Annotated in this window: 78 protein-coding genes and 1 pseudogene (1 of these 79 cut by a window edge); 29 read left to right on the forward strand and 50 right to left on the reverse strand. The window is 64.4% G+C overall.

The window, feature by feature from the left end; genetic code table 11:
- The 4 genes and pseudogenes from ABFA30_RS16295 to ABFA30_RS16310 form a co-directional block, all read left to right on the forward strand.
- Positions 1-353: pseudogene (locus ABFA30_RS16295) on the forward strand (hypothetical protein); the annotation flags it as partial.
- A gap of 2 nt (positions 354-355) precedes the next feature.
- Entirely contained in the window at positions 356-1,285 is a 930-nt protein-coding gene (locus ABFA30_RS16300; protein ID WP_410045675.1) for a hypothetical protein, read from the forward strand.
- A 24-nt stretch (positions 1,286-1,309) separates the two neighbouring features.
- On the forward strand, positions 1,310-1,435 hold the full coding sequence (locus ABFA30_RS16305) for a hypothetical protein (protein ID WP_410045676.1): 126 nt from the start codon (positions 1,310-1,312) through the stop codon (positions 1,433-1,435).
- 232 nt (positions 1,436-1,667) lie between these two features.
- Positions 1,668-2,597, forward strand: coding sequence for a hypothetical protein (locus tag ABFA30_RS16310; RefSeq protein WP_410045677.1), 930 nt, complete (start codon positions 1,668-1,670; stop codon positions 2,595-2,597).
- Positions 2,598-2,782: 185 nt separating this feature from the next.
- Here the strand turns inward: ABFA30_RS16310 and ABFA30_RS16315 are convergent, their stop codons facing one another.
- The 13 genes from ABFA30_RS16315 to ABFA30_RS16375 all read right to left on the reverse strand — a co-directional run bounded on the left by ABFA30_RS16315 (position 2,783) and on the right by ABFA30_RS16375 (position 16,479).
- On the reverse strand, positions 2,783-3,481 hold the full coding sequence (locus tag ABFA30_RS16315) for a response regulator (RefSeq protein ID WP_410045678.1): 699 nt from the start codon (positions 3,479-3,481) through the stop codon (positions 2,783-2,785).
- Positions 3,478-6,132, reverse strand: a complete 2,655-nt coding sequence (locus tag ABFA30_RS16320; RefSeq protein WP_410045679.1) for an ATP-binding protein — start codon at positions 6,130-6,132, stop codon at positions 3,478-3,480. Before ABFA30_RS16320 ends, ABFA30_RS16315 begins: the two co-directional genes overlap by 4 nt.
- 59 nt (positions 6,133-6,191) lie before the next feature.
- Positions 6,192-6,764 (reverse strand): potassium-transporting ATPase subunit KdpC, encoded by a 573-nt coding sequence (gene kdpC, locus ABFA30_RS16325; RefSeq protein WP_410045680.1) that lies wholly within the window; start codon positions 6,762-6,764, stop codon positions 6,192-6,194.
- Between the two features lie 11 nt (positions 6,765-6,775).
- A complete protein-coding gene (gene kdpB, locus ABFA30_RS16330; RefSeq protein WP_410045681.1) occupies positions 6,776-8,833 on the reverse strand; it encodes a potassium-transporting ATPase subunit KdpB in 2,058 nt (685 codons plus the stop codon).
- A 10-nt stretch (positions 8,834-8,843) separates the two neighbouring features.
- Entirely contained in the window at positions 8,844-10,538 is a 1,695-nt protein-coding gene (kdpA, locus tag ABFA30_RS16335; RefSeq protein ID WP_410045682.1) for a potassium-transporting ATPase subunit KdpA, read from the reverse strand.
- Between the two features lie 9 nt (positions 10,539-10,547).
- Positions 10,548-10,637 (reverse strand): K(+)-transporting ATPase subunit F, encoded by a 90-nt coding sequence (gene kdpF, locus ABFA30_RS16340; RefSeq protein WP_225790407.1) that lies wholly within the window; start codon positions 10,635-10,637, stop codon positions 10,548-10,550.
- A gap of 208 nt (positions 10,638-10,845) precedes the next feature.
- Positions 10,846-11,898, reverse strand: a complete 1,053-nt coding sequence (locus tag ABFA30_RS16345) for an AI-2E family transporter (RefSeq protein WP_225790406.1) — start codon at positions 11,896-11,898, stop codon at positions 10,846-10,848.
- Positions 11,899-11,910: 12 nt separating this feature from the next.
- Positions 11,911-12,705 (reverse strand): DUF4892 domain-containing protein, encoded by a 795-nt coding sequence (locus ABFA30_RS16350; protein WP_225790405.1) that lies wholly within the window; start codon positions 12,703-12,705, stop codon positions 11,911-11,913.
- A 107-nt stretch (positions 12,706-12,812) separates the two neighbouring features.
- Complete coding sequence (locus ABFA30_RS16355; protein ID WP_253081568.1) at positions 12,813-13,667, reverse strand: alpha/beta hydrolase; 855 nt, start codon at positions 13,665-13,667, stop codon at positions 12,813-12,815.
- Entirely contained in the window at positions 13,664-14,452 is a 789-nt protein-coding gene (locus ABFA30_RS16360) for an alpha/beta fold hydrolase (protein ID WP_253091024.1), read from the reverse strand. Before ABFA30_RS16360 ends, ABFA30_RS16355 begins: the two co-directional genes overlap by 4 nt.
- Before the next feature lie 185 nt (positions 14,453-14,637).
- Positions 14,638-15,096 carry a phosphohistidine phosphatase SixA gene (gene sixA / locus ABFA30_RS16365; RefSeq protein ID WP_253081567.1) on the reverse strand — a complete coding sequence of 153 codons (459 nt, stop codon included), beginning with the start codon at positions 15,094-15,096 and terminating at the stop codon, positions 14,638-14,640.
- Positions 15,093-15,440 (reverse strand): DUF4389 domain-containing protein, encoded by a 348-nt coding sequence (locus tag ABFA30_RS16370; RefSeq protein WP_225790402.1) that lies wholly within the window; start codon positions 15,438-15,440, stop codon positions 15,093-15,095. Before ABFA30_RS16370 ends, sixA begins: the two co-directional genes overlap by 4 nt.
- 13 nt (positions 15,441-15,453) lie before the next feature.
- Positions 15,454-16,479 carry an NAD(P)H-dependent glycerol-3-phosphate dehydrogenase gene (locus ABFA30_RS16375; RefSeq protein ID WP_410045683.1) on the reverse strand — a complete coding sequence of 342 codons (1,026 nt, stop codon included), beginning with the start codon at positions 16,477-16,479 and terminating at the stop codon, positions 15,454-15,456.
- A 180-nt stretch (positions 16,480-16,659) separates the two neighbouring features.
- Here ABFA30_RS16375 and ABFA30_RS16380 point away from each other — a divergent pair, with 180 nt between their 5' ends.
- From ABFA30_RS16380 to fabB, 5 genes are all read left to right on the forward strand, one after another.
- Positions 16,660-18,807, forward strand: coding sequence for a TonB-dependent receptor plug domain-containing protein (locus tag ABFA30_RS16380; protein WP_225790400.1), 2,148 nt, complete (start codon positions 16,660-16,662; stop codon positions 18,805-18,807).
- The gene (locus ABFA30_RS16385) at positions 18,807-19,697 is read left to right on the forward strand and encodes an ABC transporter substrate-binding protein (protein ID WP_225790399.1); all 891 of its coding nucleotides are present in this window, start codon (positions 18,807-18,809) and stop codon (positions 19,695-19,697) included. Before ABFA30_RS16380 ends, ABFA30_RS16385 begins: the two co-directional genes overlap by 1 nt.
- Entirely contained in the window at positions 19,694-21,625 is a 1,932-nt protein-coding gene (locus ABFA30_RS16390) for a response regulator (protein ID WP_410045684.1), read from the forward strand. The genes ABFA30_RS16385 and ABFA30_RS16390 overlap by 4 nt, the downstream gene beginning before the upstream one ends.
- A 207-nt stretch (positions 21,626-21,832) precedes the next feature.
- Positions 21,833-22,348, forward strand: a complete 516-nt coding sequence (gene fabA, locus ABFA30_RS16395) for a 3-hydroxyacyl-[acyl-carrier-protein] dehydratase FabA (protein ID WP_028690473.1) — start codon at positions 21,833-21,835, stop codon at positions 22,346-22,348.
- Between the two features lie 11 nt (positions 22,349-22,359).
- Positions 22,360-23,580 (forward strand): beta-ketoacyl-ACP synthase I, encoded by a 1,221-nt coding sequence (fabB, locus tag ABFA30_RS16400; RefSeq protein ID WP_225790397.1) that lies wholly within the window; start codon positions 22,360-22,362, stop codon positions 23,578-23,580.
- Positions 23,581-23,701: 121 nt separating this feature from the next.
- On the opposite strand, the gene ABFA30_RS16405 is transcribed toward fabB, so the two are convergent.
- Positions 23,702-24,706, reverse strand: a complete 1,005-nt coding sequence (locus ABFA30_RS16405; protein WP_410045685.1) for an amidohydrolase family protein — start codon at positions 24,704-24,706, stop codon at positions 23,702-23,704.
- A 117-nt stretch (positions 24,707-24,823) separates the two neighbouring features.
- Between ABFA30_RS16405 and ABFA30_RS16410 the strand changes: the two genes are divergently transcribed.
- Positions 24,824-25,687 carry a pirin family protein gene (locus tag ABFA30_RS16410; RefSeq protein WP_410045686.1) on the forward strand — a complete coding sequence of 288 codons (864 nt, stop codon included), beginning with the start codon at positions 24,824-24,826 and terminating at the stop codon, positions 25,685-25,687.
- A 33-nt stretch (positions 25,688-25,720) separates the two neighbouring features.
- Here the strand turns inward: ABFA30_RS16410 and ABFA30_RS16415 are convergent, their stop codons facing one another.
- The 4 genes from ABFA30_RS16415 to ABFA30_RS16430 form a co-directional block, all read right to left on the reverse strand.
- The gene (locus tag ABFA30_RS16415; protein WP_253081563.1) at positions 25,721-26,446 is read right to left on the reverse strand and encodes a dienelactone hydrolase family protein; all 726 of its coding nucleotides are present in this window, start codon (positions 26,444-26,446) and stop codon (positions 25,721-25,723) included.
- A 57-nt stretch (positions 26,447-26,503) separates the two neighbouring features.
- Positions 26,504-28,411, reverse strand: coding sequence for a molecular chaperone HtpG (htpG, locus tag ABFA30_RS16420; protein ID WP_225790393.1), 1,908 nt, complete (start codon positions 28,409-28,411; stop codon positions 26,504-26,506).
- 95 nt (positions 28,412-28,506) lie between these two features.
- Complete coding sequence (locus ABFA30_RS16425; protein WP_225790392.1) at positions 28,507-28,965, reverse strand: PaaI family thioesterase; 459 nt, start codon at positions 28,963-28,965, stop codon at positions 28,507-28,509.
- A complete protein-coding gene (locus tag ABFA30_RS16430) occupies positions 28,962-29,438 on the reverse strand; it encodes a PaaI family thioesterase (protein ID WP_225790391.1) in 477 nt (158 codons plus the stop codon). The genes ABFA30_RS16425 and ABFA30_RS16430 overlap by 4 nt, the downstream gene beginning before the upstream one ends.
- Positions 29,439-29,595: 157 nt before the next feature.
- Between ABFA30_RS16430 and ABFA30_RS16435 the strand changes: the two genes are divergently transcribed.
- Complete coding sequence (locus tag ABFA30_RS16435; protein WP_225790390.1) at positions 29,596-29,898, forward strand: hypothetical protein; 303 nt, start codon at positions 29,596-29,598, stop codon at positions 29,896-29,898.
- Positions 29,899-29,964: 66 nt separating this feature from the next.
- On the opposite strand, the gene ABFA30_RS16440 is transcribed toward ABFA30_RS16435, so the two are convergent.
- The 11 genes from ABFA30_RS16440 to sdhC all read right to left on the reverse strand — a co-directional run bounded on the left by ABFA30_RS16440 (position 29,965) and on the right by sdhC (position 44,036).
- The gene (locus ABFA30_RS16440) at positions 29,965-30,714 is read right to left on the reverse strand and encodes a DUF599 domain-containing protein (protein WP_253091003.1); all 750 of its coding nucleotides are present in this window, start codon (positions 30,712-30,714) and stop codon (positions 29,965-29,967) included.
- A gap of 282 nt (positions 30,715-30,996) precedes the next feature.
- Positions 30,997-32,310 (reverse strand): branched-chain amino acid transport system II carrier protein, encoded by a 1,314-nt coding sequence (gene brnQ / locus ABFA30_RS16445; RefSeq protein WP_225790388.1) that lies wholly within the window; start codon positions 32,308-32,310, stop codon positions 30,997-30,999.
- Between the two features lie 389 nt (positions 32,311-32,699).
- A complete protein-coding gene (gene sucD / locus ABFA30_RS16450; RefSeq protein WP_225790387.1) occupies positions 32,700-33,584 on the reverse strand; it encodes a succinate--CoA ligase subunit alpha in 885 nt (294 codons plus the stop codon).
- Positions 33,584-34,750 (reverse strand): ADP-forming succinate--CoA ligase subunit beta, encoded by a 1,167-nt coding sequence (gene sucC / locus ABFA30_RS16455; protein ID WP_225790386.1) that lies wholly within the window; start codon positions 34,748-34,750, stop codon positions 33,584-33,586. The genes sucD and sucC overlap by 1 nt, the downstream gene beginning before the upstream one ends.
- Before the next feature lie 172 nt (positions 34,751-34,922).
- A complete protein-coding gene (gene lpdA / locus ABFA30_RS16460) occupies positions 34,923-36,359 on the reverse strand; it encodes a dihydrolipoyl dehydrogenase (RefSeq protein WP_225790385.1) in 1,437 nt (478 codons plus the stop codon).
- 94 nt (positions 36,360-36,453) lie between these two features.
- A complete protein-coding gene (odhB, locus tag ABFA30_RS16465; protein ID WP_253167903.1) occupies positions 36,454-37,674 on the reverse strand; it encodes a 2-oxoglutarate dehydrogenase complex dihydrolipoyllysine-residue succinyltransferase in 1,221 nt (406 codons plus the stop codon).
- A gap of 42 nt (positions 37,675-37,716) precedes the next feature.
- A complete protein-coding gene (locus ABFA30_RS16470) occupies positions 37,717-40,548 on the reverse strand; it encodes a 2-oxoglutarate dehydrogenase E1 component (protein WP_253080416.1) in 2,832 nt (943 codons plus the stop codon).
- A 247-nt stretch (positions 40,549-40,795) separates the two neighbouring features.
- On the reverse strand, positions 40,796-41,500 hold the full coding sequence (locus ABFA30_RS16475) for a succinate dehydrogenase iron-sulfur subunit (protein ID WP_225790382.1): 705 nt from the start codon (positions 41,498-41,500) through the stop codon (positions 40,796-40,798).
- Between the two features lie 11 nt (positions 41,501-41,511).
- The gene (sdhA, locus tag ABFA30_RS16480; protein ID WP_225790381.1) at positions 41,512-43,284 is read right to left on the reverse strand and encodes a succinate dehydrogenase flavoprotein subunit; all 1,773 of its coding nucleotides are present in this window, start codon (positions 43,282-43,284) and stop codon (positions 41,512-41,514) included.
- A 3-nt stretch (positions 43,285-43,287) separates the two neighbouring features.
- Positions 43,288-43,656: a succinate dehydrogenase, hydrophobic membrane anchor protein gene (gene sdhD, locus ABFA30_RS16485; protein WP_225790380.1), complete on the reverse strand. Its 369-nt coding sequence runs from the start codon at positions 43,654-43,656 to the stop codon at positions 43,288-43,290.
- Entirely contained in the window at positions 43,650-44,036 is a 387-nt protein-coding gene (sdhC, locus tag ABFA30_RS16490) for a succinate dehydrogenase, cytochrome b556 subunit (RefSeq protein WP_225790379.1), read from the reverse strand. Before sdhC ends, sdhD begins: the two co-directional genes overlap by 7 nt.
- A gap of 351 nt (positions 44,037-44,387) precedes the next feature.
- Between sdhC and gltA the strand changes: the two genes are divergently transcribed.
- Complete coding sequence (gene gltA / locus ABFA30_RS16495) at positions 44,388-45,674, forward strand: citrate synthase (protein WP_225790378.1); 1,287 nt, start codon at positions 44,388-44,390, stop codon at positions 45,672-45,674.
- Between the two features lie 368 nt (positions 45,675-46,042).
- Here the strand turns inward: gltA and ABFA30_RS16500 are convergent, their stop codons facing one another.
- The 9 genes from ABFA30_RS16500 to ABFA30_RS16540 all read right to left on the reverse strand — a co-directional run bounded on the left by ABFA30_RS16500 (position 46,043) and on the right by ABFA30_RS16540 (position 53,091).
- Positions 46,043-46,648 carry an START domain-containing protein gene (locus tag ABFA30_RS16500; RefSeq protein WP_225790419.1) on the reverse strand — a complete coding sequence of 202 codons (606 nt, stop codon included), beginning with the start codon at positions 46,646-46,648 and terminating at the stop codon, positions 46,043-46,045.
- Between the two features lie 33 nt (positions 46,649-46,681).
- On the reverse strand, positions 46,682-46,936 hold the full coding sequence (locus tag ABFA30_RS16505) for a YkgJ family cysteine cluster protein (protein WP_225790377.1): 255 nt from the start codon (positions 46,934-46,936) through the stop codon (positions 46,682-46,684).
- 120 nt (positions 46,937-47,056) lie between these two features.
- Positions 47,057-47,479 (reverse strand): hypothetical protein, encoded by a 423-nt coding sequence (locus ABFA30_RS16510; RefSeq protein WP_253091005.1) that lies wholly within the window; start codon positions 47,477-47,479, stop codon positions 47,057-47,059.
- A gap of 61 nt (positions 47,480-47,540) precedes the next feature.
- Positions 47,541-48,983: a PLP-dependent aminotransferase family protein gene (locus ABFA30_RS16515; RefSeq protein ID WP_225790375.1), complete on the reverse strand. Its 1,443-nt coding sequence runs from the start codon at positions 48,981-48,983 to the stop codon at positions 47,541-47,543.
- A gap of 333 nt (positions 48,984-49,316) precedes the next feature.
- The gene (locus tag ABFA30_RS16520) at positions 49,317-50,126 is read right to left on the reverse strand and encodes an OmpA family protein (protein WP_410045687.1); all 810 of its coding nucleotides are present in this window, start codon (positions 50,124-50,126) and stop codon (positions 49,317-49,319) included.
- Positions 50,123-50,476, reverse strand: coding sequence for a DUF4398 domain-containing protein (locus tag ABFA30_RS16525; protein WP_225790373.1), 354 nt, complete (start codon positions 50,474-50,476; stop codon positions 50,123-50,125). Before ABFA30_RS16525 ends, ABFA30_RS16520 begins: the two co-directional genes overlap by 4 nt.
- Positions 50,477-50,485: 9 nt before the next feature.
- Positions 50,486-51,307 (reverse strand): substrate-binding periplasmic protein, encoded by an 822-nt coding sequence (locus ABFA30_RS16530; protein WP_225790372.1) that lies wholly within the window; start codon positions 51,305-51,307, stop codon positions 50,486-50,488.
- A 104-nt stretch (positions 51,308-51,411) separates the two neighbouring features.
- Positions 51,412-52,341, reverse strand: a complete 930-nt coding sequence (locus tag ABFA30_RS16535) for an electron transfer flavoprotein subunit alpha/FixB family protein (protein WP_225790371.1) — start codon at positions 52,339-52,341, stop codon at positions 51,412-51,414.
- Complete coding sequence (locus ABFA30_RS16540; protein ID WP_225790370.1) at positions 52,342-53,091, reverse strand: electron transfer flavoprotein subunit beta/FixA family protein; 750 nt, start codon at positions 53,089-53,091, stop codon at positions 52,342-52,344.
- 590 nt (positions 53,092-53,681) lie between these two features.
- Between ABFA30_RS16540 and ABFA30_RS16545 the strand changes: the two genes are divergently transcribed.
- On the forward strand, positions 53,682-55,346 hold the full coding sequence (locus ABFA30_RS16545) for an electron transfer flavoprotein-ubiquinone oxidoreductase (protein ID WP_410045688.1): 1,665 nt from the start codon (positions 53,682-53,684) through the stop codon (positions 55,344-55,346).
- Positions 55,347-55,513: 167 nt separating this feature from the next.
- Here the strand turns inward: ABFA30_RS16545 and ABFA30_RS16550 are convergent, their stop codons facing one another.
- From ABFA30_RS16550 to ABFA30_RS16560, 3 genes are all read right to left on the reverse strand, one after another.
- Positions 55,514-56,839, reverse strand: coding sequence for an MFS transporter (locus ABFA30_RS16550; RefSeq protein WP_253091007.1), 1,326 nt, complete (start codon positions 56,837-56,839; stop codon positions 55,514-55,516).
- A gap of 70 nt (positions 56,840-56,909) precedes the next feature.
- On the reverse strand, positions 56,910-57,395 hold the full coding sequence (locus ABFA30_RS16555; RefSeq protein WP_225790367.1) for a histidine kinase: 486 nt from the start codon (positions 57,393-57,395) through the stop codon (positions 56,910-56,912).
- A gap of 212 nt (positions 57,396-57,607) precedes the next feature.
- Positions 57,608-58,084, reverse strand: coding sequence for a sigma-70 family RNA polymerase sigma factor (locus ABFA30_RS16560; RefSeq protein ID WP_225790366.1), 477 nt, complete (start codon positions 58,082-58,084; stop codon positions 57,608-57,610).
- 216 nt (positions 58,085-58,300) lie between these two features.
- On the opposite strand from ABFA30_RS16560, the gene ABFA30_RS16565 reads away from it, so the two are divergent.
- Genes ABFA30_RS16565 through ABFA30_RS16575 form a run of 3 tightly spaced genes read left to right on the forward strand, consistent with a single transcriptional unit; the run spans position 58,301 to position 62,857 of the window.
- Positions 58,301-59,479, forward strand: coding sequence for an efflux RND transporter periplasmic adaptor subunit (locus ABFA30_RS16565; RefSeq protein ID WP_410045689.1), 1,179 nt, complete (start codon positions 58,301-58,303; stop codon positions 59,477-59,479).
- Positions 59,480-61,444 carry a MacB family efflux pump subunit gene (locus ABFA30_RS16570; RefSeq protein ID WP_253080420.1) on the forward strand — a complete coding sequence of 655 codons (1,965 nt, stop codon included), beginning with the start codon at positions 59,480-59,482 and terminating at the stop codon, positions 61,442-61,444.
- A gap of 3 nt (positions 61,445-61,447) precedes the next feature.
- Positions 61,448-62,857: an efflux transporter outer membrane subunit gene (locus tag ABFA30_RS16575; protein WP_253091008.1), complete on the forward strand. Its 1,410-nt coding sequence runs from the start codon at positions 61,448-61,450 to the stop codon at positions 62,855-62,857.
- Between the two features lie 120 nt (positions 62,858-62,977).
- Here the strand turns inward: ABFA30_RS16575 and ABFA30_RS16580 are convergent, their stop codons facing one another.
- Positions 62,978-64,600, reverse strand: coding sequence for a twin-arginine translocation signal domain-containing protein (locus ABFA30_RS16580; protein WP_225789855.1), 1,623 nt, complete (start codon positions 64,598-64,600; stop codon positions 62,978-62,980).
- A gap of 179 nt (positions 64,601-64,779) precedes the next feature.
- Between ABFA30_RS16580 and pvdM the strand changes: the two genes are divergently transcribed.
- The 5 genes from pvdM (at position 64,780) to ABFA30_RS16605 (ending at position 72,678) form a co-directional block, all read left to right on the forward strand.
- A complete protein-coding gene (pvdM, locus tag ABFA30_RS16585; protein ID WP_225789856.1) occupies positions 64,780-66,132 on the forward strand; it encodes a pyoverdine-tailoring dipeptidase-like protein PvdM in 1,353 nt (450 codons plus the stop codon).
- Positions 66,133-66,140: 8 nt separating this feature from the next.
- Complete coding sequence (locus ABFA30_RS16590) at positions 66,141-67,421, forward strand: aminotransferase class V-fold PLP-dependent enzyme (protein WP_253080422.1); 1,281 nt, start codon at positions 66,141-66,143, stop codon at positions 67,419-67,421.
- Positions 67,422-67,449: 28 nt separating this feature from the next.
- Positions 67,450-68,370: a formylglycine-generating enzyme family protein gene (locus ABFA30_RS16595; RefSeq protein ID WP_410045690.1), complete on the forward strand. Its 921-nt coding sequence runs from the start codon at positions 67,450-67,452 to the stop codon at positions 68,368-68,370.
- A gap of 114 nt (positions 68,371-68,484) precedes the next feature.
- Entirely contained in the window at positions 68,485-70,134 is a 1,650-nt protein-coding gene (locus ABFA30_RS16600) for a cyclic peptide export ABC transporter (protein WP_225789858.1), read from the forward strand.
- Between the two features lie 102 nt (positions 70,135-70,236).
- Positions 70,237-72,678, forward strand: a complete 2,442-nt coding sequence (locus ABFA30_RS16605; protein WP_225789859.1) for a TonB-dependent siderophore receptor — start codon at positions 70,237-70,239, stop codon at positions 72,676-72,678.
- A 110-nt stretch (positions 72,679-72,788) separates the two neighbouring features.
- Here ABFA30_RS16605 and ABFA30_RS16610 read toward each other — a convergent pair whose 3' ends face one another.
- The 5 genes from ABFA30_RS16610 to ABFA30_RS16630 form a co-directional block, all read right to left on the reverse strand.
- Positions 72,789-73,727 carry an alpha/beta hydrolase gene (locus ABFA30_RS16610; protein ID WP_225789860.1) on the reverse strand — a complete coding sequence of 313 codons (939 nt, stop codon included), beginning with the start codon at positions 73,725-73,727 and terminating at the stop codon, positions 72,789-72,791.
- 63 nt (positions 73,728-73,790) lie between these two features.
- A complete protein-coding gene (locus ABFA30_RS16615; RefSeq protein ID WP_225789920.1) occupies positions 73,791-85,628 on the reverse strand; it encodes a non-ribosomal peptide synthetase in 11,838 nt (3,945 codons plus the stop codon).
- Positions 85,628-92,095, reverse strand: coding sequence for an amino acid adenylation domain-containing protein (locus tag ABFA30_RS16620; protein ID WP_410045691.1), 6,468 nt, complete (start codon positions 92,093-92,095; stop codon positions 85,628-85,630). Before ABFA30_RS16620 ends, ABFA30_RS16615 begins: the two co-directional genes overlap by 1 nt.
- Before the next feature lie 14 nt (positions 92,096-92,109).
- Positions 92,110-95,436, reverse strand: coding sequence for an amino acid adenylation domain-containing protein (locus ABFA30_RS16625; protein ID WP_410046049.1), 3,327 nt, complete (start codon positions 95,434-95,436; stop codon positions 92,110-92,112).
- 25 nt (positions 95,437-95,461) lie between these two features.
- Positions 95,462-103,366, reverse strand: coding sequence for an amino acid adenylation domain-containing protein (locus ABFA30_RS16630; protein WP_410045692.1), 7,905 nt, complete (start codon positions 103,364-103,366; stop codon positions 95,462-95,464).
- Between the two features lie 178 nt (positions 103,367-103,544).
- Here ABFA30_RS16630 and ABFA30_RS16635 point away from each other — a divergent pair, with 178 nt between their 5' ends.
- Positions 103,545-104,516: a siderophore-interacting protein gene (locus ABFA30_RS16635; protein WP_225789864.1), complete on the forward strand. Its 972-nt coding sequence runs from the start codon at positions 103,545-103,547 to the stop codon at positions 104,514-104,516.
- Between the two features lie 37 nt (positions 104,517-104,553).
- Here the strand turns inward: ABFA30_RS16635 and ABFA30_RS16640 are convergent, their stop codons facing one another.
- The 3 genes from ABFA30_RS16640 to ABFA30_RS16650 form a co-directional block, all read right to left on the reverse strand.
- Positions 104,554-105,945 (reverse strand): aspartate aminotransferase family protein, encoded by a 1,392-nt coding sequence (locus tag ABFA30_RS16640; RefSeq protein WP_225789865.1) that lies wholly within the window; start codon positions 105,943-105,945, stop codon positions 104,554-104,556.
- 167 nt (positions 105,946-106,112) lie between these two features.
- Complete coding sequence (locus tag ABFA30_RS16645; RefSeq protein WP_225789866.1) at positions 106,113-107,429, reverse strand: ATP-binding protein; 1,317 nt, start codon at positions 107,427-107,429, stop codon at positions 106,113-106,115.
- On the reverse strand, positions 107,426-108,109 hold the full coding sequence (locus ABFA30_RS16650) for a response regulator transcription factor (protein WP_225789867.1): 684 nt from the start codon (positions 108,107-108,109) through the stop codon (positions 107,426-107,428). The genes ABFA30_RS16645 and ABFA30_RS16650 overlap by 4 nt, the downstream gene beginning before the upstream one ends.
- 256 nt (positions 108,110-108,365) lie before the next feature.
- Here ABFA30_RS16650 and dsbD point away from each other — a divergent pair, with 256 nt between their 5' ends.
- From dsbD to ABFA30_RS16685, 7 genes are all read left to right on the forward strand, one after another.
- Positions 108,366-110,078, forward strand: a complete 1,713-nt coding sequence (gene dsbD / locus ABFA30_RS16655) for a protein-disulfide reductase DsbD (RefSeq protein WP_253167906.1) — start codon at positions 108,366-108,368, stop codon at positions 110,076-110,078.
- Positions 110,078-110,914 (forward strand): TlpA family protein disulfide reductase, encoded by an 837-nt coding sequence (locus ABFA30_RS16660; RefSeq protein WP_253101211.1) that lies wholly within the window; start codon positions 110,078-110,080, stop codon positions 110,912-110,914. The genes dsbD and ABFA30_RS16660 overlap by 1 nt, the downstream gene beginning before the upstream one ends.
- A gap of 1 nt (position 110,915) precedes the next feature.
- Complete coding sequence (gene dsbG, locus ABFA30_RS16665; protein WP_253080427.1) at positions 110,916-111,674, forward strand: thiol:disulfide interchange protein DsbG; 759 nt, start codon at positions 110,916-110,918, stop codon at positions 111,672-111,674.
- 1,053 nt (positions 111,675-112,727) lie between these two features.
- Entirely contained in the window at positions 112,728-112,937 is a 210-nt protein-coding gene (locus ABFA30_RS16670) for a hypothetical protein (RefSeq protein WP_253081352.1), read from the forward strand.
- 60 nt (positions 112,938-112,997) lie between these two features.
- A complete protein-coding gene (locus ABFA30_RS16675; protein WP_253091014.1) occupies positions 112,998-113,864 on the forward strand; it encodes an McbB family protein in 867 nt (288 codons plus the stop codon).
- Complete coding sequence (locus ABFA30_RS16680) at positions 113,861-114,652, forward strand: nitroreductase family protein (protein ID WP_253081350.1); 792 nt, start codon at positions 113,861-113,863, stop codon at positions 114,650-114,652. The genes ABFA30_RS16675 and ABFA30_RS16680 overlap by 4 nt, the downstream gene beginning before the upstream one ends.
- A 4-nt stretch (positions 114,653-114,656) precedes the next feature.
- On the forward strand, positions 114,657-115,343 hold the 5' portion of the coding sequence (locus ABFA30_RS16685; protein WP_410045693.1) for a YcaO-like family protein. The gene runs 519 nt beyond the window's last position; 687 of the gene's 1,206 nt are visible here — the first part of the coding sequence; it begins with the start codon at positions 114,657-114,659; its stop codon lies off the right edge, out of view.

Genomic DNA, 115,343 nt, shown 5'->3' on the forward strand with positions numbered 1-115,343 from the left:
GAACGGCGCCGGTGGAAGAGATGCGGTTTGAAGAAGGAACGTTGTTGGTGATCGAGGTGAAGACGACGCTGGGGAAAAGCAAGACGCCTGGGTTTCTGAAGACCCAAGCGGTCGGAGGTGCTGAAAATTTGCAACGAATTCAGGAGCTGATCAAAAAAGATAAAGGCGCATGGCAGTTAGACAAACTGCAAGACTACGACCCCGATTTTTTGGAAAAAGTACAGGCTATTGCAGCGTCCACAAGATCGGGAAAATCCCAATACGTCCACGCACAGGTTTTTTTCGACACAAAGGGGAACCCCAGCAGGCTAACCACCCCACCCAACGGCATACAGATAAATCTCTGGAACTAACCATGATGAGAAACCGCTTGCAACGCAGTCTACGATCTTTAGATGACTGGGCTACTGACAAACACCTTTACCAGCCTATTAGACTTGACAACTATATTGCAGACACCTCCGACTTGGGATTGGCTTGCGATGACTTATTCAGACTGGGACTTATTGAAATTAAGAAAGGTCTTTTACAGGCTCCTAAAGGCATGACATCACTGGCCCAGAAAAACATAACAACCGGAACAATCCGAATGGTTGTTAGCGATGCCACTCTAATTGAGCTACTTAAAAACACCAAGCAACCAGACACTGACTCCCTTGATGGTATAACCCATCTCATGCTATGTGCCGTTGCAACCGGACAGCATCAATTTATAGAGCCTTTTCATAGCACTGTTTTCAAAGGGCTGAATAACGGCTACGGGGTTCGCGACGGTCACAACTTACCCCTCGGCACCACCCTGCGCTACGCCGCCTTCGGCCTGGCCATCATCGGCGACTGGCTCGGCAAACCGCTCGACCTCGACAAACATGCCCTACCCCGCGACCCCGCCTGGGGCCAACTGGTCGCCCACTGGCGCGAGCCCGATCCCGAGAAACTGCTTCCCGTTCTACTCGCCGCCTGCGATACCCATGTCGAGCGCATCGCCCTGACCTCCCGTGAACTCGACTCCGGCAACTTCGAATTCGGCTCCCCCTTCGAAGCGGTCTACCCCGCCGAAATCCTGGCCATCCTCAACCTGCGCCGCTCTTTGGGTCTGGCCAACCCTTTCATCGATCACCCGTTGATGAAAACGCCCTACGCCGCACTGACCTGCCCGCCAGGAACGCGCTTCGAAAAAGATGAGCTGCTCGAACGTTTCCTGTTGGCCGCTCGAAAATACGATCCCGAGGCTGTTCCGGAGGGTCTCTATGAAGCCGTGCTGCAAACGAACACGGCAAGCTGAGTGAGGAATCCGACGACCAATGAAATGCGCCATCACATCGATGGATTGAAGGGGGTGGCGCCGGTGGAAGAGATGCGGTTTGAAGAAGGGACGTTATTGGTAATCGAGGCGAAGACGACGCTGGATAAGAGCAAGACACCTGGTTTCTGAAAAGCCAGGCGGTCGGAGGCGCTGAGAGGTTGCAACGTATCAAAGACTTAATAAGTAAGCAGCACCAAGGATGGAAAGCAGAGACATTAATGCAAGCCGACCTCGCCTTTGCTTCCAAGTTAAAAACAACACATGAAAATTAACCGACAACAGAACCTCATAAATAACACACGCCAATAGACACCCCTGACAGGAAATGTAACCGAAATACAACTCAACAAATGGACTTCACATGATTAAAAAACCACAAGCACGCCTTATAAAAAGCCTGAACACAATCCACTCCTGGGCACTTAGCGAGCTTCCCCAAGACATCAACAACATCACAAACTACGTAGAGCGCGGCGGTTCCGTCGGAATTGCGGCCGACGAATTTTTCATGCTTGGCATGAACCAGATCGGAAAAGCTTTTCAAACACTTTCCAACTCATCCACAACATCAAAAAAGCAGATAGCCGCGGGCACCAGAATATTAGTAGTAGCCAACTCGATACTAATCAAGAGACTCCAAGGCACTCGAAATATAAGCTTTGACGATTTAGATGGCATTACTCACATAATGCTGTGTGCATTAGCCACAGGCCAATTCAGTCTGATCGAGCCCTTCCACCGGGCTGTTTTCGCTGGCCTTGAGAACGGCTACGGCGTTCGTGACGGTCACAACTTACCCCTCGGCACCACCCTACGCTACGCCGCCTTCGGCCTGACCATCATCGGCGACTGGCTCGGCAAACCGCTCGACCTCGACAAACATGCCCTGCCCCGCGACCCCGCCTGGGGCCAACTGGTCGCCCACTGGCGCGAGCCCGATCCCGAGAAGCTGCTTCCCGTTCTACTCGCCGCCTGCGATACCCATGTCGAACGCATCGCCCTGACCTCCCGCGAACTCGACTCCGGCAACTTCGAATTCGGCTCCCCCTTCGAAGCGGTCTACCCCGCCGAAATCCTGGCCATCCTCAACCTGCGTCGCTCTTTGGGGCTAGCCAACCCGTTCATCGATCACCCCTTGATGAAAACGCCCTACGCCGCACTGACCTGCCCGCCAGGAACGCGCTTCGAAAAAGATGAGCTGCTCGAACGTTTCCTGTTGGCCGCTCGAAGGTTCGACCCCAAGGCTGTTCCGCAAGGCCTGCTCGAAGTCATCCTGCAAACAGAACCCTGAGCCATGTCTAGGCCAAAAATCACTTCGGCACCGTGCGGGCTCCACGAAATAAGCATCGGGGTGTATGGCACCGACTTTGTCGGTGATCGCGGGCAAGCCCGCTCCCACAGGGCCCTTCGTCAGCCGTATGTTCTCTGCGCGGCAGTACATCGCATCGATGAAGCCAGGCGACTTCAGCCTGGACCTCACGGCTGCCCAGGCGCCACCAACCGATAGCCCACCCCTGCCTCGGTGACGATGAAGCGGGGCGCGGTCGGGTCATCGCCGAGCTTCTGCCGCACATGCGCCACGACGATCCGCAGGTAGTGGGTATCGTCCACATGAGTCGGCCCCCAGATGTCCTTGAGCAGTTGCTGCTGGGTGATCACCCGCCCGGGATGCGCCGCCAGTTGTGCCAGCAAGGCGTACTCCTTGCGGGTCAGGGGCACCTCGACGCCGTCGAGCATCACTTTGCGGTAGGCGAAATCCACGGTCAGCGGGCCGAAGCTCGCTACCGACTCCACGGCACCGGTTTGCGGGGCGTGACGAAGCAAGGCGCGGATGCGCGCAAGGAACTCCTGGATGCCAAACGGCTTGGTCACATAGTCATTGGCCCCACCGTCCAGGGCATCGACCTTCTGCACCTCGCTGGCCCGCACCGACAGCACCATCACCGGCACCGCACTCCACTCGCGTAGCTCGCGCAAGACCTGCTGGCCGTCCATGTCCGGCAACCCCAGGTCCAGCACCACCAGGTCGGGCCGCGCGAGGGCGGCCTGGGCCAAACCCTCGCCACCGGTGGCGGCTTCGATCACCTTGTAGCCCTGGGACACCAGGCTGATACGCAGGAACTTGCGGATCTGCGGCTCGTCGTCGATGACCAGGAGGGTGGCGGGCTGGCTCATGGGGTTTCGCGTTCAGGCTCAGGTTGAGTGGGCAACGGCAAGCATAGAGTGATGCAGGTGCCCTGGCCATCGATGCCTTCGCCGACCAGGATCCGCCCGCCATGGGCACCGATCATGCCTTGGCAGATGGCCAAGCCCAAGCCGGTGCCTTGCCCTCCCCGGTCACCACGCGCCGCGGTGTAGAACATGTCGAAGATCTTTTCCCGCTCGGCCACCGGAATGCCCGGCCCCTGGTCGCTGACAGCGAAACACAACTGCTCGTCCTGCGTCGTGACCCGCAGCTCCAGGCGCCCCTTGGCCGGCGAGAAGCGCGCGGCATTCTCCAGCACGTTGACCAGCGCCTGCTCGATCAACGCCGCGTGCACGAACAGTAACGGCAGCTCGGCGGGCACCTCGGTGTGCACGCGCAACGGCGCCAGCACCACACGCAGGCGATTCAGTGCGCTGCCGACGATGTCCGCCGGTGCGACCCAGTCACGGGCGAGCTTCAGGCCGCCATGGCCCAGGCGGGTCATGTCCAGCAGGTTCTGGATGTAGCGGTCCAGGCGCTCGGCCTCGTTGCGAGTGCCTTCCAGCAAGTCCCGGCGGTCATCGGGGGAGATCGCGTCACCCAGGGCGAGCAGGCTGTCGATACTGCCGCGCATGGCCGTCAGGGGCGTGCGCAGGTCGTGGGAGACGGAGGCCAGCAAGGCGCTGCGCAGTTGCTCGGTTTCGCCCTGCAGCCGCGCCGCCTCCAGCTGCTCGGCCAGCCTGGCCCGCGCCAGCGCCTGGGCCAGCGGCTCGCCAAGGGCCATGAGCAGTCGCCGGCGCTGGGCGCTCAACGGTTCGCCGGAACGCGGCAGCACGCCGAGCAGGGCCAACGGCTGCGCCTCCACCGACAACGGCCACCACCACCAGCGGCCATGGGGCAAGGTGTCGCTGCCATGGCCGGCGGCCTGGCCATGCTGCCAGGCCCACTCGGCAGCGGCGCGTTCGTTGTCGGTGAATGACGACGCCTGGCCGCCGGCTACCCGCAGCAATCCTTCGCCGTCGCGCTCCAACAGGCACACCTGCACGTCCTGCCAGCCGCCCAAGTGCTGGCCGGCGGCGTTGAAGACCGCCTGGCGGTCGGTGGCCACGGTCAATCGCCGCGACAGCTCGAGCAATTGGCTGGTTTCGGCCTGGGTTTCGCGCAGGGCCTGCAACTGGCGGCGCTGGCGCGTGGCCAGGTTGCCGGTCAGCGCGGCCATGAACAGGAAGAACATCAAGGTCAGCACGTCCTCTTCGCGCTGGATGCTCAAGGAGAAGTTCGGTGGAATGAACAAGAAGGCGTAGGCCAGGAACGACAGCGCCGCGCACACCAGGGCCGGGCCCAGGCTGCTGCGCACCGCCACCATCAGCACCGCGGCGAGGAACACCAGGGAAATGTTGGGCAAGGCCAGCACGCTCGACACCGCCCACGCCAGGCCAGAGGCCAGCGCGGTGGCCAGTAGCGCCAGCACGTAGTGACGCCAGGCCCAGACCCGTTTGACCGCCAACCGCACCGGCTGCGGTTGTTCATCGCGGTCGAGCACGTTGATCTCCAGGCCATGGCTTTCGCGCAGCAAGCGCGCTGCCACACCGGCCCCGAAGAAGCGTCGTCGCAGGCGATTGCGGGATTGCCCCACCAACACCAGGCTGGCCCGACGCTCGGTGGCATGCTGGATGAGGGTTCGCGCCACTTCGCCCCCACGCAGCACCACCACCTCGCCCCCCAGGCGTTCGGCCAGTTGCTGGGCCGCCTGCAAGCACTGGCGCGCGGTTTCGTCGCGCAGGCGGCCGCTGTCCACATGGACCATGCTCCAGGGCAGGTGGCGGCGTTGCGCCACCCGGCTGGCATGACGCACCAGGCGCTCGGCCTGGTCGTCGCTGTCGACACCGACCAGCAGACGCCCGCGCAGGGCCGGTGCCTCCTGGCCACGCTGGCGATAGCCGTGGGCCAGGTCGGCATCGACCTGGGCCGCGGCGGTTTGCATGGCCAGTTCGCGCAGGGCGGTGAGGTTGGTCTGGGAGAAGAAGGCATCGATCGCCGCCCGCGCCTGCTCCGGCACATAGACCTTGCCCTCGCGCAAGCGCTCGAGCAGCTCGCGCGGCGGCAGGTCGATCAGTACCAGCTCGAAGGCCTCCTGCAGGACCCAGTCCGGTACGGTCTCGCGCACCTGCACGCCAGTGATGTCGCGCACCTTGTCGTTGAGGCTCTCCAGGTGCTGGACGTTGACCGTGGTGTACACGTCGATGCCGCTGCCCAGCAACTCCTGGACATCCTGCCAGCGCTTGGCATGACGGCTGCCCGGGGCATTGGTGTGCGCCAGTTCATCGACCAACACGAGGGAGGGAGCGACCTCGAGCAAGCCGTCCAGGTCCATTTCCTCGAGGATCACCCCACGGTATTCGCTGCGTAGCAAGGGTTGCTGCGCCAGGCCGCCGAGCAGCGCCTCGGTCTCGGCGCGGCCGTGGGTCTCGACGACCCCGGCCAGCACCCGTACCCCCTGGCGCTGCTGGGCATGTGCAGCCTGCAGCATGGCGTAGGTCTTGCCCACACCGGGCGCGGCCCCGAGAAACACCTTGAGCTTGCCGCGCCCCTCGCGCGGCAGGCTCGCCAGCAGCGCATCGGCGCGGGCGGAATCACTCATGTTGCATCCTTTACGTGTACGGCGATCAGGAGTCCTGGGCCTGCTTCGCGGCCCCAACATCAACGTACGGCATTGTCGCCAACTGGCGCCAGGCGTTCCAAGGCCCGGTTCAGAGCCAGCACGTTGACCACCGGCGGGCCGACCAATGGCTGCAGGGTGGCCTCATCCACCAGCACTTGCAAGCGCTCCACCGCAACCTGGCGCGCCGCCGCCACACGAGGGAGTTGGTAGGCGATCGCCTCGGGCGGCAGGTGCGGGTCCAGGCCGCTGCCGGAGGTGGTCAGCAGCGCCAGGGGCACCGGCCCCTGCTGCGCCTGGTACAGCGCACCGGCATCGGCCCGGACCCGCTCGGCCAGTGCTGGGTTGCTGGGCGACAGGTTGCTGGCACCGCTGGGGAGCGTGGCATAGCCGGCCGCCGAAGGGCGTGCCTGGAACCAGGCATCCCCCGTGAAACCCTGGGCGATCAGCAGCGAACCGCGCACCCGGCCCTGCTCGTCGCGGACCAGGCTGCCGTTGGCTTGCCCGGGGAAGGCGGCCTGGGCGATGCCGGTCACCAGCAAGGGGTAGAGCACGCCGGTGACCAGGCTCATCAGCAGGATCAGGCTCACGGCTGGGCGTACACAAGGGTTCATGTTCATCTCCTTCAAACCAGGTGCAAGGCATTGAGCAAGAGGTCGATCAGCTTGATGCCGGCGAACGGCACGATGATCCCACCCATGCCGTAGATCAGCAGGTTGCGCCGCAACAGGTGCGCCGCGCTCGCCGCCTGTACCCGCACACCGCGCAGGGCCAGCGGGATCAGCACGATGATGATCAGCGCGTTGAACACGATCGCCGAGAGGATCGCGCTCCGTGGGCTGGCCAGGTGCATCAGGTTGAGCACGCCCAGTTGTGGGTGGATCGAGGCGAACAGCGCCGGCAGGATGGCGAAGTACTTGGCCACGTCGTTGGCGATGGAGAAGGTGGTCAGTGCGCCGCGGGTAACCAGCAGCTCCTTGCCCACCTGGACCACATCCAGCAGCTTGGTCGGGTCGCTGTCCAGGTCGACCATGTTGGCCGCCTCGCGGGCTGCCTGGGTGCCATCGTTCATGGCCATGCCGACATCGGCCTGGGCCAGTGCCGGGGCGTCGTTGGCGCCGTCGCCGCACATGGCTACCAGACGGCCTTCGTTCTGCTCCTGGCGGATGCGCGCCAGCTTCTTCTCCGGCGTGGCCTCGGCCAGCACATCGTCCACGCCCGCCTCGGCTGCGATGGCGGCGGCAGTCAGCGGGTTGTCGCCCGTCACCATCACGGTACGGATGCCAAGTTTGCGCAACTCGGCGAAGCGCTCGCGGATACCGGGCTTGACCACATCCTTGAGGTGGATCACCCCCAACAGGCGCGTGTCGAGGCAGACCAGCAACGGCGTACCGCCACCCTGGGCGATGCGCTCGATTTCACGGGCCAGGGGCACCGGCATTTCCTCGCGTGGCAAACCCACGAAGGCCAGTACCGCGTCGACGGCGCCCTTGCGATAGCGGCGCTGCTGGAAATCGACGCCCGACAGGCGGGTTTCGGCGCTGAAGGCGATCGGTTCGAACGGCTGCTCGCCAGGCGGCTCGATCACGTCCTGCCGCTGGCGCAGGTACTCGACGATCGACTTGCCCTCGGCGGTGTCGTCGGCCAGCGAGGCGAGCAAGGCACCCTCCCCCAGCTCGCGGGCGCTGACGCCCGGCGCGGGGTGCACGGCACTGCAACGGCGGTTGCCGAAGGTGATGGTGCCAGTCTTGTCGAGCATCAGCGTGTGCACGTCGCCGGCGGCCTCCACGGCGCGGCCGGAACGGGCGATGACGTTCAACCGGACCAGGCGGTCCATGCCGGCGATGCCGATGGCCGAGAGCAGGCCGCCGATCGTGGTCGGTATCAAAGTCACCAACAAGGCGGCGAGGAAGATCAGCGGCAGGCTGCCGCCGGCGAAATGCGCGAATGGCTGCAGGGTCACCACCACGATCAGAAAGATCAGGGTGAGGCCGATCAGCAGAATGTCCAGGGCGATCTCGTTGGGCGTCTTCTGCCGCTTGGCACCTTCGACCAGGGCGATCATGCGGTCCAGGGTCGACTCGCCGGGGTTGCTGGTGATGCGCACCAGCAGCCAGTCGGAAACCAGGCGGGTGTTGCCGGTCACCGCCGAGCGGTCGCCCCCGGACTCGCGGATCACCGGGGCGGACTCGCCGGTGATGGCGGCCTCGTTGACCGCGGCGATGCCCCCGAGCACTTCGCCATCGCCGGGGATCAGCTCACCGGCCAGCACCTTGACCACATCGTCCTTGCGCAATTCGCTGGCCGATACCTGTTCGAAATCGCCGCTGGCGGTGCGGCGCCGGGCACTCATGCCCTGGCTGCCCGCCTTGAGGCTGTCGGCGCGGGCCCTGCCACGGCCTTCGGCCAGCGCCTCGGCGAAGTTGGCGAACAATACCGTGAACCACAGCCACAGGGTGATCTGCAGCGCCACGCCAGTACCGACACCGCTGCCAGGCACGGCGCACAGTACGCTGGTGAGGGTGGCCGTCAGGGCCACCACCAACATCACCGGCGAGCGCTTGAGCTGGCGGGGGTCGAGTTTGAGAAACGCCTGCACCAGGGCCGGGCGCCAGAGCGCGGAAAAACGGGTGTGATCCGCCCCGCCACGCTGCGCTTTCACTTCAGAAATGGGCATGTTCATGGTGCGTTCCTCAGAAACCAAGGCTCAGGTGTTCGGCGATCGGCCCAAGGGCCAGGGTTGGCAGGAAGGTCAGGCCGCCCACCAGTAGGATGGTCAGCAACAGCAGGGTGGCGAACAGCGGGCCATGGGTGGGGAAGCTGTTCAGCCCCTGGGGCGCGCTCGTCTTCGCCGCCAGGCTACCGGCCAGGGCCAGTACCGGCAGGATGTAGCCGAAGCGGCCGATGAGCATGGCCAGGCCGATCATCAGGTTGTGGAAGACCGTGTTGGCGCCGAAGCCAACGAAGGCCGAGCCGTTGTTGGCGGTGCCGGAGGTGTAGGCATACAGCAGTTGGCTGAAGCCATGGGCGCCCGGGTTGCTGACCGCACCGGCAGCGCTCGGCAGGCTCGCCGCGATCGCCCCCAGCACCAGCACGCCGACCGGCATCACCAGCAGGCTCGCCACCAGCAACTGCACCTCGCGGGCCTGCAGCTTCTTGCCCAGGTACTCCGGCGTGCGGCCGATCATCAGCCCGGCCAGGAACACCGTGATCAACACGAACAGCAACATGCCGTACAGCCCTGCGCCGACACCGCCGAAGATCACCTCGCCGACCATCATGTCGAGCATGGCCACCAGGCCGGTGAGCGGGTTGAGGCTGTCGTGCATGGCGTTGACCGAGCCGTTGGAAGCCGCGGTGGTGGTCACTGTCCAGAGTACCGAGCCGGTGATGCCGACGCGGCTTTCCTTGCCTTCCAGCGGTGCCTCCTGCTGCACCTGGACGCTGTCCAGGGCCGGGTTGGGCTGGTGCTCGGACCACAGCGCGACGCTGCTGCCCATCAGGAACAGAGCGAGCATGCAGGCGAGGATCGCCCGGCTTTGGCGCAGGTCCTTGACGTAGTGGCCGAACATGAAGACCAGGGCCACAGGGATGAGGATGATCGAGGCCACCTCGAACAGGTTGCTCCAGGCCGTGGGGTTCTCGAAGGGATGTGCCGAATTGCTGCCGAAGAAGCCACCACCGTTGGTACCCAACTGCTTGATGGCGATCTGGCTGGCGGCTGGCCCCAGGGGGATGGTCTGCTCATGACCTTGCAAGGTCATGGCCTGAACAGCGTCGGCGAAGGTCTGCGGTACGCCCTGCCAGACCAGCGCCAGTGCCAGCAGCAGGCACAACGGCAGCAGGCCATAGAGGGTGGCGCGGGTCATGTCGACCCAGAAGTTGCCCAGGGTCGAAGCCGAACGCCGGGTGATCCCCCGGCACAAGGCGACCAGCACGGCAAGGCCGGTAGCCGCGCTGACGAAGTTCTGCACGGTCAGGCCGAGCATCTGGCTCAGGTAGCTGAGCGACGCCTCGCCACTGTAGGCCTGCCAGTTGGTGTTGGTGACGAAGCTCACCGCGGTGTTGAACGCCAGCGACCACTCCTGGCCGGGCAGGTGCTGCGGGTTGAGCGGCAGGTGGCCCTGCAGCGACAACAAGGCGAACAACAGCACGAAGCCGACCAGGTTGAAGGTCAGCAGGGCCAGGGCGTACTGCTTCCAGTTCTGCTCCTGGTCGGCGCGCACCCCGGCCAAGCGGTAACAGGCCCGCTCCAACGGGCCGAGGATCGGCGACAGCCAGGTGCGCTGGCCTTCCATCACCTTGTAGTAGAAACGCCCAAGCCAGGGCGCTGGCAGCAGCACGATGGCGAAGAAGGCCAGCAGCAATGCGAAGTCATGACCGTGCATGGCCGCCCCCTAGCCGCGATCGGCGCGCAGCAGCGCCACCAGCAGGTACACCGCCAACGCCACTGCCAGGAGCAGCGACACCTCATCGAGCCTGTTCATGCGAATCTCCCCTTCTTGCGGCGTCGGCCGCTTCAGGGAAATTGTCGAAGAACGGGGCGTAAAGGAACGAGGCCGGAGCGGGTCTCAGGGCATAAAGAATGCGTAAAGGTTTCGGCGCAGTTCAGAGCCGCAAGCTGCAAGCAAAAGCGGATCGTGTTGCTCACTCGGTCTCGCTTTTTCTTGCAGCTTGCAGCTTGCAGCTTGCAGCTTACCGTTGCGGTGTTTGCTGCCCAACGTTGCGACTCCAGTCGAGCAGCAGGCTGTAGCCCACCGCCAACAGGGTCGGGCCGATGAACAGGCCGATGAAACCGAAGGCGATCAAGCCGCCGAAGACGCCGAGCAGGACGATCACCAGCGGCAGGTTGCCGCCACGGCTGATCAGGTACGGCTTGAGTACGTTGTCCACGCCGCTGATGATGAAGGTGCCCCAGATCCCGAGGAACACCGCCATGCCGTACTCGCCCTTCCACGCCAGCCAGGCGGTGGCGGGGATCCAGGCCAGCGGCGGGCCCATGGGGATCAGGCTGAGCATGAAGGTGACCAGGCCAAGGACGATGGCCCCCGGCACGCCGGCGATCAGGAAACCGATCATCGCCAGCAGGCCCTGGGCCGCGGCGGTGCCGATCACGCCGTTGACCACCCGTTGCACCGTGGCGGCCACCAGGTCGAGGTAGTACTCGGCGCGCTCGCCCATCAGCCGCTGCAGCAGGCGCAGGACGAAGGCCGCCAGGCGCGGGCCGTCACGGTAGAAGAAGAACACGAAGACCAGGCTCAAGGTCAGCTCGAGGACACCGCTGCCGATCTGCGCACTGCGCGCCAGCAACCAGTTACCCACCTGGCCCAGGTAGGGCTTGGCCGAGGCCAGCAGGGCCGCGCCTTGCTGGTCGAGGGACTCCCACCAACCGACCAGGCGCTCGCCGACGAAGGGGATACTGCCCAGCCAGGCCGGTGCATCAGGCAGGCCGTCGACCTGCACGTCCCGCACGAAGGCGGTGGCATCGCGGATATGGTCGGCCAGGTTGAAACCCAGCCACACCAGGGGCAAGGCCACCACGAGAATCCACGCCGCCGTCAACAGGCTGGCGGCAAGGGTTTCGCGCCCACCCAGCGCCCGGGTGAGCAGACGCATCAGCGGCCAGCTGGCGAACGCCAGGATGGCGCCCCAGAGCAGCGCCGAGATGAACGGTGCCATCACCCACAGGCCGGCGCCCAGCAAGGCCAGCAGGAGGATCTGGATCAACAGGCGGTCATTGTTGGCCATGCCGGCGCTCACTCAACGGATCAGTTCCAGGTGCAGCCCGGTCGTCGTCGCCTCCCCCACCTCCAGGCGGGCGCTGCGCACGCCGGCCTTGACCAGCTCCTCGCGCCAGGCCTCGGCCTCGCTGCCGCTGAGGCTGGCGCGCAGGGTGCTGTCCAGGTTCAGGCTGCGCCCGAGCAAGGCCACCCAGGCCGGTTGCGGGGAGGCAAGATCAGGGTAGTCCAGCTTGCCGGTGTCGCGCAGTTCGCGCAGCACCGTGGCCGGGGTCGGCAGCAGTTCGCCCAGCGGGCTGCTGGCGACGAACTCCTCGACATGCAGGTAGGCCCGGCGGTTGCCACGGGTCACGCTGTAGAGCGCGACCAGGGTATCGGCCTCTTCGGCGGAGCGACGCAGGAGGATGAACGCCTGCTGCTCGTCGCCGCCGTTGAGGCGAGCATTGCCGAACACCTGGTTGGCCCACAGGCTGGCCTCGCCGCAGTCACGCCCCTGGCACCAGAACAGCGGATAGCCGCCCTCGCGCTGCAGGGCTTCGCGGGCACTGGTGAACGCCTCGCGGGCGGTGCGCTCGACAGGCAACTCGTAGGTGACGGAACTGACCAGGCCACGGCTCTCGACCTTCTCCTCGACCCGCAGCCGCCCACTGATCCTGCGCAGTCCTCCCATGGGGTAGACCCGCTCCTGCTCCACCGCCGGGCGCTGGTCGACCACCTTGGCATCCACCGGTACCGGCAGGCTAGCGGCCCACAGCAGTGGGCTGGCGAAGCCCAGGCAGCCGACGATGAAGGTACGAATGGGGGCACGCGCGCTCATCGGCCACCCTTGCCGCAGGCGGCGCCGGTGAAAAGCTCATGGATGTCTGGCATGTGTGGTTGTCTCCCTGTTCAACCCGCCAAGCCTCGACACTTGTCCGGTGCAAGTCAAGAAAAGCCGAAGAAGCGATTGAAACAGTCTGCAACAAGGGCTGCCCCCTGTTCGTCGTTCAGGTGCAGGTGATGGCCCCCGGGTAGCATGGCCTGCTCAAAGGGTAGCTGCTCCAACAACGCCGTGTGGCGAGCGAGCATGCCGTCAGCGGCCACCACCAGGCAGGCCGGGCAACTGACCCGCTGCACGAAGGCCATGGCCTGGGCGTGGTTCAAACGCACCGCCGACGGCAAGGTCAAGCGGCTGTCGCTGCGCCAGCTGTAGCCGCCCGGCACCGGCATCAGGCCGCGCTGGGCGAGCAGTTCGGCGGCTTCACGGCTGACCGCGACCATGCCCTTCATCCGCGCCTGCACACCTTCTTCCAGGGTCGCGTAGACCGACTTGCGCTTGCCCTCCAGGCGCAGTTGCGCCTGCAGCGCCATCCCCAGGCGTTCGGCGGCGCCCTGCTCGTCCGCCGTGGGCGGGAGGACGCCATCGATCAACGCCAGGTGGCTGACCCGCTCCGGCAAGGCGCCGGCCAGCTGCACCGAGATGATCGCCCCCAGCGAATGCCCGAGCAGGCCGAAACGCGGCCAGCCCAGTTGCTCGGCAACCCGCAGCACGTCATGGGCATAGTCGGCCAGGGCGTAGCCGGCGCCGGGCGGACGATGCTCGGAGTAGCCGTGCCCGGCCAGGTCCAGGGCGACGATGCGCAGGCCCTTCAACCGTGGCGCCAGGCGGACGAAGCTGTTGGCGTTGTCCAACCAGCCATGCAGGGCGATCACCGGCACGCCATCGGCCGGGCCGAACAGGTGCGCCGCCAGTTCGATATGGCCCAGGCTCAGGCGGATCTCCTCGACCTGGGCGCTCATGCCTGGCTCCAGCGGTCGAACAGCCCCTTGATCAGGCTGGCGGTATCGTCTGGCCGCTCCAGCGGGAACATGTGCCCACCCGGCACACAATGGTACTCGCCCCGTGGCATGCCCCGCACCGCCAGGGCGTGATGGCGGCGGATCACTCGGCTGCGATCGCCACGGACCATCGCCAACGGCACCTGCAACTGACGCGCCGGTGCCGGGCTGACATGGGGGATGCTGCGGTAGATACGGATCTCCGTGGCGGGGTCGAAGCGCAGGTGCAGCCCCTCCTGGCCAGCCTGCAGGCCATGCTCCAGGTAGGCCTCCAAGCACTCGGGATCGAAGTGCCGGAACAATGTCTTGCTGGCGAAGTAGGCCCGTGCGCTATCACGGTCGGCGAAGGCCTCGCGTCGGCCCAGGGTACGGCCGGCCGGGGTGATCCGGTCGATGAAACCGAAGCGCTTGGCTGCGCGGATCAGCCACTGGTCAGCGCGGGTCAGCACTGGCGAGTCGAGCATCACCACGCCGCGGTAGTACTGTGGGCAACGCAGGGCGGCATGCAGGTGCAGCACCCCGCCGAGGGAATGCCCGACACCCCATACCGGCTGGTCCTGGCGGGCTAGGTGGTGCAGCAGTTCGTCGACCAGGTTCTGCCAGTTGTCGTTCACCGGGAAGCGCGGGTCGTGGGCATGCTGCGCCAGGTGCCGGACCTGGTAGTCCGGCGCCAGGGCAGCGAACAGCTTGCCGTAAGTGGCCGAAGGGAAGCCGTTGGCGTGGGCGAAGAAGATCTGCTGCGACATGACCGCCGGGTCCGCGTGGGGGATGATGGCCCATTGTCGGCAAGGTGCGCCGGGGCGGCAACGTTCGGAAAGGTCATCGCCCATGACGATCAGGTCATTTGCGGCCTGGACCGCCAGCGCGCTTTAGGGTCTACCCCTTCTACAGCGCTGGGTTTGGCAAATGCTGGGGCCGCTATAGCCAAGCCTCAACCAGGATGATACAGGCCACGCAACGTCATCACCCCCGCCAGCGGCCAGTCCCCCTCCAGCTCGGCCAGGCTGGCAGTGCTCATCGGCGCCGGCTGCTGGCCATGGCCATGCTCCAACAGGCCAACCAAAGTCCCCACCAGCGGCTGGTGGCTGACCAGCAGCACCTGCTCCAGCCCCAGGCGCTCCAGCTCGCCGATCACCTGCCCGGCATCGTGGTCGGACGTGAGCCAGGGCACGGTGCGCACCGGCTCGGCGAAACCGAGGGCCTCGTGCACCAGCGCCGCGGTCTGCTGCGCCCGCACGTAGGGGCTGGCAAGGATCGCCTGCAGTGGCTGGCCCAGTAGGCGTGCAGCGCTGCGCAGGACCTGCTCGCGGCCGTGGGCGGTCAGGCGCCGCTCGGCATCGCTGTTGGCACGCGGCTCGGCCTCGCCATGGCGCAGCACCCAGACCTTCACAGCTTCGGCTCCTCGTCGCGCACCGGATGCGCCGCCGGCGCCACCGCATGCGGCGTCTCGCCCTCAGGGGCGCGTGGCGCCGGCCAGTCGGCGAACGGCCAGGGTTTCTGGTCGCTGTGGAAGGTGCCGAAGCGGCCAATCTGCGCCAGGTACTGGCTCAGGCTGTCGCCGAAGTTCATCAGGCTGGCGCTGGGTGCGCCATAGATCAGGCGATAGATCAGCTGGACCAGCACCAGGCCACCGAGCAACAGTTCGGCCAGTTGCCAGATCACCAGGAAAACCAGCATCCACAGCACCCGCAGGATGATCGATTCGCGCTGGGCGCGGTTGGCAGTGTCGTTCATGTCGTGCTCCGGATCAGTTGAAACCGCTGGTGGAAATGAAATCGACATCGGTCTTGGGCTCGGCACGCATCAGGTGCTCGATCACCTGGTTCAGCGTGCGCCCCTCGAACAGGATGGCGTGCAGCCCCGCCACCAGCGGCATGTAGACCTGCATCTGCTGGGCCTTGGCCTTGAGCACCTTGAGGGTGTTGACGCCCTCGGCCACCTCGCCCAGGCGGCTGACCGCCTGCTCCAGGGTCAGGCCCTGGCCCAGGGCATGGCCGACCTGGTAGTTGCGGCTCTTGGGTGAGGAGCAGGTGACGATCAGGTCGCCCACGCCGGCGAGGCCGAGGAAGGTCATGGGGTTGGCGCCCAGGCTCACGGCGAAGCGGGTCATTTCCGCCAGGGCGCGGGTAATCAGCATGCTCTTGGTGTTTTCGCCCATGCCCAGGGCCACGGCCATGCCGGCGATGATCGCATAGACGTTCTTCAGCGCACCGCCGAGCTCGACGCCGAAGCGGTCGGCACTGGCGTAGACGCGGAAGGTGCGCCCGTGCAGGACGGCCTGCACGCGCTGGCAGAGCGCCTCGTCCTCGCTGGCGACCACGGTGGCGGTCAGGGCATGCTCGGCGATCTCGCGGGCCAGGTTCGGCCCTGAGAGCACACCGATGCGGGCCTGGGGTGCGATCTCTTCGAGGATCTGGCTCATCAGCTTGAAGCTCTGCGCCTCGATGCCCTTGGTCAGGCTGACCAGGCATTTGCCACGCAACAGCTCGGCATGGGGCCCCAGCACGACGCGCAAGGCGCTGGATGGCAGGGCGACGAAGACCAGTTCACAGGCCTGCAGGGTGGCCAGCAGGTCATTGACCGGCTCGACGCCCTCCAGCAGGCGGATGCCCTTGAGGTAGCGCGGGTTCTCGCGGTTCAGGCGCATGGCCTCGGCCTGTTCCGGGTCGCGCATCCACTGCCGCACCGGGACACCGTTCTCCGCCAGCAGGTTCGCCACGGCGGTACCGAAGCTACCGCCTCCCAGAACTGCAACAGGTTGCTGTTCAGTCATATTCAATCCATTAAACCAATATATAAATGTAAGTGGCGACCGGAGCATTATACGGCGCGCTTACGCCAGAACCAGCGTCTCGCTCTCCCAACCCGAAGCCACCCCCGCTTTTCCTTGCAGCTTGCAGCTTGTGGCTTGTGTCTCACCGCCCGACTGGAAAAACCCCCACGGTCGGTTAACATGCCTGACTCATCCCTGAAACAAGGCCGTACCGTGTTCCCTGGCACGCCACCCTTCCCTCGCCTGCTATTGCTGACTGCCCTGGTGGGCGGGCCGGCCGTGGCCGACGACCTGTTCCTCGACAACCAGGACCTGCCACAGATTCTGACCGCCACCCGCCTGAAACAGTCCCCCGCGGCGGTGCCCGGCAGCATGACCGTGCTCGACCGCGAGCTGATCCGTGCCAGCGGCGCCCGAGACATTCCCGAGCTCATGCGCCTGGTGCCGGGGATGATGATCGGCTATGGCGCCGGCAACCAGCCGACGGTCAATTACCACGGCAGCAACGTCAACGACGCCCGGCGCATGCAGGTACTGATCGATGGCCGCTCGGTGTACCGCGCTGGCTTGGCCACGGTGGACTGGAGCGACATCCCGCTGGCAATGGAAGACATCGAGCGGATCGAAGTGTTCCGTGGCCCCAATACCGTCAGCTACGGCGCCAACGCCCTGATGGCGGTGGTCAACATCCTCACCCGCAACCCCGCCGACAGCCATGGCACGCGGCTGAAGGTCACCCGCGGCCAGGACGGCATCAACGACTACTACGTCAGCCATGGTTTCGGCTGGGACGGTGGCGACCTGCGCCTGTCGCTGTCCGGCATGCAGGACGACGGCTTCGACAGCGACCAGTTCGGCCAGGACTACCGCGACAGCCGACGCCTGAACCGCTTCAACCTCAGCGTCAGCCACAACCTGGCGCCCAACCAGACCCTGGAATGGCAACTGGCGGCCAAGGAAGGCAGCAACCAGCGACCCTACACCTACGAGCCGGTGTTTCCCTTCGTCACCGCCCGTGGCGACAACGCCGACGTCAACGCCAAGGACTACGCAGGTTCGGTGCGCTGGAACATCGATTTCAACCCCGAGCACAGCCTGTACGTCCAGGGCTCGGCCCAGCACTTCGACCGCCAGCAGGTGTGGCGTGCCTGTGACGCGGCCCTGGCGTTCAGCCCCGAACTGACCCGGTTGTGGCAACTGAACCCCGACTACGCCGAGCAGGTGGCCCGCCGGGCTTTCGACCCGCCCAACAGCAGCGACCCGGTGCAGCAGGCCCTGCGCGACCAGATCAAGAACCAGTGGGACAACCTCGGCGGCAAGCAGGTGGTGTGCGGCGACGTCGACCAGAGCACCCGCGAGACCCGCTACGACCTGGAGATCCAGGACACCCTCAGCCTGACCGACAACCTGCGCTTGCTCAGCGGCATGAACTACCGCTACGACCGGGCCGATTCGCAGACCTATTTCAACGGCGCCCTGGACGACCAGACCTGGCGCCTGTTCGGCCAGTTGGAATGGCGCGCCGATGAGCATTGGATCCTCCAGGGTGGGGCGATGTTCGAGGACACCCGCCTCTCCGGCAGCTCACTGACCCCGCGCCTGGCGGTCAACTACCTGATCACCCCGCGCCACGGCCTGCGCGCGGTGTACTCCGAAGCGGTGCGCTCGCCCGACATGTTCGAGAACAACGTCAACTGGAGCTACCGGGTCAACAACCTCAGCCCCACCGCGTTCGGCCAGCAGCACGCCGAGTATTTCGTCAAGACCCGTGGCCCGGGCAACCTCGACCAGGAGCGCATGCGCTCGCGGGAGCTGGGCTACAACGGCCACTTCAGCGACATCGACCTGAGCATGGACGTGAAGCTGTTCTATGACGAGATCACCGGCATGATCAGCGAGCCGCTGCGCAACAACCAATACATCGCCAGCAATGCCAACAAGGCCCGTTTCAGCGGCAGCGAGGCGCAACTGGACTGGCGCCCTACCCTGCACGACCGCTTGCGCCTGACCTATGCCTATGTCGACGCCTGGGCCAGCAATCCCGCCGACCGCCGTCTCAGTGCCCGCAACAGTGGCTCGGCCGGGTGGATGCGCGACTGGGGCGACGGCTGGTCCAGCGCGCTGTTCTACTATGGCGACGACGCCCTCAACCAATACCGCTACGAGCGCCTCGACCTGCGCTTGGCCAAGCGCATTCGCCTGCAGGGCACCAGCCTGGAACTGGCCGCGCTCTGGCAGCAGCGCCTGGACGACGAGCCGATCACCGCCCCGCAGAACCGCTATGACAGCCGCCACCGCCTGAGCGTCAGCGCGGAGCTTGAGTTCTGATGCGCCGGCTGCTGGGCCTGCTGCTGTTATGCCTGTGGCCGCTGGGGTCGCTGTCGGCCGGCGAAGTCCTGCTGGTCGGCGCCGAAGACCAGCCCGGTATCCGCAGCTTCGTCGCGGCCCTGGATGCACGTCGCAGCCACGACCAAGTACGTTTCCAGACAGTGGCCGAGCTGCCACGCCCGGGCCAGTTGAAAGCCGACATCCGCCTGGTGCTGCTCGACGGCGTCGCCCTCGACTGGCGCATGACCGAGGCGGCCGGGCCACCCGCCCTGGCCTTGCGGGTCAGCCGGGTGCAGGCCGAACAGCGCCTGGGCAAGGCCCGCCCGGTCTTCCTCAGCCTGCTGTGGAGCGACCCGCCCCCGGCCCGGCAACTGCGCCTGACCCGCTACCTGCTGCCCCAGGCACGACGGGTCGGGGTGCTGTACGGCGAGCACAGCCGCTTCCTGCTCGACGAACTGCGCCTGGCCGCCAGCCCGCTGGGCCTGGAGATCGTCGCCCAGGACTGGCCCGACCCGCGCGACAGTCGTCCGTTGCAGCACCTGCTGGGTAGCAGCGACGTGCTGCTGGGCATCGACGACCCCCACCTGTACAACTCCACGACCGCCAAGAACGTGCTGCTCAGCAGCTATGGCCGGCAAATGGCCTTGATCGGGCCGAGCGCCGGCTTCGTCCGCGCCGGCGCCCTGGCCAGCACCTACAGCGACCAGGACGACTGGCTGGCGGTGCTCGACCGGCTGCTCGACCAGGCGCCGGCCCACTGGCCGCGCAGCCTCTACCCCGAGCACTTCGGGGTCAGTGGCAACCAGCAGGTGGCACGGGCCCTGGGCCTGGAGCCGATCGATCCGAAGGCCGCCGCCCTGGCCCTGGCCGAAGGAGAACCCACCCCATGAGCAGACGCCTGAGCTGGGACATCCACACCCGTACCCAGATCATCAGCCTGGGCCCAGCGCTCCTGTTGACCCTGCTGCTGATCAGTTTCTTCACCTTCGTGCGTATCCAGGACCTGCGCCAGGAGCTCAACCACACCGGCCAACTGATCGCCAACCAACTGGCCCCGGCCTCCGAATACGGGGTGATCTCGGGCAACAACGAGGTGCTGGAGAGCCTGATGCGGGCCACCTTGAGCATTCCCCACGTGCGCTTCCTGGAGGTGCAGGACAGCCGCAACCACATCCTGGTGTACGTGGAACAGGGCAGCGAGAACAGCAGCCGCTCCCAGCGCGTGGAAGTGTTCCAGGCCCCCATCCGCCTGCAGCAGATCCGCCTGGACGACGACTTCCTGCAACAGGGCGACATGCCCACCCCGAGCGTCGGCGACGATTACCTCGGGCGGGTGATCGTCGGCATGTCCGACGATGCCTTCAGCCAGCGCCAGCAGGAAATCGTCATCAAGGCCGGCATCCTCGCCCTGTTCGCCCTGCTGTTCACCTTCCTGCTGGCGCGACGCCTGGCCAGGAGCCTGGCCAAGCCGATCAGCGACATGGGCCACGCGGTCAAGGCGATCCAGCAGGGCGAGTTCAATGCGCCGGTCCCGGTGGTCGACGACAGCGAACTGGGCCACCTGGCCCGTCACATCAACAACCTGGCCAGCGCCCTGGAGCAGGCCAGCCACGAGCAGAAACAGGCCATCGCGCAATTGATCCAGGCCCGCGAGGAGGCCGAGCAGGCCAACCGGGCCAAGTCGGACTTCCTGGCGATGATGAGCCATGAGCTGCGCACCCCCATGAATGGCGTGCTCGGCATGCTGCAGTTGCTGGAAACCACCCAGCTGACCAGCGAACAGGCCGAATACACCGCGGTGGCCAGCGAATCCACCAGCCACCTGCTCAAGGTGATCAACGACATCCTCGATTTCTCGCGGATCGAGCGCACCGCCCTGGAGCTGGAACACATCGGCTTCAACCTGGGCGAACTGATCGCCAGCAGCGTCCAGTCGTTCCAGCACAGCGCCCAGCAGCGCGGCCTGGACCTGCGCCTGCAACAGCAGACGGGGATCGAACGGCTAGGGGTGACGGGCGACCCGACGCGGATCCGCCAGATCCTGCTGAACCTGATCGGCAACGCCCTGAAGTTCACCGAACAAGGCGAAGTGCACGTGCAGACCCACTGGCAGGTGCTCGATCAGCAACAGGTCTGGTTCACCTGTGCAGTGCGCGACACCGGTATCGGCATCGACAACGAACGGCTGGAGATGATGTTCGTCGCCTTCCAGCAGGCCGACAGCTCGATTTCCCGGCGCTACGGCGGCACCGGCCTGGGCCTGGCGATCGCCCGCACCCTGGCCGAGCGCATGGGGGGCCGCTTGCGGGGCGAGAGCCGTGAAGGCCTGGGCTCGACCTTTACCCTGGAGATCCCCCTGACCTTGGCCAGCGCCCCTGCGGCCCTGCTCCCAGGCAACGTAGAGCAGGGCCGGCCTGCCGCCTTGGGCGGCCGGATCCTGTTGGTGGAGGACAATCCGGTCAACCAGAGCGTCATCGAGGCCATGCTGCGTAGCCTGGGCTTCGATGTCAGCGTGGCGCTCGATGGCCTGCAGGCCATCGAGCAGGTGCAGCAGCAGTCGTTCGCGGCCGTGCTGATGGACTGCCGCCTGCCCCGGATGGACGGCTACGAAGCCACCCGGCGCATCCGCCTGCTACCCCGCGGCGCCCAAGTACCGATCATCGCCCTGACCGCCAATGCCCTGCAGGGCGACCGCGAGCGCTGCCTGGCCATCGGGATGAACGATTACCTGAGCAAACCCTTCAAGCGCACCGACCTGCAGCAGGTCCTGCAACGTTGGCTGCCCGGGCAGACAGCTGCGACTGGCGATAAAAGCTAAATTGCGGCAGTCTAGAGGCTGGACAGAACCCATCACTGGGCCTGAAAATACCGGTTTCAGTGCACACCTGTACTTCTTTTGCCAGGTGCGCTGTGACTTTCACCACAACGCAATAGTCTACCTGTAGGCTGCCGCCCCGGACTCAGAGGGTTCCGGGCCGGCCGGGAAGATTCATCCCCTGCCGCAGGGGGTTATTGAGGAGCTCGCATGACCAAACAACACGCCTTTACTCGGGAAGACCTGCTGCGCTGCAGTCGCGGTGAGCTGTTCGGCCCCGGTAATGCGCAACTGCCCGCCCCGAACATGCTGATGGTCGATCGCATTACCCATATCAGCGAGGAAGGCGGCAAGTTCGGCAAAGGTGAATTGGTCGCCGAGCTGGATATCAATCCGGACCTGTGGTTCTTCGCCTGCCACTTCGAAGGCGATCCGGTCATGCCGGGCTGCCTGGGCCTGGACGCCATGTGGCAGCTGGTCGGTTTCTTCCTCGGCTGGCAGGGCCTGCCGGGCCGTGGCCGTGCGCTGGGCTCAGGTGAAGTGAAGTTCTTCGGCCAGGTCCTGCCGGAAGCGAAGAAGGTCACCTACAACATTCACATCAAGCGCGTCCTGAAGGGCAAGCTGAACATGGCCATCGCCGATGGCTCGGTCAGCGTCGATGGCCGCGAGATCTACACCGCCGAAGGCCTGCGGGTCGGCGTGTTCACCTCCACTGACAATTTCTAAGGGTTATTCGCATGCGCCGCGTCGTTATCACTGGTCTGGGCATCGTATCGTGCCTGGGCAATGACAAAGCTACCGTCACCGAAAACCTGCGCAAGAGCCGTCCGGGCATTCGTTTCAACCCGGAATACAAGGAAATGGGGCTGCGTAGCCAGGTTTCCGGTTCCATCGACCTCAACCTCGAAGAACTGATCGACCGCAAGGTCTTCCGCTTCGTCGGCCACGCCGCCGCCTATGCCTACCTGGCCATGGAACAGGCGATCAAGGACTCGGGCCTGACCGAAGAACAGGTGTCCAACCCGCGCACCGGCCTGATCGCCGGCAGCGGCGGCGCCTCGACCCTGAACCAGATGGAAGCGCTGGACATCCTGCGCGAGAAGGGCGTCAAGCGTGTCGGCCCGTACCGCGTCACCCGTACCATGAGCAGCACCGTCTCGGCGTGCCTGGCCACGCCGTTCAAGATCAAGGGCCTGAACTACTCCATCGCCTCGGCCTGCGCCACCAGCGCACACTGCATCGGCACCGCCATGGAGCAGATCCAGATGGGCAAGCAGGACATCGTCTTCGCCGGCGGCGGTGAAGAAGAGCACTGGAGCCAGTCGTTCCTGTTCGACGCCATGGGCGCCCTGTCCACCAAGCGCAACGAGACGCCGGAGCTGGCCTCGCGCGCCTACGACGCCGACCGTGATGGCTTCGTCATCGCGGGCGGTGGTGGCATGGTGGTGGTCGAGGAGCTGGAACACGCCCTGGCCCGTGGCGCCAAGATCTATGCCGAGATCGTCGGCTACGGCGCCACCTCCGACGGCTACGACATGGTCGCCCCGAGCGGCGAAGGCGCGATCCGCTGCATGCAGCAGGCGCTGTCCACCGTCGACGCCCCGATCGACTACCTGAACACCCACGGCACCTCGACCCCGGTCGGCGATGTCGCCGAGATCAAGGGCGTTCGCGAAGTGTTCGGCGATAAGGCACCGAAGATCAGCTCGACCAAGAGCCTGTCCGGTCACTCCCTGGGCGCCGCCGGTGTCCACGAGGCGATCTACTGCCTGCTGATGATGGAAAACAACTTCATCGCCGGCTCCGCCAACATCGACGAACTGGACCCGGAAGTCGCCGACATGCCGATCCTGTGCAAGACCGAGGAAAACGCCAAGGTCGACACCGTCATGAGCAACAGCTTCGGCTTCGGTGGTACCAACGCCACCCTGGTGCTCAAGCGCTGGCAGGGCAAGTGATGCCTTGAAGGCCTGTTGAAAACGCCCCGACCGGTTCGGGGCGTTTTCTTTTGTACCGCCTCCCAGGCCGCCCTCACAGCCTGTGCGGGGCCGCTTCGCGCCCCAATACCATCCAGACCGCTCAATGCCCTTTGGGCAGTACCGCCAGGAAATTGCCCCGCGCCACCTTGTCCGCCACCTCTGGCGGCAAGGCATCCAGGAACGGGTCGAAGGCGTGCATCTGCTCCCCCAGGCTGGAGAACCGCCCGACCACATCGGACCCTAGCATGAAACGATCGGTAAACCGTTTCACGAGCTCGACCCAAGCCTGCCTGGGCTTGCCCTGCTCATCCAGCAGGTAGGGCTCCAGCACGCTCCAGGACAGGTCGACATACAGGTTCGGATAGTCCTCCAGCAGCCGGCCCAGCAGCGGCAGGAGGAAGTTCATGCGCGTCTGGTGGCGGTGGATCTCCATGCTGGTCCCGGCATGGGCCCAGATGAAGCGGGTATGCGGATGGTTGCGCAGCGGCTCCTCGATTTCCGCCAGGTACAGCGGATTACGCTCGCGCTTGGAAGTGACGTTGGAGTGGATCAATACCGGCAGGTCACGCTCAGCCGCCAGGTGGTAGATCCGGGTCATGGCCTCGTTGTTGGCCCTGGGGGTGTCGCCGGTGGTCAGGGCGGTGAGGTCGTCGTGGCGGGTGAAGACCTCGCCGATCCCCTGCCAGAGCCCGGGATACAGGTCGAGCATGCGCTCGATATGGCTGACGGCGTTCTTGTCCACCGGGTTGAAGCCACTGAGAAACGGATGGAAGCGACGCCGTTGCTCCGGCGGCAGGCGCTCCAGGGCGGCCGCCACATAAACATCGGTAGCGCTGTACCAGTAGGCATCGGCATCATCCCCGGCGTAATAGCGTGGGCGCTTGGGCTCATCCTCGTGCCATTTCTTGGCCACCGGGATGCCCGAGATCATCGATTGCTCGATCCCCGCCTCGTCCATGGCCTTGAGCAAGGCCGGCATGCCCTCGCTCTCCTGGAAGAAATCGACGTAATGCAAGTGGGCGTCACTGTAGCGGTAGTCACGTGCCTGCGCGGCCAGGCACAGCCCTCCAGACAACAGCAAGCAGGCCAGTGCTCTGGCGATCATGGGCAGCTTCCTTCTCCAAGTACGAACAGAGTAGACCGGCAAGCACAGCGGACGGTTCAGCGACGGCCGCCAACCCGCTATGCTTGGGGCATCCACCGCCTTGCCTGGAGCCCTGTCATGAGCAGCCCACTGGTCATCCACCCACGCGCCGAATCGGTCGAGGGCCAGCCCATCCTGCGTCCGCTGCCTTCGGCCCAATGCCGCAGCGTCGGCCCCTTCGTGTTCTTCGACCACATGCTGGAGACCGACTACGCACCGGGCAGCGGCATGGACATCCGCCAGCACCCGCACATCGGCCTGTCGACCCTGACCTACCTGTTCGAGGGCGAGATCCTGCACAAGGACAGCCTGGGCTCCGAGCAGCGCGTGCTGCCCGGCGAGGTCAGCTGGATGACCGCCGGCCGCGGTGTCGCCCATGTCGAACGCACTCCCGTGGACAGCGTGGCCGCAGGGTCGCGCCTGCATGGCCTGCAGGTCTGGCTGGCATCGCCACGCGAGGCCGAGCAGGGACCGGCCAGCTACAGCCACCACCCAGCGGACAGCCTGCCGGTCAGCGACAGCCTCGGTGTGCGCATCTGCATGATCGCCGGCGAAGGTTTCTGCCTGCGATCCCCAGTACCGGTGCTCTCCCCTACCCTCTACGCCCATGTGCGGATGCAGCCGGCCACGACCCTGAACGTGCCGACGGAGCATGCGCAGCGTGCCCTGTACCTGCTCGATGGTGAACTGCTGCTCGGAGAGGATGAGGTCGACCCGTGCAGCCTGGTCGTGCTGCCGGAGGGCGAAGAGGTGACGCTGTACGCGGAAAGCGAATGCCAGCTGGTGCTGATCGGCGGCGCGCCACTGGATGGGCCACGGCGGATGAACTGGAACTTCGTAGCCAGCGACCCGGAGCTGATCGAACAGGCCCGTGCGCGCTGGGCGGCGGGTGACTGGCCCAGGGTGCCGGGGGAGACTTCGCGGATCGAATTGCCTCGGTGACGAGGGGCCGCTGCGCGGCCCCACCCTGGCACCTCAGCCCTGGAAGACCTCCGCCAGCAGGTTGTGCATGGCACGGAAGGCCCGCTCCGAGGTACGCCGGTCATACTGCATCTTGCCCGGCACGTTCGCCCCAGGATCGGTGAACGAATGCACCGCCCCACCATAGCTGACCAGTTGCCAGTCGACCTTGGCGGCGCTCATCTCATCCTCGAAGGCCGGCAACTGCTCCTTGGCCACCAATGGGTCGGACGCCCCGTGCAGCACCAGCACCGAACCCTGGATACGCTTGGCATCGGCCGGGTTCGGCGTGTCCAGGGTGCCGTGGAAGGAGACCGTGGCCTTGAGGTCGGCCCCGGCACGGGCCAGTTCCAGGGCGCAACAGCCACCGAAGCAGAAACCGAAAGCCGCCACCTTGCCCGGCTCCAGCAGCGCCTTCGATTGCCCCAGCAATTGCGCCAGGGCTTCTTCCATGCGCTTGCGCAGCTCGCCGCGATCGTTCTTCAGCGGCATCATCGCCGCCCCCGCCTCATCGGCGTTGGATGGCCGCACCGATTGCCCATACAGGTCGGCGATCAGCACCACATAGCCTTTCTCGGCCACTTCCTTGGCGATCCGCTCGGCACCCTCGCCAATCCCCATCCAGTTCGGCGCCATCACCAGGCCCGGCTGGGGCAACGCGCCCGGCGTGTAGACCAGGCGGCTCTCATAAGCCTTGCCCGACAGGTGATAGACCAGCGACTCGACGATTACCTTGCTCATCAAACCCTCCTTGCACCATGAAAAAAGCCCGCCGAAGCGGGCTTTCCTTGCATCAACTCAAGCAGACAGCTCGACCAGCAGCTTGTTCAGGCGACGAACGTAGGCCGCCGGATCCTTCAGGCTGTCACCGGCCGCCAGGGCCGCCTGGTCGAACAGGATGTGCGACAGCTCGGCGAAGCGATCCTCGCTCTGCTCGTTGTCCAGCTTCTCGATCAGCGGGTGGCCCGGGTTGAACTCGAAGATCGGCTTGGCTTCCGGTACCTTCTGCCCGCTGGCTTCGAGGATCTGGCGCATCTGCAGGCCCAGGTCCTGTTCGCCGATGGCCAGGATCGCCGGCGAGTCGGTCAGGCGGTGAGAGACCCGCACCTCGGCGACGCTGTCGCCCAGCGCGGTCTTCAGGCGCTCGACCAGGCCTTCCTTCTCCTTGGCAATCTCTTCCTGGGCTTTCTTGTCTTCTTCGGAATCCAACTGGCCCAGGTCCAGGTCGCCGCGGGCGACATCGACGAAGCCCTTGCCGTCGAACTCGTTGAGGTAGCTCATCAGCCACTCGTCGATGCGGTCGGTCAGCAGCAGGACCTCGATGCCCTTCTTGCGGAAGACTTCCAGGTGCGGGCTGTTCTTGACCTGCGCGTAGGTTTCGCCGGTCAGGTAGTAGATCTTGTCCTGGCCTTCCTTGGCGCGGGCCAGGTAGTCGGCCAGGGCGACGCTCTGCTCGCCACTGTCGTCATGAGTGGAGGCAAAGCGCAGCAGGCCGGCGATCTTCTCCTTGTTGGCGAAGTCCTCGGCCGGGCCCTCTTTCATCACCTGACCGAAGTTCTTCCAGAAGCCCTTGTACTGCTCGGGCTCGTTCTTCGCCAGCTTCTCCAGCATGTCCAGCACGCGCTTGGTCAGGGCCGTCTTCATCGAATCGATGATCGGGTCCTTCTGCAGGATCTCGCGGGAGACGTTCAGCGACAGGTCGTTGGAGTCGACCACACCCTTGATGAAACGCAGGTACAGCGGCAGGAACGACTCGGCCTGGTCCATGATGAACACGCGCTGCACGTACAGTTTCAGGCCGCGTGGCGCTTCGCGCTGGTACAGGTCGAACGGCGCACGGGCCGGCACGTACAGCAGCGAGTTGTATTCCAGCTTGCCTTCGACCTTGTTGTGGCTCCAGGCCAGCGGGTTCTCGAAGTCGTGGGCGATGTGCTTGTAGAACTCCTGGTACTCCTCGTCCTTGACCTCGGTGCGCGGACGGGTCCACAGGGCGCTGGCGCGGTTGACGGTTTCCCATTCCTGGGCCGGCTGCTCCTCGCCCTCGGCGGCCGCAGGCTGCTGCTTGGGCAGCTCGATCGGCAGGGCGATGTGGTCGGAGTATTTCTTGACGATGTTGCGCAGGCGCCAGCCGTCGGCGAACTCTTCCTCGCCCTTCTTCAGGTGCAGGACGATACGGGTGCCGCGCTGGGGCTTGTCGACGGTGGCGACTTCGAACTCGCCCTCGCCCTTGGACGACCAGTGCACACCCTCGGCGGCTGGCAAGCCGGCGCGACGGCTGAAGACGTCGACCTTGTCGGCGACGATGAACGCCGAATAGAAGCCGACGCCGAACTGGCCGATCAGGTGCGAGTCCTTCTTCTGGTCACCGGTCAGGCTCTTCATGAAGTCGGCGGTGCCGGACTTGGCGATGGTGCCCAGGTGGGTGATGACGTCCTCGCGGCTCATGCCGATACCGTTGTCCTCGAGGGTCACGGTGCCGGCATCCTTGTCGAAGCTCACGCGGATCTTCAGATCGGCATCGCCCTCGAGCAGTTCAGGCTTGGCCAGGGCCTCGAAACGCAGCTTGTCGGCGGCGTCGGAGGCGTTGGAGATCAGTTCGCGCAGGAAGATCTCCTTGTTCGAGTACAGCGAATGGATCATGAGGTGCAGCAGTTGCTTCACCTCGGTCTGGAAGCCCAGGGTTTCTTTTTGAGTCTCCACACTCATGGTCTTCAAAACTCCGATCTGATTGCAGTTGTCGCCTGGCGGCCGCGGTGGCCTGCGTTGAATGGCGGATGTCCTGCAGATGGGGGCTCGCTTGGCTATTTCAAGGGCTTTTCCGGTTCGATCTTGAAATGGGCCCGGGCAGTGGCGATCGGCGAGTCGCGATCGCCCTGCCAGGCGGTGATGGCGACGTTGGTCACCCGGCGGCCCTGGCGCCACAGCTGGCACTGGGCGAAAGTGTCGCGGTAGTGCCCGGCCCGCAGGTAATCGATGGAGAAGTCGATGATCTTCGGGATACTGGCGCTTTCGCTGTAGATCAGCAGGTACAGCGCCGCCGACAGCTCCATGAAGCCTGCGATCACGCCGCCATGGATCGCTGGCAGCAATGGGTTGCCGATGTTGTCCTGGCTGGCAGGCAGGCGGAACAGCAGGTCGTCGCCCTGGCGCTCGCATTCGATGCCGATCAGCCCGGCATAGGGGATCAACGCCAGCAAGGGCCGGTAGTCACCGACGGCATGGGCCTGGTTGAGACGTTCGCGGACATCCCGTGGAATCATGCCCTGCTCTCCTTGAGGCTGTTGCCGAAATGGATTCCGCCCTTGACCTGCGAGCCCAAGCGCATGAAGGTGCCGACCACCTGGCAGATCGGCTGCGCGGAGTCGTCCTGGTAGGCCGTGCCACGGGTGAAGATCACGTCGCGGGTCACCCGGTAGCATTGGGCATGGCCGAAGATGTCCTTGCCCGCCTGGGCCGGATGCATGTAGTCGATGCGCAGGTCGAGGGTCGGGCAGACTTCGAAGCGCGGCAGCGCGCACAAGGTCGCCATGCCGCAGGTGGTGTCCATCAGCGTGGTCAGGGCGCCGCCATGGACGGCGCCAGTCTGCGGGTTGCCGACGATCGCCGGCGACCAGGGCAGAACCAGGGTCATGCCGTCGGCATCGGCATGATGCACACGCATCTGCAACAGCTGGCAATGTTTCAAGGCCGACAAGAAACGTTCGGCCATGGCCATCAAGGTCGTATCGGTCATCTGCGGCTATTTCCGTGATCGATTTCACAGCGGCATGAAAACGGTGAAAAGTCCATATAGATCCGCGTGTTATATATCTGACATGTTTGCGGAACTTATTCCGCTTACTTGAACTCGAAGGAACAAGTCAGTTATTCCACCAAGGAGAGACACCCCCATGCGTAAACCTTTTGCTTTTGCTCTGATGCTGGCCGCTGCCATGGGTCTGGCCGCTTGCGACAAAGCGAGCGAGGACAAAGCCCAGGACGCACAGCAACACGCCGAGCAAGCCCAGGAGAAGATGGGCGAAGCTCAGGATAAGATGAACGAGGCCGCCAAGGAAAACGCCGAAGCCGCCAAAGATCAGGCCGAAGCGCAGCAGAAGGCCGCCGAGGAAGCCGCCCCGGCTACGCCGGCTCCGGAAACCGCACCTGCCACCCCTGCTCCGGACACCGCGCCGACCGAGCCAGCCAAGCAGTAAGCGGCACATACAAAAAAACCCGACATTGTCGGGTTTTTTTGTGCCTGGCGCTTTAGATGAAACGCTTCAGTTAATGCTACCGGTACTTTCCTTGCCCGCGTCCTGCGGTACATGTTCCGTCGGCGTGAAGACCATGACGTCCAGTACATCGGAGTGGAATTCCCGGCGATAGAGGATAAATACCACACCAACGCTCATGGCCATGAACAGCCATGGGCTGATGAACCAGCTCAACATGGCCATGCCGAAATAATACGAACGCAGGCCGAAGTTGAACTGGTTGGCTGCCAGCGACAATACCCGGGCCGCCCGCGATGCGAATGCCTTGCGCTCCAGTTCGTTGACCTGGCGCTCACCGACCATGGGCGCCGAGCCGACCAGCACGGCGGCGAAGTTGTACTGGCGCATGCACCAACTGAAAGTGAAGAAGGCATAGACGAACACCATCGCCAGGCACAGCAGCTTGATTTCCGACATCCCCTGGGAGGCCTGCTGTACCAGCGGCAGGTCCGCCAGCAGCGACAACGCCCGGTCCGAGGCGCCCAGCACGGTGAGGATGCCGGCCAGGATGATCAGCGTACTGGAGGCGAAGAACGAGGCATTGCGCTCCAGGTTGCCGATCACGCTGGCGTCGGCGATGCGGTTGTCGCGCAGCAGCATGCGGCGCATCCAGTCTTCCCGGTAGAGGTGCAGCACACTGGCCAGGCAGGCGGTGTCACGGCCTTTCCAGATGGCATAGCGGGTGTAGCCGCCCCAGCAAAGGGCGAACCAGCAAACCGCCAGCAGGTTGCTCAGATTGCTTTGTATGAAGCTCATGCAGGCTCCTGATCGTTCCGGTGCACAGAATGATATAGACCGGCTTTCGACGCTCGGTCGACGGAAAAGGCACGCCTTGGTCGTAAAAAATCCAGGAGGAGATGGGGTTAAGACTGTCAGGCACCCTACCGGGGCCGCTCCGCGCGCCAATGTTGCTAACCGACCGGTATTGGGACCTGCGATGAAAAAACCCCGTGCCCTTGCGGACACGGGGTTTCGGTCTCGACCATCGACGGGCGCCCTTCGGCTTGTGGCCGGCGCCCACCTGACGGTGTCAACGCATCACGCCAGCGCCTCGCGCGGCTTGCCGAGCATACGGTCGCAGGCCACGGCAGCGGCCAGGGTGATCACCGACGGCACCAACCAGGCCAGGCCCTGCTCGCTCAGCGGCAGGTGCGCCATGGCATCCGGCAGGAGGTGCGCCAGGCTGCTGCCCTTGATCGCATCGACCATGCCGAACAGCAGGGATACCAGCATCACCGGCGCCAGGATGCGCACCGGCGAGTTCCACAGCTCCTTGCAGAAGCTCAGGCCCACCACCACGATGCAGGGCGGGTAGATGGCGGTCAGCACCGGGATCGAGAACAGGATCAGCTTGGTCAGGCCCAGGTTGGAGATCAGCAGCGAGAAACCAGCGAGAATCACCACCAGCGCACGGTACGACAGCGGCAGGATCTGGCTGAAGTACTCCGCGCAAGCGCAGGTCAGGCCGACCGCGGTGACCAGGCAGGCCAGGGCGATCAGCACGGCCAGGAAGCCGCTGCCCAGCGAGCCGAAGGTGTGCTGCACGTAGGCATGCAGAACCGCCGCGCCGTTGGTGGCGCCCATGGCGATGTCATGGCTGCCGGCACCCAGGCGGAACAGGCTGATGTACACCAGGGCCAGGCCCACACCGGCGATCAGGCCCGCGATGATGGCGTAGCGGGTGATCAGCTTCGGCGACTCGACGCCCCGGGAACGGATGGCGTTGACGATGACGATGCCGAAGACCAGCGCACCCAGGGTGTCCATGGTCAGGTAGCCGTTGATGAAGCCCTGGGAGAACGGTGAGGCCACGTAGGCCGGTTGCGCCTCGCCGATGGTCCCGGCCGGCAACGCGAAGGCAGCGATGCCCAGCACGGCCAGGGCGATGATCTTCAGCGGCGCGAGGAAGCGGCCGACGGTGTCGAGCAGCTTGCCCGGGTACATGGACACCGCCAGCACCACCAGGAAATACACCAGGCTGTAGATGAACAACGCCAGCGGGCTTTCACCGGTCAGCGGCGCCACGCCCACCTCGAAGGACACGGTGGCGGTGCGTGGGGTGGCGAACAGCGGGCCGACCGACAGGTAGCACACGGCAGCCAGCAGGCCGCCGAAGAACTTGCCGATCGGGCTGCTCAGGGCGTCCATGCCGCCACCGACCTTGGCCAGGGCGACCACGGTGATGACCGGCAGGCCAACGGCCGTGACCAAAAAGCCCAGTGCCGCCATCCACACGTGCGGACCGGCTTGCAGACCGACGATGGGCGGGAAGATGATATTGCCAGCGCCGACGAACAGCGCGAACGTCATAAAGCCAAGCGCCAGGATGTCCTGGCCTTTCAACACTTTCATTTAAGGAAGTACCACACTGCTGAAATCGGGATTCGTGAGGGGATTTCCCCATGGGTCGGGGGAAATGCTGCCCGGCTTGATGAGCCAGACCCGTTTAGCGTGTCGTTCCCTTTTGGGGTACGGGCACAGAGTGAGCGCGTAGGGTAACCGTTTTACCCAGCAAACGCACTGGTACAGTCGTGCTTGTCCGATGTGCGTATGTTCTTGTCGTCTGGGTGACTCTGAGCTGCGAGAATTCTCTCAGGCACCTGATGAGATGTCTGTCTGAAAATTCCTATCAAACCGATCGAATTCATCGTGCATGACGCAGGGGGCGTTGAATCCCTGCTCGCAAGAAACACAAAGGCCACCCGAAGGTGGCCTTTGTGTTGCGTGGGGGGTAAAGCGTATTACTTCTTGATTTCCCAACCGGTCAGCTCGGCCAGGGCCTTGCCGATGTCAGCCAGGGAACGCACGGTCTTCACACCGGCGTCCTGCAGGGCGGCGAACTTCTCGTCCGCGGTGCCCTTGCCACCGGAGATGATGGCGCCAGCGTGGCCCATGCGCTTGCCTGCAGGCGCGGTAACACCGGCGATGTAGGAAACGACAGGCTTGGTGACGTTGGCCTTGATGTAGGCCGCGGCCTCTTCCTCGGCGGAACCACCGATCTCACCGATCATGACGATCGCTTCGGTCTGCGGGTCTTCCTGGAACAGCTTGAGGATATCGATGAAGTTGGAGCCCGGGATCGGGTCGCCACCGATACCAACGCAGGTCGACTGGCCGAAGCCGGCGTCGGTGGTCTGCTTGACCGCTTCATAGGTCAGGGTGCCGGAACGGGAAACGATACCGACCTTGCCTGGCTGGTGGATGTGGCCCGGCATGATGCCGATCTTGCACTCGCCCGGCGTGATGACGCCTGGGCAGTTCGGGCCGATCAGGCGTACGCCCAGCTCGTCGCACTTGACCTTGGCGTCCAGCATGTCGAGGGTAGGAATACCCTCGGTGATGCAGACGATCAGCTTGATGCCGGCGTTGGCCGCTTCCAGGATCGAGTCCTTGCAGAAAGGAGCCGGAACGTAGATCACCGAGGCTTCGGCGCCGGTGGTCTCAACGGCTTCCTTGACGGTGTTGAACACCGGCAGGCCCAGGTGGGTGGTGCCACCCTTGCCCGGGGTGACGCCGCCAACCATCTTGGTGCCGTAGGCGATGGCCTGTTCGGAGTGGAAAGTGCCCTGCGAGCCGGTGAAGCCCTGGCAGATGACTTTGGTGTCTTTATTGATCAGGACGCTCATTACTTGCCCTCCGCAGCTTTGACAACTTGTTGAGCAGCGTCGGTCAGGCTGGTAGCCGCAATGATGTTCAAACCGCTTTCTGCCAGAACTTTAGCGCCCAGTTCGGCGTTGTTGCCTTCGAGGCGAACCACGACCGGCACCTTGACGCCGACTTCCTTCACTGCACCGATGATGCCTTCGGCGATCATGTCGCAGCGAACGATGCCACCGAAGATGTTGACCAGCACGGCCGCGACATTGCTGTCGGACAGGATGATCTTGAACGCTTCGGTCACGCGTTCCTTGGTAGCGCCACCGCCAACGTCGAGGAAGTTGGCCGGCTTGCCGCCGTGCAGGTTGACGATGTCCATGGTACCCATGGCCAGGCCTGCGCCGTTGACCATGCAGCCGATGTTGCCTTCCAGGGCCACGTAGTTCAGCTCGAAGCTGGCGGCGTGGGCTTCACGCGGGTCGTCCTGGGACGGGTCGTGCATGGCCTTGAGCTTCGGCTGGCGATAGATCGCGTTGCCGTCGATGTTGATCTTGGCGTCCAGGCAGTGCAGGTCGCCGTCGGCCTTGATGACCAGCGGGTTGACTTCCAGCAGGGCCAGGTCGTAGTCCTGGAACAGCTTGGCCAGGCCGGTGAAGATCTTGACGAACTGGGCGACTTGCTTGCCTTCCAGGCCCAGCTTGAACGCCAGCTCACGGCCCTGGAACGGCTGGGCGCCGACCAGCGGGTCGATGGTGGCCTTGAGAATCTTCTCGGGAGTGTCGTGCGCGACCTTCTCGATGTCCACGCCACCTTCGGTGGAGGCCATGAACACGATGCGGCGGCTGGAACGATCGACGACCGCGCCCAGGTAGAGTTCCTTGGCGATGTCAGTGCAGGATTCGACCAGGATCTTGCTGACTGGCTGGCCGTTGGCGTCGGTCTGGTAGGTCACCAGGCGCTTGCCCAGCCACTGCGCGGCGAACGCCTTGGCGTCCTCCTTGCTCTTGACCAGCTTGACGCCGCCCGCCTTGCCGCGACCGCCGGCGTGGACCTGGGCCTTTACGACCCACTCGGAACCGCCGATCTTTTCGCAGGCTTCTGCGGCAGCTTCAGGGGTATCGACAGCGAAACCCTTGGAAACTGGCAGGCCGTATTCAGCGAACAGCTGCTTACCCTGATACTCGTGAAGATTCATGCTTTTTACCGTCTTCGTTAGGTACTGCGCTTCGGCGCTGCACCGTTACCGGTGCCGCGCCACCTGTGACCGTTGACCCGCGGGTTGTCCCGAGGGCCCGGTCCGGCGGACGTTCCGCGGTGAGTCTTGCACGCAAGACCCACGACGGGCAGCCCGCCGTGGTTTCTTATAATTAACGCTTCTTACGGTTGGCCACGTGAATGGCACCGCCATTCACTGCCAGCGCGGCTTCGTGCAGCGCTTCGGACAGGGTCGGATGGCTGAAGACCATCATGCCCAGGTCTTCGGCGCTGGTGCCGAATTCCATCGCGATCGCACCCTGCTGGACCAGCTCGGCAGCGGATGGGCCGATCACGTGAACGCCCAGGACGCGGTCGGTCTTGGCATCGGCGATGACCTTGACGAAACCACCGGTATCGTTGGCCGCCATCGCACGGCCGCTGGCCGCGAACGGGAAGGTGCCCACGTTAACCTCAACGCCCTCGGCCTTCAAGGCCTGTTCGGTCTTGCCGACCCAAGCGATTTCCGGGTGGGTGTAGATGACCGACGGGATCAGGTCGTAGTTCATCTGTGCCTTGTGGCCCTTGATGCGCTCGACCACCATGATGCCCTCTTCCGAGGCCTTGTGCGCCAGCATCAGGCCACGTACCACGTCGCCGATGGCGTAGACGCCCGGCACGCTGGTGGCGCAGTAGTCATCGACGTAGATGTAGCCACGCTCGTCGATGGTCACGCCGCTGTCGGCGGCCAGCAGGTCGGTGGTCACCGGGCGGCGGCCGACCGCGACGATCAGCTTGTCGAAGACGATCTTCTGTTCGCCGTTGGCGTCGGTGTAGGTGACTTCGACTTCGTCGCCGTTGACCTTCGAGCCGGTCACGCGGGCGCCCAGCTTGATGTCCAGGCCCTGCTTGGTCAGGGTCTTCAGCGCTTCCTTGGAAACCGCGGTGTCGGCGGCCATCAGGAAGGTGTCCAGGGCTTCCAGGACGGTGACTTCGGCACCCAGGCGGGCCCATACCGAACCCAGCTCCAGGCCGATGACGCCAGCGCCGATCACGCCCAGGCGCTTCGGCACGGCCTGGAATTCCAGGGCGCCGGTGGAGTCGACGATGACTTTCTGGTCGACCGGAGCCGGCGGAATGTCGATCGGACGCGAACCGGAGGCCAGGATCACGTTCTCGGCCTCGATGACTTCGACCGAACCGTCAGGCTTGGTGACTTCGACCTTCTTGCCAGCCAGCAGCTTGCCGTGCCCTTGGATCGAGGTCACGCCATTGGCCTTGAACAGGGTGGCGACGCCACCGGTCAGGTTCTTGACGATGCCGGCCTTGCGACCGACCATCGCGGCGACGTCCATTTTCACTTCGCCAGTGGAGATACCGTGGACGTTGAAGCTCTCTTTGGCTTCCTTGTACTTCCAGGAGCTGTCCAGCAGGGCCTTGGAAGGAATGCAACCCACGTTCAGGCAGGTACCGCCCAGGGCCAGCTTGCCCTCGGCGTCGGTGTATTTCTCGATGCAGGCGGTCGAAAGGCCGAGCTGAGCAGCCTTGATCGCGGCAACGTAGCCGCCAGGACCAGCACCAATCACCACCACGTCGAATTTCTGGGTCATAAAAGATTCCTTATCAGCTTCAAGCTACAAGCCGCGAGCTGCAAGACGAGCCGCTTCCCAGGAAGCGGGTCGCTTGCAGCTCGTAGCTGCGTGATTAGATGTCCAGCAGCAGACGCGCTGGATCTTCCAGCAGGTTCTTGATGGTCACCAGGAAGGTCACGGCTTCCTTACCGTCGATCAGGCGGTGGTCGTAGGACAGCGCCAGGTACATCATCGGGCGAATGACCACCTGGCCATTGATCGCCATCGGACGCTGGATGATGTTGTGCATGCCCAGGATCGCTGCCTGCGGCGGGTTGACGATCGGGGTCGACATCATCGAACCGAAGGTACCACCGTTGGTGATGGTGAAGGTACCGCCAGTCATCTCTTCGATGGCCAGCTTGCCTTCACGGGCCTTCTTGCCGAAGGTGGCGATGCCGTTCTCGATCTCGGCCAGGCTCATCGACTCGGCGTTGCGCAGGACCGGCACCACCAGGCCACGGTCGCTGGAAACCGCGACACCGACGTCGGCGTAGCCATGGTAGACGATGTCGTTGCCGTCGATCGAGGCGTTGACCGCCGGGAAGCGCTTCAGCGCTTCGGTGGCAGCCTTGACGAAGAACGACATGAAGCCCAGGCGCACGCCGTTGTGGGTCTTCTCGAACAGATCCTTGTACTTCGAACGCAGGGCCATGACTTCGGTCATGTCCACTTCGTTGAAGGTGGTCAGCATGGCCATGTTCGACTGGGCTTCGACCAGGCGCTCGGCGATCTTGGCGCGCAGGCGGGTCATCGGCACGCGCTTCTCGGTGCGGTCACCAGCAGCGGTGACCACTGCAGCGGCAGCGGCGGCGGCAGGCTTGGCAGCCGGGGCAGCGGCAGGCGCGGCCTTCTTGTTGGCGATGGCGGCGACCACGTCTTCCTTGGTCACGCGGCCACCCTTGCCGGTGCCGGCAACGGCAGCCAGGTCGATGCCGTTTTCTTCAGCCAGTTTGCGTGCGGCCGGGGCAGCGACCGGGTCGTCCTCGCCAGCGTCGGCGGCAGCCGGAGCGGCGGCGGCAGCGGCAGGTGCAGCAGCCGGGGCAGCGGCGGCGGCGCCTTCAACGATCGAGCCCAGGACTTCGTCGGACAGGACGGTGTCGCCCTCGCCCTTGACGATGTCACCCAGCACGCCGTCGGCGGTGGCCAGGACTTCCAGGACGACCTTGTCGGTCTCGATGTCGACGATCAGCTCGTCACGCTTGACGGCTTCGCCCGGCTTCTTGTGCCAGGTGGCAACGGTGCCGTCGGCGACCGATTCCGGGAAGGTTGGGGCTTTGATCTCGATAGCCATTATCAGTGATTCCTTAAATTCGGTTTCAGGTGCGCGAAGGCATTAGACAGTGAAGGCATCCTGCAGCAGTTTTTCCTGCTGCTCGGCGTGCATCGATGCGTAACCACAAGCGGGCGCGGCGGACGCTTCGCGACCGGCGTACTCCAGGACCAGCGCCTTGTTGTGGCGGGTCAGGATACGGCGCATGTGGTGCTGGCTGCTGTACCAGGCGCCCTGGTTCATCGGTTCTTCCTGGCACCACACCGCATGCTTGAGGTTGGTGTACGGAGCAAGGATCTCGACCAGGTCGTCCTCAGGGAACGGATACAGCTGCTCGATACGCACGATGGCGATGTCTTCGCGGCCTTCGGCACGGCGTTTTTCCAGCAGGTCGTAGTAGACCTTGCCGCTGCACAGCACGATGCGCTCGACCTTGGCCGGGTCGTGGGCATCGACTTCCGGGATCACGGTCTGGAACGAGCCTTCGGCCAGTTCTTCCAGGGTCGAGATGGCCAGCTTGTGGCGCAGCAGCGACTTCGGCGTCAGGACGATCAGCGGCTTGCGCAGCGGACGGATGACCTGGCGACGCAGCAGGTGGTAGATCTGTGCCGGCGTGGTCGGTACGCAAACCTGGATGTTGTGCTCGGCGCACAGCTGCAGGTAGCGCTCCAGGCGTGCCGAGGAGTGCTCGGGGCCCTGGCCTTCGTAGCCGTGCGGCAGCAGCATGGTCAGGCCGCACAGGCGCCCCCACTTGTGCTCGCCGCTGGTGATGAACTGGTCGATCACCACCTGGGCGCCGTTGGCGAAGTCACCGAACTGGGCTTCCCAGATCACCAGCGCGTTCGGCGTGGTGGTCGAGTAGCCGTATTCGAAGGCCAGTACCGCTTCTTCCGACAGGAAGGAGTCGTACAGCTCGAAGCTCGGCTGGCCGGCGAACAGGTTCTGCAGCGGCAGGTAGGTACTGGCGTCCTTCTGGTTGTGCAACGCCGCATGGCGGTGCGAGAAGGTGCCGCGGCCTACGTCCTGGCCGGTGATGCGCACCGGGTGGCCTTCGAACAGCAGGGTCGCGTAGGCCATGGTCTCGGCGTAGCCCCAGTTGATCGGCAGGCCGCCGGCCTGCATCTTCTGGCGGTCTTCGTAGATTTTCGAGACCTGGCGCTGGACCACGAAGCCGTCCGGCAGGTCGAGCAGCTTGGCCGACAGGTCCTGCAGGGTCTTGAGGTCGAAGCGGGTGTCGTGACGGGCGGTCCAGGCATGGCCCAGGTATGGGCGCCAATCGACGAACAGCTCGCGGTTCGGCTCCTTGACCAGGCTCTTGACCACGTGCAGGCCGTTGTCCAGCGCATTGCGGTACTCGTCGATCTTGGCCTGGGCGCGCTCGGCGTCGATACGCCCGGCCTGGATCAGGGACTCGGCGTACAGCTCGCGGGTGGTGCGCTGCTTGGCGATCTGCTGGTACATCAGCGGCTGGGTGCCGCTCGGCTCGTCGGCCTCGTTGTGGCCGCGACGGCGGTAGCAGACCAGGTCGATGACCACGTCACGCTTGAACTGCATGCGATAGTCGATGGCCAGCTGGGTGACGAACAGCACCGCTTCCGGGTCATCGCCGTTCACGTGCAGGATCGGCGCCTGGATCATCTTGGCGACGTCGGTGCAGTACTCGGTGGAACGCGAGTCCAGCGGGTTGCTGATGGTGAAACCGACCTGGTTGTTGATCACGATGTGCACGGTACCGCCGGTCTTGAAACCGCGAGTCTGCGACATCTGGAAGGTTTCCATGACCACGCCCTGGCCGGCGAACGCCGCGTCGCCGTGGATCGAGATCGGCAGGACCTTGTCACCGACACGGTCGTTGCGACGGTCCTGGCGGGCACGCACCGAACCCTCCACCACCGGCGAGACGATTTCCAGGTGGGAAGGGTTGAACGCCATGGCCAGGTGGACTTCGCCGCCGGTGGTCATCACGTTGGAGGAGAAGCCCTGGTGATACTTCACGTCACCGGAGCCCAGCTCGTTCATCTTCTTGCCTTCGAACTCGTCGAACAGCTCGCGCGGGTTCTTGCCGAAGGTGTTGACCAGCACGTTGAGACGGCCACGGTGGGCCATGCCGATCACGACTTCCTTGGTGCCGTAGGAGCCGGAGCGCTGGATCATTTCGTCCAGCATCGGGATCAGGCTCTCGCCACCTTCCAGGCCGAAGCGCTTGGTGCCTGGGTACTTGGTGCCCAGGTACTTCTCCAGGCCCTCGGCCGCGGTGACGCGCTCGAGCAGGTGGGTCTGCGCGTCGACGGAGAACTCGGGACGGCCACGGACGCTTTCCAGGCGCTGCTGGAACCAGCTGCGCTGCTCGGAATCGACGATGTGGGTGAACTCGGCGCCGATGGTGCGACAATATGTCTTCTGCAACGCGTCGAAGATTTCGCGTAGGCTCGCCTCCTCCTTGCCGATGTACAGGTCGCCGGCACGGAAGGTCGTATCAAGGTCGGCATTGGTCAAGCCGTAGTGATTGATCGACAGGTCTACGGGCGCAGGGCGCTGCCACAACCCCAGCGGGTCGAGCTTGGCAGCCTGATGACCGCGCATACGATAGGCCTGGATCAGTCGCAGTACTTCAACCTGCTTCTTCTCGTGTTCGCTGCTCACGCTCCCGGCGGAAACCGGCTGGGCGCGGCGCTGGTTCTTCGCCAGCAGTACGAAATGGTCGCGGATTGTAGAGTGCGATACATCGGTAGCGGTGCTGCCGTCGGCGGGCAACTTCTGGAAGTAAGTGCGCCACTCTTCTGGCACAGCGTTAGGGTCGTGCAGGTAGAGCTCATAAAGCTCTTCCACATATGCAGCGTTACCACCTGAAAGGTGGGCGCTTTCCCACATGCGCTGCATCACGCTTTCTTGCATGCTTGGTCACCCTCGGTTAGGGGACTGATCGGCAAGAGCCACAGCAAACCTGGAAAAGTCCGAGTACAGCGACTGAACCACGCCACCGAGGATCCTGCAGATTTTCCGGGTACCAGCCCGGAAGCCCCTGCTGGTCTCATATCTTCATAGGTAATGAGCGCGGGCTTTGTGGGCCCTTGCTCGGGTTTTACCTCGGTGCGGGCTCACCACCCGCACCTCGGCTTGCAACGGTTACAGCGGTCTTACATCAAGTGCCGCTTTGCAGCAGCATGTTACGTACGTGACCGATCGCCTTGGTCGGGTTCAGACCTTTCGGGCAAACGTTTACGCAGTTCATGATCCCGCGGCAGCGGAATACGCTGAACGGGTCATCCAGGGACGCCAGGCGCTCCTGGGTCTTGGTGTCACGGCTGTCGGCCAGGAAGCGATAGGCCTGCAGCAGCGCGGCGGGACCGAGGAACTTGTCCGGGTTCCACCAGAACGACGGGCAGGAGGTCGAGCAGCAAGCGCACAGGATGCACTCGTACAGGCCGTCCAGCTTGTCACGGTCTTCCGGCGACTGCAGACGCTCGATGGCCGGGGCCGGCGTGTCGTTCTGCAGGAACGGCTTCACCTTCTCGTACTGCTTGTAGAAGATGCTCATATCGACGACCAGGTCACGAATGACCGGCAGGCCCGGCAGCGGACGCAGGACCAGCTTGTTGCCCTTGACCACCGACGACAGCGGGGTGATGCAGGCCAGGCCGTTCTTGCCGTTGATGTTCATGCCATCGGAACCGCAGACACCTTCACGGCAGGAGCGACGGTAGGAGAAACCTTCGTCCTGCTCCTTGATCAAGGCCAGCACGTCCAGCACCATCAGGTCCTTGCCACCGGTGTCGACCTGGAAGGCCTGCATCTTCGGGGCCGAATCGGTGTCCGGGTTGTAACGATAAACTTCGACTTGCAACATAGCGGCCACCCTTAGTAAGTCCGGACTTTTGGTTCGAAGGCCGGTACGGTCTTCGGCGCGAAGTTGACTGCACGCTTGGCCACGCGCTTCTCACCCGGGTAGTACAGGGTGTGGCACAGCCAGTTTTCGTCGTCACGGTCTTCGAAGTCTTCACGGGCGTGGGCGCCACGGGACTCTTTACGGGCTTCGGCCGCGATGGCAGTAGCTTCGGCGACTTCCAGCAGGTTCTGCAGCTCCAGCGCTTCGATACGCGCGGTGTTGAAGGCCTGGGACTTGTCGTTGATCTTGACGTTGGCGATACGGTCGCGCAGGCCGGCCAGCTGCTCGATACCCTTCTGCATGTATTCGCCGGTACGGAATACACCGAAGTAGTTCTGCATGCAGCTCTGCAGCTCGCGCTTGAGGCTGGCGACGTCTTCGCCAGCGGTACGCTCGTTGAGCTTGTTCAGGCGGTTCAGGGCCACGTCGACGTCGGTGTCGCTGGCGTCGCGGTACTCGATGCCTTCGCTCAGCGCCTTCTCCAGGTGCAGGCCGGCGGCGCGACCGAACACCACCAGGTCGAGCAGCGAGTTGCCGCCCAGACGGTTGGCGCCGTGGACCGATACGCACGCCACTTCACCTACGGCGAACAGGCCTTCGATGATGTGATCCTGGCCGTTGGCGTCCATGGTGATGGCCTGGCCATGGATGTTGGTGGCGATGCCGCCCATCATGTAGTGGCAGGTCGGGATGACCGGCACCGGCGCGACGACCGGGTCGACGTGGGCGAAGGTCTTGGACAGTTCGCAGATACCTGGCAGGCGGCTGTGCAGCACTTCCTCGCCCAGGTGGTCCAGCTTCAGCAGCACGTGGTCCTTGTTCGGGCCCACGCCGTTGCCGGCGATGATTTCCTTGACCATGGAACGGGCGACCACGTCGCGGCCGGCCAGGTCCTTCGCGTTCGGCGCGTAACGCTCCATGAAGCGCTCGCCATGGGCGTTGATCAGGTAGCCACCCTCGCCGCGGCAACCCTCGGTGACCAGCACACCGGCGCCGGCGATGCCGGTCGGGTGGAACTGCCACATCTCGATGTCCTGCACCGGCACGCCGGCACGCAGGGCCATGCCGACACCGTCACCGGTATTGATCAGGGCGTTGGTGGTGGAGGCATAGATACGGCCAGCACCGCCGGTGGCCAGTACGGTGGCCTTGGAACGCACGTAGACGGTCTCGCCGGTCTCGATGCAGATGGCGATCACACCGACGATGGCACCGTCCTGGTTCTTCACCAGGTCGACGGCGTACCACTCGTTGAGGAACACGGTGCCGTGCTTGACGTTGTTCTGGTACAGGGTGTGCAGCAGCGCGTGACCGGTACGGTCGGAGGCCGCGCAGGTACGGGCAGCCTGGCCACCCTTGCCGTAGTCTTTCGACTGGCCGCCGAACGGACGCTGGTAGATGCGGCCGGTTTCGGTACGGGAGAACGGCAGGCCCATGTGGTCCAGTTCGAAGACCGCGGCCGGGCCTTCCTGACACATGTATTCGATCGCGTCCTGGTCACCGATGTAGTCGGAACCCTTGACGGTATCGTACATGTGCCAGCGCCAGTCGTCGTTCGGGTCGGCCGAAGCGATGGCGCAGGTGATGCCGCCCTGGGCGGACACGGTGTGGGAACGGGTCGGGAAGACCTTGGTGATGACCGCGGTCTTGTGACCGCCCTGGGCCAGTTGCAGCGCTGCGCGCATGCCGGCGCCGCCGCCACCGATGATGATGGCGTCGAAGGAAATCGTTGGAAGGCTAGCCATGAATCAGATACCCCAGAGAATCTGTACACCCCAGACGAAGTACGCGAACATCGCGACGCCGCAAACCGCCTGGAACAGGAAACGTACCGCAGTCGCCGACTTGCCGAAGGACATCGGCGTCAGGTAGTCGGTGGCGATGGTCCACATGCCGACCCAGGCGTGAGCGCCCAGGGCCACCAGGGCCAACAGACTGAAGATACGCATCGCGTTGTTGGAGAACAGGCTGTGCCACTGGGCATAGTCGATGCCCGGGTGGGCCACGAGGTAGCCGATCAGGAAGATGAAATAAGCCGCGAGAACGACCGCAGAGACGCGCTGCGCCATCCAGTCATAGAGGCCCGAACGCGACAGGTTCGTGACATTGGTTACCATACCCAAACTCCCGCCAGAACGATCACCACCACGGAGATGACAATCACGATTTTCGAGCCCAGCTTGCCGCCTTCCAGCGTCTCACCGATGCCCATGTCCATGATCAGGTGGCGTACGCCAGCCACCAGGTGATACAGCAGGGCGGACAGCAGCCCCCAGGTCACCAGCTTGGCCAGCGGGCTGGTCAGACACGCCTTCACTTCCGCGAAACCTTCCTCGGAACCCAGGGACTTGCTCAATGCATAGAGCATGATGGCCAGGCCGAGAAACAGGATGACGCCGGAGATACGGTGAAGAATGGACGTGTAAGCGGTGATCGGGAGTTTGATGGTCCTTAGGTCTAGGTTTACAGGTCGTTGGCTTTTCACGGCTTTTTTCACACTGAAGAGCCCCTAGCTAACAGGGCAAAGTTGTTGGTAAGTGTACTGGTCAGGTACCCACCACCCAGGGAGCGACGACCCCCAGCGGAACGGGCTTGCAAGCCCCTGGCGGTCGGTTGCGGAGTATAGACAGTTAGGCTGCTTATGACAACGTGAGGGGCTAGCCCAAATAGCGCATTGCCTTTGGCGAACAAAAGGCGTAAACGGGCGACAATTTCGCGAAAAAACAAGGCTGCGAGGGCGTTTCAACCAGCCTTTAGGCAAATTGACATTCGAATTTATCCCTCTATAGTGGTGCGGGCCCTGCGTGGGGGGTCTGTCTGATGATTTCAAGCATTAATAGGAGGCCACATGGCTGACAAAAAAGCGCAGTTGGTCATCGAGGGCGCAGCCCCCGTCGAGCTGCCCATTTTAACCGGCACCGTTGGTCCCGATGTTATCGACGTCCGCGGGTTGGGGGCTACCGGTCACTTCACCTTCGACCCTGGCTTCATGGCGACCGCATCCTGCGAGTCGAAGATCACCTATATCGATGGCGACAAGGGTGTCCTGCTGCACCGCGGCTACCCGATCGAACAGCTCGCCGAAAAATCGGACTACCTCGAAACCTGCTACCTGCTGCTCAACGGCGAACTGCCGAACGCCGAGCAGAAGGCCCAGTTCGTCAGCACCGTGAAGAACCACACCATGGTCCACGAGCAGCTGAAATCCTTCTTCAACGGTTTCCGTCGCGATGCCCACCCGATGGCGGTGATGTGCGGCGTGGTCGGCGCCCTGTCGGCGTTCTACCACGACTCCCTGGACATCAACAATCCGCAGCATCGCGAGATCTCTGCGGTACGCCTGGTCGCCAAGATGCCGACTCTGGCGGCGATGGTCTACAAGTACTCCATGGGCCAGCCGATGATGTATCCGCGCAACGACCTGTCGTACGCGGAGAACTTCCTGCACATGATGTTCAACACCCCGTGCGAGATCAAACCGATCAGCCCGGTACTGGCCAAGGCGATGGACCGGATCTTCATCCTCCACGCCGACCACGAGCAGAACGCCTCCACCTCCACCGTGCGCCTGGCCGGTTCCTCGGGCGCCAACCCGTTCGCCTGTATCGCCGCCGGCATCGCCGCGCTGTGGGGCCCGGCCCACGGCGGCGCCAACGAGGCGGTGCTGAACATGCTGGACGAGATCGGTGACGTGTCGAACATCGACAAGTTCATCGCCAAGGCCAAGGACAAGAACGATCCGTTCAAGCTCATGGGCTTCGGCCACCGCGTGTACAAGAACCGCGACCCGCGCGCCACCGTGATGAAGCAGACCTGCGACGAAGTGCTCAGCGAGCTGGGCATCAACGATCCGCAGCTGGAGCTGGCCATGCGCCTGGAAGAGATCGCCCTGACCGATCCGTACTTCAAGGAGCGCTCGCTGTACCCGAACGTCGACTTCTACTCGGGCATCATCCTCAAGGCGATCGGCATTCCAACCAGCATGTTCACCGTGATCTTCGCCCTGGCGCGTACCGTGGGCTGGATCTCGCACTGGAAGGAAATGCTCTCCGGCCCGTACAAGATCGGCCGCCCGCGCCAGCTGTACACCGGTCACGAGCAGCGTGACATCGTTGACCTGAAGGATCGCGCCTAAGGGTTGCCTGGCAACGCCGGATGCGTGACATGAAAAAGGCCACCTTGGGTTAACGCTGTTCACTTAAGTCTGATGTGGCATCGATAGGGGCTGCCTTGCAGCCCTTCGCGGGCGAGCCCGCTCCCACAGGAGCGTGCATTCCTTGAGGTTTGCAGCGTACTTGTGGGAGCGGGCTTACCCGCGAAGGGCCGCAAGGCGGCCCCAATTGCTTAAGTGAACGGCATTAACCCTTGGGTGGCTTTTTTCTTTGGGCTGGCGTACGAATATCCGTTTGAGCGGTGGCACCACCGCCGGGGCCGCTTCGCACCCCTAGGACCGAAAGCTCCGTAAACACCCCAACCCAGCCTCCACCGAGATGGCGCACAACCTCAAGGCTTCTCGGCCAACTGCCGCAACCCCTTGAGCGTATTGAACGGCGCATCCACCACGAACGTGTTGGCCAGCCACGAAGGCACGCTCCCCCCAGGCTCGGTATGCACCTGGTAGGTCACTTCGGTACTGTCCCCCTTGGGCACCAGCTTCCAGTACCCCTTCACCTGCGCCACCCGCACATAGCCCTTCTCCTCGGGAATGTATTTGGGATCCTCCTCGATCCTGCGGGTCACGCTGCCGTCGGCCTCGACGGTGGTGGTCACGTGCAGGACCGAATCACGCGGCGTCACCGGCCAGGGCGTATTGAACTGGGTATAGGTCCAGCTCTGGTCACCTTCATGCTTGAGCAACTTCTGCGACTTGCACTCATGGATCCAGGCACAGGCGCCCGCCACATCCTCCTGCAGCGCCTTGACCTTGGCCAGCGGCGCCTTGATCACCGTCACCCCACGGTAGGCCTTGTACTTGGAACCAGGCACCTCGCTGAGGGACACCTTGATCCCCTCCTCGTCCTTGGCTACCTGCCAGTTCTCGGCCCAGGCGGCCGGCGCCAGCAGGACACCCATGCCACACAGCAGTGCAATACGCTTGAACGATCTCATCATCTTTGTCCTTGTTGTCGAAGTTCCAGCCTGTCACGCCGCCGTCATCCGCTCCAGCCAACCGAGAATCCTGATCGCTTCGTCACGGTCGTCGCCGCACACCTCCACGTCCGCCCTGAAACCACCACACACCTTCGGCCGCTCGGGCTTGCCGAACAGGTCGCAGAGGTTTTCCACGGTCAGGTGCAGGCAACGCTCACCCGCCGGCTTGCCCTGGGGCATGCGCGGCATCGGCGAACTGATGGAAGGTGCGATGCAGCAGGCGCCACAGCCCTCTCGGCATTTCATGAAAACAGGACTCCCTGGAACAGAATGGGACGAGCGTCCCTGGATGGTAACCGCTCAAACATACGTTTGAAATTGCTGGCCGGATGAAATCTGCCCTGACCGGGCAGTCAGTTGGACCGACTACTGACGGAATTCGAAATCGATGGCTGCCCCGTCTACGTCACGCCGGCTGTCGTTGCGCAACTGCAGCTGCATCTCGTTGCTGATCAAGCGGCCATTGAGCTGGAACGGACTGTCGTCGGACATCGGCTTTACCGGGAACATGGACGGCAACAGCGGCGCGCGGCCTGGCGTCGAGGTGCCGACGTCGGGCTTGAGGTCCTTGACCATCTCCACAGGCAGGCTCAAGTCCAGCTTGGGCTTTGGCAGCGGTTTCGCCACGGCCTTACGCAGTGGTTTGCGCGCCACGGGCTTGGGCTTGGCCACGACCGCGCCGGGTTTCGATTGCGCCTGGACCGCCGGTTGTGCAGCCTGCAGCGCCCCACTGGACAGGCACAGAGGCGCCAGGCAGAAGAACAGGGCAAGAGAGCGAAGCGCTTTCATCGACATCGAAGGCCAGCTGCAAAGATGCGTATGCTCTCTGTTCCTTTCGCGCCTGGCAAGCCTACAGCAGCGAACCTGCCGGCGCCTTGCACAGCTGGTGGGCCAGCAACCCGAGGGTGATCACCGCGCGCTCCGCCTCCTTGTTCCACGGAATACCGCAATTGAGCCGGATGCAGTGGTTGAACTGCTCGGTGTTGCTGAAGATCAGCCCCGGCGCGATGCTGATCCCCTGCTCCAGCGCCCGCACGTGCAACTCCTGGGTATTGACCCGCCCCGGCAGGCTGACCCAGAGGATGAATCCCCCCGTGGGCCGGGTCATCTGCGTACCTTCCGGAAAGTGCTGCTGCACTGCCAACTGATAGGCGCTGAGGTTCTTGCGGTACTCCTGGCGGATGTAGCGCAGGTGTCGATCATAGCCTCCGTTCTCCAGGTAGGCCGCCACGCCCATCTGTGTCACGCTGCAGGCCGAATGGGTGGTGAAGGTCTGCAGGCGCTGGATCTCGTCCTGGTAGCGCCCGGCGATCATCCAGCCAACACGCACCCCTGGCGACAAGGTCTTGGAGAAACTCGAGCAGTAGATCACCCGGTCCAGGCGATCGAAAGCCTTGAGCGCCTTGGTGCGCCCCTGCTCGAACATCAGCTCGCCGTAGATATCGTCCTCGACGATCTGGATGTCGAAGTCCGAGGCCAGGCGCAACAGCTGCTTCTGGCGCTCCTCGGGAATGGTGCCGCCGAGCGGGTTGCTCAGCCGCGGGGTCAGCACCAGGGCCTTGATCGACCACTGGTTGGCCGCCAGTTGCAGGGCCTCGAGGCTGATGCCAGTGGACGGATCGCTGGGAATCTCGATGACCTTCAGGCCCAGCAGGTCGGCCAGTTGCAGCAAGCCGTAGTAGGTCGGCGATTCGGCGGCGATCAGGTCGCCCGGCCGGGTCAGCACCCGCAGCGACATCTGCAGGGCATCGACGCAGCCGTGGGTGACCACGACCTCGCGCGGATCGACCAGCACCCCGGCATCGCGCATGCGGATAGCGATCTGCCGGCGCAACGGCTCGAAGCCGGGGCTGAACATATAGCTGAACGCCCGTGGGCTATGGAAGCGCGTGACCTTGGCCAGTTGCTGGTGCAGCGCCCGCACCGGCAGGTAGTCCACGTGGGGCACCGCCGCACCGAACGGGAACACGCCATCGCGCCGTGCCTCGGTCAGCACCTGCTGGATGATACTGGCGCGGGTGACCAGGCCAGGCCGCTCGACCCGGGCGATATCCGGTGTCTGGGCGGTCAGCGCTGGGGTCTGGTGCACGTAGTACCCCGACTGCGGACGCGCGCGGATCAGCCCCTGGTCCTCCAGGTTGGCGTAGGCCTGCAGCACCGTGGCGTGGCTGACGTTGAGCTGGGCGCTCATCTTGCGTACGGACGGTACGCGCTCGCCGGGCTGGTAGACACCCCGGCGGATGTCGTCGGCCAGTTGCTGGGCGATGCGCTGGTACAGCAGCAGGTTGGTCATGGCGGTTTCTCGAAGCGCAAACGGGTTCGTTGTTCTTGTGCGGCTCACTGACGAGACAGAATACCGTAACAGTTGCAAAGTGTACTGGGACAGATCGCAGAATAGTCAACAATACAGTTGCGTGACAGCCATGCGATGGATGCTGGCGCTTCGTTCCGACGAATGAAGAACTGGCCTCGTTCGCGCCCGATATGATCTGCGCCGGCCCTTTTGGGGGCGCTTCGCGACACAAGGCCGCTCTCACAAGTACGACGCTGCCCTGTAATCCAGCGCCGTACCTGTGAGAGCGGCCTTGTGTCGCGAAAGGACTGCGCAGCAGCCCTGGCTCGAATATCAGCGCACCGGCGCCAGCTTGCCCTTGTCGTCGGAGAAGACGATCTCCACCCGCCGGTTCTGCGCCCTGCCCCGCTCCGAGGCATTGGCCTCGACCGGGTACTGGTCGCCATAACCCTCGACCTGGATGCGCTTCTCGTCGACACCGAGGTCGACCAGCATGTCGGCCACGGCCTGGGCTCGGTCGCGAGACAGCTTGAGGTTGTCCTCGGGAGCGCCGGTGCTGTCGGTATAGCCCTCGATGCGCACCACCCGACGCGGGTTGAGCTGAAGGAACTGGACCAGCTTGAGGACTGTGCGGCTGGCCGAGTTCTTCAGGTCGGCGCGCCCGGTATCGAACAACACGTCGCCCAAGGTCATCACCAGCCCTCGGTCGCTCTGCTCGGAAGCCAAGGCGGCGATCTGCGCCTCGACCCACTTGCCCTGCTGCTGCACACTGGCCAGCTTGGCCTCGCGCAAGGCCAACTGCAGGCGCTGGCGCTCCAGATCGAGCTTGGCCAGTCGCTCCTGGTTCAGCGCCAATTTGGCGTGCTCGCCGGCAATCTCGCTGTAGCGCCGGCTCAGGTAGGCATAGTGGCGAACATCGGCCCCGGTACCGATGTAGCTGGACAGACGCTCGGCCTTGGCCAGCGACTCGCCTGCGCGGATCACATCGCGGGGAGCGCTGCGCAGCACATCGGAATCGTCCTTGACCCGCTGGAATGCGGTGCTGGCCTCATCCAGCGCCGAGGCGCTGCGCTGGCTGGCGCAGCCCTGCAACCCGACCAGCGCCAGCAGCGCCAGGGCGGCCATCGATGGCTTGCCAATCATGGCTGCACCTCCAGCTGCTTGCGCAGGCGCGTGACCCGCGATTGCAGCAGCTCGAGCTGCTCCTCGCTCTTGCTGGTCAGCACCTGGGCCTCGGCCAGACGCGCATCCAGCTCGGCCTGCTCGGCACGCATGCGCGCTTCACGGTAGCTTGCACGGGTCATGTTGGCCTTGGCCCGCGCCAGTTTGTCTTCAGCCAGCTTGAGCGCCTCCACCTGGTCGGTGGCGCCGACGGCCTTGGCCTGCTCCAACGCCTGTTCGGACAAGCGCAGTTGCTCGTTGGGCGCCGGATCGTTGGCGCAGCCCGACAGGCCAAGCACGACCAGGGCCAGGATCAATGGTTGGGTTCTCACGCAATCTTCCTACTGTTTGGGAGCATCCTGCGGCCCCTGCATCTGTGCCTTCCAGCGCTCGACATTGCGCTGCAGCACCGCCTCGGATGCCCCGGAAATCGGCAATTCTGTCAGTTTTTTCGCCAGTTGTCCGCGCAACCAGGCGTCATTGCAGGCCGAGTTGTGCGACACGGCCAGGTACAGGCCCGGGCGGTCCACCGGCAGGCCACGGGCGATCAGGTCGTTGCCCATGCCCAGGCTCTGCATCATGCCCATGCCCGCATAACGGCCAGCCAGCACGTAGTCGACCTGACCCAGCACCAGCTTCTGGAACGCCTGGGTCAGGTTCTGCGCCGGCTCCAGCTTGAGCTGGGCCTTGGCAAAGGCTTCGAAGGCCGGCGTCAGGCGCGCCCTTTCCGAGAGGCTACCCCGATAGCGGGCCAGGTCCGCCGGGCCATCGAACACCACCGAGGCGTCATGACGAGTCCAGACCAGATACTCGTTGAGCTGCAGGGGCGGATGGATATAGTCCAGCGCGGTCAACTGGCCTACCTGCATGGGGGTATCGACCAGCAGGTCCATGCGCCCGCTGCGTACCTCCTCCAGCGCCTGCTCGCGCTTACCGGCGTGCAATACCTCGAGCGACACGCCAAGCTCCCTGGCCACCTGGCGCAGCAAGTCGACATTGGCACCGATCAGGTGCCGGGGGTCGTTCGGGTCCTGCCAGGAATACGGTGGCGCATCCGGGCTGCCGGTCGCCACCAGGCGCTCGCACTTGCCCGCCGCCATCGCCAGCGGCGACAGCAGCGCTGCCACGCAGGCCAGCGCCCTGCCCGTTCCGCGAAACTCCATGCCTCACTCCTCACGCTATCAACCCTGCAGGCTCGGCCTCGCACACAAAAAAAGCCCGGCCCCCTGCAGGAGGGCCGGGCTTCTTTATAAGTGAAGCAGGCGGATCAGACCAGCTTTTCCAGCTCCGGAACCGCTTCGAACAGGTCCGCGACCAGGCCGTAGTCGGCGACCTGGAAGATCGGCGCCTCCTCGTCCTTGTTGATCGCCACGATCACCTTGGAGTCCTTCATGCCCGCCAGGTGCTGGATGGCACCGGAGATACCCACGGCGATGTACAGCTGCGGCGCGACGATCTTGCCGGTCTGGCCGACCTGCATGTCGTTGGGCACGAAGCCTGCGTCGACCGCGGCGCGGGAAGCGCCGACGGCAGCGCCGAGCTTGTCGGCCAGGGCGTACAGGTGCTTGAAGTTGTCACCGTTGCCCATGCCGCGGCCGCCGGAAACGACGATCTTGGCAGCGGTCAGCTCAGGACGGTCGGACTTGGCCAGCTCTTCACCGACGAAGGCGGACTTGCCGGCGTCGTGCACGGCGCCAACGGCCTCGACCGCGGCCGAGCCACCTTCGGCGGCCACGGCGTCGAAGCCGGTGGCGCGCACGGTGATGACCTTGACGCCAGCGCTGGATTGCACGGTGGCAATGGCGTTACCGGCGTAGATCGGGCGCTTGAAGGTGTCGGCGGACTCGACCGAGATGATCTCGGAGATCTGGTCGACGTCCAGCAGTGCGGCGACGCGCGGCAGGATGTTCTTGCCGTTGGTGGTGGCCGGGGCCAGCACGTGGCTGTAAGCCTTGCCCAGCTCGGCAACCAGCGGGGCGACGTTTTCCGGCAGCAGGTGGGCGTAGGCGGCGTTGTCCGCGACCAGCACCTTGGCAACGCCGGCGATCTTGGCGGCGGCCTCGGCAACGCCAGCGACGTTCTGGCCAGCGACCAGCACGTGGATATCACCACCGATCTTGGCGGCGGCAGCGACAGTGTTCAGGGTAGCCGGGGCTACGGCACCGTTTTCGTGTTCAGCGACAACCAGGATAGTCATTTAGATTACCTTCGCTTCGTTCTTCAGCTTCTCGACCAGTTCGGCCACCGACTTGACCTTGATACCGGCGCTGCGCGCAGCCGGCGCTTCGACCTTCAGGGTCTTGTTGGTGGAGGCGGTGGAAACGCCCAGCGCGTCCGGCGTCACGGTCTCCAGCGGCTTCTTCTTGGCCTTCATGATGTTCGGCAGCGACGCGTAGCGTGGCTCGTTCAGGCGCAGGTCGGTGGTCACGATCGCCGGCAGGTTCAGCGCGACGGTCTGCAGGCCGCCATCGATCTCGCGGGTGACGTTCAGCTTGTCGCCAGCGACCTCGACCTTGGAGGCGAAGGTGCCCTGGGCATAGCCGGTCAGCGCAGCGAGCATCTGGCCAGTCTGGTTGTTGTCGCTATCGATGGCCTGCTTGCCGAGGATCACCAGTTGTGGCTGTTCCTTGTCGACCACGGCCTTGAGGGCCTTGGCCACGGCCAGGGAGTTCAGCTCTTCACTGGTTTCGACCAGGATGGCGCGGTCGGCGCCGAGGGCCAGGGCGGTACGCAGCTGCTCCTGGGCAGCGGTGGGGCCGATGGTAACGGCGACGATCTCGGTGGCCACACCCTTCTCTTTCAGGCGCACGGCTTCTTCGACGGCGATCTCGCAGAAGGGGTTCATGGACATCTTGACGTTTGCAAGGTCGACGCCGGAGTTGTCCGCCTTGACGCGAACCTTGACGTTGTAGTCGACCACTCGTTTGACAGCTACAAGAACCTTCATGGATTCCTCGTTACTCTCCGGTGAAAAGAATGTCGCCTGGGGCAATTAGGCTTTGTACGAAAAGTGCCTGCGCGATCTTTCGTACAAACCCTACCCCTGCGATTGCGCGTGGGTACAAGGGCACCTCTAAAAACGTTCCGGCGCAGAGGAAATTTCCAGTGACCGATAAGTCCTATCGCGACTGCCAGGGCAAAACCGACGGGTCATTTCCTGTCGTGGCGTGTAGACTCCACTACAAAACGGGATTCGGCCTGAAAACCCTGCTCCACGCCTGGTCTTTAGGGGTGCACCTGCGCCCGACGGTCAGCCTACGGCGAGCGTAAAACCGCTCGTATCTTGACCGTAACACCCAATCCGGTCAATACGGCAAATTGGCCAGCCTCCAGCCGCGCTCCAGTGATTTTACTGGGCTCCGGCAAATTCAAACAAACGTTTGTATTGGACCCGCCAAGTGGTGTAGATATAATGCGCGGCCAAGAGAAAACGGTGTAGTCCGTCGTTCACGAAGCTACAGCTTGCGTAGCCGTGCGTAGGTATCCGACACCCAATAAGACAAGCAACAGCGATGAGCCTTGAGTAGGAGAGAACCAGTGGAACGCGAATACATGGAATTCGACGTGGTCATCGTCGGCGCCGGCCCGGCGGGCCTGTCCGCCGCCTGCCGCCTGAAGCAGAAGGCCGCCGAAGCCGGTAGCGAGATCAGCGTCTGCGTGGTCGAGAAAGGCTCCGAGGTCGGCGCCCACATCCTCTCCGGCGCGGTGTTCGAACCCCGTGCCCTGAACGAGCTGTTCCCCGACTGGAAAGAGCTCGGCGCGCCGCTGAACACCGAGGTCAAGCGCGACGACATCTATGTGCTCAAGGATGCCGGCAGCTCGACCAAGGTCCCTGACCTGTTCGTGCCCAAGACCATGCACAACCAGGGCAACTACATCATCTCCCTGGGCAACCTGTGCCGCTGGCTGGCCCAGCAGGCCGAGAACCTGGGCGTGGAGATCTACCCGGGCTTCGCCGCCCAGGAAGCGCTGTTCGACGACAACGGCGTAGTCCGCGGCATCGTCACGGGCGATCTGGGTGTCGACCGCGAAGGCAACCCCAAGGACGGCCTGTACACCCCCGGCATGGAGCTGCGCGCCAAGTACACCCTGTTCGCCGAAGGCTGCCGTGGCCACATCGGCAAGCAGCTGATCAAGCGCTTCGACCTCGACAGCGAGTCCGACGTCCAGCACTACGGCATTGGCCTGAAGGAAATCTGGGAAATCGACCCGGCCAAGCACGAACAAGGCCTGGTGGTGCACACCGCCGGCTGGCCGCTGGATGTGCTGAGCGCCGAGAACACCGGTGGCTCCTTCCTCTATCACCTGGAGAACAACCAGGTCGTGGTCGGCCTGATCGTCGACCTGTCCTACGCCAACCCCTACCTGTCGCCGTTCGATGAGTTCCAGCGCCTTAAGCACCACCCGGTGATCAGCCAGTACCTCGAAGGCGGCAAGCGCATCAGCTACGGCGCCCGCGCCATCTGCAAGGGCGGCCTGAACTCGCTGCCGAAGATGGTGTTCGACGGTGGCGCACTGATCGGTTGCGACCTCGGCACCCTGAACTTCGCCAAGATCAAGGGCAGCCACACGGCCATGAAGTCCGGCATGCTCGCCGCCGAGGCAGTGGCCGACGCGCTGGCCGCCGGCCGCGAAGGCGGCGACAAGCTCGAGGGCTATGTCGATGCCTTCAAGGCCAGCTGGCTGTACGAAGAACTGTACGCCAGCCGCAACTTCGGCCCGGCCATGCACAAGTTCGGCCCGATCTTCGGCGCAGCCTTCAACTATGTCGACCAGAACTGGTTCGGCGGCAAGCTGCCGTTCACCTTGCACGACACCAAGCCGGACTACGCCTGCCTCAAGCTCGCGGCCGACGCGAAGAAGATCGACTACCCCAAACCCGACGGCAAACTCAGCTTCGACAAACTCAGCTCGGTGTTCCTCTCCAGCACCAACCATGAAGAAGAACAGCCCTGCCACCTGAAGCTCGCCGACCCGAGCGTGCCGATCGCCAGCAACCTGCCGCTGTACGACGAGCCAGCCCAGCGCTACTGCCCGGCTGGCGTGTACGAAGTGGTCACCCAGGAAGACGGCAGCAAGCGCTTCCAGATCAACGCGCAGAACTGCGTGCACTGCAAGACCTGCGACATCAAGGACCCGGCCCAGAACATCACCTGGGTCACCCCTGAAGGCGCGGGCGGGCCGAACTACCCGAACATGTAAGATCCACTGCGGGCCCCAGGGGCCGCTTTGCAGCCCCAAATGGCGACTGAAGGCCTTGAATGACCACATGAGGCCTTCCCCGCCCCACGAAAAAGCCCCCTGGCCACATGGCTCGGGGGCTTTTTCATATCTGGCAGTGCGTACTTCCTCGATCAGGCGCTATCGCCTCATTTGTCACCACACATGATCGGCACAGGCTCCGCGGCGAACCCCAAGGGCTCCCGACGCCCGAAGTACAAGGCCGTGAGCAACCCGACCACGCCCATGGCCAGACAGAAGCCGACACACACCCACGGGCTCCACGGCATCAGCGCGATCAGCGCCAGCGGCGTGGTGCTGGCCCACAGGGCGTAGGCGATGTTGTAGGTGAAGGAGATACCGGAGACACGAATCTCGGCCGGGAACAACCCGACCATCACCGACGGCACCACCCCCACCACACCGCAAGACAACCCGGCCAACGCATAGGCCAGCCAGGTCCAGCCCACCTGCCCCACCAGGCTCGCGTACAGCGCACCGGTCCCCACGGGCAGCAGCAGGCTGTAGATCACCAGCGCGCGCCAGGCACCGATACGGTCGACCAGCATGCCTGCCAGCACGCAGCCGATGTTGAGAAAGACGATCCCCACGCTGCTCAAGGCGAAGGTGTCTGCGGCGGCGATGCCGAAGCGCTGTTGCATCACCGTCGGGGTGATCACCACCAGCACCACCACCGCCGAGGTCAGCACGCAGGTCAACAGTGCCGCCGGGACCAGGGCCCGGCGATGCTCGCCCAGCACGCTGCGCAGCGGGAAGGCCACCGGCTGCGCCTGGCGCTCGCGCAAGGCCAGGAACACCGGTGTCTCGCTCAGCCAACGGCGCAGCCAGACACCGATGACGCCAAAAACACCGCCGAGCAGGAAGGGATAACGCCAGGCGTAGTCGAGGATCTCCTGCCGGCTGTACAGCTGCGCCAGCAAGGTCGCGGTCAGGGCGCCGAGCAGGTAGCCGAACGTCAGCCCGGCCTGCAGGAAGCCCAGGGCATAGCCTCGCCGCCCGGGCGGGGCATGCTCGGCGACGAAGGTCCAGGCACTGGGCACCTCGCCACCCACCGCCGCGCCCTGCAGGATGCGCAGGGCCAGCAGGAGCAGCGGCGCGGCATAGCCGATGTCGGCGTAGGTCGGCATCACCCCGATCAGCAGGCACGGCAGGGCCATCATCAGGATGCTCAGGCTGAACACCCGCTTGCGCCCCAGGTGATCGGCGAAGTGGGCCATGAGGATGCCCCCCAGGGGCCTGGCCAGGTAGCCGGTGACGAAGATCCCGAAACTTTGCAGCAGGCGCAGCCATTCGGGCATCTGCGGCGGAAAGAACAGCTGGCTCAGGGTCAGGGCGAAGAACACGAAGATGATGAAATCGTAGATTTCCAGCGCGCCGCCCAGCGCCGCCAGGCCGAGGGTCCGGTGGTCGCTGCGGCTTAACCGGGCCTGGCGCGGGGTATCGATGGCAGTCATGGCAGGGGTCCTGCAGATCGGCAAAGGGCAAGAGGATAGCAAATGCCCGCTGCCTGTGGTCCTGCATGCCTCAGCTCGTGCGGCTGAACACGGTCTGGGCGAAGTTCATGCGTGGCCTGGGACGCGGCGCTCCGGCACAGAGCCCAGGCGGCAGGGGCACCTGCCCCACCACCACCGGCAGGTCGATGATCGCCATGAACGACTCCAGCGCCTCGCTGTCCGGCACCCTGGCCAGGCTGACATTCACCGCATGCCGTTCGGCCTGCGGCACCGCGGGTACTTTCAGGTGCTGCGCGTGGTACAACAGGGCATGCTGAATCTGCGGGCTGACGCGGCAGAAGCGCGCCAGGTCGACGCCGGCATGGCTGGCCAGCTCGATATTGCCGACCAGCAGGTTGAACGGCTGCAACGCGCTCTCGACCAGGCGTTGCAGGTCGTCGAAGCTGTCCACCGGGGCGATGCGGTAATAGCCCAGCCCATTGAGCATCTTCTCCAGTTGCAGGCGCTGGCAGGGGTGCTCTTCGGCGATGAGGATGCGCATGGCTTTGTTCGGCATCATCCGGACCTGGGCAGTTGGCTGTTGAGAGACGCTCCCTGACCATACTGCGCCAGTGCAGGCTGCCGGCAGGACGGTACCTGGCGGGGTCTTCATTGATAGTTGTCGGGAAACCAGGAGAAATCAAGTCGCCAGCACCGGGAATTTCCACGCCCTGGGGTTTTCAGCGACGCCCCTGCCTGCCAGGGGCCACCTGGCCATCGACCGGCGTCTCAGGACTCCCACTGGCGCATGCGCAGCCGGCAGTGCTTCATGGCATTGACGATGTGCTTTTCCACCAGGCTGCGCGAGATCCCCAACTGCTCGGCGATCTGCTGGTGCGACAGGCCCTCGAGCTTGCGCAGCAAGAAGCTGTCGCGGCAAGGCCCACTGAGTTCGTCCAGGGCCCGCTGCATCAGGTCCAGGCGCTGGTCCAGTTGCAGGCGCTGCGATAGCGCCGGGCCATGCCAGCGCTCATCGCTGTCGAGCACTTCCAACGGCTCGGCCTGACGCACCAGGTGGCGCCGATGACGATCGACCACCAGGTTCAACGCGGTGCGATAGAGAAAGGCGCGCGGATGCTCGATCCGCTGTGCGTCGGTACGTTCCAGTACACGCAGGTAGGCATCATGGGCGACATCCTCCGCCGCCTGGCGATTGCCCAGGCGCGCGGATAAGAAGCTCACCAGTTCGCGATAGTAATGTTCCACGACGGCACCTGGGGTCTCCCTGCTGACGCTGAAAAACAGGGGTGCGGGACTTGAGTGATATCAACACGGCATCTTACAAATTATAATTATTCTCAGCAACATACAGCCCTCGCCTCCATCCAGCTAAATCCCCGCTCCTTGCCTTCGTTTATCTGGGACCGCCTTGCACGCTACGATCTGGCAGCGAGCGGCCATCACCTCTGGCTGGAAGTACGCATGAGACGTTTAACCAACACCCGCCGTCGTATCCTGCTCGGTGGCCTAGGCTTGCTTGGCCTGGGTGCGCTGCTGGCCTGGAAGACCCTGCCCTTCGGCGCGCTGCCGGTCGATACCGTGACCGTCACCCGCGCCGACATCGAGAGCAGCGTCACCGCCCTGGGCACCCTGCAGCCGCGCCGCTACGTCGATGTCGGCGCCCAGGCCTCCGGGCAGATCCGCAAGTTGCACGTGGAAGTCGGCGACGAAGTCCGCCAGGGCCAGTTGCTGGTGGAGATCGATCCCTCCACCCAGCAGGCCAGGCTCGACGCCGGGCGCTACTCGATCGAGAACCTCAAGGCCCAGCTCGCCGAACAGCGCGCCCAGTTCCAACTGGCCCAGCAGCAATACCGGCGCCAGCGCGACCTGGCCGCCGCCGGCGCCACCCGCGAAGAAGACCTGCAGGCAGCCGACGCCCAGCTCAAGGTGACCCAGGCCCGCATCGACATGTACCAGGCGCAGATCCGCCAGGCCCAGGCCAGCCTGCGCAGCGACGAGGCGGAGCTGGGCTATACCCGCATCTATGCCCCCATGACCGGCACCGTGGTCGCCGTGGACGCCCGCGAAGGCCAGACCCTCAACGCCCAGCAGCAGACACCGTTGATCCTGCGCATCGCCAAACTCTCGCCGATGACCGTCTGGGCCCAGGTGTCCGAGGCCGACATCGGCAAGGTCGAGCCCGGCATGACTGCCTACTTCACCACCCTGGCCGGTGGCAAGCGCCGCTGGACCAGCACCGTGCGGCAGATCCTGCCGATCCCGCCCAAGCCGCTGGACCAGGCCAGCCAGGGCGGCGGCAGCCCTACCAGCGCCACCGCCGGCACCACCGGCGCCCAGGTGGTGCAATACACCGTGCTGCTCGACGTGGACAACCCGGACGGCGCCCTGATGGCCGAGATGACCACCCAGGTGTTCTTCGTCGCCGGCCAGGCCAGCCAGGTGCTCACCGCGCCGCTGGCGGCCCTGGACGACGCCGGCACCGACGGCCTGCGCCTGGCCCAGGTGCTCACCCGCGACGGCAAGGTCGAACAGCGCAAGGTGCGCACCGGCCTGAACGACCGCCTGCGCGTGCAGATCCTCGATGGCCTCGCCGAAGGCGAGCAACTGGTCATCGGCGCCCCGGCCGCCAGCGGAGGTTGAATGACAGCGCCCCTGATCGAACTCAGCGACATCCGCAAGCACTACGGCGGCATCGACTCGCCGAAGGTGGAAGTCCTGCGCGGCATCAGCCTGAGCATCCACCCCGGTGAATTCGTCGCCATCGTCGGCGCCTCCGGCTCGGGCAAGTCGACCCTGATGAACATCCTCGGCTGCCTCGACCGCCCCACCAGCGGCAACTACCGCTTCGCCGGCAAGGATGTCGCCGAACTGGACAGCGACGAACTGGCCTGGCTACGCCGCGAGGCCTTTGGCTTCGTGTTCCAAGGCTATCACCTGATCCCCTCCGGCTCGGCCCAGGAGAACGTCGAGATGCCGGCCATCTATGCCGGCACCCCGGCCGCCGAGCGCCACGCCCGCGCAGCTGCCCTGCTCGATCGCCTGGGCCTGGCCAGCCGCACCGGCAATCGTCCGCACCAGTTGTCTGGCGGCCAGCAGCAGCGGGTGTCGATCGCCAGGGCCCTGATGAACGGCGGCCACATCATCCTCGCCGACGAACCCACCGGCGCCCTGGACAGCCACAGCGGCGCCGAAGTCATGGCCCTGCTCGACGAGCTGGCCAGCCAGGGCCATGTGATCATCCTCATCACCCACGATCGCGAAGTGGCGGCCCGGGCGCGACGGGTGATCGAGATCCGCGACGGCCTGATGATCAGCGACTCGGCGGCCGACCAGCCTGCCGGCCAAGCGCACCCCGGCCTGCAGGCCGACGACCTGCGCCAGCGCCTGGACCGCGGCGCCACCCTGCGCGGGGCCTGGAAGGGCGAATTGCTCGAGGCCCTGCAGGCGGCCTGGCGGGTCATGTGGATCAACCGCTTCCGCACCGCGCTGACCCTGCTCGGTATCGTCATCGGCGTCGCCTCGGTGGTGGTGATGCTGGCCGTCGGCGAAGGCAGCAAGCGCCAGGTCATGGCGCAGATGGCCGCGTTCGGCTCGAACATTCTCTACCTCAATGGCCACCACGCCACCCTGCGCGAACCGGCCGGCATCGTCACCCTGGACGATGTCGCCGCGATCGCCCAGTTGCCCCAGGTCAAGCGCATCATGCCAGTGATCGGCGATCAACTGACCGTGCGCCACGGCAACAACAACCAGCAGTTCTATGTCGGCGGCAACAACACCCAGTTCTCCGAGATCCTCAACTGGCCGGTGGTCGAAGGCAGCTTCTTCAGCGAAGCCGACGAGCAGGCCGGCGCTGCCGTCGCGGTGATCGGCCAGAAGGTCCGGGACAAACTCATGGAGCCCGGCAGCGACCCGCTAGGGCAGTACCTGCTGATCGGCAACGTACCCTTCCAGGTGGTCGGCCTGCTCGCCGGCAAGGGGGCCAGCTCCGGCGACCAGGACAGCGACGAGCGCATCGTGGTGCCCTACTCCGCCGCTTCCGTGCGCCTGTTCGGCAAGCACGACCCGGAATATGTGATCATCGCCGCCGCCGACTCGAGCCGGGTGAGCGAGACCGAACGGGCCATCGATCACCTGATGCGCCAGCGCCACCAGGGCAAGCGGGACTTCGAGCTGACCAACGACGCTGCACTGATCCAGGCCGAGGCGCGCACGCAGAACAGCCTGTCGCTGATGCTCGGTGCCATCGCTGCCATTTCCCTGCTGGTCGGCGGCATCGGCGTGATGAACATCATGCTCATGACCGTGCGCGAGCGTACCCGCGAGATCGGCATCCGCATGGCCACCGGCGCCCGCCAGCGCGACATCCTGCGCCAGTTCCTCAGCGAGGCGGTGATGCTGTCGATGGTCGGCGGGGTGACCGGTATCGTGCTGGCCCTGGGCATCGGCGCTGGCCTTATGCTGGGAGGTGTCGCCGTGGCCTTTGCCCTACCCGCCATCCTCGGCGCCTTCGCCTGCGCCGTGATCACCGGCATCGTGTTTGGCTTCATGCCTGCCCGCAAGGCGGCCCGTCTCGACCCGGTCAAAGCCCTTACCAGCGAATAATCCATGACATTGCCAAGCCGCATCAGCCTGCTGACCCTGAGTCTCTGCCTCGCCGCCTGCAGCACGCCCCCACCACCCGCCAGCGACATCAGCCCACCCCGCACCTGGCAGGGTGATTCCGGCGCCCCCTCGCTCGCCCCCCCCCAGGCCCAATGGTGGCAGGCCTTCGCCAGCCGCGAGCTGGACCGGCTGGTCGAGCGCGCCCGCCATAATAGTCACGACCTCGCCGCCGCCACCGCCCGGGTGCGCCAGGCCCAGGCTCGGGCCGTGATCGCCGGGGCACCGTTGTTGCCGGAACTGACCTTCGGCCTAGATGGCAGCCGCCAGCACCTGATGCGCGAGGCGGGCAGCGACCAGCTCGACGCCAGCAGCAGCGAACGCACCAGCACCTCGTTCGGCACCCGGTTGAGCGCGACCTACGAAATCGACTTCTGGGGCGGGCTGCGCGCAGCCCGCGACAGTGCCAGGCTCGACCTTGACGCCAGCCGCTTCGACCGCCAGACAGTGGAACTGACCCTAGTCAGTGCCGTGGCAGACAGCTACTTGCAAGGGCTGGCGCTGAATGAGCAGTTGCGCATTGCTCGCCTCAACCTGCGCAATGCCCGGGATGTGCTGGGCCTGGTCGAGGCGCGCCAGCGTTCCGGCTCGGCCACGCGCCTGGAGCTGGCGCAGCAACGCAGCCTGGTGGCGGCCCAGGAACGCCAGTTGCCGCTGCTGGAACAACGCCGGCAGGACAACCGAGTGACCCTGGCCACCCTGCTTGGCGACCCCGTGCAGAACCTGTCCAATAGCGACGAACGTATCGACGCCGTGCTCTGGCCAACGATCGGCAGCGGCGTGCCCAGCGAGTTGCTGACCCGCCGCCCCGACATCGCCGCAGCCGAAGCACGCCTGGCTGCGGCCAGCGCCAACGTGCAGGTGGCCAGGGCCGCCATGCTGCCCAGGCTAACCCTCGGCGCCGAGCTAGGCAGCAGGGTACGCACCCTCCCGGAAGTCTTCGAAAACCCCTATTACACGCTGACCGCCGGCCTGGTCGCGCCGATCTTCAACAACGGTCGCCTGCGCGCCTCGCATGATTTGGCCAAGGCCGAGCAGGAGGAATTGCTGGAAGCTTATCGCAGCAGCATCCTGGCCGGTTTCGCCGATGTCGAGAAAGCGCTCAACGCCATCTACGGCGTCGACCGCCAACGGCAGTGGCAGGACGAGGAAGTGCAACAGGCGCGCCTGGCCTTCGACCTTGCCCAGCAGCGTTATAGTGCCGGCGCCGAAACGCTGCTGACGGTACTGGAAACCCAACGCACGCTGTATGAGGCGCAGGATCAGCAAGCGCAGCTGCGACTGGCGCGGCTGCAAGGAAGCGTGGCGCTGTACAAGGCGCTGGGAGGCGGCTGGCACGTCGGGACGATGCAGTAGACACCTGGGCTACGTCTTAAAAGCCAGACTGATGTTCAACGTCTTGGGAGGGTAACCAAGCCCAGCGGGATCCGGCCTGGGAGCGTCGGCTGCACAGTCGCGCCCTGCCCTGTAAAGCCCTCAGGCCAGCAATCCCTTCAGCGACAGATGCCGCGCATACCACGGTCGCTTCGGCACCTGGCGCATGAGCCCGGCCAGCTTGCCTTCGTCTTCGCCAAAAATGATGCGCAACGCCAGCTTCATGGTCTCGACATCCATTTCCACCGATTTGCCCGGCCTGCCCCCTGGCACCGTGCTGCAACCATGGGTATCCGGCCCCAGCCAAGGGTCGGCCACTTCCACCCAGCGCCCCGGCGCAAACCAGGGGACGCCGTTGACCTGCAAGCGGCTGACCTCCCCCGGATGGAAACGCTCGTGTGCCGCGAACCAGTCCTCCAGACGATCATCGATCCAACCATGGAAACACCAGAACACCGGGTGCACATGTGACGAGAACGGGTCGCCCAGAAAGTCGTTTTCCGCCGCGAACCAACGTGGCGCGAAGTCGTCTAGCTCACGGGCCAACGGCACCGGCGCCCCGTTGGAAGGGTCGCGTGGTACCGAAGCCCAGCGCATGTGCAACCAGTCGTGCAGGCCCAGCTCCATCTCCGAACCCAGTTGCCCCAAGGTCATCCGCGACAGGTAGCGTGGATCTCGGTACTGCGACTCCCAGACCGCGAAGTTGCCATGGAACGTCTCGGCCCGCTTGATGCCGTTGAGCCACTCGCTGAACGAGTCGTCCCCCGGGGCCAACCAGGTCGGCGGCACCGAACAACCGTCGAGGTTATCGAAGTAACGGGCAAAGCCCAGGCGATCACGTTCTAGCTCCGGCTGCGGCAACGGAAAGCGCGACCACGACGGGAGTGGCTGCAAGGCACGGGCAGCGGCCAGCATGTGCCGGTGCATGAAGAAAAAGTCCTCGCCCGAACCGTTGCGGTCCTTGAGCTTGCCCCGAGCATCGCGCTCCCGATCACGGGGGCCGGGTTGCCAGCCCAGGCCGCGCAGGGCATCACGCTTGTCATCCGGCAGGCTATGCCATTTGTCTCGCGAGGCATGCCAGAGCTGGTGGAACAGACGGTGCTCCGGTGAAATCAGCCAGTCCAGCAATGGCGGTTCCAGGGCGATGGTCTGGCGCGCTTCGGGGAAGCGCTGGCGAATGGCGACGAAACGGTTGTCCTGTAGCGGCAGCGCTAGCGGCCGGTTCAGCGCGGCGATGCGCCCACTCAAGGTCTCGCTGCCGGCATTGCCGAACTCGCCCCACACTTCATCGAAGGTGATCGCCATTTCGTAACCCAGGTGGCTGCCATCCTCCGGCTTGAGGCGCCAATACAGGCGGTTGGGCTCGGCCTCGACCAGGTCGCCGATCAGCTGGTAACGCGGCGCCTGTTCGCTGCGCAGACGTTGCGCGCTGTCCAGGCAACCGCGCACGCCACGCCCACGCGCGGCAATATCGATGAACAGTTCCAGCCCCTCCGCCGGCAAGCCCTCAAGACCGGCATCGGCCCCCTCCAGACGCAAGCTCCAGATACCGCGCAGGCGGTTGCCCAGCCGCTGACCGGCGGCGTCGGCAAGCTCCACGCTGGCCTCTGCGGGAGTTACCGGGAATTCGTCCTTGGTCAGTTCGCGGTGCGCGTAATAGGCCGCCGGCAAGGCCGCGCCCGCCAGGGCCACACCGGCCATGAACCCTCGTCGAGAAATCGTCATTACCCTACCTGTGTCCGCCATGAAGCAGGCTCTATCCCAGCAAGGACGTATGTTGCCCGGCAAAATTTAGCGACGACGCAACGCGCCCAGCCCCTCCCCGGGTAAATTTTCGCCCAAGCCGCTCGTCCCTCCCAGATAGCTCAAGCCCCCGGCATTCGCGGACCTGAATCGAGATGGCAATGACAAGACCTCGCTGGAAGAAAACCTTGTACATCGGCGTGCCCCTGGCCCTGCTGCTCGGCGCCGGCAGCTACCTGGCCTGGGATCGGTGGCTCAGCCCGACGCCTCACTACCCACGGGAAGTGATGAAGCAGGCCGATGAACTGCAAGAGAGGCTGATCTCCTTCGACAGCCACATCACCCTGCCACTGGACTTCGGCACCTACGGCCAGGAAGCCGATAAGGATGGTGACGGCCAGTTCGACTTGGTCAAGGCTGCCAAAGGCAGGCTGTCAGGTGCGGCGCTGACTATCTTCGGCTGGCCGGAAATCTGGAACGGCCCCAACGCGCCGCATCGGCCGACCGCAGGTTTTCTCGATGAAGCCCGCAACCAGCAGGAAGTACGCTACAAGATCATTTCTGGCCTGGTGCGCGACTTCCCCAACCAGGTCGGCATCGCCTACACCCCTGACGACTTCCGCCGCCTGCACGGCGAAGGCAAGTTCGCCATCTTCATCAGCATGCTCAACGCCTACCCGTTGGGCAACGACCTGGACCTGCTGGACAAATGGGCCGCACGGGGCATGCGCATGTTCGGCTTCAGCTACATCGGTAACAACGACTGGGCCGACTCGTCGCGCCCGCTACCGTTCTTCAACGACTCGCCAGACGCCCTTGGCGGCCTCTCGCCCATTGGCAAGCAAGCCGTACAGCGGCTCAACGACCTAGGGGTGATCATCGACGTCTCGCAGATGTCCACCCAGGCCCTGGAGCAGGTCAGCGCCCTGACCCGTGCCCCCATCGTCGCCTCGCACTCGGCACCGCGGGCCATGGTCGACATTCCGCGCAACCTCAGCGATCGCGAGCTGCAGCTGATCAAGAACAGTGGCGGCGTGGTGCAGATCGTCGCCTTCTCCAGCTACCTGCGGCCACTCACGCAAAAGACCCAGGACAAACTCAACGCCCTGCGTGCCAAATTCGACCTGCCACCGCTGCCCAACCTGGCGATGGCCCTGATGCCGGGCGACCCGATCATCGCCGCTTGGCCCGAACAACGCTTCGGCAGCTACGCCAGCCAGCTCTACGCCATCCTCGACGAAGAGCCTAAGGCCAGCCTCAAGGACCTGGGCGATGCCATCGACTACACCGTGCGCAAGATCGGCATCGACCACGTCGGCATCGCCTCGGACTTCAACGAAGGCGGCGGTGTGCAGGGCTGGGATGATGTCAGCCAAGTGCGCAACGTAACCGCCGAACTGATCCAGCGCGGCTATTCCGAGGCCGATATCGCCAAGCTCTGGGGCGGCAATTTCCTGCGTGTCTGGGCTCAGGTGGAAAAAGCCGCCAGCCCTTCTCTCTCCTCGACCCGGTAAGCGCAACCATGAGCGACCGCCGTACCTTCCTCAAACACGCCAGCCTGCTCGCCGTCACTCTGCCCCTGAGCGGCGGCCTCGGCCAGGCCCTGGCCAGCTCCGCCAGTGCGCCGGCAGCGGGGGATCGATGGGCGCAACTGCGCCGACTGTTCAACCAGGACCCGGACTACCTGCATCTTTCCAACTTCCTGATCACCCCCCACCCCAGCCCCGTGCAGGACGCCATCGACCGCTACCGTGCCCGTATCGATCGCAACCCAGGCCTGGTGATGGACTGGGACCGTCAGGAGCCCTGGCAGCACGAAGCCCGCGTGCGCGAATGGGCCGGTAAGTACCTGCAAGCGCGCCCCGGCCAGATCGCCCTGACCGGCAGCACCACCGAAGGGCTGGCGATCATCTATGGCGGGCTGCACGTGCGCCCTGATCAAGAGATCCTGACCACCGAGCACGAGCACTCGGCCGTCGAAGCGATTCTCGATTTCCGCACCCAACGCCAGGGCACCCAGGTCCGTCGGATCCGCCTGTTCAAGGACCCGGCCAAGGTCAGCACCGACGAGATCGTCGGCAACATCGACCGCAGCATCCGCCCCAACACGCGCGTGCTGGGTATGACCTGGGTGCAGTCGGGCAGCGGCGTGAAGCTGCCCCTGGCCGACATCGGCGCCCTGGTCGAGCGGCACAACCGCGATCGTGCCGAAGCCGATCGCATCCTTTATGTAGTCGACGGTGTGCATGGCTTTGGTGTGGAAGATGTGAGCTTCCCGCAGATGAACTGCGACTATTTCATCGCCGGCACCCACAAGTGGATGTTCGGCCCGCGCGGCACCGGAATCGTCTGCGCGCGCAGCGAGCAACTCAAGGACATCACACCACTGATCCCAACCTTCTCCCAGGACACCGACTTCGCCACCAGCCTCACCCCCGGCGGCTACCACGCCTTCGAGCACCGCTGGGCATTGGACGAAGCCTTCAAGCTGCACCTGCAACTGGGCAAGGCCGAGGTCCAAGGCCGTATTCACCAGCTCAACAGCTATCTCAAGCAGCGCCTGAGCGAACATGCCCAGGTGGAACTGGTCACGCCGCTGTCCCCCGAGCACAGCGCTGGTTTCACCTTCTTCCGGGTCAAGGACCGCGACAGCGACAAGGTCGCCGCTGCCCTGCTTCAGCGCAAGGCGATCGTCGATGCGGTGTACCGCGACGTTGGCCCGGTTGTCCGCACCGCACCGGGCCTGCTCAACGACGAATCGGAAATCGACCGTTTCATGACCCTGCTCAGCGCCCAGCTGTGATCTCTGACCACCTTGAACGAGACGCCCCATGAACCCGACCCTACCTGCTGCCCCGCGCAGCCCGCTGATCGCCTTCGCCCCACTGACGTTGCTGGCCCTGCTGTGCGCGGCCACCCCGGCACAAGCCGACACGGCTGCGCCCGGCACTGTCTTCAAGGACTGCGCAAAGGACTGCCCCGAGATGGTCGTGCTGCCGACCGGCTCATTCATCATGGGCACTCCCGACGACGAAGTCGGTCGCCAGGCCGATGAAGGCCCCCAGCACAAGGTCACCTTCAGCAAACCGTTCGCCATCAGTCGCTTCCAGATCACCTTCGGCGAATGGGATGCGTTCATCAAGGCCACCGGCTACAAGATGCCCAGCGGCGACGACCGCCCCGGCCGCCTGTGCCAGGCAGGCACATCGACCCAGGGTGGCCGGCCCACTTACGGTGGCAACCACCAGGTCACCAGCCGACACCCGGCCGTGTGCATGAACCTCGAGGAAGTCCAGAGCTACGTCGCCTGGCTGTCGGAAAAAACCGGCAAGCAGTACCGCCTGACCAGCGAATCGATCCGCGAATATGCCGCCCGCGCCGGCAGCACCGGCCCCTTCCCCTTCCCCTTCGATGAGGGCAAGGAATACAGCATCGCCAAACACGCCAACACCTATGGCCCCGCCGACGGCTACAGCTACACCGCGCCGGTCGGCAGCTTCCCGGCCAACGCCTTCGGCGTGTACGACATGCACGGCAACGTCTACGAATGGACCGCTGACTGCAAGCACGACAATTATGTCGGGGCACCGGCCGACGGCAGCCCCTGGCTGGAAAAGGACTGCAAGTTCCAGAGCATTCGCGGCAACGACTACGGAGAAGCCCCGGTGTTCTCCCGCTCCGGCAACCGCAACGACCTGTATCCGAACGAGCGTGGCGACTGGATCGGTTTTCGTGTAGTGCGCGATCTTTAGTCGACGTAAGGCCCGGGGCTGCCTTGCAGCCCCCCAGATTCCCGCTAAATTCCCCCGCCCACCAGTCGTCCTACAGGGAGCCCAAAGCCATTTTCCTAAGCGGAACCCTGCCCCATGACTCAGCCACCCCGCGGCGCCCTCAGCGAACTGTTCGCCCTGCTCAGACCCTTCTGGCCCATCGTCGCCCTCTCCATCGTCCTGGGCATGGTCGGCGGCCTCAGCGTCACCGCCCTGCTCGCCAGCATCAACACCGCCCTGCACAGTGACGGCAACATCACCAGCACCGCCATCGCCGCCTTCGCCGGCCTGTGCCTGCTGGCCCTGGCCTGCTCGATCAGCTCCGACATCGGCACCAACTACGTCGGCCAGAACATCATCGCCAAGCTGCGCAAGGAGCTGGGCGAGAAAACCCTCGCCGCCCCCATCGAGCAGATCGAACGCTACCGCAGCCATCGCCTGATTCCGGTGCTGACCCACGACGTCGACACCATCAGCGACTTCGCCTTCGCCTTCGCCCCGCTGGCCATCTCGATGACCGTCACCCTCGGCTGCCTGGGTTACCTGGCCATGCTGTCCTGGCCGATGTTCCTGCTGATGGTGGTGGCCATCGCCATCGGCAGCGTCGCCCAGTTCGTCGCCCAGGCCAGCGGCGGCCGTGGCTTCGCCGCCGCGCGTGAAGCCGAAGACACCCTGCAGAAGAACTACAGCGCCATTGCCGAAGGCGCCAAGGAACTGCGCATCCACCGCCCGCGCCGCAACCGCATGTTCAGCCAGGGCGTACAGGCCACCGCAGACTTCATCTGCAAGACCCAGATCAAGGCCATCAACACCTTCGTGGTGGCCAAGACCTTCGGCTCCATGTTGTTCTTCGTGGTCATCGGCATGGCCCTGGTGCTGCAGTCGCTGTGGCCTAGCAACGACAAGACGGTCATGAGCGGCTTCGTGCTGGTGCTGCTGTACATGAAAGGCCCGCTGGAACACCTGATCGGCACCCTACCCATCGTCAGCCGCGCCAAGGTGGCCTTCGCCCGCATCGCCCAGCTGTCCGAGCAGTTCTCCTCGCCCGAACCGCACCTGCTGCTCGACGCCAAGGCCAGCAAGCCCGAGCCGGTGCACAGCCTGGAGCTGGTGAACGTGGGTTACGCCTTCCCGCCGGTCGAAGGCAGCGAGCCATTCCGCCTGGGCCCGGTCAACCTGCGCATCGAGCAAGGCGACATCATCTTCATCGTCGGCGAGAACGGCTGCGGCAAGACCACTCTGATCAAACTGCTGCTGGGCCTGTACGCCCCGCACCAGGGGGAGATCCGCCTCAACGGCAAGGCCATCGACCCAAGCAACCGTGACGAGTACCGCCAGCTGTTTACCACCATCTTCGCCGACTACTACCTGTTCGACGACGTGGTCGAAGGCGACCTGCACATCCCCGACGATGCCAACCGCTACCTGCAACGCCTGGAAATCGGCCACAAGGTCAGCGTGCGCGACGGCAGCTTCACCACCACCGACCTGTCGACCGGCCAGCGCAAGCGCCTGGCCCTGATCAACGCCTGGCTCGAAGAGCGCCCGGTACTGGTCTTCGACGAGTGGGCGGCGGACCAAGACCCGACCTTCCGCCGCATTTTCTACACCGAGCTGCTGCCCGACCTTAAACGGCTGGGCAAGACCATCATCGTCATCTCCCACGACGACCGCTATTTCGATGTGGCGGACCAGTTGGTGAGGATGAACAGCGGCAAAGTGAGCTCATCCCCCGTACCGGCCTGAGACGACAAAAAACAGCGACGGATTCTTTCCGGAATTTGTCGATGAATGCGTCTTCTTATCAACAACCAAAAAATCTGCCGTTCACTTACATGAGCATTTGAAATGTCGCCCGTCCACAAACCCTTGAGCCTCGCCGGCTTCGTCATGCGCTGCACCCTCCGTCTCAAACCTCTGCCACGCTTCGGCCTGCTGCTGGCACTGCCCATCACAGCCCAGGTCCAGGCCCAGGAGGCCAGCTTCGACATCCCTGCCCAGTCACTGGCCAGCGCCCTGCAAACCTTCGGCCACCAGGCCGACATGCAGATCCTGTTCAACCCCGATGACGTCAGCGGCCTCACCAGCCAGGCGATCAAGCAGCGCACCGAACCGGCCCGTGCACTGGCCCAACTGCTCGGTGGCACCGGCATGACCTTCACCCTGCAGGGCAACCCGCAGGTGATTCTGCTGCGCAAGAGCAACAGTTCTGGCATGGAGCTGGCACCGACCAACATCAGTGGCGCTGCCCTGGGCAACACCACCGAAGGCACCCACTCCTACGCCACCGGTACCTCCAATACCGCCACCAAGCTGCCCATGTCCCTGCGTGAAACACCGCAATCGGTGACCGTGGTCACCCGTCAACGCATGGACGACCAGAACATGCAGACCCTCGACGACGTGATGAAGAACGCCACCGGCATCACCATCGTCAAGAACGGCGGCGAGCGCTCGATTTACCAGGCGCGCGGCCAGTCGGTAGACAACCTGCAGATCGACGGTGTACCGACCAACATCAGCAACCCCTACTCGATGGACGTCATCTCCAAGCCCAACACCGATATCTACGACCGTATTGAAATCGTGCGTGGCGCCACCGGCCTGATGGAAGGCGCGGGCAACCCTTCGGCCTCCATCAACATGGTCCGCAAGCGCCCTACCGCCGAGCCTCAGGCCCTGATCGAGACCTCTGTCGGTTCCTGGGACAACTACAAGACCATGGTCGATTTGTCCTCGCCGCTGAACGAAGCCGGTACCGTGCGGGGTCGCTCGGTGATTTCGTACAACAATGCAAACAGCTACCTGGACACCGCCCAGAAAGAAAACCAGCTGTTCTACAGCATCCTCGAGGCCGACCTGAGCGAGTCGACCATGGCCACCTTCGGCTTCACCTACCAGAAGGAACGTAACTCCGGTTACGACTGGTCGGGCCTGCCAAGTCGGGAAAACGGCGAGTTCTACCCGATTTCCCGCTCCACCTCGCTGACCGGCGACTGGAACCACCTGGACAAGCGCAACACCACGCTGTTCGCCGATATCCAGCACACCTTCGACAATGGCTGGAAAGGCGTCCTCGCCGTCAACCAGATGTGGTCCAAGTCGGACTTCCTGGGCAACTACACCTTCCCAGGCGGTGGCACCGACCTGTTTACCCTGAACCCACGCCTGTTTCGTTACGACGACACCCAGACCAGCATCGATGGGTACTTCACCGGCCCTTTCCAACTGCTCGGACGCCAGCATGACCTGATCATCGGCGGTAACTGGAACAAAGATGATCACGACTATCATGGCGGCCGCGATGCTTCCTATCGCTACATCGTCGACATGAACAACCTCGGTGCGTTCGACCCACCCAAGCCGACCGGCCTGGACGTCAACCAGTGGAAATACAACCGCACCCAGGAACAGAAAGGCATCTATGTCGCCAGCCGCTTCAGCCTGACCGACACCACCAAGTTCATTCTCGGCAGCCGCATCAGTTGGTACAGCTTCGACTCCCTGACCGACACCAACGGCATCCGTGAAGACAGTGACCATGGTCACTTCTCCAAAAGTGGCGAGATCACCCCGTACGCCGGCCTGGTCCAGGATTTGAACGAGAACTGGTCGGCTTATGCCAGCTACACCGAAATCTTCAAACCGCAAGACAACCAGGCCCTCGACGGCAGCATGCTCAAGCCGATGACCGGCACCAACTACGAGATCGGCTTGAAAGGCGAGTTCTTCGACAAGCGCCTGCAAACCTCCATCGCCGTGTTCCAGGCCGACCAGACCGGTCGTGCGGAGGCGATCTTCTGCGACCGGCCTTGGTCGTGCTACCGCTCGTCCGACAAGGTGCGCAACAAGGGCATCGAACTTGAGATGAACGGTGAAATCCTGCCGGACTGGAACCTGTCCGCGGGCTACACCTATACCCAGTCCAAGTACATCGGCGGCGAGCAGAAGGGCGATGACTTCAACGGCGCCTCGCCACGTCACCTGTTCAAAGTGGCCACCGACTACCGTCTGCCGGGCGCGCTCAACCACCTGCGTGTGGGCGGCAGCTTCTACGCCCAGAGCAAAATGACCCAGACCGAGGTTGGCGAGACCTACAAGATCCAGCAGGACGCCTACCACCTGACCAACTTGCACGCGATCTACGAGATCAACAAGAACCTCGAAGTCCAGTACAACTTGGATAACGTGTTCGACAAGAAGTACTACCAGACCCTGGGTAACCCCAACTACTGGAACTTCTACGGCGAGCCACGCAACTTCAACCTGGCGCTGCGAGCCAAGTTCTGATTTAGTCTGACGCCCCCATCGCCGGCAAGCCGGCTCCTACAGAAGTTACGCAGTCCCTGTAGGAGCCGGCTTGCCGGCGATGCAGACAACGTGATGTATGGCGCCGGCTCCTACAGCCGCCGCAACGCCTCGGCAATCACTTCCAACGCCTCTTGCGCCTCGTCCACCAGTGCATCCATGCGCATGAAGTCATGGGTCATACCTTCGTAAACCCGCTCCTCCACCTCGACACCCGCCGCACGCAGGTGCGCGGCATAGGCACGCCCTTCATCGAACAGCGGGTCGCATTCGGCAACCAGCAGCAACGCCGGCACACGCAAACGCTCGCTCGCTTCGAGCAGTGGCGAAAAACGCGGGTCGAAGCGGTCTTCGGCGCTGCGCTGATAATGCTGGTAGAACCACTCCAGGGTGTCGGCCTCCAGCAAGTAGCCGGTGGCGTAGCGCTGCACCGAATCGTGCCAGCGGCTGGCATCGGTGACCGGGTAGATCATCACCTGCAGGCGCGGCGCCACCGCTGCGTGGTTGGCCACCACCGTGGCCAGGCTGCCACCGACGCTGTCACCGGCAACGGCCAGGCGCCCGGCATCGATGCCGATCCCCGCGCCCTGGGCCTGCAGCCACTGCCAGGCATCCAGGGCGTCCTCCACCGCGGTGGGGAAGCGCCATTGCGGTGCCAGCCGGTAGGCCACCGAAAGAACCACACAACCGGACAACGCCGCCAGGGTGCGGCACAGGGCATCGTGGGAATCCAGGCTACCGACCACATAGCCACCCCCATGAAAATACAACACACCCGGCTGCAGGTGATCACGGTCGATACCGTGGGCGCTGTACAGCCGTGCGGGCAACTGCGTGCCATCACGGGCCGGAATCTCCAGCTCCTCGATGTATTCCAGGTCGTCGCCGCCCGCGCTCATCAGCAGCGACGATTGGTCGAACGCTTCGCGGGCCTGTTCAGGGCTGGCGGCATGCATGGCCAGGGTCTTGCCTTCGGCGCGGCCGGCTTCGACCAGCTGCAGGTAGGCAGCGATATCAAGGTTCAGGGACATGGTGCGAATGCTCCAGGCCGGTCGGCGCAAGGCACGACCGGCGGTTGAGAGAAAAAGAAAGGGTCAGCAGAGGGTAACGGGCAGGGTCAGGGTATCCAGGGCATCTTCGAGCGCCGCGAGCAGGGAAGCCTCGCGCGGGATTTCGAAGTGCCCGCACGGCAACACGTCGCCGGCCAATGACTGGCCGATCTGCTCCGCCAGGGCCTGGCGCTCGGCATCGCGATTCGGCGCCCACCAGCTGATGGGTTCGACAGCCACTTCGCGGCAGCGCGGCAACTGCACCGACAACTGCTTGAGCTTGCGGGCCACCACGAACACGTTGGCCAGCTCGTCGCTGCCCAGCGCCGCATAGGTCGAACGGGCAGTCTCGTCAGCATCGCGCTCGGCGACCATCTGCGTCAGCAAACGGCGAATGGCGTCGGGGCTTTCCGGCACGTCTGCCACCGGTACCGTGGCGCCTGGCAGCATCACCCGGGCGAAGGACTGCAAGTCCTCCAGCCAGTCGTCCTGCACGCTGTGGCTGGCGGACGGCACGAAACTGTCGAGCAGGCCGACGAAGGCAACCTGCTGGCCTTGAGCCTCCAGCTCGGCCGACATCAGCAGCGCCAGGGCTCCGCCCAGCGACCAGCCGGCCAGGTGATACGGCCCCTGGGGCTGGGCCTGGCGCAGGTAGGTCACGTAGTCCCGCGCCATGCTCTCCAGCGAGTCGTCCTGCCACTGCGCGTCGAGCAGCATGCGGTTGCTGATGGCGATCAGCGTGCGCTTGCCGTTCAGGCGTCGGGCCAGCGGCTCGTAGTCGAACACGGTGCCGAACCCTGCGTGCACGCAGAACAACGCCGGCACCTGTTCGACCACACTGTTGAGCGTCAGCAGCGGCGACACCGAGGCACTGTCCTGCTCCCCCGTCAGTTGGCCGATGGTCGGCTTCTGCACCAGGTCGCGCAGCTTCAGGTTCAGCCCCAGCGCTTTCAGACGACGCGCCTTGGCGATCACCTGCAGGCTGAGGATCGAATCGCCGCCCAGGTCGTAGAAGTTGTCCGTCAGGCCCACCCGCTCGACCTTCAGCACCGCCTGCCAGATCTCGGCCAGGGCACACTGCAGTTCGGTCCGCGGCGCGACGAAGTCGTCACCCTGACGCACGGCCTCCGGCGCTGGCAGCGCCTTGCGGTCGACCTTGCCATTGGGGGTCAATGGCAAGCTGTCGAGCACCACCCATTGGGCAGGCACCATGTAGTCCGGCAGACGTTGCTGCAGTTGCGCACGAAGCGCCTCGCACAGGCCCGTTGTCTGGCCGCTGGCCGTCACCACATAGGCGACCAGCTGCTTGCCGCTGCCACCCTCGCGGGCCACTACCACGGCATCGGCCACGCTCGAAGCCTGGCGCAGGCTGGCCTCGATCTCGCCCAGCTCGATACGGAAACCGCGGATCTTCACCTGGTTGTCGATACGGCCCAGGTAGTCGTAGATACCATCGGCACGCTTGCGCACCAGGTCGCCGGTGCGATACAGGCGGTCACCCGGACCACCGAACGGGTCGGCGACGAAGCGCTCGGCGCTTTGTCCGGCACGGTCCAGATAGCCACGGGCCAGGCCTTCGCCGCCCAGGTAAAGCTCTCCGGCAGCGCCCACCGGCAATGGGTTGAGGTCCTGGTCGAGGACATAGCCGACCCGCGCCCCGACACAGCGCCCGATGGGCGCGTAGGCCGCACCGCATGCCTCGCCTTCGGCCGCCTTCCATAGCAGCGGGGTCACCACCGTTTCGGTCGGGCCATAGCCGTTGATGATGTAGCGCGGCTGCAATGCCCGGCGCGCCTGATCGTAACTGGCCTGCGGCACGGCATCGCCACCGAAGCAATAGACCCGCACCGCAGGCGGGTTACCGGCCTGTTCGGCGTGTTCGGCCAACTGTTGCAGGTAGACCGGCGGGAATGCGGCCACGGTCACGCCGTGGCGCTGCATGGCATGGTAGGTCTGCTCCGGCGTCCACAGGTTGTCGTCGCGCAACAACAGGCTGCCGCCATGGGTCAGGGTGGTCAGCCAACGTTCGTGGGCACCGTCGAAGGCGAACGACATGAAGTGCAGTTCACAATCTTGCGGGCTCATCTCGTAAAGCTCGCCGATCGCCTGGCAATGCATGGCCAGCGGGCCATGGCTGACCGCCACGCCCTTGGGTCGGCCAGTGGAGCCAGAGGTGTAGATCACGTAGGCCAGGCTGTGGGCATGCAGTTCGACCTGCGGCGCGGTGCGTGGCTGGTCGTCCAGCGCCAGGGTGTCGAGGCTCAGCACCTGCAGGGTGGCCGGCACCGGCAGGCACGGCAGCAGCGACGACTCGGTCAGCAGCAAGGCGATGCCGGAATCCTGGATCAGGTACTCCAGGCGTTCACGGGGGTAGTTGCTGTCCAGCGGCACATAGCCCGCGCCGGCCTTGAGCACCGCCAGCAGGGCAATCACCTGCCCGGCATTGCGCGGCATCGCCACGCCCACGCGAATCTCCGGACCAACGCCACGGGCGATCAGCGCATGGGCCAGGGCATTGGCACGGGTGTCGAGCTCAGCGAAGTCGAGCACCTGCTCGCCCACCCGCACGGCCGGCCGTTCGCCCTGGCTGAGGGCAAGCTGGGCGATGCGCTGGTGCACCGGCACCAAGGCCGGCTCGTCCAGAGGCGCGGGCAAGCGGGGCCCGTCGAGCTGGGCCAAGCCCTCGGGCAGGCCGATCTCACCGAGCAGGCGGTCGGCGTCGCTGGCCAGCAGCGTCAGCAAGCCCTGCATGTTGGCGCGAATAGACGCTACTGCCGCCTCGCTGAAGTGCTCACGCATATACATGTATTCGATCACCAGGCCTTCTTCGAGGGTGACCATCAGGTCCATCGGGAAGTTGGTCACACCGGCGCTTTCCAGGTCGCCGAAGCGCAGCGATTCACCGCTCCACTCGCGCAGGGTGCGGTCCACTGGCTGGTTTTCGAAAACGATGATGCTGTCGAACAACGACTGGCCACTGCGGCCCGACCAGCGCTGGATGTCGCTGAGCGGGGTGTATTCGTGCTCGCGCATTTCCAGGTTGTAGTCCTGCAGCGCGCGCAGCCATTGGCCGACCGACTGGCCTGGGGCAATCTCCTGGATCACCGGCAAGGTGTTGATGAACAGGCCCATAATACGCTCGCTGTGCACCAAGTTTGCCGGGCGGCCGGCCATGGTCGCACCGAAGGCCACGGTGCGCTGGCCACTGTAACGGCTGAGCAGCAACAGCCAGGCACCTTGCACCAGGGTGTTGAGGGTGACTTGTTCAGCCTTGGCGAAAGCCTTGAGCTGTTCGGTGGCCTGGGCGTCCAGGCGGGTGTACAGGGCATGGTGGCCCTGCCCGGCCGGTTGCACCGGGAAGCCATTGACCAGGTAGGTCGGCTCGTCCAGGCGCGCCAGCTGGCGGCGCCAGAAGCCTTCGGCGGCGTTCACGTCCTGGGTGCGCAGCCAGGCGATGTAGTTGCCATAGGCGACCACCGGTTCCAGCGTCTGCCCGGCGTAGTGGGCCAGCACCTCGCCCATCAGTTGCGACGTGCTCCAGCCGTCGACGAGGATGTGGTGGTAGGTCCAGATCAGTTGATGGCTGTCTTCGCCGGTGCGTACCAGCACCAGTCGTTGCAAGGGCGGCGCCTCGAGGGCGAAACCGCGCTTGCGCTCGGCCTCGGCCAATGCCTGCACCCGCGTCTCGATCTCCTGCCCGCCGCGCCAGTCGTAAGTGCTCAGCGGCACCGGCAGCTCGCCCATGACGAACTGCAGCGGCTCTTCCAAGTCCTGCCACAGGAAGCCGGTACGCAGCACCGCATGGCGCTGGCTGACGGCGGCCCAGGCGGCAGCGAAGCGCTCACCATCCAGACCCTGCACCGGAATGCTCAGCTGGTTGACGTACAGGTCGGCCTCTGGAGTGTTGAGTCCAAGGAACAGCATGCCCTTCTGCATCGGCGACAGGCTGTAGAGCGCCTCGACCCGCGCATGCTCGATCGGCAGGGCCGCCACTTGCGCTTCGCTCAGGCCATGCAGCGGCACCACCGGCACGGCTGTGGCCGGCGCTTGATCGCTGTTGCCACAGCACAGCGCCAGCTTCTCGATGGTCTGCTGCTGGAACAGGTCCTTGGCGCTGAAGACGATGCCCATCTGACGGGCGCGGCTGACCAGTTGGATGGAGATGATCGAGTCACCGCCCAGGGCGAAGAAGTTGTCGGTGACACCCACCTGCTCCAAGCCAAGCACGTCCTGCCAGATCTGCACCAGGCTGGCTTCCAGGTCATTGCGCGGCGCCACCAGGGCAGCAGTGCCTGAACCGGTATCAGGGCGCGGCAGGGCCTTGCGGTCGAGCTTGCCGTTGGGGCTGAGCGGCATGCGCGCCAGCACCAGGGTCTGGGTCGGCACCATGTAGTCCGGCAGGTCGCGCAGCAGCGCCTGGCTCAGGGTCTCATGCAGGGCCTGCTGGCCTTGCGCATCGTCCAGCAGACTGGCGTCGGTGGGCACCAGGTAGGTGACCAGGCGCTTGCTGCCATTGAACTCCACGGCAAGCACCACGGCCTCGCGAACCTGCGGTTGCTCCAGCAGACGCGATTCGATCTCCCCCAGCTCGATGCGCAAACCGCGGATCTTCACCTGGTGGTCGGTGCGGCCCAGGTACTCGATCACCCCATCGGCGCGCTGACGGCACAGGTCGCCGGTGCGATACAGGCGTGCTCCGGGCACGAACGGGCTGGCTACGAAGCGCTCGGCGGTCAGCGCCGGGCGACGGTGGTAACCACGGGCAAGGCCGGTACCGGCCAGGTACAGCTCGCCGGTGACACCGACCGGCACCGGTGCCAGTTCGCCGTCGAGCACATAGGTGGCCAGGTTGGCGATGGGCTGGCCGATCGGCACGGTATCGGCGCCTTCGTCACGGCACGTCCAATGAGTGACGTCGATGGCCGCCTCGGTCGGGCCATAGAGGTTGTACAGCCCTACCTGCGGCAGACGCTCGAACACCCGCTGCTGGGTATCCACCTGCAACGCTTCGCCACTGCACATGATCTGCCGCAGGCTCGTGCAGCCGGACAACTCCGGGTGCTGCATGAAGGCCTGGAGCATGGACGGCACGAAGTGCAAGGTGGTGACCTGCTGCGCCTCGATCACCGCCACCAGGCGAGCTGGCTCGCGGTGGTCGCCAGGTGCCGCCATGACCAGGCGTGCGCCGGTCATCAGCGGCCAGAAGAACTCCCACACCGACACGTCGAAGCTGAACGGGGTTTTCTGCAGCACGCAGTCGTGGGCACCCAGCGGGTAGGCCTGTTGCATCCAGTACAGGCGGTTGCTCAGGCCCCGATGCGGGTTGCCGGCACCTTTGGGCTTGCCGGTGGAGCCGGAGGTGTAGATGACATAGGCGAGGTTTTCCGGGCTCAGCTCGACGTGTGGATTGCCCAGCAGCTTGCCTTCGAGCGCATCGGCGTAGCCGTCCAGCGTCAGGATGTGCACGGCCTCGCCCACCGGCAACACGGCCCGCAAGCGCGCCTGGGTCAGCAGCAGTTCGATGCCGCTGTCCTCGATCATGTAGGCCAGGCGGTCCTGCGGGTACTCGGGGTCGAGCGGCACGTAGGCGCCGCCGGCCTTGAGAATGGCCAACAGGGCGACGACCATTTCCAGGCTGCGCTCGGCAGCTACACCGACCAGCACGTCCGGCCCTACGCCACGTGCAGCCAGGTCGTGAGCCAGGCGGTTGGCACACTGGTTGAGTGCCTTGTAGCTCAGGCTGTGCGCACCGCTGACCAGGGCAATCGCTTCCGGCTGTACCTGGGCCTGGTGCTCGAACAGACGGTGCACGGCGAATTCGTCGGGGTAACGCACCTCGGTGGCGTTCCACTGGCGGATGACGCGGTCATGCTCATCGGCTTCCAGCACCTGGAACTCGCCCAGGGCACGCTCGGCATCATCGCTCATCTGCAACAACAGGCGCGCCATCTGGCCAAGCAGACGCTCGACGCTGGCTTCGTCGACGCAGGCGCGGTCATAGCTGATGTTGAACGACAGGGTCTGGCCCATGTTCACCGCCAGGGTTAGCGGGTAGTTGGTCTGTTCATGAACATCGACATCGCCGAATTCCAGGCTTTGCGGCGCGCCTTCCTGCAAGGCTTGCGACACCGGGTAGTTCTCGAACACCAACAGGTTGTCGAACAGCGTCTGCCCTTCAAGGCCGGCCCAGCGCTGCACATCGAACAGCGCGGTATGCTCGTGTTCGCGCAGGGCCAGGTTGTCGTCCTGCAAGGCCTGCAGCCAGGCGCTCAAACGCAGGTCCGGACGAATCGGGGCAATCACCGGCAGGGTGTTGATGAACAGGCCGATCTGTTGCTCGACGCCCTTCAGTTCAACCGGGCGACCCGCCACGGTGGCACCGAAGACCACGGTGTCGAGGCCGGTGTAGCGCTGCAACAGCAACAACCAGGCAGCCTGCACCAGGGTGTTGAGGGTGACCCGCTGCTGGCGGGCGAAGTCGGCCAGATGCTGGGTGGTGGCCTGGTCCAGCAGGCGGGCGCAGTGGCCGTGGCCGCTCAGGCCCAGCAGCTTGCCGCTGGCCATGGCCGGCACCAGCCGGGTCGGTTCGCCCAGGTGGCGCAGTTGCCCATCCCAGAACGCCTTGCCGCGCACCGCGTCACGCTGCTGCAGCCAGCCGATGTAATCGCGGAAACGCCCCGGTTGTCGCTGGACAGGCTGGCCGGCGTAGTGTTGCAACACCTCGCCCAGTAGCTGCGAGTTGCTCCAGCCGTCCATCAGCACGTGGTGGTTGGTGTAGACCACCTGGTAGCTGTCTTCGCCGGTGCGTACCAGCACCAGGCGCAGCAATGGCGCCTGGGCGACGTCGAAGCCGCGCTCGCGCTCGCTGGCCAGCAATGCAGTCAGGCGCGCCGGCTGGTCGGCCTCATGGCGCCAGTCGTGTTCGGCGAACGGCAGTTGCAGGTGCTTGTGCACCACCTGCATGGGTTGCTCGAACAGCCCGCCCCAGACAAAGCCGGTACGCAGGATGTCGTGGCGCTCGAGCATGGCCTGCCAGGCCTGCACGAAGCGCTGCGGGTCGAGCCCACGTACTTCCAGGCACAGCTGGTTGATGTAATGCCCATCGCCCTGCTCGTACAGGCTGTGGAACAGCATGCCTTGCTGCATCGGCGATAGCGGGTAGATGTCTTCGATCTGGCCGGCCGCAAGGCCGAGGCTGTCCAGTTGCGCCTGGGTCAGGCGGGCCAACGGGAAGTCCGACGGGGTCACGCCCTGGCTGTCGGCCTGGCAGCAGTGCTCGACCACACGCCGCAGGGCAACGCCATAGGCATCGGCCAAGGCCTGCATGGCCGCCTGCTCGAAGCGCTCGCCGCTGAAGGTCCAGTTCAGGCTCAGCTCGCCGTCATAGATGCGACCGTTGACGGTCAGCCAGTTGCCCAGCGGCGCCGACGGGCTTTGCTCCTCGCCCGCCGACTCTGGCGCCGGGGTGAACAGCGCACCCTGCTCGGCATCGAAGCTGCCGTCGAACTGGCCGAGGTAGTTGAACGTCACCCGCGGCACCGGCAGCACCTCGATGGCCTGACGTACGTCCGCATCGGCCAGGTAGCGCAGCACGCCAAAGCCCAGGCCTTTATCGGGCGCTGCGCGCAATTGTTCCTTGATGCGCTTGATCGAGCTGCCGATGTCGGCCGCCGGGGCCAGGTGCACCGGGAACACGCTGGTGAACCAACCGACAGTGCGGGTCAGGTCGATCGCGTCGTCCAGCGCCTCGCGGCCATGGCCTTCGAGCTGGACCAGCGCCGACCCGTGCCCGCTCCAGTCACATAGCACCTGGACCAGGGCGGTCAGCAGCAGGTCGTTGACCTGGGTCCGGTAAGCCGCCGGGGCACGTTGCAGCAGTTGGCTGGTAAGGTCCTTGTCGAGCACGGTGTGCACGCTCACGGCGTGGCGCCTTTCCTGGCTGGCCGCCGGGTTGCGACACGGCAGGCCTTCAGGGGCGCCCTGCAGGCGTTGTTGCCAGCCTTCGAGCTCCTGCAGCAAACGTGGGCTGCGAGCATGCGCCTGAAGCTGGGCGGCCCAGGCCTGGTAGGCACTGGTCTTGGCCGGCAGGCGCACCGCCTGGCCTTGGACGATCTGCTGGTAGGCGCTTTGCAGGTCTTCGAACAGGATGCGCCAGGACACACCATCGACCACCAGGTGATGCACGACCAACAACAGCCGCTGACTGCCATCGGGCAACGTCGCCAGCACTGCACGCACCAGCTCGCTGCTGGCCAGGTCAAGGCTGGCCTGGGCCTGATTGGCCACGGCGTCCAGTGCCTCCAGCGAATCCGGGCTCACCTGCCACAGCAGTTGCGGGCGCGGGCCCGGCTCGCCATGGCTGGCGCTCCACACACCGTCCTGCTCGACGAAGCGCAGGCGCAGGGCGTCATGGTGTTCAAGCAGCGCATCCAGGGCCTGGCCCAGCGCTGCGGCGTCCAGCGCCTGCTGCGGTTGCAGCAGCACGGCCTGGTTCCAGTGATGACGCTCGGCCATCGGCTCGGCGAAGAACGCCTGCTGCACCGGCAGCAGCGTAATCGGGCCGCTCACCGGCCCCTGGTCGTCCTGGGCGATGCCGTCATCGACCTGGGCCACCGTCGCCAGGCCTTCCACGGTCTGGTGCAGGAACAGGTCCTTGGGGGTGAAACGAATGCCGATCTGCCGCGCCCGGCTCACCACCTGGATGGAGATGATCGAGTCGCCGCCCAGCTCGAAGAAGTTGTCGCTCAGGCCGACGCGCTCGAGCTTGAGCACCGTCTGCCAGATCTCGGCGATGCGCTGCTCCAGCTCGGTGCGCGGCGCCACGTAGGTTTGCTGCAGCAGGCTGGTGTCCGGCTTGGGCAGGGCCTTGCGGTCGAGCTTGCCGTTGGGGGTGACCGGAAAACGCTCGAGGAACAGGATGTGCGCCGGCACCATGTAGTCGGGCAGCAGCGCCTTGAGCTGGCCGCGCAGGCGCTCGGCCAGGCCTTCGCGGGCCGTACCGGGCTGGGCGATCACGTAGCCGATCAGTTGTTTGCCGGTGTTGCCGTCCTGGGCCGCGACCACCGCGTCGGCAACCTCGGCCAGCCCTTGCAGGCGGGCTTCGACTTCACCGAGCTCGATACGGAAACCACGGATCTTGACCTGGTTGTCGATCCGGCCGAGGTAGTCGAACACACCGTCCTGGCGTTGGCTGACCAGGTCTCCGGTGCGATACAAACGCCCGCCCTGGCCATCGAACGGGTCGGGTACGAAGCGTTCGGCGGTCAGCGAAGGCCGGTCCAGATAACCACGGGCCAACCCTTCGCCGCCCAGGTACAGCTCGCCCTTGGCACCCGGCGGCAGCAGGTTCAGTTCAAGGTTGAGAGTGCAGGTGCGACGGTGACCGATGCGCGTGCCGATCGGTGCGTAGGCCGACGCGCAGACGTCGCTGGCCGCAGCCTTCCAGATCAGCGGCGTGACCACGGTTTCGGTGGGGCCGTAGCCGTTGATGATGTACTGCGGGCGCAGCACCCGCTTGACCAGTTCGAAACTGGCCTGGGGCACCGCGTCGCCGCCAAAGCAGTAGACGCGCACCGCCGGCGGGTTGCCCTCGCGCTCGGCATGCTCGGCCAGCTGTTGCAGGTACACCGGCGGGAACGCCGCCACGGTCACGCCGTGTTCGTGCATCTGCCGGTAGGTCTGCTCCGGTGTCCACAGGCTGTCGTCGCGCACCAGCAGGCGCGCGCCGTGAGTCAGCGCGGTGAGCCAGCGCTCCTGGGCACCGTCGAAGGCGAACGACATGAACAGCAGCTCGCAATCGTCGGCATGCATCTCGTAGCGCTCACCGATGGCGCGGCAGTGCATGGCCAGAGGGCCGTGGCTGACCGCCACGCCCTTGGGCAGGCCGGTGGAGCCGGAGGTGTAGATCACATAGGCCAGGTTGCGCGGGTCGACGTCCACCTCGGGCGCCTGGGTCGGCAAGGTGCTCAGGTCGAGGCTGTCAAACAGCAGCACGGCGACCTGCTCAGGCACCGGCAGTTGCGCTTGCAGGCTGGTGTCGGTAAGCAACAGGCCAATGCCAGCGTCGCCCATCAGGTAGGCCAGGCGGTCGCGGGGGTACTGGCTATCCAGCGGCACGTAGGCGCCACCTGCCTTGAACACCGCGAGCAGGGCCACGATCATGTTTTCGCTGCGCGGCAAGGCCACCGCCACCCGGGTTTCCGGGCCGACACCACGGGCGACGAGGGCGTGGGCCAGGCGGTTGGCCTGCTGATCGAGCTGGGCGAAGGTCAACGTGCGACCGCTAAACACCACTGCCGGCGCATCCGGGGTGAGCCGCGCCTGCTCGGCAATGCGTTGGTGCACCAGCGGCGCCTGGGCATCGCTTTGCGGTTGGCCATCGAGCAGCAAGGTGCGTTGTTCGGCGTCACTGAGCAGCGGCAAGGCGCCCAGGGTTTGCGCAGGGTTGGCGGTGATGCCTTGCAGCAGGTTGAGCCAGTGGTCGACCAGACGCTGGGCGGTGGCCGGGCTGAACAGGTCGGTGGCGTAGACCAGCTTGGCCGACAGCCCTTCTGGGCCTTCGACGGTGTCCAGGGTCAGGTCCAGGTGGGCGCTGCGGATCTCCCAATCCAGGCCCCCCACACTCAGGCCTGGCAACTGGCCCAGCGACTGGCCAGCGCCCTTGCCCGCGCTCTGGTGGTTGTACATCACCTGGAACAGCGGGTTGTAGCTGAGGCTGCGCTCCGGTTGCAGCGCTTCGACCAGTTGCTCGAACGGCAGCTCCTGGTACTGCTGGGCTTGCAAGGTGGTGGCGCGTACCTGTGCGAGCAAATCGAGGAAGCTCAGCTCGCCATGCAGCTCGGCCTTGATGATCTGGGTGTTGACGAAGAAGCCGATCAGGCGCTCGGTCTCCACCCGGTTACGGTTGGCCAGTGGCACGCCGATGCGGATGTCCTGCTGGCCGCTGTAGCGGTACAACAGGGTATGGAACGAAGCCAGCAGCACCATGAACAGGCTGGCGCCCTGCTGCTGCGCCAAGGCCGAGAGCTGGTCGCTGAGCGCACGGCTGAACGGTACCTGCAGGCGAGCGCCCTGCATGCTCTGCACCGCCGGGCGCGGGTAGTCGGTGGGCAGTTCCAGCACCGGCTGGGTCGCGCCAAGCTGTTCGCGCCAGTAGGTCAACTGGCGCTCCTGCTCGCCTGCCTCCATCCAGCGGCGTTGCCAGATGGCATAGTCGGCATACTGGATCGGCAACGCCGGCAAGTCGACGCTGCCACCGGTGCTGAGCGCGGCGTACACGTGGATCAGCTCGTCGACCATGATCTGCATCGACCAGCCATCGGAGACGATGTGGTGCTGAGTCAGCACCAGCACATGATCGTTAGCGGCCAGGCGCAGCAGCTTGATCCGCAGCAACGGGCCACTGCCCAGGTCGAACGGGCGCTGGGTCTCCTCCTCTACCGCGGCGCGAATCTGTTGGTCGCGCTGCTCTGGGTCGGCCGAACAAACCAGCGGCTCGACGACGATGTTCGGCGCGCTCGGCTCGGCAATCACTTGCACCGCCTGGCCATCATGCTCATGGAAGGTACTGCGCAGTGGCTCGTGGCGGGCGATCAGGTGGGCGAAGGCACCTTCAAGCGCCGCCAGGTCGAGGGCGCCATGCAGGCGCAACGCACGCGCAATGGCATAGGCATTGCTGTGCGGCTCCATCTGCCAGATGAACCACTGGCGTTGCTGGGCGAACGACAGCGGCACATGCTCGAACTGGGCGCGGGTGCGGGGGATGGGCAGGTTGGCCGGGGAAATGCCTTCCTGAGCCATTTTCTGCAAGTAGATCCGACGCTTTTCCAGCGGTAGCAGGATGAAGCGCTCGGCGATCTTCAGTGCAGCTGCTTTATTGTCCATCATGCTTCATCCACCTCATCCAGCAAACTTTCCAGTCGATTCAAACGGTCCGCATCCAGCACGCCGGCGGGCGGTTCCAGGTGATCGACGAACTCATTGAGTACAGGGAACTGGAACATCAGTTGCGGTGCGGCGCCGATGCCCATTTCCAGTTGCAGGCGTGACAGCACGCCCATGACCAGCAGCGAATGACCGCCCAGTTCGAAGAAGTTGTCGCCCAGCCCTACCCGCTCGACCTTGAGCACGTCCTGCCAGATCTGCGCGACCTGTTCCTGCAGTGGGGTCTGCGGTGCCTGGTACGCCACCCGGGCGGCATCCAGGTTTGGGGCAGGCAAGGCCTGGCGGTCGAGCTTGCCGTTGGCGGTCAGCGGCAGGGCCGCAAGGCTCACCACGTGGGCCGGAATCATGTGTTCGGGCAGGTGCTGGCGCAGGTAGGCCTGTACCTGCTCACGCAGCCCACCCGCGTCGTCCAGCGCCACCACATAGGCCACCAGCTGCTTGCCCTGCTCGGTGTCACGGGCGACCACGGCGGCATCGGCCAACTGCGCCATGCCGCGCAGGCAGGCACCGACTTCACCGGGCTCGACCCGGTAACCACGGATTTTCACCTGGTCATCGATACGGCCAAGGGTTTCGATCGCGCCGTGGTGGATACGTACCCGGTCGCCCGTGCGGTACAGCCGCTCGCCATGGCTGGCCTGCGGGTCCGGGACAAAGCGCTCGGCGGTGAGCCCTGGGCGGCCCAGGTAGCCTCGGGCCAGGCTCGGCCCCCCCACATACAGTTCGCCATGAACCCCTTCGGCCACCGCTTGCAGATTGGCGTCCAGCAGTTGCAGGCGCACATTGAGCAACGGACGCCCCAAGGGCACACCTTGCAATTGCGCGGCTGTCGGCAGTTCAGTGGCCAACACGCCGATGGTGGTTTCGCTCGGGCCATAGTGGTTGACTACCCGGCACGTCGGCGCCAGTCGCCGGACCTCGGCGAGCAGCTCGACACTGCAGGCTTCGCCGCCCAGCACCAAGCAACGACGCGGCAGTACCTGGGCCGGCTCGGCCACCTTGAGCAACGATTGCAGGTGTGAAGGCACCAGCTTGATGAAGTCGATCGCCTCGCGGCTCATGTACTGCGCCATGCCCTGGGCGTCCATGGCCAACTGCTCGTCGAGCAGGTGCAGGCTGCGGCCGCTGCACAGGGCCGCGAACAGGGTCGTGTAACCCAGGTCGGCGGCCAAAGTGGAGGCCAGCGCCATGCGCTCTACCCCTTCCAATGGCAGCACCGCCAGCGCCGAAGCCAGGTAGTCGGCCAGCGCCCCTTGGCTGACCAGCACGCCTTTCGGCCGGCCTGTGGAACCAGAGGTGAAGATCACGTAGGCGGCCAACTCGGCCTCGCGCTGTACGGCATCCAGCGAACCGCCTTGCGGCAACTGGGCAAGTTCTTCGAAAGCAAGGCCGCGCAGCGCAGGCAAGGTGGTGTGTTCGACCAACCAGGAAGCCGGGCCCAGAAGCAGGCTTGCCTGGCTGTCCTCGAGCATCTGCCGGGTACGCGCAGGTTGTGCCCGTACGTCCAGCGGCAGGAACGCCGCACCGACCTTGAACACCGCCAGCAGGCCGATCACGAACTGCGCCGAACGCTCGGCGGCAATCGCCACCACACGTTCCGGGCCAACACCGTTGGCTTGCAGGTGCACGGCCAGGTCCACGGCGCGCTGGTTCAGCTCGCCGTAGCTCAGGCGCTGCTCGCCACACACCAGCGCGACCCGGGATGGGTTGACCCTTGCCTGCTCTTCGAACAATTGCAAGGCCTGTAGCGCCTGGCTATCGCCCCGTACGTCACCCTGGCACAGCGCAGCCAGCGCCTGGCGCGACGCCTCGCTGCCCAACTGCACTGCCCCGACCGGTTGGGTGGCGTCGTCCACCATCGCCTGCAGCAGGCAGCGCCAGTCAGCCAGCAGGCGCTCGGCGGTATCCGGGTCGAACTGGTCGACGGCATACACCAGGGTGGCGATCACGCCCTCGGGGGCTTCGACGGTTTCCAGGTTGAGGTCGAACTTGGCCTCCTGAACGTCGGCGGCCAACGTCTCGATGTTCAGCCCTGCCACCACCGGGCCTTGTGCCTGGGTGCCCTGGGCACGGTGGTTGAACAGCACCTGGAATAACGGGGTGTGGCTCAGGCTGCGCTCAGGCTGCAAGGCTTCGACCAGTTGCTCGAATGGCAGGTCCTGATGGTCCTGAGCCTGCAGGGTGGTCTGGCGCACCTGCTCGATCAACTGCCCCAACGACAGGCGACCATCGACACTGGCGCGCATGACCAAGGTGTTGATGAACACACCGAGCAGGCCTTCGGTTTCCTGGCGGTTACGGTTGGCCACCGGCACACCGACGCGAATATCGTCCTGGCCGCTGTAGCGGTGCAGCAGCGCCTGGAACCCGGCGAGCAAGACCATGAACAAGGTCGCCTGCTGGCGCTGGGCGAGCTGGCGCAAGCCTTCGCACAACGGCGCGTCCAGTTGCAGCTCAAGCTGCCCGCCACGATGGCTAGGCTGGGCCGGGCGCGCACGGTCGCCTGGCAGTTGCAGCACGGGTTGCTGCTCGCCCAACTGCGCACGCCAGTACTGCAACTGCCGCTCGCGCTCGCCGCCTTCCATGCGCTGGCGCTGCCACAGGGCGTAGTCGACGTACTGGATCGGCAAGGCGGCAAAGCCTGGATCACGGCCTTCGACCTGGGCGGCGTAGCTGCGCACCAGCTCATCGACCATCACCTGCATCGACCAGCCATCGGAGACGATGTGATGCTGGGTCAGCACCAACAGATGGTCCTGCTCCCCCAGCGGCAACAAGGCTACACGCAGCAGCGGGCCATTGACCAGGTCGAACGGCTGGCGCACCTGCTCATCGATGAAGTGGGTGATGAGCGTACCTTCATCGGCCTGGGCGTGTACCTGAATCTGCACCGGCAACGTGGCATGCACCACCTGACGAACACCGTCGGCGTCATGGGCGAAAGTGGTGCGCAGCGGCTCGTGGCGGGCGGCCAGGCTGTCGAAACTGGCACGCAGGGCCTCGATGTCCAGCACGCCACGCAGGCGCAGGGCACGTGGCAGGTTGTAGGCGGCGCTGAAGGGCTGCATCTGCCAGAGGAACCACAAACGCTCCTGGGCGTACGACAACGGCAATGCACCTTCACGCGGCGCTCGAGCGATACGTGGCCCGCCACCCGATTGCAGGGCTTCAAGCATCGCCGCCTGGGCTTGCAGGGTGCTGTTTTCGAAAACCTGACGCAGGCTGGCCTCGCGGCCCAACTCGTCACGAATGCGCGACACCAGCTGGGTGACCAGCAGCGAATGCCCGCCCAGGTCGAAGAAGTTGTCGTGCAGGCCGACCCGCTCGAGCTTCAGCAGGGTCTGCCAGATGGCGGCCAGTTGCTGCTCCAGCACGGTACGTGGCGCCACATAGGCCTGTTGCCATTGGCTGGCGTGCGGCTTGGGCAAGGCCTTGCGGTCCAGTTTGCCGTTAGGGGTCAGCGGCATCGCCGCCACGAACATCACCTGCGCCGGCACCATGTACTCTGGCAACTGCGCCTTGAGCCGGCCCTTGAGCTGCTCGCGAACGGCATGCTGGGCAGCGCTGTCGGCCTGGGCCAACGCCGAGTCGTGCGCTACGACATAACCCACCAACTGGTCGCCGCCGATCCCCGGCTGGGCGACCACGGCCACCTCGCGTACGGCCTCGCAACCCAGCAGGGCCGACTCTATCTCGCCCAGCTCGATGCGGAAACCGCGAATCTTCACCTGGTGGTCGGCGCGGCCAATATATTCGTATTCACCGCCAGCGTTCAGCCGCGCCACGTCACCGGTGCGGTACAACCGCTCACCCTGGTCGGAGAATGGGTTGGGCAGGAAGCGCTCGGCGGTGAGCGAAGCGCGGTTGAGGTAACCGCGAGCCAGGCCCTGGCCGCCGATCATCAGTTCACCCGCCACACCCTCTGGCACCGGGCTGAAGTCGGCACCGACCACATACAGCTCGGTGTTGCCGATCGGCCGGCCAAGCAGCGGCCGCGTTCGCTCAGCGTCCAGCCGGTAGCGCGCCGACCAGATGGTGGTTTCGGTCGGGCCATAGAGGTTCCAGACCGGGCCGATGGCCTCCAGCATGCGCGCGGCCAGCTCTGGCGCCAGGGCCTCGCCACCGCACAGGCACTTGCAGCCTGCAAGTGCCTGGGTGTCGCCGTGGTCGAGCAACATACGCCAGGTCGACGGTGTGGCCTGCAAGACCGTGACCGACCAGCGCCGGGCCAACGCCAACGCCGCGGCCGGGTCCTGGGCGATGTCCTTGCCAGCCAGCACCACCTGGGCGCCACAGGTCAACGGCACGTACAGCTCCAGGCCGAAGATGTCGAACGAGAAGGTGGTCAGCGACAGCATGCGGTCGGCAGCGTCCAGGCCAGGCTGCTGCGCCATGCTGGCGACGAAGTTGGCCAGGGCATGATGGCTGATCACCACGCCTTTTGGGTTGCCGGTGGAGCCGGAGGTGTAGATCACATACGCCGCCGAATCGGCGGGCAGGTTCAACTGCGGGTCACCCTGCGCCACCGCTGCCTCGGGCAGACGGTCCAGGCACAACAACTGCGCGCCGCGGCCTTCGAATCGTGGCGCCAGGGCTTCGTGGGTCAGCAGCAGGCCCATGCCGCTGGCTTGGATCATGTAGTCCAGGCGCGCCTGTGGGTAGGCCGGATCCAGCGGAATGTAGGCGCCGCCTGCCTTGAGGATGGCCAACAGACCGACCACCAGATCAACCCCGCGCTCGACGGCCAGGCCTACCATCACTTCCGGACCAACGCCCAGGGCAATCAGCCGATGGGCCAACTGGTTGGCGCGCAGGTTCAGTTCGGCGTAGCTCAGTACCTGCTCGGCAAAAGCCAGCGCCGGGGCATTCGGGGTGCGTGCCGCCAGGTCGGCGAACTGCTGGTGCACCGACAATGCCGGCACGGCCATGGCCGTGGCGTTGTTGCCATGAACCAACTGTTGCCAGTCGGCGGCGTCGAACAGCGCCAAGGCATCGACCCGCTCGGCGGGGTTGGCCAGCAGGCTCTGCAGCAGGTTCTGCCAGTGGCGGCCGAGGCGCTGGACCGTGGCGGGGCTGAACAGGTCGGTGGCGAACACCAGGGAAGCACCGATACCGTCGGGGGTTTCGACGGTTTCCAGGGTCAGGTCGAACTGCGCGGTGTGCTGGCGGGCTTCATGGTTGCTCACCTCAAGACTCGGCAGGCGGGTAACCGAGGCTTCACCGACTTCCTGGCCACGGTGGTTATGCATGACCTGGAACAACGGGCTGTGGCTCATGCTGCGTTGTGGCTGCAGCAGCTCGACCAATTGCTCGAATGGCAGATCCTGATATTCCCGGGCCTGCAAGGTCGCCTCACGCACTTGGGCAAGCAATGCGGTGAAGGGCTGGCTGCCATCGACCACAGCGCGCAGCACCAGGGTGTTGACGAAGAAACCGATCAGGCCTTCGACCTCGGGGCGATTGCGCCCCGCCACAGGTACACCGACGCGCACATCTTCCTGGCCGCTGTAGCGGTACAGCAATGCCTGGAACGCGGCCAGCAGCAAGGTATAGAGCGTCACGCCCTCGCGCCGGGCCAGGTCCTTGAGGCCATGGGTCAACGCTTGTGAAAGCTGGAAGTCCACCCGGTCGCCGCGATAGCTCATGACCTGGGGCCGAGGGAAGTCGATGGGCAGCTCAAGCACCGGCTGGTGGCCACCGAGTTGCTGCTTCCAGTACGCCTGCTGGCGCTCGCGCTCGCCGGCGTCCATCCAACTGCGCTGCCACAGGGCGTAATCGGCGTACTGCACCGGCAATGCCGCCAGCGCTGCCGTGCTACCCGCGACACGGGCGCTGTACAACTTGATCAGCTCGTCGATCATGATGCGCATCGACCAGCCATCGGAAACGATATGGTGCTGCACCAACGACAACACGTGTTGCTGGTCATCCAGGCGCAGCAACTTGACCCGCAGCAGCGGCCCTTCACGCAAGTCGAACGGCTGTTGCCCATGGGCTTCGATCAGCTCGGCCAGGCTTGCCGGGTCGGCCACTGACTGGTGCTCGACCTGGATACAGCCCTGGCCATCGAGCTGCTGCACCACCTGGCCGTCGACTTCGGCGAAGCGGGTGCGCAGCGACTCGTGCCGGGCGACCAGCTCATCGAAAGCCGCCTGCAGGGCATCGCTGTCCAGCGAGCCTTGCAGGCTCAGTACCGACGACATGTTGTAGGCGCTACCGGCAGGATCCAGCTGCCAGAGAAACCACAGACGTTCCTGCGCATAAGACAAAAGCAGCGGCTGGGAGGCATCACGCTTGAACATCGGCGCTATGCCGAACAGATTGATCCCTTTCTTCCCAAGCATCACGGCGAGGGCTTTCCTCTCGGCCAAGGACAGCCCTTCCACCGACTCGATCAACTTTTGCACGCGCAACCCCCAAACTAGGAAATCAGACTTTCAAGCTCTTGTGCTGATAGACGTTTGAGGGCCTCCAAGGATTTAGCCAACTCGTCTTCAACGGGCTGGACGTCTGTTTGCAGCTGCTGCACCTGCTCGGCGAACTGTTCCAGGCTGGCGGTCTGGAACAGGGCTTTGAGCGGCACGTCGACGCCCAGTTGCTGACGGATCTGCATCATCATCTGAGTCGCCAGCAGCGAGTGGCCGCCGAGGTCGAAGAAGTTGTCGTGCAGACCGACCCGCTCGAGCTTGAGCAGGGTTTGCCAGACGTGCGCCAACTGCTCTTGCAGCGGGGTCTGCGGCGCCACGTAGGCCTGCTGGCGCTGGCTGCTGTCGGGTGTCGGCAGGGCCTTGCGGTCGAGCTTGCCGTTGGGGCTCAGGGGCAGGCTGGCCAGCTGCACCAGGTGGGCAGGCACCATGTAGTCGGGCAGCAGCGTGCGCAGGCGGGCCTTGAGCTGTTCGCCCAGTTGCGCCGAATCTGCTTGATGCGCTACCACATAGGCCGCCAACTGCATGTCGGCACCGGTACCGACCGCCAGCACTGCCGCTTCGCGCACTTCAGGCTGCTCCAGCAGGCGCGCCTCGATCTCGCCCAGTTCGATCCGCAGGCCGCGGATCTTCACCTGATGGTCGATGCGCCCCATGTACTCGATCACCCCGTCGGCGCGCTGACGCGCCAGGTCGCCGGTGCGGTACAGGCGCTGGCCAGTGGCGAACGGGCTGGCGACGAAACGCTCGGCGGTCACCCCCGGGCGACGGTGGTAGCCCCGCGCCAGCCCTTCGCCACCCAGGTACAGCTCGCCCACCAGCCCTGCTGGCAGTGGCGACAGATCGTCGGCCAGCACGTAGGTGCTCAGGTTGGCAATCGGCTGCCCGATCGGCACGCTGTCCAGACCTTCGTCGCGGCAGGTCCAGTGAGTCACGTCGATGGCCGCCTCGGTCGGGCCATAGAGGTTGTACAGGCCCGCATTCGGCAGTTTGGCGAACACCTGCTGCTGGGCATCCACCTGCAGCGCCTCGCCGCTGCAGACGATGCGCGTGAGGCTGGTGCAGCGCGACACGCCTTCATCCTGCAAGAACACCTGCAACATCGACGGCACGAAGTGCAGCGTAGTGATGCCCTGCTGCTCGATCAGCCGCACCAGCCGCGACGGCTCGCGGTGATCGCCCGGCGCCGCGACCACCAGGCGGGCACCGACCATCAGCGGCCAGAAGAACTCCCACACCGACACATCGAAGCTGAACGGGGTTTTCTGCAGCACCGCGTCCGTGGCATCCAGGCCATAGGCCTGCTGCATCCAGCACAACCGATTGGTCAAAGCCTTGTGGCGATTGCCCGCGCCTTTAGGCTTGCCGGTGGAGCCGGAGGTGTAGATCACGTAGGCCAGGTTTTCTGGCTGCGGTTGTACGCCGGTGGCCTCGACGGAACACGCGAAGTGCCCCTGCTCGTCGACATTCAGGGCACGCACCGAACCTGGCACCGGCAGTTGGTCGCGCAGGTGCGACTGGGTCAACAGCAGCCCTATACCGCTGTCTTCGAACATATAGGCCAGGCGCTCGCGCGGGTATTCAGGGTCCAGCGGCACATAGGCGCCACCGGCCTTGAGCACTGCCAGCAGGCCCAGCACCATTTCGATACTGCGCTCGACGCAGATGCCTACCAGCACGTCCGGGCCCACCCCCAGCTCGATCAACTGATGGGCCAACTGGTTGGCCTGCTGGTCCAACTCACGGTAGCTCAGCTGGCGTTCGCCGAACACCAGGGCCACGGCGTCTGGGGTCTTCTGCGCCTGCGCCTCGATCAGGCTGTGCACGCAGGTGCCCGATGGGTAATCGACGAAGGTGTCGTTGAAGCCGTGAACCAGTTGCTGCAACTCGCTGGCATCGCACAATGGCAAGGCTTGCACCCGTTCGACCGGGTTGGCCACGACCCCGTACAGCAGGTTCTGCCAGTGACGCAGCAGGCGTTCGGCGCTGACGCGGTCGAACAGGTCGGTGGCGTAAGTCAGGCTAGCCACAAGGCCCGTGGCGGTTTCGACGGTATCCAGGCTCAAGTCGAACTGCGCCGAGCGTTCATCGCGCTGCACCGGCTGCACGTCCAGGCACGGCAGGGCCATGCCTTGGCCTGCACCTGCGACCTGATGGTTGAACATCACCTGGAACAGCGGGCTGTGGCTCATGCTGCGCTCCGGGTGCAGCGCCTGAACCAGCTGTTCGAAGGGTAAGTCCTGGTGCGCCTGGGCCTGCTGCGCCGCCTCGCGCACCTGCGCCAGAAGGGCTTCGAAAGGCTGCAGGCCGTCGATGCGCGCCTTCATCACCTGGGTGTTGACAAAGAAGCCGATCAGCCGTTCGGTCTCCATCCGGTTGCGGTTGGCCACCGGCACGCCAACATGGATCTCGGCCTGCCCGCTGTAGCGATGCAACAGCGCCTGGAACGACGCCAGCAACAGCATGAACAGACTGACATCCTGGCGCTGGGCCAACGCCTTCAGCCCCTCCAGCAAGGCCGGATCAAGGTTCAGGTCGAGCACCGCGCCCCGGTGGCTGGCCTGGGTCGGACGTGGCCGGTCGGTCCGCAGGGTCAGCACCTCAGGCGCTTCGCCCAACTGGTCTTTCCAGTAGGCCAGCTGGCGGTCTCCCTCCCCCGACTCCAGCCACTGACGTTGCCAGGCGGCATAGTCGGCATACTGGATCGGCGCCTCGGCCAGGTGTGCGACCTGGCCTTGCAGGCGGCTGGCGTAGCAGGCCAGCCACTGCTCGATCAGCACGTTGATCGACCAGCCATCGGCGATGCTGTGGTGCAAGGTCAGCACCAGCACATGGTCGTCGGACGCCACACGCAGCAGATTGACCCGGGCCAGCGGGCCCTGCATCAGGTCGAATGGCTGGGCGGTGCAGCGCTCGGCGTACGCCTTGATGGCTGACTCGACTTCATCGTTCGCGCCCACTTCATCGACCACCAGCGTCAGGTGCAACGCATCATCGAGCACCTGGCAGACCTGCCCCTGGTGCTCGACGAAGCGTGTGCGCAAGCTGCCCTGGTGACGCACCAGGTCTTCGAGGCCAGCTTGCAACGCAGCCATGTCGAGGGCGCCGTTCAAGCGCAGCACCGCCGGGATGTTATAGGCGCTGCTCGACGGCTCCAACTGCCACAGAAAGTGCTGGCGCTGCTGAGCGTAGGACAGCGGCTGCGGCCCCTGCTCCAGGGCCGGCACGATGGGCAGGCGCGCAACATTGACACCGGCCTGGGCCAGCTTGGCAAACAGCTGCCGACGGCGCTCGCCATCAAGGTTGCGCAGACGCGCAACCAGTTCCTGCGTACGGTCCTGCTTGTGCTCAGGCATTACTTTCCTCCAGTTCGTCGAGCGCGCCGAAGATCAGGTCCAGCTCATCGGCCGCCTGACCGGCATCACCTTGCAGATGCGCCGCCAGCTGTCCGAGCTGGCGTAGTTCATAGAATTCCTTGACCGGCAGCTCGACCCCGAACGCACCGCGAATACGCGACAGCAGCATCACCGCCTGCAGCGAGTGGCCACCCAGGGCGAAGAAGTCGTCATCCAGGCCAACCCGCTCAAGGCCCAGCACGTCCTGCCAGATCTGCGCCAGCTGGCGCTCGAGTTCGCTCTGCGGGGCGCGGAACTGCGCACTGCTCACCGCCGCGCTGACCGCTGGCAGGGCCTTGCGGTCGAGCTTGCCGTTGGGGCTCAGGGGCAGGCTGGCCAGCTGCACCAGGTGGGTAGGCACCATGTAGTCGGGCAGCAGCGTGCGCAGGCGGGCCTTGAGCTGTTCGCCCAGTTGCGCCGAATCTGCTTGATGCGCTACCACATAGGCCGCCAACTGCATGTCGGCACCGGTACCGACCGCCAGCACTGCCGCTTCGCGCACTTCAGGCTGCTCCAGCAGGCGCGCCTCGATCTCGCCCAGTTCGATCCGCAGGCCGCGGATCTTCACCTGATGGTCGATGCGCCCCATGTACTCGATCACCCCGTCGGCGCGCTGACGCGCCAGGTCGCCGGTGCGGTACAGGCGCTGGCCAGTGGCGAACGGGCTGGCGACGAAACGCTCGGCGGTCACCCCCGGGCGACGGTGGTAGCCCCGCGCCAGCCCTTCGCCACCCAGGTACAGCTCGCCCACCAGCCCTGCTGGCAGTGGCGACAGATCGTCGGCCAGCACGTAGGTGCTCAGGTTGGCAATCGGCTGCCCGATCGGCACGCTGTCCAGACCTTCGTCGCGGCAGGTCCAGTGAGTCACGTCGATGGCCGCCTCGGTCGGGCCATAGAGGTTGTACAGGCCCGCATTCGGCAGTTTGGCGAACACCTGCTGCTGGGCATCCACCTGCAGCGCCTCGCCGCTGCAGACGATGCGCGTGAGGCTGGTGCAGCGCGACACGCCTTCATCCTGCAAGAACACCTGCAACATCGACGGCACGAAGTGCAGCGTAGTGATGCCCTGCTGCTCGATCAGCCGCACCAGCCGCGACGGCTCGCGGTGATCGCCCGGCGCCGCGACCACCAGGCGGGCACCGACCATCAGCGGCCAGAAGAACTCCCACACCGACACATCGAAGCTGAACGGGGTTTTCTGCAGCACCGCGTCCGTGGCATCCAGGCCATAGGCCTGCTGCATCCAGCACAAGCGATTGGTCAAAGCCTTGTGGCGATTGCCCGCGCCTTTAGGCTTGCCGGTGGAACCAGAGGTGTAGATCACGTAGGCCAGGTTTTCCGGCGCAGGCTGTACCTGAGGCGCGCTCAGCGGGTAGCCCAGGTGAGCCTGCCGGTCGAGACACAGGGCGTGCAAGCCCGCCGGTAGCGGCAGTTGTGGCAGCACCTCGGTTTGGGTCAGCAGCAATGCTATACGGCTGTCCTCGAACATGTAGGCCAGGCGTTCGCGTGGGTACTCCGGGTCCAGCGGCACGTAGGCGGCACCGGCCTTGAGCACCGCCAGCAGGCCAAGGACCATCTCCAGGCTGCGCTGAGCGGCGATGCCTACCAGCACGTCCGGGCCCGCCCCCAGCTCGATCAACTGGTGAGCCAACTGGTTGGCCTGCTGGTCCAATTCGCGGTAGCTCAACTGACGCTCACCGAACACCAGGGCCACAGCGTCCGGAGTCTTCCGCGCCTGGGCTTGGATCAGGGTGTGTACGCAGGTGTCCGACGGGTAATCGACGAAAGTGGCGTTCCACTGCTCGACCACCTGCGCCTGTTCGGACACAGCGAGCATGTCCAGCTCGCCCAGGGTGCGCTGCGGGTCCTGCGCCAAAGCTTCGAGCAACTGGGCCAGGTGGCCATTGATGCGGCGGATGCGCTCGGCGCTGAAGTGCGCCAGGTCGAAGCTGTAGTGCAGCGCCAGCCGCTCGCCCAGGGTCACGCCTAAGGTCAGTGGGTAACTGGTCAAGTCGCTGTGCTTGGCCGGGCCGAAACGCAGGCCCTGCGATGCTCCACGCTCCAGCGCCTCGGAGACCGGGAAATTCTCGAACACCAGAATGTTATCGAACAGCGCCTCACCGCTGTGACCGACCCAGCCCTGCACTTCGAACAGCGCACTGTGCTCGTGCTCACGCATGGCCAGGCTCAGGTCCTGCAGGGTATGCAGCCATTGCGCCACGGTCTGCTGCGGGTGCGGGCTGGCGGCCAGCGGCAGGGTATTGATGAACAGCCCCAACTGGCTTTCTACCCCCGGCAGGTCGGCCGGGCGGCCGGCCACAGTAGTGCCGACGGTGACACAATCCTGGCCGGTGTAACGCTGCAACAGCAGCAGCCAGGCGGCTTGCACCAGGGTGTTGAGGGTCACTTTCTGCTGCCGGGCGAAGGCGTTCAGGCGCTGGGTCGAGGCCGTATCCAAATCATGATGCAACAGCTCGTGGCCGCTGCCGCCAGCATGCTCGGCGCCCACCTTGGCCAGCAACGTCGGCGCCTCGAACGCCGCCAGGCGCTCTTTCCAGAAGCGCTCGCTGCTCTGGGCATCGCGTTGCTGCAACCACTGGATGTAGTCGCGATAACGCCCCAGTGGGCGCTCGAACGCCTGGCCGTGATAACGCATCATCACTTCACCCAGCAACTGCGAGCTGCTCCAACCGTCCATGAGGATATGGTGGTTGGTGAACATCAGGTGATGGCTATGCTCGCCGGTGCGCACCAGGGTCAGGCGCAGCAGGCCGGGGCTCGACAACTCGAAGCCTCGGGCGCGGTCCTGCTCGGCCAACGCTCGCAGGGCGACGGCCAGGTCGTCGCGACCACGCCAGTCATGGCAGGTGAAGTCCAGCGGCAGGTGGCGGTGGATGATCTGCAACTGCTGGCCACCGCCTTGCCAGGCGAAGGCGCTGCGCAGGATGTCGTGGCTATCCATCGCTGCCTGCCAGGCGGCGCGGAAACGCTCGACCTCAAGGCCTTTGACATCCACGCACAACTGGTTGATGTACTCGCCACTGCCCTGTCGCAGCAGGCTGTGGAACAACATACCCTGCTGCATGGGCGACAGCGGATAGATATCCTCGATCTGGCTGGCCGGCACGTCCAGCGCATCCAACTGAGCCTGGTCGATGCCCGCCAGCGGGAAGTCGGACGGCGTGACGCCCATGACCCCAGGCTGGCAGCAATGCTCGACCAGGGCGCGTAGCTGCTCATCGAAGCAGGCGGCCAGGTGGTCGATGGTAGCGGTGTCGAACTGTTCGCCGCTGAAGGTCCAGCGCATCTCCAGCTCGCCGTCATAGACCTGGCCCTCCACCTCCAGCCAGTTGCCCAGCGGCGCGTCTTCGCTCAATTCAGCACCAGCGCCTTCATGGGCCGGCACCAGCAGCGCACCGTCGTCGAAGCTGGCGTCGAACTGGCCCAGGTAGTTGAAGGTCACCCGTGGCTGCGGCAATGCCGCAAGGGCATCCCGCACCGGCTGCTGGCCAAGGTAGCGCAGCACACCGAAGCCCAGGCCCTTGGCCGGTACGGCGCGCAGTTGTTCCTTGATGCCCTTGAGGCTGGCCGCCAGGTCGTCGTGGGCGGTGAGGCGCACTGGGAACAGGCTGGTGAACCAACCCACACTGCGGCTCAGGTCGATGTCGGCGAACAGGTCTTCACGGCCATGCCCTTCGAGCTGGATCAGCGCGTCGGCATGGCCAGTCCAGCCACGCAGGGTGCGGGCCAGGGTGGTGAGCAACAGGTCGTTGACCTGGGTACGGTAGGCGGCGGGCGCCTGTTGCAGCAGTTGGCGGGTGGCCTCGCGATCGAGACGGCCGCGGACCACCTGACGGTGACGGCTTTGCAGGCTGCCCTGCGGGCGATCGCACGGCAGGTCGAGCGGGGCATCGCTCAACACGCCGGCCCAGTAGCCCAGTTCGTCCTGCATGGCAGGGGTTTGCGCCAATGCAGTCAGGCGCTCGGCCCAAGCCTGGGTCGAACTGGTCTTGGCCGGCAACTGTACCGGTCGCCCCTGCAGCAACTGGGTGTAGGCGTGCTGCAAGTCCTCCAGCAGGATGCGCCAGGACACCCCGTCCACCACCAGGTGGTGAATGGCCAGCAACAGGCGCTGGCTGCCATCGTCCAGGGTCGCCAGCACCGCACGTAGCAATGGCCCTTTGACAAGGTCCAGGCTGGCTTGTGCCTGGGTGTTCAGTTCGCCAAGCCGTTCAAGGGACACGCCCTCGCGCAGCCACAGCAGGTCGTCATCGCTCGCGGTCGGCTCGGCAATCCATGCCCGCCAGCCCCCGTCCTGCACCACGAAGCGCGAGCGCAGTGCGTCGTGATGGGTAACGAGCGATGCCAGGGCCTGGTGCAAGGTATCGACCTGCAACGCCTGCTTCGGCTGCAGCAGCAACGCTTGGTTCCAGTGATGGCGGGCGGGTATGGGCTGAGCGAAGAAATCGTACTGAATCGGCAGCAATCCCAGGGCCCCGGTCACCGGCCCCTGGTCGATCACCACAACGTCATCGCCCAGGCGAGCGACGCTGGCCAGGCCCTGTACGGTCTGGTGCTGGAACAGGTCCTTGGGGCTGAACAGCAAGCCGGCCTGGCGGGCACGGCTGACCACCTGAATCGACATGATCGAGTCGCCGCCCAACTCGAAGAAGTTGTCGGTGACACCGACCTGCGCGCACTTGAGCACATCCTGCCAGATGGCTGCGATTCGCTGTTCCAACGCAGTGCGGGGCGCCACATGGCTGTGTTGCAATTGACTGGCGTCGGGGCGTGGCAGGGCCTTGCGGTCGAGTTTGCCGTTGGGGCTTAGGGGGAACCGAGCCAACAGCAGCAACTGCGCAGGCACCATGTAGTCGGGCAGTTGCTCTTGCAAGCCGCTGCGGATGGCTTCACGCAGGGCGGCCTGGGTGGCCAGATCCGCGTCGACCAGCTCGCGCTCGGCCGGCACCACATAGCCGACCAGTTGCAGGCCACTGGCCCCCGGCAATGCCAGCACCAGGGCATCGGCCACCTCGTCACGCTCCAGCAAGCGTGCTTCGATCTCGCCCAGCTCGATGCGGAAACCGCGGATTTTCACCTGGTGGTCGATTCGGCCGACGTACTCGATCACCCCTTCGGCATTGAAACGAGCCAGGTCGCCGGTGCGGTACAGGCGTGCACCAACACCGCTGTACGGGTCGGGGATAAAGCGCTCGGCGCTCAAACCCGGGCGCTGGAAGTACCCACGCGCCAACAACTCGCCACCGATCACCAGTTCGCCGACCACACCCACCGGTGCCGGCAAGCCGTTGTCGTCCAGTACCAGGATGTTGCGCCCCGGCAGGACGGCACCGATCGGCAGGGTCAGTGGGATCGGGCGCTGGCCGTGCACATAATCGTCGCAATCGAGGGTAGTGGCGGTGACCGTCGCCTCGGTGGGACCGTAGGTATTGAGCAGGCGTACATGACCCAAGCCAGCCTGGCGCCAGGCCAGCAGGCCCTCAGGTGGCATCGCTTCGCCACCACCGTGCACCTGGCGCAGCACGCCATAGTCACGCGGACCGACTGCGGCGAACTCCTTGGCCAGCATGTGCCAGTAAGCGGTGGTCAGGTCCATCACGCTGATGCGTTGCTCGATCAACTGGCGGTAAAGGGTTTCGCTGTCCCAGATCTCACTGCCACGGATCACTACCGAGGCACCGCAGATCAATGCCGGGTAGAGCTGCTCGACGAAACCGTCGAAGTTGAAGGTGGCAAACTGCAGCACCCGGTCGGCGGCACTCAGCTCGAAGAAGCCCAACGACACATGGGCGTGACGCACCAGCGCACGGTGGCTGATACCGACGCCCTTGGGCCGGCCGGTGGAGCCGGAGGTGAACATGACGTAGGCCAGGTTGTCGGGCAAGGCACGGTTGGGCAGGTCGCTGTCGTCGCCGTGCACCCAGGCCTCGTCGCGATCCAGGCATAGGGTCTGCACGCCTTGGGGCAGCGGCAGCCGCTGCAGCAGGCCGTCATGGGTCAGGATCAGGCGGCTGCCGCTGTCTTCGATCATGCATTGCAGGCGGTCGGCCGGGTATTGGGGATCGAGCGGCACGTAACCGCCACCGGCCTTGAGCACTGCCAACAGGCCGACCACCATGTCCAGGCCGCGCTCCAGGGCGATGCCCACCAATACTTCGCGATCCACACCACGCTCGACCAGGGTGCGGGCCAGGCGGTTGACCTGAGCATTGAGCTCGCCGTAGGTCAGTTGCTGACCGTCGAAAATCAGCGCGAGCGAATCCGGCGCACACGCAGCCTGGGCCTGGAACAGCTCATGCACGGTCAGCTCGTTGGGGTACTGGGCCTCGTTGCGGCCCCAGCCCTCGACCACTTGGCGGTATTCCTGCTGGTCCAGCAGGGCGATCTCGCCAATACGCTGGGCCGGGTTGGCGACCATCGCCCGCAGCACAGTCAGCCAGTGCCGGGCAAGGCGCTCGATGGTCGGCGCCTCGAACAGGTCGCAGGCGTAGGTGAAGGCGGCATTCAAGCGGCCACCCTGCTCGTAGGTGTCCAGGCTCAGGTCGAACTGGGTAGTGCGGCTTTCCCACTCGATGACGCCCAGTTCCAGGCCCTTGCCCACTGTCAGGCGGGTGACGTCGGCCACTTCCGGCTGGTGGTTGTACATCACCTGGAACAGCGGGTTGTAGCTCAGGCTGCGCTCGAGCTTGAGGGCGTCCACCAGGCATTCGAACGGCAGGTCCTGGTGATCCTGCGCGCCCATGGAGGCGGCCTTGATATCGGTCAGTAGCTCAGCCACCGAGGTCATGCCATCGAGCCGGGTGCGCAATACCTGGGTGTTGACGAAGAAGCCGATCAGGCCCTCGGTCTCGTTACGGTTGCGGTTGGCGATGGGTACGCCGATACGTAGGTCGCCCTGGCCGCTGTAGCGATGCAAGACAATGTTGAACGCCCCCAACATCAGCATGAACAGGGTCACCCCCTGCTGCCGGGCCAGTGCGCGCATCTGCTCGACCAACTGTGCATCCAGGGCCAGTTCGTGGCGGCGCCCCTGGTAGGTCGGCTGTACCGGGCGCGGATGGTCGCTGGGCAACTCCAGCACCGGATGTTCGTCACCCAGTTGCGCCATCCAGTAATCCAGTTGGCGCTGCTGCTCGCCCGCCTCCAGCCAGCGACGCTGCCACAGGGCATAGTCGCTGTACTGTATCGGCAGCGCCGCCAGCTGTGGCTGGCCGCCTTGATCATGGGCATCGTAGAAACGGCAGAACTCATCGATCAGCACGGTCATCGACCAGCCATCGGACACGATGTGATGCAGGGTCAGCAGCAGCACGTGCTCCTGTTCGGCCAGGCGCAGCAGGCGCACCCGCAGCAGCGGGCCCTGGGCCAGATCGAACGGCTGCTGCGCCTGGGCTTCGGCCTCGGCCGCCACTTCGGCCTCGCGCTGCTCGGGCGCCAGCTTGCCCAGGTCGCGCCAGGCAATGGTCAACGCCTGCTCGCAGGGAACCTGGCACAGGCTATCGTCCGGCTGTTGGCGGAACACCGTGCGCAGGGTCTCGTGGCGTTCGACCAGGCTGGCGAAAGCCTGCTCAAGGGCCTGGCGATTGAGCGCGCCCTTCAGGCGTACCGCGGCCGGTAGGTTGTAGGCGCCGCTGTGCGGGTCCAGGTGCCAGAGAAACCACATCCGCTGCTGGGCATAGGACAGGACCTGACGGTCCTGGGCCTCTACATTCCGCGGGATGGGGAACTGGGAGAAATCCACCCCTTCCTTGCGCAGCGCCGCCAGGAATACCTGGCGTTTTTCCACGGGCAGACCGATGAACCGGCGAGCGAGTTTCAGGGCGTCTTCAGCATTCATTTCTTGGCATCCGGAGCGTGGATTGAATGACCCGATGACAGGTCGTCCCTATAGAACGAACCCAGGCCGGAAAAATTAGCGCTACCCCACCTGTGCAAGCCGAGCGGGCCCATACAGCCGCTAAATTGGCCGGCGCAGGGTTCGTCCAATCGGTGAACCCGATGCCAAAGGACCTGCCATGTCCACCTCTTCCTCTCTCGCCAGTGCCATGCAGCGGGGCCTTCGCAGGCTGACCAGCGGCCTGGCGCAAAAACCCAGCGCCTACCGGATGTTCGACTTGCAACTGCTGCACAAGATCGAACTCAGCCCCTCGCTTTGCCGCCTGGTGTTTACCGGGCCCGATGTCGCCAGCATGCAATGCGCCGGGCCCGACCAGCGGGTAAAACTGTTCTTCCCCGCCGCCGACGGCAGCCTGCCATCACTGCCCCACGACAGCCACTGGAACGAAGCGCGCAAACAACTGCCGGAGGCCTCGCGACCGCCAATGCGCACCTACACCATTCGCGCCCTACGCCGCCCCGAGGCGCAGGTGGATATCGACTTCGTCATGCATGGTGTCAACGGCCCTGCCTCGGCCTGGGCGGCCCAGGCCCGCAGCGGCGATCGCCTGCAGATGCTGGCACCCGACCTGGCCTACCGAAAAGACCCAGGCGGCCATGAATGGAACCCGCCTGCCGGCGTAAACCACGTGTTGTTGGTGGGCGACGAAACGGCCTTGCCAGCCATCGCCAGCATCCTCGAAGAGCTGGCCGCAAGCGCGCAACCACCCCTGGTGCAGGCCTTTGTCGAAGTCCCCTTGCAAGCCGACTGCCTGAGCCTGGATTGCCCCCGCGACACCCACCTGCACTGGCTACCGCGAGATGTGCTCGGCAGCACCCACGGCACCGCCCTGCTGCAGGCCGTCGAGCAGTTGGCCGACTTGCCGATCATGCAGGCCCCGAACAAAGCGTGCCTTCTGGAGGAAATCGACATTGAGCAACGACGCCCCTGGGAACTGGCAAAAGCCCGACGGGGTGATTTCTATGCCTGGGTGGCCGGGGAATCGGCCACTGTGATGCGGATTCGTCGGCACCTGATCAATGTTCGGCACCTTGATCGTGCATGCCTGACGCTGATGGGGTATTGGCGCAGGGGACGCTCGTTCGAATGAGCGATACCTGGGGCTGCGCGGCAGCCCCAGGGTACGATCAGACCGCCGCCGTCACCGCCTCGGCAAACCGCTGCGCCACCTCGTCGATCTGATCGGCACTGATGATCAGCGGTGGCAGGAAACGCACAACCGCACCATGGCGCCCACCCAGCTCGAGAATCAGGCCCCGCTTGAGGCACTCGCGCTGGATCTTCGGTGCCAGTTCGCGGTTGACCGGAGGGTGACCCAAGGCATCGGGCCGGCCTTGCGGGTCGACCAGCTCGACCCCGAGCATCAGGCCACGACCACGGATATCGCCCAGTTGCGGATAATCCCGCTGCAACCGCAGCAGGTGCTCACGCAGGCGCTGCCCCATGGCCTCGGCATGCTCGGCCAGGCGGTGCTCGACCAGGTAGCCGATCACCGCCGAGCCCGCAGCCATGGCCATCTGGTTGCCACGGAACGTACCGGCATGGGCACCTGGCTTCCAGGTGTCCAGCCAGTCGCGGTAGACCACCACCGCCAGCGGCAGGCTACCGCCGATGGCCTTGGACAGGGTGACCACGTCCGGGACGATGCCGGCGTGCTCGAAGGCGAACATCCGCCCGGTACGGGCGAAGCCGCTCTGGATCTCGTCGACGATCAGCGCCACCCCGGCTTGCTCGGTGATACGGCGCACCCCCTTGAGCCATTCGATATCGGCCGGGATCACCCCGCCCTCGCCCTGCACCACCTCCAGGATCACCGCTGCCGGCAGCGGTACACCGCCTTCAGGGTCGAGCAACAGGTTCTCCAGGTAATGCAGGCCAGCCTTGACCCCGGCTTCGCCGCCCAGGCCAAACGGGCAACGGTAATCGTAGGGATACGGCATGAATTGCACACCGTTGCCGAGCAAGGCACCTAACGGCTGCTTGGGGCCATGGCTGCCCATCAGGCTCAACGCGCCCTGGCTCATGCCATGGTAGGCCCCCTGGAATGCCAGCACCGTGCTGCGCCCGGTGGCACTGCGCACCAGCTTGAGCGCCGCCTCCACGGCGTCGGTACCGGTGGGGCCACAGAACTGCACCTTCGCCTCACGGCGCAGTGCCTCGGGCAGCACACCGAACAGGTCCTGGACGAAGCGATCCTTGACCGGCGTGGTCAGGTCCAGGGTGTGCAGCGGCAGTTCGTCGGCCAGCACGCGCTGGATCGCCTCGATCACCACAGGGTGGTTGTGGCCCAGGGCCAAGGTCCCCGCCCCCGCCAGGCAGTCGATGAACTGACGGCCCTCGACATCCTCGACATGGATGCCACGGGCGCGCTTGAGGGCCAGAGGAATACGCCGGGGGTAGCTGCGGGCGTTGGATTCCTGTTGCTGCTGGCGCTGCAACAGGGGTGAATCCTCGAATTCGTACAGCGCCTGCGGCGCAGTGGCCGGCAGGACCTGGGCAAGGCTGGAAGCGGTCGACATCGGAAAAATCCTCGCAAGCAAGCGAAAGTGCCCGCCACGCCCCTGGAGCCGGATGTGTGTCGGGTTGTCATCGCTTGAAAAACGCTTCAGCGGGGCGAGGATTTAGCAGTTGTTACAGGATTTGTGTGGCCCCTTCGCGGGCAAGCCCGCGAAGGGGCGCGACACCGTCAGTGACGCGCCGGCACCTGCAGCCATACCCGCAGCCCATCGCTGCGGCTGTCGAAGCGCAGGCTGCCAGCACAGCGCTGCACGATCGCCTGGACGATCGCCAGGCCCAGGCCACAGCCGCCACTCTGGCCATGGCGCCAGAAACGCTCGGTCAGGTGCTGCAGGTCCTCCTCGGCGATGCCCGGCCCATGGTCGCGAACCAAAAAGCCCACCTGCCCGTCGGCCGCCTGCACCTCCAGCTCCACGGCGGTATCGCCGCCATGGCGCAGGGCGTTGTCCAGCAGGTTGCGCAAGGCCGCTACCGCCAGCGGCGCGGGCATGCCCAGGTAGACCTGGGCAGCCTCCTCCGGCAGGCGCAGGACGATGCGCCGGTTGTCGCCTCCGCCAGCATCCTGCACCGCTTGGCGCGCCACCTGCTCGGCGCTGCATTGCACGCCATCTTCGAACGACAGGCTACCCTCCACCCGGGCCAGCATCAGCAACTGTTCCAGGGTGCGGTGCATACGATCGGCCCCCTGCTCCGCGTGTTCCAGCGCCTGCTCGCGAACCGTGCCGTCGGTCATGCGCGCGACTTGCAGGTGGGTCTTGATCGCGGTCAGCGGGCTGCGCAGCTCGTGGGCCGCGTCGTCGGTCAGGCGCCGTTCGCGCTCGATGGTCTGGGCGATGCGCAGGAACAACTGGTTCTGCGTCTCGAGCAGCGGCTGGAGTTCGCTGGGCATGCCGGTCACCTGCAACGGCTCGACGCTGTCGGCGCGGCGCCGGCGCAGGGCGTCACGCATCCGGTTGAGCGGCTCCAGGCCCTTGCCGACGCCGATCCACAGCAGCCCCAGGCTGCCGAGCAGGGCCATCAGCACCGGCGCCGAGGCTGCCAGGAGGATCGAACGGTTGAGCGCCTCGCGCTCCAGGTGGCGATCGGCGGTGGTGATGCGCACATCGCCATGGTTGTAGGTGAAGGTGCGCCAGGACGCGCCATCGATGGACTGGTCACGGAAGCCGCTGCTCTGGTCGTCCATGGCCCCGTCGTGCTTGTGGTTGCTGGCGAGGATTTCGCCGCGCAGGGAGCTGACCTGGCAGGCCATGCCGTCCGGCACGCTGAGCTGGTCGGCAGAAAAATGTGCGTCTTCGCCCTTGGCCGTCAGCGGCTGCGGCAACTGGTCGATCAAGCCGGCGACCATACGCGCCGAGGCCACCAGGCGCTGGTCGAGGGAGAACATCATCTGCTGGCGCAGGTCGCGCAGCATCCACGCGGCGGCGAGCACCCAGATGATGACGAAGGCGCTGCCCAGGATCAGCGAGAGGCGTGCACGCAGGCTCATGGGGTGGTCTCCTGGGAGGCCTGGGCCGGCCCGAGGCGATAGCCCAGGCCACGCACGGTCTCGACGATGCTGTTGCCGAGCTTGCGGCGCAGGTGGTGGATATGCACGTTGAGGGCGTTGCTCTCGACTTCGTCGCTGAAACCGTAGACGCAGTCCTTGAGCTGTTCGCTGGAGAGCACCCGGCCGGGGTTCTGCAGCAGGGCCTGGAGCAGCGCCTGTTCGCGTCGGGACAGGTCCACCGGCTGGCCGGCGAGAGTCGCCTCGCAACTGCTGGGGTCGTAGCGCAACGGGCCGTGCTCGATGACGTTCACCGCCCGTCCGGCCACGCGGCGCAGCAGGGTGTGCAGGCGCGCGGCCAGCTCGCGCAGGTCGAAGGGCTTGAGCAGGTAGTCGTCGGCGCCGGCCTGCAGTCCATCGACCCGGTCGGTGATCGCGTCACGGGCGGTGAGCACCAGCACCGGCAGGGTCTCGCCCTGCTGGCGCAGGCGGCGCAGGAGCCTGAGGCCATCTTCGTCGGGCAGGCCCAGGTCGAGGATCATCACGTCGAACTGCGCGGCCTTCAGCAGCGCCCGCGCGGCACCGGCGCTGGCCACCCGGTCCACGGTCAGGCCCTGGGCGGCGAGGCCGGCGCAGATGCCGCTGGCGATCAGGTCGTCGTCCTCGCAGAGCAGTACGTGCATGGGAGGTTCTCCAGTGGGGAAGCTTGGCTTGCATTGCACAGTGGGGGGATTAAGGGGGGATTATGACGCCTGGCGGGGAGATTCGTCGCGCTGGGGTGATTGTTGGTAGTGGGGCTGCAAAGCAGCTCCAATACCGCTTAACTGACCAGCATCCGAACCCAACAGTCCTACAAGGCAGCCTGTAGGACCCGGTTAACCCTCGGTTAATCAGCCCAGGCCAGCATGGGCCCCCTCACTGCACTGCCAAGGCGAAGACATGCGCATTTTCCTGCTCTTGCTGACACTCCTCCTGGCCGGCCCGCTCCAGGCCAACCCCTTCGAGGTCAAACCGGATTTCCTGCCCGTCGACCAGGCCTTCGTCCTGACCCACGATCACCTGCCCGACGGCCAGATGCGCCTGCACTTCCAGATCCAGGACGGCTATTACCTCTACCAGAAACGCCTGAAGTTCGAGGGCCTGCCCGCCGAGCAGCACCCGCAGCTCCCGCCGGCGCTGAACCACCACGACGAGTTCTTCGGCGACAGCGCCGTCTACCGCCAGCAGCTCGAGCTGCTGCTCCCCGCCAATGCCCAGGGCCAGTTGCGCCTGGGCTGGCAGGGCTGCGCCGACGCCGGCTTGTGCTACCCACCGCAAACCACCGTGATCGAACTCGGCGGCCAAGCCCCGGCGACCACCGAACAGGCCAGCGACCAGGCCCTGGCCAGCGACCTGCAGCACGCCAGCCTGGCCTGGAGCCTGCTGGCCTTCTTCGGCCTCGGTCTGCTGCTGGCCTTCACCCCGTGCTCATTGCCGATGCTGCCGATCCTCGCCGGCCTGGTCCTGGGCAACGGTGCCTGCGCCCGCCGTGGCTGGGTGCTGGCCGGTGTCTATGTGCTGAGCATGGCCCTGGTCTATGCGGCCCTGGGCGTGGTCGCCGCGCTGCTCGGCGCCAGCCTGCAGGCGTGGTTGCAGCAACCCTGGCTGCTGGGCAGCCTGGCCGCTTTGTTCGTGATCCTGGCATTGCCGATGTTCGGCGCCTTCGAGCTGCAACTGCCGGCGGCCCTGCGCGACCGCCTCGACCGCGCAGGCCAGGGTACCCGTGGTGGCAACCTGTATGGCGCAGCGCTGCTCGGCGCCCTCTCCGGCCTGCTGTTGGGGCCGTGCATGACCGCACCGCTGGCCGGTGCGCTGCTGTACATCGCCCAGAGCGGCGACATGCTGCACGGTGGTCTGGTGCTGTTCAGCCTGGGCCTGGGCATGGGCGTGCCGCTGCTGTTGCTGGTCACTCTGGGCAATCGCTACCTGCCGCGCCCCGGCGCCTGGATGAACCTGGTCAAGGGCTTGTTCGGCTTCGTCTTCCTCGCCATGGCCCTGTACACCCTGCGCAGCCTGCTGCCGGCAACGCTGTTGCTGGCCCTCGCTGGCGCCTGGCTGATCGCCCTGGCCTGGGCCGCCTGGCCTGCCCTGCACCGCCTGCCCGCGCTGCGCGCCATGCCGCTGCTCGGCGCCCTGTGGGGTGGCCTGCTGCTGGTCGGCGCCGCAGCCGGCGGTGACGACCTCTGGCAACCGCTGCAACCCTTCGCGGGGGGCGGTGCCCCCGTGGCGAACGCCAAGGCCGAGGATGCCTTCGTCACGGTCAACCGCCCCGAGGCGCTGCAACGTGAACTGGACGCCGCCCGGGAGCGCGGCCAGTGGGTGATGCTGGACTACTATGCCGACTGGTGCGTGTCGTGCAAGGTCATGGAAAAGCAGGTATTTGCCCGGCCTGATGTCCAGGCCGACCTGGCCAACGTGCACCTGGTGCGCCTGGACGTCACCGCCAACAGCCCGCAGAGCCGCGAACTGCTGCAGCGCTACCAAGTGCCAGGCCCGCCCAGCCTGATCTGGATCGGCCCGGAAGGCGAGGAACGCCGCGCCCGGCGCATCACCGGCGAGGTGGATGCCGCCACCTTCCTGCAGCACTGGACACAGACCAGGAGCCAAGGCTGATGCTGACCGTGACCCTGGGGCCGCTGACCATGGCCCTCAACCACCTGCTGCTGCTCGCGGCTCTCGGGATCGCCAGCCTGGTCGGCTGGTGGGTCGCCCGGCGCGGCGGCGAAAGCCCCGAGTCGGCGCTGTTCAACCTGTTCCTGCTGGGGCTGGTGTTCGCCCGCCTGGGCTTCGTGCTGGCCTACTGGCCGATGTACCGCGACGACCCTGTGCAGGTGATCGACATTCGTGATGGCGGCTTCCTGCTCTGGGCCGGCCTGATCGGCATCGTGCTCGGCACCCTGTGGCAGGGCTGGCGCCACCCGGGCCTGCGCCGTCCGCTGGGCTGGGCGCTGTTCAGCGGCGCGCTGTTCTGGGGGCTGGCGAGCCTTGGCAGCCACCTCTACAGCAAGGGCACCGAGTTGCCGGCGCTAAGCCTGCGCAATGCCACAGGGCAGTCGGTAGCGCTGCACGACTACCGTGGCAAGCCACTGGTGATCAACCTCTGGGCCACCTGGTGCCCGCCCTGCCGACGCGAGATGCCGGTGCTGCAGCAGGCCCAGCACGATTACCCGCAGGTGACCTTCCTGTTCGTCAACCAGGGCGAGACGCCGGAGAACGTCAGTACGTTCCTGGCCACCACCGGCCTGAGCCTGACACATGTACTGTTCGACGGCAGCGGCCAGTTGGCCCAGCGGGTCGGCTCCATGGCCCTGCCCACCACTCTGTTCTACAACGCCGAAGGGCGGCTGGTCGGCAGCCACCTGGGCGAACTGTCCCGTGCCAGCCTGCGCCATGCGCTGCAACCCTTCGAACGGGCCACCGCGCCCTCCTCCGCCGCACAAGGAAACTGACATGCGATTGAATGCACTGCTGCCCCTGAGCCTGGCCCTGCTGGCGACCCCGGCCTTGCAGGCCGAAGAACTGCCCAAGGCGGTCCAGCAGATACAAGCCAAGGGCGCCGTGATCAAGGGCAGCTTCGATGCCCCCAACGGCTTGCGCGGTTATGCCGCCGAATACCAGAACAACGGCATCGCCCTGTACCTGACCCCCGATGGCAAACATGTGCTGGTCGGCAGCCTGTTCGACGAACAGGGCAAGGACCTCAGCGCAGAGCCGCTGGAAAAACTGGTGTACGCCCCAATGACCAAGGCTATCTGGGCGAAGATGGAAAAGACCGCCTGGATCGCCGATGGCAAGGCCAACGCGCCGCGCATCGTCTACCTGTTCAGCGACCCGAACTGCCCGTACTGCAACATGTTCTGGCAGCAGGCACGGCCCTGGGTCGAGTCGGGCAAGGTGCAGTTGCGCCATATCATGGTCGGCATCATCCGCGAGGACAGCCCAGGCAAGTCGGCGGCCTTGCTCGCCGCCAAGGACCCGGCCAAGGCGCTGGAGCACCATGAGAAAGCGGGCAAGGCCAGCACGCTCAAGGCCTTGGACACGATACCGGAGGCTGTGCAGACCAAGCTGGAGGGGAATCTGGCGTTTATGGAAGAGTTGGGGTTGCGGGCGACGCCGGCGATCTTCTATCAGGATGAGCAAGGGAACCTGCAGAGCCAGCAAGGCGCGCCGCGACCCGAGATGCTGGGCAAGATTCTCGGCAAGCGCTGAAGGTAAAAATGGCTGAGGCTGCTTTGCAGCCTTTTCCGATAGGTCCGGCGCCCCGGCAAGGCCACACCGAGGGATACCGCGCTGTTCCGCGATTCAGCGCTGTGCCTGTAGAGCCCACCAGTCTCCTGGCTGCGCTGTTGCGCAAAGAGCTTTCGGCTGACAGACCATCCGATTGGAGCAGTCTTACGTCGCGAAAGGACGGCAAAGCAGCCCTAACTTAGCTCACTTCGAACATCTTGAAAGGGCTGACCATAGGCATAGATTCTCGGCAGGCGCTAATGTCAATGTCTGGATCTCTGTGTCGTCCCCATGGCCTTGATTGATGTGCCTCTTTCACCTGCCATCGCAGGCTGCAGAGATCTAAAAATCTCCTCCAACCCCAATGCCGGCCAGTTAAGACTTCCAGCTGCCATTTGGGGGCGCTTTTGCGCCCCTTTCACGACACAAGGCCGCTCAGGCATAGCGCTGCCTGCAAGCCAGCGCCGAATCTGGAACGACCTTGTGCCGCGAAAGGGCTGCGGAGCAGCCCCAGGCTTAACTGACAGGCATTGCCTCCCCCCCACCATTTGGCATGACACTTTGGATATGGCTGACCACGTGATCTCGCTGTCAAGCGCCTAATTCAACAAGCCAACGACGCATAACCCAAACGCCCTATCGTGTATCTCCAAGCACGGCAATCGTTCAAACAGAAACACTGAGAGACGGCTATTTACACATAATGAAACATTTTTTGCCCACAGCGGCTCAATAAATATTACTTCCTCCTGAAAAACAAACGAACAACAACTCCAGAAATTCCTCAACGAACAGCAAAATAATTCACACATGAAAATAGGAATGTTCTGACAAAAAAAATCCAAAAAATCAAAAATAAGAATTCTCCGTAAGCAAACACCTAGGAACATTCACACAACCTTACCTCCGAATAAAACAGAAGACCGAGGAATTTTAAAAAACACTTTTCAGCCGCAACTTGACATGCATCAACGACGGTCCTAAACCTGCACAAACCCCGAACTCGAACTCGGGGCAACAACCAAGGAGAGAACAATGGACCATCAATTTGGCATCAATGTCATGAAGCTGGACTTTGACAACGATTGCGATATGGAAGCGGAATTCTTTGGAGGCTCCGGAAGCCAAGGAGGCTGCGGAGGAAGTGGTGGTTGTGGAGGTGGTGGTGGATGTAAAGGTGGTAGCGGGGGTTCAGGAGGATGCGGCGGTAATGCTATCGACAACCTTGAGCATGAGAACTGCTAACTAAAAGTAGGGCGTCTTCACCCACCAAAGAAGATGCCCTCCTCCACCCGAGGAGCAAAAATGAAAACACTAAGGATCTACAACTACGAAATACTCAACTTTGACTCTGATCCAATGGTCTTTTCCCCCATTGGATTTACCAAAATCACTGAACCAAAAATGGCGAAGGCACTACAACACCTTGCCGAAACTCAATCAACACTGCTACCGCAAGATGAACTCGAGCAAATACTGCTAAGTGAAAACCTAAACCCTGCCAGTGGCATTGACTTCCTTAGATCAATATCCATTATTGGTGAACACGCAGAGCCTCCCTATTTTGAAAACGCCATTATTTATACTGACTGGGACATATCAAATGAACTCAAGTCCTACTTGAAAAGGAAATCTCATGATAAAACCCAGATCCGAAAACTCCCTCTATCCAAAACGCCCAAAGCAAAAACGCCAACCCTGTTTATTCTTGCTTATTTAAAGCTATGCCCGGACTTACTCAGAAAAACCTACACGGCAATCTTAGATAGCAACCCTGATTGTGGGATCAGTGTTGGATTCATCAGTGGAAAGTACTTCCACTTGACCGAAGTCTATATTCCCTCAATCGGTAATCCATGCGCTTTTTGCACCCTAGATAGAATCGCACACTATGAGCAATTGAGACCCAGCCATCATCACTGGTACAAAATATGGGCTTTTTGCCGATCAAAAAAAATAGCATTACCTAAGACAGCAATCGACGAACTTCAAAACGCATTAATTCTCGGAACAGTCACTTCATTCTCAAACAAATTAATACACCCTCAAAAATCCAAACTCACTCAAGACCAAACTTTGCTATCTAGAACTCTAAATTTAGAAAATGGCACATTTACAGAAGACAATAGCATTCACTGGCCACTTTGCCAATGCTTAGGATTCAAACCATGAGCATTCCTCACGATCATTATCTGAAATTCACAACCCGCGAAGTAACAGATGAAACATTAGCCTTTCACGCCAAAGGAAATTTCGTTATCCATAGAGCAACCCGGCATTTAAGCACCTTGCATCACATCCCATTAAAAGAATTAAAAAAGCTAACTGGCAACGAACTCAAGTTGAATATCTTTACTTCAGAAAAGGGCCATAGAGGGGAGGCTCTGCAACCCTTACGTCAAAACCATAGTCTGCACAGAAATAACTCGTGTAACTGGTTCGATGAGCGGGAAATGCAGTTCGAAACTGTCAAAGCCCTTCTTTCCCCCTTATTAGTAAAAGGTGGATCAAGCTACAGGAGGGGTTACCCAAGTGGCGGGGCACTTTACCCGATTGAAGTTTTCTGCATCAATTTAAACAATAAAATCAAGCACTGGCCAACTGAGAGCAGCGCTCTCCACCTACTTCCATCCTCAAGAACGCTGGAGGCATACAGCCCGAAAATTAATATAGACTTATTGTCCAATGCCATCACCCAGGAGCACGACAACATAGGTTCACCATCATTAGCAATCATCTACTTCATCTACTTACCAAAGGCAATATTCAAATATCGATATAGAGGATATCGGTTAGCCCTTATGGAAGCTGGATCCATGTATATGCTTACAGATTTACGCTGCAAAGAGTTACAACTGCACAGCAGACCTTGGTCAGGCTTTACCGATTACGAGGTCACGAAAGAACTAAACTTGAACCCAGCATTATTTCTACCCGCTTGTATTCAACTCATAGGCTAGTTTCATGAATATCTATAACGAAATCCATACCCCTGCTGCTACAGACTTTGAGTTGCACCGACCGGGGGCAGTGTCCCATCTCCCTCATAGTGTTGAGTGCGGCAGTCGATGGGGCACCTACGGCTCAAGCAGTGGATGGTCATCAGAAGTAATTAACTGTGCTATTGGCGAACAGTTCGAGAGAAAGCACTTCTATCTTGACGTTCCCGTACACGACACAAGCAAACTAGATAATGGGCTGACCCCCGAAGAATGTGACGAGTTTTCCAAGGCATTCTCACAGACATCCACGAATGGCCATAAGACACCATTACACTCGCACCTTTTTGATCGCACTAATGTTTTCAGGATAACTGACTTCACGCCCTGCAGGATTCCCACTGTCTGCATATCCATTTCGCCAGGCAGGAACCCCGTCGATAACAAGTTCTACCCAATGAGAGACACCTGCGGATGCAGTGCCCATGTGACAATTGAAAGAGCAATCCTGGGAGCACTCAAAGAGTCTCTAGAGAGGCAATTTCTACTTAGATTCTGGCTTACCAAAACTTGCACAGACAAAGTTTCATATCTTGATGCCTGTTCGACCCTGAAAAATCTACCCAGCCGACCACTACTCCAGCAATTACACAAAAACGGAGAGTTATGCATCTTAAACTTAACTGACGATAAATTCCCTGGCAGCTGCATT

Source organism: Pseudomonas sp. HLMP, from assembly GCF_046365545.1.
GTDB lineage: Bacteria > Pseudomonadota > Gammaproteobacteria > Pseudomonadales > Pseudomonadaceae > Aquipseudomonas > Aquipseudomonas guariconensis_B.

What these genes read in the sequence shown, in the direction of transcription:
- ABFA30_RS16300 (WP_410045675.1), top strand. Translation starts at nt 356, where the DNA reads ATGATGAGAAACCGCTTGCAACGCAGTCTACGATCTTTAGATGACTGG.
- ABFA30_RS16305 (WP_410045676.1), top strand. Translation starts at nt 1,310, where the DNA reads ATGCGCCATCACATCGATGGATTGAAGGGGGTGGCGCCGGTGGAAGAG.
- ABFA30_RS16310 (WP_410045677.1), top strand. Translation starts at nt 1,668, where the DNA reads ATGATTAAAAAACCACAAGCACGCCTTATAAAAAGCCTGAACACAATC.
- ABFA30_RS16315 (WP_410045678.1), bottom strand. Translation starts at nt 3,481, where the DNA reads ATGAGCCAGCCCGCCACCCTCCTGGTCATCGACGACGAGCCGCAGATC.
- ABFA30_RS16320 (WP_410045679.1), bottom strand. Translation starts at nt 6,132, where the DNA reads ATGAGTGATTCCGCCCGCGCCGATGCGCTGCTGGCGAGCCTGCCGCGC.
- kdpC (WP_410045680.1), bottom strand. Translation starts at nt 6,764, where the DNA reads ATGAACCCTTGTGTACGCCCAGCCGTGAGCCTGATCCTGCTGATGAGC.
- kdpB (WP_410045681.1), bottom strand. Translation starts at nt 8,833, where the DNA reads ATGAACATGCCCATTTCTGAAGTGAAAGCGCAGCGTGGCGGGGCGGAT.
- kdpA (WP_410045682.1), bottom strand. Translation starts at nt 10,538, where the DNA reads ATGCACGGTCATGACTTCGCATTGCTGCTGGCCTTCTTCGCCATCGTG.
- kdpF (WP_225790407.1), bottom strand. Translation starts at nt 10,637, where the DNA reads ATGAACAGGCTCGATGAGGTGTCGCTGCTCCTGGCAGTGGCGTTGGCG.
- ABFA30_RS16345 (WP_225790406.1), bottom strand. Translation starts at nt 11,898, where the DNA reads ATGGCCAACAATGACCGCCTGTTGATCCAGATCCTCCTGCTGGCCTTG.
- ABFA30_RS16350 (WP_225790405.1), bottom strand. Translation starts at nt 12,705, where the DNA reads ATGAGCGCGCGTGCCCCCATTCGTACCTTCATCGTCGGCTGCCTGGGC.
- ABFA30_RS16355 (WP_253081568.1), bottom strand. Translation starts at nt 13,667, where the DNA reads ATGAGCGCCCAGGTCGAGGAGATCCGCCTGAGCCTGGGCCATATCGAA.
- ABFA30_RS16360 (WP_253091024.1), bottom strand. Translation starts at nt 14,452, where the DNA reads ATGTCGCAGCAGATCTTCTTCGCCCACGCCAACGGCTTCCCTTCGGCC.
- ABFA30_RS16370 (WP_225790402.1), bottom strand. Translation starts at nt 15,440, where the DNA reads ATGAACGACACTGCCAACCGCGCCCAGCGCGAATCGATCATCCTGCGG.
- ABFA30_RS16375 (WP_410045683.1), bottom strand. Translation starts at nt 16,479, where the DNA reads ATGACTGAACAGCAACCTGTTGCAGTTCTGGGAGGCGGTAGCTTCGGT.
- ABFA30_RS16380 (WP_225790400.1), top strand. Translation starts at nt 16,660, where the DNA reads ATGCCTGACTCATCCCTGAAACAAGGCCGTACCGTGTTCCCTGGCACG.
- ABFA30_RS16385 (WP_225790399.1), top strand. Translation starts at nt 18,807, where the DNA reads ATGCGCCGGCTGCTGGGCCTGCTGCTGTTATGCCTGTGGCCGCTGGGG.
- ABFA30_RS16390 (WP_410045684.1), top strand. Translation starts at nt 19,694, where the DNA reads ATGAGCAGACGCCTGAGCTGGGACATCCACACCCGTACCCAGATCATC.
- fabA (WP_028690473.1), top strand. Translation starts at nt 21,833, where the DNA reads ATGACCAAACAACACGCCTTTACTCGGGAAGACCTGCTGCGCTGCAGT.
- fabB (WP_225790397.1), top strand. Translation starts at nt 22,360, where the DNA reads ATGCGCCGCGTCGTTATCACTGGTCTGGGCATCGTATCGTGCCTGGGC.
- ABFA30_RS16405 (WP_410045685.1), bottom strand. Translation starts at nt 24,706, where the DNA reads ATGATCGCCAGAGCACTGGCCTGCTTGCTGTTGTCTGGAGGGCTGTGC.
- ABFA30_RS16410 (WP_410045686.1), top strand. Translation starts at nt 24,824, where the DNA reads ATGAGCAGCCCACTGGTCATCCACCCACGCGCCGAATCGGTCGAGGGC.
- ABFA30_RS16415 (WP_253081563.1), bottom strand. Translation starts at nt 26,446, where the DNA reads ATGAGCAAGGTAATCGTCGAGTCGCTGGTCTATCACCTGTCGGGCAAG.
- htpG (WP_225790393.1), bottom strand. Translation starts at nt 28,411, where the DNA reads ATGAGTGTGGAGACTCAAAAAGAAACCCTGGGCTTCCAGACCGAGGTG.
- ABFA30_RS16425 (WP_225790392.1), bottom strand. Translation starts at nt 28,965, where the DNA reads ATGATTCCACGGGATGTCCGCGAACGTCTCAACCAGGCCCATGCCGTC.
- ABFA30_RS16430 (WP_225790391.1), bottom strand. Translation starts at nt 29,438, where the DNA reads ATGACCGATACGACCTTGATGGCCATGGCCGAACGTTTCTTGTCGGCC.
- ABFA30_RS16435 (WP_225790390.1), top strand. Translation starts at nt 29,596, where the DNA reads ATGCGTAAACCTTTTGCTTTTGCTCTGATGCTGGCCGCTGCCATGGGT.
- ABFA30_RS16440 (WP_253091003.1), bottom strand. Translation starts at nt 30,714, where the DNA reads ATGAGCTTCATACAAAGCAATCTGAGCAACCTGCTGGCGGTTTGCTGG.
- brnQ (WP_225790388.1), bottom strand. Translation starts at nt 32,310, where the DNA reads ATGAAAGTGTTGAAAGGCCAGGACATCCTGGCGCTTGGCTTTATGACG.
- sucD (WP_225790387.1), bottom strand. Translation starts at nt 33,584, where the DNA reads ATGAGCGTCCTGATCAATAAAGACACCAAAGTCATCTGCCAGGGCTTC.
- sucC (WP_225790386.1), bottom strand. Translation starts at nt 34,750, where the DNA reads ATGAATCTTCACGAGTATCAGGGTAAGCAGCTGTTCGCTGAATACGGC.
- lpdA (WP_225790385.1), bottom strand. Translation starts at nt 36,359, where the DNA reads ATGACCCAGAAATTCGACGTGGTGGTGATTGGTGCTGGTCCTGGCGGC.
- odhB (WP_253167903.1), bottom strand. Translation starts at nt 37,674, where the DNA reads ATGGCTATCGAGATCAAAGCCCCAACCTTCCCGGAATCGGTCGCCGAC.
- ABFA30_RS16470 (WP_253080416.1), bottom strand. Translation starts at nt 40,548, where the DNA reads ATGCAAGAAAGCGTGATGCAGCGCATGTGGGAAAGCGCCCACCTTTCA.
- ABFA30_RS16475 (WP_225790382.1), bottom strand. Translation starts at nt 41,500, where the DNA reads ATGTTGCAAGTCGAAGTTTATCGTTACAACCCGGACACCGATTCGGCC.
- sdhA (WP_225790381.1), bottom strand. Translation starts at nt 43,284, where the DNA reads ATGGCTAGCCTTCCAACGATTTCCTTCGACGCCATCATCATCGGTGGC.
- sdhD (WP_225790380.1), bottom strand. Translation starts at nt 43,656, where the DNA reads ATGGTAACCAATGTCACGAACCTGTCGCGTTCGGGCCTCTATGACTGG.
- gltA (WP_225790378.1), top strand. Translation starts at nt 44,388, where the DNA reads ATGGCTGACAAAAAAGCGCAGTTGGTCATCGAGGGCGCAGCCCCCGTC.
- ABFA30_RS16500 (WP_225790419.1), bottom strand. Translation starts at nt 46,648, where the DNA reads ATGAGATCGTTCAAGCGTATTGCACTGCTGTGTGGCATGGGTGTCCTG.
- ABFA30_RS16505 (WP_225790377.1), bottom strand. Translation starts at nt 46,936, where the DNA reads ATGAAATGCCGAGAGGGCTGTGGCGCCTGCTGCATCGCACCTTCCATC.
- ABFA30_RS16510 (WP_253091005.1), bottom strand. Translation starts at nt 47,479, where the DNA reads ATGAAAGCGCTTCGCTCTCTTGCCCTGTTCTTCTGCCTGGCGCCTCTG.
- ABFA30_RS16515 (WP_225790375.1), bottom strand. Translation starts at nt 48,983, where the DNA reads ATGACCAACCTGCTGCTGTACCAGCGCATCGCCCAGCAACTGGCCGAC.
- ABFA30_RS16520 (WP_410045687.1), bottom strand. Translation starts at nt 50,126, where the DNA reads ATGATTGGCAAGCCATCGATGGCCGCCCTGGCGCTGCTGGCGCTGGTC.
- ABFA30_RS16530 (WP_225790372.1), bottom strand. Translation starts at nt 51,307, where the DNA reads ATGGAGTTTCGCGGAACGGGCAGGGCGCTGGCCTGCGTGGCAGCGCTG.
- ABFA30_RS16535 (WP_225790371.1), bottom strand. Translation starts at nt 52,341, where the DNA reads ATGACTATCCTGGTTGTCGCTGAACACGAAAACGGTGCCGTAGCCCCG.
- ABFA30_RS16540 (WP_225790370.1), bottom strand. Translation starts at nt 53,091, where the DNA reads ATGAAGGTTCTTGTAGCTGTCAAACGAGTGGTCGACTACAACGTCAAG.
- ABFA30_RS16550 (WP_253091007.1), bottom strand. Translation starts at nt 56,839, where the DNA reads ATGACTGCCATCGATACCCCGCGCCAGGCCCGGTTAAGCCGCAGCGAC.
- ABFA30_RS16555 (WP_225790367.1), bottom strand. Translation starts at nt 57,395, where the DNA reads ATGCCGAACAAAGCCATGCGCATCCTCATCGCCGAAGAGCACCCCTGC.
- ABFA30_RS16565 (WP_410045689.1), top strand. Translation starts at nt 58,301, where the DNA reads ATGAGACGTTTAACCAACACCCGCCGTCGTATCCTGCTCGGTGGCCTA.
- ABFA30_RS16570 (WP_253080420.1), top strand. Translation starts at nt 59,480, where the DNA reads ATGACAGCGCCCCTGATCGAACTCAGCGACATCCGCAAGCACTACGGC.
- ABFA30_RS16575 (WP_253091008.1), top strand. Translation starts at nt 61,448, where the DNA reads ATGACATTGCCAAGCCGCATCAGCCTGCTGACCCTGAGTCTCTGCCTC.
- ABFA30_RS16580 (WP_225789855.1), bottom strand. Translation starts at nt 64,600, where the DNA reads ATGACGATTTCTCGACGAGGGTTCATGGCCGGTGTGGCCCTGGCGGGC.
- pvdM (WP_225789856.1), top strand. Translation starts at nt 64,780, where the DNA reads ATGACAAGACCTCGCTGGAAGAAAACCTTGTACATCGGCGTGCCCCTG.
- ABFA30_RS16590 (WP_253080422.1), top strand. Translation starts at nt 66,141, where the DNA reads ATGAGCGACCGCCGTACCTTCCTCAAACACGCCAGCCTGCTCGCCGTC.
- ABFA30_RS16595 (WP_410045690.1), top strand. Translation starts at nt 67,450, where the DNA reads ATGAACCCGACCCTACCTGCTGCCCCGCGCAGCCCGCTGATCGCCTTC.
- ABFA30_RS16600 (WP_225789858.1), top strand. Translation starts at nt 68,485, where the DNA reads ATGACTCAGCCACCCCGCGGCGCCCTCAGCGAACTGTTCGCCCTGCTC.
- ABFA30_RS16605 (WP_225789859.1), top strand. Translation starts at nt 70,237, where the DNA reads ATGTCGCCCGTCCACAAACCCTTGAGCCTCGCCGGCTTCGTCATGCGC.
- ABFA30_RS16610 (WP_225789860.1), bottom strand. Translation starts at nt 73,727, where the DNA reads ATGTCCCTGAACCTTGATATCGCTGCCTACCTGCAGCTGGTCGAAGCC.
- ABFA30_RS16615 (WP_225789920.1), bottom strand. Translation starts at nt 85,628, where the DNA reads ATGGACAATAAAGCAGCTGCACTGAAGATCGCCGAGCGCTTCATCCTG.
- ABFA30_RS16630 (WP_410045692.1), bottom strand. Translation starts at nt 103,366, where the DNA reads ATGAATGCTGAAGACGCCCTGAAACTCGCTCGCCGGTTCATCGGTCTG.
- ABFA30_RS16635 (WP_225789864.1), top strand. Translation starts at nt 103,545, where the DNA reads ATGTCCACCTCTTCCTCTCTCGCCAGTGCCATGCAGCGGGGCCTTCGC.
- ABFA30_RS16640 (WP_225789865.1), bottom strand. Translation starts at nt 105,945, where the DNA reads ATGTCGACCGCTTCCAGCCTTGCCCAGGTCCTGCCGGCCACTGCGCCG.
- ABFA30_RS16645 (WP_225789866.1), bottom strand. Translation starts at nt 107,429, where the DNA reads ATGAGCCTGCGTGCACGCCTCTCGCTGATCCTGGGCAGCGCCTTCGTC.
- ABFA30_RS16650 (WP_225789867.1), bottom strand. Translation starts at nt 108,109, where the DNA reads ATGCACGTACTGCTCTGCGAGGACGACGACCTGATCGCCAGCGGCATC.
- dsbD (WP_253167906.1), top strand. Translation starts at nt 108,366, where the DNA reads ATGCGCATTTTCCTGCTCTTGCTGACACTCCTCCTGGCCGGCCCGCTC.
- ABFA30_RS16660 (WP_253101211.1), top strand. Translation starts at nt 110,078, where the DNA reads ATGCTGACCGTGACCCTGGGGCCGCTGACCATGGCCCTCAACCACCTG.
- dsbG (WP_253080427.1), top strand. Translation starts at nt 110,916, where the DNA reads ATGCGATTGAATGCACTGCTGCCCCTGAGCCTGGCCCTGCTGGCGACC.
- ABFA30_RS16670 (WP_253081352.1), top strand. Translation starts at nt 112,728, where the DNA reads ATGGACCATCAATTTGGCATCAATGTCATGAAGCTGGACTTTGACAAC.
- ABFA30_RS16675 (WP_253091014.1), top strand. Translation starts at nt 112,998, where the DNA reads ATGAAAACACTAAGGATCTACAACTACGAAATACTCAACTTTGACTCT.
- ABFA30_RS16680 (WP_253081350.1), top strand. Translation starts at nt 113,861, where the DNA reads ATGAGCATTCCTCACGATCATTATCTGAAATTCACAACCCGCGAAGTA.